The following is a 111,000-nucleotide window of genomic DNA, read 5'->3' as shown; positions in this document are numbered from 1 at the left end:
TGAACATCGGTGAAGCGGTCGGCGTTATCGCTGCCCAGTCGATCGGTGAGCCGGGTACCCAGCTGACCATGCGTACGTTCCACATCGGTGGTGCTGCAAGCCGGACCTCGGCTGCCGACAGCGTCCAGGTGAAGAACGGCGGTATGGTTCGCCTGCACAACCTGAAACAGGTTGAGCGTGCCGACGGTAACCTGGTTGCCGTGTCGCGTTCCGGTGAATTGGCGATTGCCGACGAATTCGGTCGTGAGCGTGAGCGCTACAAGCTGCCTTACGGTGCGGTCATTTCCGTGAAGGAAGGCGACAAGGTCGACGCTGGCGCAATCGTCGCCAAGTGGGACCCGCACACCCACCCGATCGTTACCGAAATGAAAGGTACCGTGACCTTCGTGGGCATGGAAGAAGGCATCACCATCAAGCGTCAGACTGACGAATTGACTGGTTTGACCAACATTGAAGTTCTGGACGTCAAAGACCGTCCGGCTGCAGGCAAGGAAATCCGTCCTGCAATCAAGATGGTCGACGCCAATGGCAAGGATCTGCTGCTGCCAGGTACCGATGTACCGGCTCAGTACTTCCTGCCGGCGAACGCCTTGGTTGGTGTGGCTGACGGTGCCCAGATCGGTGTCGGTGACGTTATCGCGCGTATCCCGCAAGAAACGTCGAAGACCCGTGACATCACCGGTGGTCTGCCGCGGGTTGCTGACTTGTTCGAAGCCCGTCGTCCGAAAGAAGCCTCGATTCTGGCTGAAGTCAGCGGCACCATCGCCTTCGGTAAAGAGACCAAGGGCAAGCGCCGTCTGGTCATCACCCCGAACGACGGTAGCGACCCGTACGAAGAGCTGATTCCAAAGTGGCGTCACCTGAACGTCTTCGAAGGCGAACAAGTGAACCGCGGCGAAGTTATCTCCGACGGTCCGAGCGATCCGCACGACATCCTGCGTCTGCTGGGTGTCAGCGCGCTGGCCAAGTACATCGTCAACGAGATTCAGGACGTTTACCGTCTGCAAGGCGTGAAGATCAACGACAAGCACATCGAAACCATCCTGCGTCAGATGCTGCGCAAGGTCGAGATTGCCGAGTCGGGTGATTCCAGCTTCATCAAGGGCGACCAGATGGAACTGACCCACGTACTGGTAGAGAACGAGCGCCTCGGTGCGGAAGACAAGTTCGTCTCGAAGTTCACTCGCGTACTGCTGGGTATCACCAAGGCCTCGCTGTCCACCGAATCGTTCATCTCGGCGGCTTCCTTCCAGGAAACCACTCGAGTACTGACCGAGGCGGCGGTAACCGGCAAGCGCGACTACCTGCGCGGCCTGAAAGAAAACGTGGTCGTGGGTCGTCTGATCCCGGCCGGTACCGGTCTGGCTTACCACAGCGAGCGCAAGCGTCGCCGTGATGCCGACAAGCCGCTGCGCGTAAGTGCCAGTGAGGTGGAAGCCGCACTGACAGAAGCGTTGAACTCCAGCGGTAACTGAAAGTAGGACGGGGCCCCGGTAAACCTGTTTTGGCCATCGGCGACATCTTTTGTTGCCGATGACCGGAAGGGGAGAGCCGGGGCCTTGTCTTGACTGGGGGCAAGATCCTCTTTAGACTCTTGTACCCCTAAATTTGGTGGGACTTCGTCCTGCCAATTTTTGCTTTTCTTGCAAGACAATAGCGTCGCAAGACAACAGTGGAGCTAGTAGATGGCAACTATCAACCAGCTGGTACGTCAGCCGCGTAAGCGTATCGTCGAGAAATCCGACGTTCCTGCGCTGCAGAACTGCCCGCAACGTCGTGGCGTGTGCACCCGTGTGTACACCACCACGCCGAAAAAACCTAACTCGGCACTGCGTAAAGTATGCCGCGTGCGTCTGACCAACGGTTTCGAGGTTTCCTCGTACATCGGTGGTGAAGGCCACAACCTGCAAGAGCACAGCGTCGTCCTGATTCGTGGCGGCCGTGTAAAAGACTTGCCAGGTGTTCGTTACCACACCGTTCGCGGCTCCCTGGATACCTCCGGCGTCAAAGGTCGTAACCAAGGTCGTTCGAAGTACGGTACCAAGCGTCCGAAGTAATCGGCCGTTTGTAGCAGTTTGCAGTTATTCATTTTATTGAGTCGATAAGAGTAAGGTCGGGCACGCACCCTTAGGGGCACTGTCCCGGGCTAACCTGAAGACCGTTTGAGGGCTTATCAATGCCACGTCGTCGTGTAGCAGCCAAACGTGAGATTCTGGACGATCCAAAATACGGATCGCAGATTCTCGCCAAGTTCATGAACCACGTCATGGAAAGCGGCAAGAAAGCCGTTGCCGAGCGTATCGTTTACGGTGCACTGGACAAGGTCAAGGAACGCAAGAACAGCGATCCCCTGGAAATCTTCGAGAAAGCTCTCGACGCCATCGCTCCGCTGGTCGAAGTAAAGTCGCGCCGTGTTGGCGGTGCCACTTACCAGGTTCCTGTTGAAGTTCGTCCTTCCCGTCGTAACGCCCTGGCAATGCGCTGGTTGGTAGACTACGCCCGCAAGCGTGGCGAGAAGTCCATGGCTCTGCGCTTGGCTGGCGAGCTGCTGGATGCTGCTGAAGGCAAAGGTGCTGCAGTCAAGAAGCGTGAAGACGTACACCGTATGGCTGAAGCCAACAAGGCGTTCTCGCACTACCGCTTCTAATTCCGGCATCACTATTTTTGCGAGGGCTCTATGGCTCGTACTACACCAATCAACCGCTACCGTAACATTGGTATTTGCGCGCACGTTGATGCGGGCAAGACCACTACTACCGAGCGGATCCTGTTCTACACAGGTCTGAGCCACAAAATGGGCGAGGTGCATGATGGCGCCGCGACCACCGACTGGATGGTGCAGGAGCAGGAGCGGGGTATTACCATTACCTCCGCTGCTGTAACCACCTTCTGGCAGGGTTCCCGTGGCCAGTACGACAACTACCGCGTAAACGTCATCGATACCCCCGGCCACGTTGACTTCACCATTGAAGTAGAACGTTCGCTGCGCGTACTCGACGGCGCGGTCGTTGTGTTCTGTGGCACTTCCGGCGTTGAGCCGCAGTCCGAAACCGTATGGCGTCAAGCCAACAAGTACGGTGTTCCGCGTGTTGTTTACGTGAACAAGATGGACCGTGCTGGTGCCAACTTCCTGCGCGTCGTAGGTCAGATCAAGAACCGCCTGGGTCACACCCCGGTTCCTGTTCAGCTGGCCATCGGTTCGGAAGATAACTTCCAGGGTCAGGTCGACCTGATCAAGATGAAGGCTATCTACTGGAACGACGACGACAAGGGCACCACCTATCGCGAGGAAGAAATTCCTGCCGATATGCTGGCGCTGGCTGAAGAGTGGCGCGCCAATATGGTCGAAGCCGCTGCCGAAGCCAACGAAGAGCTGATGAACAAGTACCTTGAAGAAGGTGAGCTGACCGTCGAAGAAATCAAAGCCGGTCTGCGTGCGCGCACCCTGGCCAGCGAGATCGTTCCGGCTGTCTGCGGTTCTTCGTTCAAGAACAAGGGCGTTCCTCTGGTTCTCGACGCTGTTATCGACTTCCTGCCTGCTCCGACCGAGATTCCTGCGATCAAGGGTATCAACCCGGATGACAAGGAACTGGATAAGGAAGATCCGGCAGTTCGTCACATCGAGCGTCACGCTTCCGATGACGAGCCGTTCTCGGCTCTGGCGTTCAAGATTGCTACTGACCCGTTCGTGGGTACCCTGACCTTCGTGCGCGTTTACTCGGGCATGCTGCAGTCTGGCGATTCCGTGATCAACTCGGTCAAGGGCAAGAAAGAGCGCGTTGGTCGTATGGTGCAGATGCACGCCAACCAGCGTGAAGAGATCAAGGAAGTGCTGGCAGGTGACATCGCTGCGCTGATCGGCATGAAGGACGTCACCACTGGTGACACCCTGTGCAACGCCGACAAGCCAGTCATCCTCGAGCGTATGGATTTCCCGGAGCCTGTGATCTCGGTAGCTGTCGAGCCGAAGACCAAGCAGGACCAGGAGAAGATGGGTATCGCCCTGGGCAAGCTCGCTCAGGAAGACCCGTCGTTCCGCGTCAAGACCGACGAAGAAACCGGCCAGACCATCATTTCGGGTATGGGCGAGCTTCACCTGGACATCCTCGTTGACCGCATGAAGCGCGAGTTCAACGTCGAAGCCAACATCGGTAAGCCTCAGGTTTCGTACCGCGAGCGGATCACCAAGTCCAACGTCGAGATCGAAGGCAAGTTCGTTCGTCAGTCGGGTGGTCGTGGTCAGTTCGGTCACTGCTGGATCCGTTTCTCGGAGCCGGACGTGGACGACAAAGGCAACATCACCGAAGGTCTGGTGTTCACCAGCGAAGTCGTTGGTGGTGTGATTCCTAAGGAATTCATCGCCCCGATCCAGAAGGGTATCGAAGAGCAGATGAAGAACGGCGTCGTTGCCGGCTATCCTCTGATCGGCCTGAAGGCCACGGTATTCGACGGTTCGTACCACGATGTCGACTCCAACGAAATGGCGTTCAAGGTCGCTGCTTCGATGGCAACCAAGCAGCTGGCCCAGAAGGGCGGCGGCCAGGTTCTCGAGCCGATCATGAAGGTCGAAGTTGTAACCCCGGAAGACTACATGGGTGACGTGATGGGTGACCTGAACCGTCGTCGCGGCATGATCCAGGGTATGGATGATTCGGTCTCCGGCAAGGTTATCCGTGCTGAAGTGCCGCTCGGAGAAATGTTCGGTTATGCGACCGATGTTCGTTCCATGTCTCAGGGTCGCGCGAGCTACTCCATGGAATTCTCCAAATACGCCGAAGCTCCGTCGAACATCGTCGAAGCTCTCGTTAAAAAACAAGGCTGATTCAGCCCCTTTAGGCTAGGAGTTCACTGTCGTGGCTAAAGAAAAATTTGATCGTTCCCTTCCGCACGTCAACGTTGGCACCATCGGTCACGTTGACCATGGTAAAACCACTCTGACCGCAGCTCTGACCCGCGTCTGCTCCGAAGTTTTCGGTTCGGCCGTCGTTGAGTTCGACAAAATCGACTCGGCTCCAGAAGAAAAAGCTCGTGGTATCACCATCAACACCGCGCACGTCGAGTACAACTCGAACATTCGTCACTACGCTCACGTTGACTGCCCAGGTCACGCTGACTACGTGAAGAACATGATCACCGGTGCTGCCCAGATGGACGGCGCGATCCTGGTTTGCTCGGCCGCCGATGGTCCGATGCCACAAACCCGTGAGCACATCCTGCTGTCCCGTCAGGTAGGCGTTCCGTACATCGTGGTCTTCCTGAACAAGGCTGACCTGGTAGACGACGCTGAGCTGCTGGAACTGGTCGAGATGGAAGTTCGCGACCTGCTGTCCACCTACGACTTCCCAGGCGACGACACCCCGATCATCATCGGTTCGGCTCGTATGGCGCTGGAAGGCAAAGACGACAACGAAATGGGCACCACCGCTGTCAAGAAGCTGGTTGAGACTCTGGACAGCTACATCCCAGAGCCTGAGCGTGCTATCGACAAGCCGTTCCTGATGCCAATCGAAGACGTATTCTCGATCTCCGGTCGTGGTACCGTTGTTACCGGTCGTATCGAGCGTGGTATCGTCCGCGTTCAGGATCCACTGGAAATCGTTGGTCTGCGTGACACCACCACCACCACCTGCACCGGTGTTGAGATGTTCCGCAAGCTGCTGGACGAAGGTCGTGCTGGCGAGAACTGCGGCGTTCTGCTGCGTGGTACCAAGCGTGACGACGTTGAGCGTGGCCAGGTTCTGGTCAAGCCAGGTTCGGTCAAGCCGCACACCAAGTTCACCGCAGAAGTCTACGTTCTGTCGAAAGAAGAAGGCGGTCGTCACACTCCGTTCTTCAAAGGCTACCGTCCACAGTTCTACTTCCGTACTACTGACGTGACTGGTAACTGCCAGCTGCCAGAAGGCGTTGAAATGGTAATGCCAGGTGACAACATCCAGATGGAAGTCACCCTGATCAAGACCATCGCGATGGAAGACGGTCTGCGTTTCGCTATCCGTGAAGGCGGTCGTACCGTCGGCGCCGGCGTCGTAGCCAAAATCATCGAGTAATCGTTGATCGTTTAAAAAGGCCCCCGCTCAGCGGGGGCTTTTTTATTGGGTTGACACTCAGTGGGGGCCTCTATAGAATCACGCCTCCTTTTAACGGGCGTAGTGCGCCCGGTGGGAATAGCAGCCTGGAGTCTGAAATCCAATGCAAAATCAGCAAATCCGTATCAGGTTGAAGGCTTTTGACCATCGCCTGATCGACCAATCCACCCAGGAAATCGTGGAAACCGCGAAACGTACTGGTGCTCAAGTGCGTGGTCCAATTCCACTGCCTACCCGTAAAGAGCGGTTCACCGTTCTGGTCTCCCCGCACGTCAACAAAGACGCGCGTGACCAGTACGAGATCCGTACTCATAAGCGCGTTCTGGACATCGTCCAGCCAACGGATAAAACCGTTGATGCACTTATGAAGCTTGATCTTGCGGCCGGTGTGGAAGTGCAGATCAGCCTCGGCTAAGACACGGTCTTAGTCGTGTAACGCTCTGAAATGGGCGGCCATAGCGGGTGAAAGCCCCGTACACTCATGAGGTTTACAACATGACTATTGGTGTAGTCGGTCGAAAAGCGGGTATGACCCGTATTTTCACCGAAGAAGGTGTCTCCATTCCGGTCACGGTCATTGAGATCGAGCCGAATCGCGTCACCCAGTTCAAAACTGAAGAAACCGATGGCTATCGTGCAGTGCAAGTCACTGTCGGTGAACGTCGCGCTTCGCGTGTGACTGCTGCTCAAGCAGGTCACTTCGCTAAAGCGAACGTTGCCGCGGGTCGCGGTGTCTGGGAGTTCCGTCTTGAAGAAGGCGAGTTCCAGGCCGGTGATTCGATCAACGCTGAAATCTTCGCTGCAGGTCAGCTGGTAGACGTTACCGGTCAGTCCAAGGGTAAAGGCTTTGCCGGTACCATCAAGCGCTGGAATTTCCGCGGTCAAGATAACACCCACGGTAACTCCGTCTCCCACCGCGTCCCGGGCTCTATCGGCCAGTGCCAGACTCCTGGTCGTGTATTCAAGGGCAAGAAAATGTCCGGTCACATGGGCGCCGAGCGCGTGACCGTTCAGTCCCTCGAAGTAGTGCGCGTCGACGCTGAACGCAATCTGTTGCTGGTCAAGGGTGCCGTTCCAGGCGCAACTGGCAGCGATCTGGTTGTGCGTCCGGCTGCCAAGGCTCGCGGTTAAGGGGAAGCTGACATGCAACTAAATGTAAATGACGCTCAGGCGATCGAAGTTTCCGAACTGACCTTCGGCGGCGAATTCAACGAGACGCTGGTACACCAAGCAGTCGTGGCCTATATGGCCGGCGGCCGTCAAGGCACCAAGCAGCAGAAAACCCGTTCCGACGTTGCTGGTGGCGGTAAGCGCCCATGGCGTCAGAAAGGCACTGGCCGTGCTCGTGCCGGTACTATCCGTAGCCCAATCTGGCGTGGCGGCGGTACCACTTTCGCAGCTCGTCCGCAGGATCACTCGCAGAAGCTCAACAAGAAGATGTATCGCGCAGCAATGCGTTCCATCCTCGCTGAGCTGGTGCGTACCGACCGTCTGGTCGTGGTTCAGGACTTCGCTGTTGAAGCACCGAAAACCAAAGACCTGCTGAACAAGCTGAACGGCATGGGTCTGAGCGACGTACTGATCGTTTCGGACGCTGTTGATCAGAACCTGTACCTGGCTGCTCGCAACCTGCCGCACGTCGACGTACGTGACGTTCAGGGTTCCGATCCGGTCAGTCTGATCGCATACGACAAAGTGTTGATCACTGTGTCGGCCGTGAAGAAATTCGAGGAGCTGCTGGGATGAACCAGGAACGCGTATTTAAAGTCCTCCTTGGCCCGCATGTTTCCGAGAAGGCTACCGTTCTGGCTGAGAAAAAAGGCCAGTTCGTATTCAAGGTTGCTACTGATGCAACCAAGCTGGAAATCAAGAAAGCTGTCGAAGGCCTGTTCGGCGTAAAAGTCGAAAACGTGTCGACTGTTAACGTTCTGGGTAAAACCAAGCGTACCGCACGTGGTCTGGGCAAGCGCAATGACTGGAAGAAAGCGATCGTTTCGCTTGAGCCAGGCCAAGATCTCGATTTCAGCAGCAGTGCTGAGTAAGGAAGGGGTGCATCATGGCAATCGTTAAATGCAAACCGACTTCCCCTGGCCGCCGTTTCGTGGTCAAGGTGGTCAACAAGGAGCTGCATAAAGGCGCTCCTCACGCACCGCTGCTCGAGAAGAAGTCGAAGTCTGGTGGTCGTAACAACAATGGCCGCATCACTACGCGTCACGTAGGTGGTGGTCATAAGCAGCATTACCGTATGGTCGATTTCCGTCGCAACGACAAAGATGGCATCGTCGCCACTGTCGAGCGTATCGAATACGATCCAAACCGTACTGCTCACATCGCACTGCTGTGCTACGCAGACGGCGAGCGCCGCTACATCATCGCCCCTAAAGGCGTTGCTGCTGGCGACCAGCTGATCGCAGGCGCTCTGGCTCCAATCAAGCCAGGCAACTCCCTGCAACTGCGCAACATCCCAGTGGGTAGCACCATTCACGGCATCGAACTGAAGCCGGGCAAAGGTGCACAGATCGCTCGTTCCGCTGGTGCTTCGGCTCAGCTGATCGCTCGCGAAGGTGTCTATGTGACCCTGCGTCTGCGCTCTGGTGAAATGCGTAAAGTCCTGGCTGAATGCCGTGCGACCCTGGGTGAAGTCTCGAACTCCGAGCACAGCCTGCGTTCGCTGGGTAAAGCTGGTGCCAAACGCTGGCGTGGCGTTCGCCCAACCGTTCGTGGTGTTGCCATGAACCCGGTTGACCACCCACATGGTGGTGGTGAAGGTCGTACCTCCGGTGGTCGTCATCCGGTATCGCCATGGGGCTTCCCGACTAAGGGCGCGAAGACTCGTGGTAATAAGCGTACCGACAACATGATCGTCCGTCGTCGCAAGTAAATAGAGGGATACGACAGTGCCACGTTCTCTGAAAAAAGGTCCTTTTATCGATCTTCACCTACTGAAGAAGATCGAAGTGGCGGCGGAAAAGAACGATCGCAAACCAGTTAAGACCTGGTCGCGCCGTTCCATGATCCTGCCACAAATGGTCGGTCTGACCATCGCGGTACACAACGGTCGCCAACACGTCCCAGTTCTCGTGAACGAAGACATGGTCGGCCATAAACTGGGCGAGTTTGCCGGTACCCGCACTTATCGTGGGCACGTGGCTGACAAGAAAGCCAAGCGTTAAGGGGTAAGGAAATGGAAGTAGCCGCTAAGTTGTCGGGCGCTCGAATCTCCGCCCAGAAAGCCCGCTTGGTCGCCGACCAGATCCGCGGGAAGAAGGTGGGCGAAGCGCTCAACCTGTTGGCTTTCAGCAGCAAAAAAGCCGCTGAAATCATGAAGAAAGTCCTCGAGTCGGCCGTAGCCAACGCCGAGCATAACGAAGGCGCAGACGTTGATGACCTGAAGGTCTCCACCGTTTTCGTCAACGAAGGGCGTTCGCTGAAGCGTATCATGCCGCGTGCCAAAGGCCGCGCTGATCGCATCGTCAAGCGGTCTTGCCATATCACTGTCAAGGTTGCGGACAAGTAACGGAGTCGATCAGATGGGTCAGAAAGTACATCCCACTGGCATTCGCCTGGGAATCGTCAAGGAGCACACCTCCGTCTGGTACGCAGACGGTCGGACTTATGCGGACTATTTGCTCGCAGATCTGAATGTGCGTGAGTACCTCCAAGACAAACTAAAAAGCGCGTCCGTTAGCCGTATCGATATCCATCGTCCGGCCCAAACTGCACGCATCACCATCCACACCGCTCGTCCAGGTATCGTTATCGGGAAGAAAGGTGAAGATGTTGAGAAACTGCGTCAGGACCTGACCAAGCAAATGGGTGTGCCTGTGCACATCAACATCGAAGAGATCCGCAAGCCGGAACTCGACGGTATGCTGGTAGCTCAGAGCGTAGCTCAGCAGCTGGAGCGTCGTGTGATGTTCCGTCGCGCCATGAAGCGCGCCGTACAGAACGCCATGCGCATTGGTGCCAAAGGCATCAAGATCCAAGTGAGCGGTCGTCTCGGCGGTGCTGAAATCGCACGTACTGAATGGTATCGCGAAGGTCGTGTGCCCCTGCACACCCTGCGTGCCGATATCGACTATGCCACCTACGAAGCTCACACCACTTACGGTGTGATCGGTGTGAAGGTTTGGATTTTCAAAGGCGAAGTAATTGGTGGTCGCCAAGAAGAACTGAAACCACAAGCACCAGCGCCTCGTAAAAAAGCTGCTAAGTAAGGGGTACGCCAAATGTTGCAACCAAAGCGTACAAAATTCCGCAAGCAGATGACTGGCCACAACCGTGGTCTGGCACTGCGCGGTAGCAAAGTCAGCTTCGGCGAATTTGCTCTGAAAGCTGTTGCTCGCGGTCGTCTCACCGCCCGCCAGATTGAGTCGGCACGTCGTGCTCTGACCCGTCACGTAAAACGTGGCGGTAAAATCTGGATCCGTGTGTTCCCGGACAAGCCGATCTCCAAGAAGCCTCTCGAAGTGCGGATGGGTAAAGGTAAAGGTTCCGTGGAGTACTGGGTTGCCCAGATCCAGCCAGGCAAAGTCCTGTACGAGATCGAGGGTGTTTCTGAAGAGCTGGCGCGTGAGGCTTTCGCCCTGGCGGCTGCAAAGCTGCCTCTCGCCACCTCCTTTGTTAAGCGGACGGTGATGTGATGAAAGCGAATGAACTTCGTGAAAAATCAGCACAGCAGCTGAACGAGCAACTGCTCGGCTTGCTGCGCGACCAGTTCAATCTGCGTATGCAGAAAGCAACTGGCCAGTTGGGGCAGTCGCACCTGCTCTCGCAAGTTAAGCGTGACATCGCTCGCGTGAAAACTGTGCTCAACCAGCAGGCAGGTAAGTGATCATGGCTGAAGCTGAAAAAACCGTCCGTACGCTGACTGGCCGTGTCGTCAGCGACAAGATGGACAAAACCATCACCGTACTGATCGAGCGTCGCGTTAAGCACCCGATCTACGGTAAATACGTTAAGCGTTCGACTAAGCTGCACGCGCACGACGAAACCAACCAGTGCCATATCGGCGACAAGGTCTCCATCCGCGAGACCCGTCCGCTGGCCAAGACCAAGTCCTGGGCACTGGTTGAAGTTCTCGAACGCGCTGTTGAAGTCTAAGGGCTAAGGGTCGGAGAAATTTTATGATTCAGACTCAATCCATGCTCGATGTGGCCGATAACAGCGGCGCTCGTCGCGTCATGTGCATCAAGGTTCTCGGCGGTTCGCACCGCCGTTACGCCGGCATCGGTGACATCATCAAGGTAACCGTCAAGGAAGCAATTCCTCGCGGTAAAGTGAAGAAAGGCCAAGTGATGACTGCTGTTGTAGTCCGCACTCGCCACGGTGTCCGTCGTGCTGACGGCTCCATCATCCGCTTTGATGGCAATGCTGCTGTTCTGCTGAACAACAAGCAAGAGCCAATCGGCACCCGTATCTTTGGGCCAGTGACCCGTGAACTTCGTACTGAGAAGTTCATGAAGATCGTCTCGCTCGCCCCAGAAGTGCTGTAAGGAGATCCGACATGCAAAAGATTCGTCGTGACGACGAGATCATCGTGATCGCCGGCAAAGACAAAGGTAAGCGCGGTAAGGTGCTCAAGGTTCTCGCTGACGACCGTCTGGTCGTTGGTGGGATCAACCTGGTGAAGCGTCATACCAAGCCTAACCCGATGTCGGGCGTACAGGGCGGTATCGTCGAGAAAGAAGCGCCACTGCACGCTTCCAACGTCGCCATTTTCAACGGCGAAACCAACAAGGCTGACCGCGTTGGTTTCAAAGTAGAAGACGGCAAAAAAATTCGTGTCTTCAAGTCGACCCAAAAAGCGGTTGATGCTTGAACACTGCTAGGTAGAAGACCATGGCACGACTGAAAGAGATTTACCGGAACGAAATTGCTCCCAAGCTTAAGGAAGAACTTAAGCTGGCGAACGTGATGGAAGTTCCTCGCGTTACCAAGATCACCCTGAACATGGGTCTGGGCGAAGCTGTCGGCGACAAAAAAGTCATCGAGCACGCTGTTGCTGACCTGGAGAAGATCACCGGTCAAAAAGCCGTTGTGACTTTCGCTCGGAAATCCATCGCGGGCTTCAAAGTCCGTGAGGGCTGGCCGATCGGCGTTAAAGTTACTCTGCGCCGTGATCGTATGTACGAATTCCTGGACCGCCTGCTGGCGATCTCCCTGCCTCGGGTTCGCGACTTCCGCGGCCTGAATGCCAAGTCCTTCGATGGTCGTGGTAACTACAGCATGGGCGTGAAAGAGCAGATCATCTTCCCGGAAATCGACTACGACAAGATCGATGCTCTGCGCGGTCTGGACATTACCCTGACCACCACTGCCAAGAACGATGACGAAGGCCGCGCTCTGATGCGTGCTTTCAAATTCCCGTTCCGCAACTGATTGGAGTAGGAAAATGGCCAAGAAGAGCATGAAAAACCGTGAGCTGAAGCGTCAGCTCACTGTTGCCAAGTACGCCAAGAAGCGTGCCGAGCTGAAAGCGACCATCGTCAATCTGGAAGCAACTCCAGAAGAGCGTTTTGCCGCTGTCGTAGCTCTGCAGAAGCAACCACGTGACGCCAGCGCTGCGCGCCTGCGTAACCGTTGCCGCATCACCGGTCGTCCACACGGCGTTTACCGCAAGTTCGGCCTCGGCCGTAACAAGCTGCGTGAAGCAGCAATGCGCGGTGACGTTCCAGGTCTGGTTAAAGCCAGCTGGTAAGACGTGCCGGCAGCGTCCAGGTGGCGGGGGAGTGATCTTCCGACCACCGGTGACCTTGCATCGAAACAAGCCCCTTCTGGGGCTTGTTTCGTTTCTGGGAACTGTCTAGAATGACCGGCTCTCCTGAGCCCGGGTTTTTATGTCCGGCGATTTCAGGGGTCTGTAGTAGCCGAGAGGCTAATTTTTCTTGTATCAGGAGCGTCTAGCCCATGAGTATGCAGGACCCGTTAGCGGACATGCTAACTCGCATCCGTAATGCCCAGATGGCTGAAAAGTCCGTCGTAAGCATGCCTTCCTCGACTCTGAAGGTTGCGGTTGCCAAAGTTCTGAAAGACGAAGGTTACATCGCTGGCTACCAAGTCAGCAGCGAAGTAAAGCCATCGCTTTCCATCGAGCTGAAATACTTCGAAGGCCGTCCGGTCATCGAGGAAGTCAAGCGCGTAAGTCGTCCAGGCCTGCGTCAGTACAAGTCCGTCGATGATCTGCCGAAAGTACGTGGCGGTCTGGGCGTGTCTATCGTCTCCACCAACAAAGGTGTGATGACTGATCGTGCTGCGCGCGCTGCCGGTGTCGGCGGCGAAGTTCTCTGCACAGTGTTCTAAGGGGGGATAAGCATGTCTCGCGTCGCTAAGAACCCCGTTAAGCTGCCATCGGGCGTCGAAGTCAAATTCGCCGGTCAGCAGCTTTCGGTGAAGGGTGCCAAGGGCACTCTCGAACTGAACGTTCACTCGTCAGTAGAAGTCGTTGAAGAAGCTGGTGAGCTGCGTTTCGCTGCTCGCAATGGCGATCAACAAACTCGCGCTATGGCCGGTACTACCCGTGCTTTGGTAAACAACATGGTCCAAGGCGTAAGCCAAGGCTTCGAGCGCAAGCTCCAGCTGGTCGGTGTTGGTTACAAGGCTCAGGCTAAAGGCACCGTGCTGAACCTGGCGCTCGGCTTCTCGCATCCAGTGGATTACGAATTGCCTGAGGGCATCACCGCTGAGACCCCAAGCCAGACCGATATCCTGATCAAGGGTATCGACAAGCAGCTGGTAGGTCAGGTGGCCGCCGAAATCCGCGGTTTCCGTCCGCCAGAGCCGTACAAAGGCAAAGGTGTGCGTTACGCGGACGAAGTCGTCCGTCGTAAAGAAGCCAAGAAGAAGTAGGGCCTAGCAAATGACCGACAAAAAAGTTACTCGACTGCGTCGCGCTCGCAAAGCACGCCTGAAAATGCACGAACTCGAAGTCGTGCGTCTCTGCGTGTTCCGCTCCTCGCAGCACATTTACGCCCAGGTCATTTCGGCCGACGGCAGCAAGGTTCTGGCCAGTGCCTCGACCTTGGACAAAGAACTGCGTGATGGCGCCACTGGCAACATCGACGCGGCCACTAAGGTTGGCAAGCTGGTAGCTGAGCGCGCGAAAGCCGCCGGTGTATCTCAAGTTGCCTTTGACCGTTCCGGCTTCAAGTACCATGGCCGCGTCAAAGCGCTGGCTGATGCTGCTCGTGAAGGCGGGCTGGAGTTCTAAGTTATGGCAAATAACGATCAAAAGCGCGACGAAGGCTACATCGAGAAGCTGGTTCAAGTTAACCGCGTTGCTAAAACCGTCAAAGGCGGCCGTATCTTCACTTTCACCGCGTTGACCGTGGTAGGTGATGGTAAAGGTCGTGTTGGTTTCGGCCGTGGTAAATCGCGCGAAGTACCTGCTGCGATCCAGAAAGCCATGGAAGCTGCTCGTCGCAACATGATTCAGGTAGACCTGAACGGCACCACTCTGCAGTACGCTACCAAGTCCGCCCATGGCGCGTCGAAGGTGTACATGCAGCCTGCGTCCGAAGGTACCGGTATCATCGCTGGTGGCGCAATGCGTGCCGTCCTGGAAGTTGCTGGCGTTCAGAACGTCCTGGCCAAGTGCTACGGCTCGACCAACCCGGTAAACGTGGTTCACGCCACTTTCAAGGGTCTGAAGGCTATGCAATCTCCTGAATCCATTGCTGCCAAGCGCGGCAAGAGCGTTGAGGAGATCCGTTGATCATGGCTACCGTTAAAGTAACGCTGATCAAAAGCACCGCCGGCCGTCTCCCTAACCACAAACTGTGTGTTAAGGGTCTGGGTCTGCGCCGCATCGGTCACACTGTAGAAGTCCTGGATACTCCCGAGAATCGCGGGATGATCAACAAGGCCTACTACATGCTGCGCGTCGAGGGTTAATCGATGAAACTCAATGATCTGAGTCCAGCGCCGGGTTCCCGTCGCGAGAAGCATCGTCCGGGCCGTGGTATCGGTAGCGGTTTGGGTAAGACTGGTGGCCGCGGCCACAAAGGTCAGACCTCCCGTTCCGGTGGCACCATTGCTCCAGGCTTTGAAGGCGGTCAACAGCCGCTGCACCGTCGTCTGCCGAAGTTCGGCTTCGTTTCCCTGAAAGCCATGGACCGCGCTGAAGTGCGTCTGTCCGAGCTGGCCAAGGTGGAAGGCGATCTGATCACCGTTCAGTCCCTCAAGGATGCCAACGTGATCGGTCAGCACGTACAGCGTGTGAAAATCATGCTGTCGGGCGAAGTCACTCGCGCAGTCACCCTCAAGGGTATCGCCGTCACCAAAGGTGCACGTGCGGCTATCGAAGCAGCTGGCGGCAAGTTCGAGGAATAAATGGCTAAGCAAGGTGCTCTCTCTTCGCTCGGCAAAGGCGGGATGTCTGAACTCTGGGCTCGTCTGCGTTTTCTGTTCCTGGCGATCATCGTCTACCGGATAGGCGCACACATCCCAGTTCCAGGTATTAACCCGGACCGGCTGGCGGAACTGTTTCGACAGAATGAGGGGACCATTCTTAGCTTGTTCAACATGTTTTCCGGCGGCGCGCTGGAACGGATGAGCATCTTTGCATTGGGGATCATGCCGTACATCTCGGCATCGATCATCATGCAGTTGATGACCGCCGTCAGCCCGCAGCTGGAGCAGTTGAAGAAGGAAGGTGAAGCTGGCCGTCGCAAGATCAGCCAGTACACCCGCTACGGCACCGTTATCCTGGCGCTGGTCCAGGCCATTGGCATGTCCATTGGTCTGGCCGGTCAGGGCGTGGCGTTTTCTGCTGACTTTGGCTTCCATTTCGTTGCGGTGTCCACTTTCGTGGCCGGCGCGATGTTCATGATGTGGCTGGGCGAGCAGATCACCGAGCGCGGTGTAGGCAACGGTATCTCGATGTTGATTTTCGCAGGTATCGTCGCCGGTCTTCCGAGAGCAATCGGGCAGTCTTTCGAGTCTGCACGCACAGGCGATATCAACATTTTCGCCCTGGTCGCTATCGGTTTGCTGGCAGTAGCGATTATCGGTTTCGTGGTGTTCATTGAGCGTGGTCAGCGTCGTATCGCCGTTCACTACGCCAAGCGTCAGCAGGGCCGCAAGGTCTTCGCTGCGCAGACCAGCCACTTGCCGTTGAAAGTGAACATGGCGGGTGTAATCCCTGCCATTTTCGCGAGCAGCATCTTGCTGTTCCCGGCTTCGCTGGGTGCCTGGTTCGGTCAGTCCGAAGGTATGGGCTGGTTGCAGGACATCTCGCAGTCGATCGCTCCTGGTCAGCCGTTGAATATTCTGCTGTTTAGTGCAGGGATTATTTTCTTCTGCTTCTTCTATACGGCGTTGATGTTCAATCCGAAAGACGTAGCGGAAAACCTGAAGAAGTCCGGTGCCTTTATTCCGGGTATCCGTCCGGGCGAGCAGTCGGCGCGCTACATTGATGGCGTTCTGACCCGCTTGACCATGTTCGGTGCTCTTTATATGACGGCCGTGTGTCTGCTTCCCCAGTTCCTGGTGGTTGCGGCAAACGTTCCGTTCTACCTTGGCGGGACCTCGTTGCTGATTGTGGTAGTGGTTGTGATGGACTTCATGTCCCAAGTACAATCGCACCTCGTTTCGCACCAGTACGAATCCCTGATGAAGAAAGCCAACCTGAAAGGCTACGGTGGCAGCGGTCTGCTGCGCTGATTGACCCTTAAGGTTCGAGGAGTTGGTGATGAAAGTTCGTGCATCGGTGAAAAAGCTGTGCCGTAACTGCAAAATTATTCGCCGCGAAGGTGTCGTTCGAGTAATTTGCAGTGCGGAACCACGTCACAAGCAGCGCCAAGGCTGAGTGTGATTTGCGCTACAAACCCAGCAGCTAGTGTGCTGCTGGGTTGATTAATTGTTTCTACAGCGATATTATCTCGCGCCCTATTTCTTGGCTTCCGGGGCGTAGGTAGCTGTCAATTGGAGTCCCACTGAATGGCCCGTATTGCAGGCGTTAACATTCCAGATAACAAGCATACTGTTATCTCGCTGACCTACATCTATGGTGTTGGTCGCACCACTTCACAGAAAATCTGTGCAGACACTGGGGTCAACCCAGCCGTGAAGATCAAGGATCTGAGCGACGAGCAGGTTGAATCGCTGCGTACTGAAGTTGCGAAGTACATCACCGAAGGTGATCTGCGCCGTGACGTCAACATGAAAATCAAGCGGTTGATGGACCTGGGTTGCTACCGCGGCCTGCGTCATCGTCGGGGTCTGCCAGTACGCGGTCAGCGTACCAAGACCAACGCGCGTACCCGTAAGGGCCCGCGTAAGCCGATCCGCAAGTAATCGCACCAGCGAATCGACAGGAATTTAGAAATGGCAAAACCTGCTGCTCGTCCTCGTAAAAAAGTCAAAAAGACAGTGGTTGATGGCATCGCCCACATCCATGCCTCTTTTAACAACACCATCGTGACCATCACCGATCGTCAAGGTAACGCTCTGTCCTGGGCTACCTCCGGCGGTTCGGGTTTCCGCGGTTCCCGCAAGTCCACCCCGTTCGCTGCTCAAGTAGCTGCTGAGCGTGCTGGTCAAGCTGCGCTGGAATATGGTCTGAAGAACCTCGACGTCAACGTCAAGGGTCCAGGTCCAGGTCGTGAGTCCGCTGTTCGTGCTCTGAACGGCTGTGGCTATAAGATCGCCAGCATCACCGACGTGACGCCAATCCCGCATAACGGGTGCCGTCCGCCGAAGAAGCGCCGCGTGTAATCAGGAGACAGATAAATGGCACGTTACATTGGTCCAAAATGCAAACTGTCTCGTCGTGAAGGCACCGATCTGTTCCTGAAGAGCGGCGTTCGCGCTCTGGAATCGAAGTGCAACATCGAAGCAGCCCCAGGTATCCACGGTCAGCGCCGCGGTCGTCAGTCCGACTACGGCACCCAGCTGCGTGAGAAACAAAAAGTTCGTCGTATCTACGGCGTACTCGAGCGTCAATTCAGCGGTTACTACAAGCAAGCGGCCTCCAAGAAGGGCGCTACTGGTGAGAACCTGCTGCAACTGCTCGAGTGCCGTCTGGATAACGTCGTTTATCGTATGGGCTTTGGCGCTACTCGTGCCGAATCCCGTCAGCTGGTTTCGCACAAAGCGATCAGCGTAAACGGCAAGACTGTAAACGTTCCGTCCTACCAAGTTCGTCCGGGTGACGTGGTCGCGGTTCGCGAGAAGTCGCTGAACCAGCTGCGCATTGTTCAAGCCCTTGAACTGTGCGCCCAGCGTGGCCGCGTTGAGTGGGTAGATGTGGATGCTGCCAAGAAGTCGGGCGTTTTCAAGAACGTTCCTGCTCGCAGCGACCTGTCCGCCGACATCAACGAAAGCCTGATTGTCGAGCTCTACTCCAAGTAAGGGCTAGAAAATAGGTGCATCCATGCAGATTTCGGTAAATGAGTTCCTGACGCCCCGCCACATCGATGTGCAGGTCGTCAGTCCAACCCGCGCTAAAATCACGCTCGAGCCTCTCGAGCGTGGCTTTGGCCATACCCTGGGCAACGCGCTGCGCCGCATCCTGTTGTCCTCCATGCCTGGCTGTGCAGTAGTCGAGGCCGAGATTGACGGTGTACTCCACGAGTACTCGGCAATCGAAGGTGTACAGGAAGATGTCATTGAGATCCTGTTGAACCTGAAAGGCCTGGCTATCAAACTGCACGGTCGTGACGAAGTTACGCTGACCTTGTCGAAGAAGGGTTCGGGGGTGGTTACCGCTGCCGATATTCAGCTGGATCATGATGTCGAGATCGTTAACCCCGATCACGTAATCGCTAACCTGGCGTCGAATGGCGCCTTGAACATGAAGCTCACCGTAGCTCGTGGTCGTGGTTATGAGCCGGCCGATTCGCGTCAGAGCGATGAAGACGAAAGCCGCAGCATTGGTCGCTTGCAGCTTGACTCTTCGTTCAGCCCGGTTCGCCGTATCGCATACGTGGTGGAAAACGCCCGTGTCGAGCAGCGTACCAACCTGGACAAGCTGGTAATTGATCTGGAAACCAACGGTACCCTGGATCCTGAAGAGGCCATCCGTCGTGCCGCAACCATTCTGCAACAGCAGTTGGCTGCGTTCGTCGACCTCAAAGGTGACAGTGAACCAGTGGTTGTCGAGCAGGAAGACGAGATCGATCCGATCCTGCTTCGCCCGGTTGACGATCTGGAACTGACTGTACGTTCGGCTAACTGCCTTAAGGCGGAAAACATCTACTACATCGGCGACCTGATTCAGCGTACCGAAGTAGAGCTGTTGAAGACTCCGAACCTGGGCAAGAAATCCTTGACTGAAATCAAGGACGTTCTGGCCTCCCGCGGTCTGTCCCTCGGCATGCGCCTCGACAACTGGCCGCCTGCAAGTCTTAAGAAGGACGACAAGGCGACTGCCTGATCGTCGTAATCACCGAACGTAGTGTTTGGTAAGGAATGAACCCATGCGTCATCGTAAAAGTGGACGTCACCTGAGCCGTACCAGCTCTCACCGTAAGGCTATGTTCCAGAACATGGCGGTGTCGCTGTTCGAGCACGAGCTGATCAAAACTACTCTGCCAAAAGCCAAAGAACTGCGCCGCGTTGCCGAGCCGCTGATCACTCTGGCCAAGGTAGACAGCGTAGCTAACCGTCGTCTGGCTTTCGACCGTACTCGTTCGAAAGAAATGGTCGGTAAGCTGTTCAACGATCTGGGCAAGCGCTATGCCACCCGTCAGGGCGGCTACCTGCGTATCCTCAAGTGCGGCTTCCGCGCTGGCGATAACGCACCTATGGCGTACGTCGAGCTGGTTGATCGTCCTGTCGGTGGCTCGGTTGAAGCTGCTGAGTAAGGCGAACAGTCTGTAACAAGGAACCGGGCCTAGCGCCCGGTTTTTTGTGTCTGCATGTATTGTAATAATCTATTGATATGAGTCAGTTAATGAATTTGTTGTTGTCATAGTTGTGGTCAATACTCCTTCCCAAGCCGATTAGCCGGCCGTTCAAGACTGATAGGGAGAGAGACCATGAGCCAGAATAAAATACTGACCACCGCCAGCGGAGCGCCGGTCGCTGACAACCAGAATTCGCGTTCGGCAGGCCCGCGAGGCCCGTTGCTGCTGGATGATTTCCACCTGATCGAAAAGCTCGCGCACTTCAACCGCGAGAACATCCCTGAACGCCGTGTGCACGCCAAAGGCTCGGGCGCCTACGGCACCTTCACTGTCACCCGCGATATTACCCAGTACAGCTGTGCCAAGCTGTTCAGTAGCGTTGGCAAGCAAACCGAGACCTTCCTGCGCTTCTCCACTGTGGGTGGCGAGCGTGGTTCGGCCGATACCGAGCGTGATCCGCGTGGTTTTGCCCTGAAGTTCTATACCGAGGAAGGCAACTGGGACATCGTTGGCAACAACACCCCGGTGTTCTTCATTCGTGATCCGCTGAAATTCCCGGACTTTATCCACACCCAGAAGCGCCTGCCGCAAAGTAACCTCAAGAGTGCGCAGATGATGTGGGACTTCTGGTCGCATTCACCTGAAGCCTTGCACCAGGTCACCATTCTGTTTTCTGACCGGGGCATCCCGGACGGCTACCGGCATATGCACGGCTTTGGTAGCCACACCTACAGCCTGATCAGCGCCGAAGGGCAGCGTACCTGGGTCAAGTGGCACTTCAAGACCAAACAGGGCATCAAGAACCTGGCGCCTGCGGAGGCTGCGCGCCTGGCGGGCACCGACCCGGACTACGCCCAGCGCGACCTGTTCGAGGCGATCGAACGTGGCGATTTCCCGAAATGGGCCGTATGCATCCAGCTGATGAGCGAAGAAGAAGCTGCCAGCCGCGACGAGAATCCGTTCGATGTGACCAAGACCTGGTCGCAAAAGGACTATCCGCTGATCGAGATTGGCGAACTGGAGCTCAACCGCAACCCGCTGAATTACTTCGCTGAAGTCGAGCAAGCGGCGTTCGGTCCGAGCAATATGGTGCCAGGTGTTGGCCTGTCGCCGGACCGCATGCTCCAGGGCCGCGTATTCGCTTACGCAGACGCGCACCGCTACCGTGTCGGTACCAACCACCAGCAACTGCCGGTAAACGCCCCCCGCAGCCCGGTGAACAGCTACCAGCGTGATGGTTCGATGGCCTTTGGCAGCAACGGCGGCGCGGCACCCAACTATGAGCCCAACAGCTACGCCAGTGCGCCAAAGCAAGCCCCGCAGTACGCCGAGCCGCCATTGGCCCTGAACGGTGTCGCCGATCGTTACGATCACCGCGAAGACACCGATTACTACAGCCACGCCGGCGCGCTGTTCCGCCTGATGAATCCGCAGCAGAAGGCACTGCTGATCGGCAACATCGCGGGGGCCATGGCCGGGGTTTCTACGGATGTGGTCCAGCGTCAGTTGCAGCACTTCTTCAAGGCCGATCAGGCCTATGGCGAAGGGATTGCCAAGGCTTTGGGCATAAATCTCGCCTAACTCGAAGTGATAAGAAGAACCGCCCTCATTTGGGCGGTTTTTCAATGAATATCACTACCGTTTACCTACTTTTTTGCACGTTTTTGCCCAATTCTCAGTGACCTTCCGGTCATCCTGGTTCAAACTATGACTTTCACACAGGGAGAGGCAGGGCGATGCAAGGTCACCCGGACGTAATCGATTATCTCAACACGTTGCTGACGGGCGAACTGGCGGCACGTGACCAATATTTCATTCACTCGCGGATGTACGAAGACTGGGGCTTGAGCAAGCTCTTCGAGCGTATCAACCACGAAATGGAAGAAGAGGCGCAACACGCCGATGCCCTGATGCGCCGTATCCTCATGCTCGAAGGCACCCCGCGCATGCGTCCTGACGACCTGGACGTCGGCACCACCGTGCCGGACATGATTGCCGCCGACCTGCGCCTTGAGTACAAGGTGCGCGCTGCGCTGTGCAAAGGCATTGAGCTGTGCGAGCTGCACAAGGACTACATCAGCCGTGACATCCTGCGTGTGCAACTGGCCGACACTGAAGAAGATCACACCTACTGGCTGGAAAAACAGCAGGGCCTGATCAAGTCGATCGGCCTGGAAAACTACCTGCAGTCGCAGATGTAATTTCCCAGAACAAAAAAAGCCCCGCCAATGCGGGGCTTTTTGTTTGGGGCTGTCGTACATCAGGCGCGATCGCGCTCCAGCAACGGCTTGAGGTAGTAGCCGGTATACGACTGTTTCATCTCGGCCACCTCTTCCGGCGTACCAAAGCCGATGATCTGCCCGCCCTTGGAGCCGCCCTCGGGGCCCAGGTCGACGATCCAGTCGGCGGTCTTGATCACGTCCAGGTTGTGCTCGATCACCACCACTGTGTTGCCGTGGTCGCGCAGACGGTGCAGCACATCGAGCAACTGCTGGATATCAGCGAAGTGCAAACCGGTGGTCGGTTCGTCGAGGATGTACAGGGTCTTGCCGGTGTCGCGCTTGGACAGCTCGCGTGACAACTTGACCCGCTGCGCCTCGCCTCCCGATAGGGTGGTCGCCGACTGTCCGAGCTTGATGTAGGACAGGCCGACGTCCATCAGCGTCTGCAGCTTGCGCGCCAGCGCGGGTACTGCGTCGAAGAACTCGCGGGCTTCCTCGATGGTCATTTCCAGGACTTCGTGGATGTTCTTGCCCTTGTACTTGATCTCCAGGGTTTCGCGGTTGTAGCGCTTGCTCTTGCACACATCGCACGGCACGTAGATGTCCGGCAGAAAGTGCATCTCGACCTTGATCAGGCCATCGCCCTGGCACGCCTCGCAGCGCCCACCCTTGACGTTGAACGAGAACCGGCCCGGGCCGTAGCCACGCGAGCGCGACTCCGGGACGCCGGAGAACAGTTCGCGGATAGGTGTGAACAGGCCGGTATAGGTCGCCGGGTTCGAACGCGGGGTGCGGCCGATCGGGCTCTGGTCGATGTCGACCACCTTGTCCAGGTGCTGCAGGCCGTCGCAGCTATCATGCGCCGCTGCTTCCAGGGTGCTGGCACCGTTGAGGGCGGTAGCGCTGAGCGGGAACAGGGTATTGTTGATCAGCGTCGACTTGCCCGAGCCCGACACACCGGTCACGCAGGTCAGCAGGCCGATCGGGATTTCCAGGTCGACGTTCTGCAGGTTGTTGCCCCGTGCGCCCTTGAGCTTGAGCGAGAGCTTCTTGTTGCGTGGCGTACGTTTGGCCGGCACGGCAATCTTGACCCGGCCGGACAGGTACTTGCCGGTCAGTGAGTCAGGGTGAGCCATGACCTGGGCCGGAGTGCCTTCGGCGACGATCTGCCCGCCGTGCACACCGGCCCCAGGGCCGATGTCGACCACGTAGTCGGCCAGGCGAATGGCGTCCTCATCGTGCTCGACCACGATTACCGTGTTGCCAATGTCGCGCAGGTGATTGAGAGTACCGAGCAGACGGTCGTTGTCGCGCTGGTGCAGGCCGATGGACGGCTCGTCGAGGATGTACATGACCCCAACCAGGCCGGCGCCGATCTGGCTGGCCAGGCGGATGCGCTGGGCTTCACCGCCCGAGAGGGTGTCGGCACTGCGGTCGAGGGTCAGGTAGTCGAGGCCGACGTTGACCAGGAACTGCAGACGCTCGCAGATTTCCTTGAGAATCTTGTCGGCAATCTCGCCACGTCGCCCCGTCAGCTTCAGGCCGCCGAAGTAACCGCTGGCATCGCCAATCGGCAGGCAGGTGACCGCCGGCAGGGTCTTCTCGCCGACCCATACGTGCCGTGCTTCGCGGCGCAGGCGGGTGCCGCGGCAATCCGGGCAGGGCTGGGTGCTGAGGAACTTGGCCAGTTCTTCACGCACGGTCGCCGATTCGGTTTCGCGGTAGCGGCGTTCCAGGTTCGGCACGATGCCTTCAAATGGGTGCGAGCGTTTGACGATGTCGCCACGATCGTTGAGGTACTTGAAGTCGACGTTCTGCTTGCCGCTGCCGTGGAGGATGATCTTCTGCTGCTCGGCCGGCAGTTCGCCGAAAGGGATCTCGAGGCTGAAGTCGTAATGCGCGGCCAGCGAGCCGAGCATCTGGAAGTAGTAGACGTTGCGCCGGTCCCAGCCGCGGATCGCGCCTTCGGCCAGGGTCAGTTCGCCGTTGACCAGGCGCTTGATATCGAAGAACTGCTTGACCCCCAGGCCGTCGCAGGTCGGGCAGGCGCCAGCCGGGTTGTTGAAGGAGAACAGCTTGGGTTCCAGTTCGCTGATCGCATGGCCGCAGATGGGGCAGGCGAAGCGGGCGGAGAAGATCATTTCCTCGAACGGCTCGTCATCCATCGAGGCGACCAGGGCGATGCCGTCGGCCAGCTTGAGGGCGGTCTCGAACGATTCGGCCAGGCGTTGCTGCAGGTCGTCGCGCACCTTGAAACGGTCGACGACCACTTCGATGGTGTGTTTTTTCTGCTTGTCCAGCTTGGGCAGTTCATCGAGTTCGAACAACTTGCCGTTGACCCGGGCACGGACGAAGCCCTGGGCGCGCAGTTCTTCGAACACCGCCAGGTGCTCACCCTTGCGCTCGCGAATCACCGGTGCCAGCAGCATCAGTTTGCTGCCTTCGGGCTGGGCCAGTACCAGATCGACCATCTGGCTGACGGTCTGAGCTTCCAGCGGGATGTCGTGGTCCGGACAGCGCGGGGTACCGACGCGGGCGTAGAGCAGGCGCAGGTAGTCGTAGATCTCGGTGATGGTGCCGACGGTCGAACGCGGGTTGTGCGAGGTCGACTTCTGTTCGATGGAAATTGCCGGTGACAAACCTTCGATGGTGTCGACATCGGGCTTTTCCATCATCGACAGGAACTGCCGGGCATAGGCCGACAGGGATTCGACGTAACGGCGCTGGCCTTCGGCGTACAGGGTATCGAAGGCCAGGGACGACTTGCCGGAACCGGACAGGCCGGTGATGACGATCAACTTGTCCCGCGGCAGGGTCAGGTCGATGTTCTTCAGGTTGTGGGTGCGTGCCCCACGAATCAGGATCTTGTCCACTGCGGCCTCGCTCGGCGGGCATAAACGGTTGAGTATACGGCTCCATGCCATTACGCGGCAAAGCGTCGCGTATATGCCGTTAAGCGATGGGACTGGTAGAATCGCCGCCGGTTCACACGAGGTTTATCCATGCACGATCCCCACAGCGAACGCATGAGTGGCAGCGAGACCCGCGCCGCAGGCGGCCTGGCCCTGGTGTTCGCCTTCCGTATGCTGGGCATGTTCATGGTCCTGCCGGTACTGGCGACCTATGGCATGGACCTGGCTGGTGCCACTCCGGCTCTGATCGGCCTGGCCATTGGTGCCTATGGCCTGACCCAGGCATTCCTGCAGATTCCGTTCGGGGTGATCTCCGATCGCATCGGCCGCCGCCCGGTGATCTACCTGGGCCTGGTGATCTTTGCCCTGGGCAGCGTACTGGCGGCCCAGGCCGACTCGATCTGGGGCGTGATCGCAGGGCGTATCCTGCAAGGCGCCGGGGCGATTTCTGCGGCGGTCATGGCCTTGCTCTCGGACCTGACCCGCGAACAGCACCGAACCAAGGCCATGGCCATGATCGGCATGAGCATCGGTTTGTCGTTTGCCGTGGCCATGGTGGTCGGCCCGTTGCTGACCCGTGCCTTTGGCCTGTCCGGGCTGTTCCTGGCCACCGCAGCCATGGCCGTGGTCGGTCTCGCCATTATCGCATTCGTGGTGCCGGCCTCTCACGGCGCCCTGCAGCACCGCGAGTCGGGCGTCGCCAAGCAGGCGCTGATGCCGACCCTGCGCCACCCCGACCTGTTGCGCCTGGACGTGGGCATCTTCGTCCTGCATGCCATTTTGATGGCCAGTTTCATCGCCTTGCCGCTGGCCTTCGTCGAGCGTGGCGGCCTGCCCAAGGAAGAGCACTGGTGGGTGTACCTGACCGCCTTGCTGATTTCATTCTTTGCAATGATCCCGTTCATCATCTACGGCGAAAAAAAGCGCAAGATGAAACGTGTCCTGCTGGGCGCGGTCAGTGTGTTGATGCTGACCGAGCTATTCTTCTGGCTGTCAGCAGACAACTTGCACGAACTGGTGATCGGCACCGTGATATTCTTCACCGCCTTCAACCTGCTGGAGGCATCCTTGCCTTCACTGGTCAGCAAGGTGTCGCCCGCCGGCGGCAAGGGCACGGCCATGGGGGTGTACTCCACCAGCCAGTTCCTGGGTGCCGCGCTGGGAGGAATTCTCGGTGGCTGGTTGTTCCAGCACGGAGGCCTGAGCACGGTGTTCCTTGGCTGCGCGGCGTTGTGTGCCCTGTGGTGGGTCGTGGCGCTGAGCATGCGTGAACCGCCGTACGTGACCAGCCTGCGCATGCCGTTATCGGCCGAGGCGGTACGCGAAGCGGGGCTGACCGAGCGGCTGATGGCCGTCCCGGGTGTGACCGACGCAGTGGTGGTGGCCGATGAAGCCGCCATCTATATCAAACTTGATACACAAATTTTGGATCGTACGACCCTGGAGCGCCTGGTAAACCCGGCCTCCGAAGCGTGCGAAGCCTAGGAGAACGTTATGGCCCGTGGGGTTAACAAAGTCATTCTGGTCGGTACTTGCGGTCAAGATCCCGAAGTCCGCTACCTGCCCAACGGTAACGCCGTGACCAACCTGAGCCTGGCCACCAGCGAGCAGTGGACCGACAAGCAGACCGGCCAGAAGGTTGAAAAAACCGAATGGCACCGCGTCTCGATGTTCGGCAAGGTTGCGGAAATTGCCGGTGAGTACCTGCGCAAAGGCTCGCAGGTCTACATCGAAGGCAAGCTGCAGACCCGCGAGTGGGAAAAAGACGGCATCAAGCGTTACACCACTGAAATCGTCGTCGACATGCAGGGCACCATGCAACTGCTCGGCGGCCGTCCGCAGAACCAGGACGGCTCGCAGCAGCAAGGTGGCAACAACTACAACCAGGCGCCGCGTCAGCAGGCTCCGCGTCCACAGCAGTCGGCGCCGCAACAGCGCCCTGCGCCACAGCAGGCCGCACCGCAGCCGGCTCCGGACTTCGACAGCTTCGATGACGATATTCCGTTCTGATTCGCAGCTTTTTCAGAACTGTAAACACTAAGAGCGAAGCCATTGAATTGGCTTCGCTTTTTTATTGAACGCCAAATCTCGCCCTTCCTTCCCTGTTACTGGTCTCGCCGGCACCTTTGGTCGGATCGCACCTTATTGTCCGACGTTTAGCCCTGCTATTTCGGCTTTTTCCCCCCTGGCGACTACATTTACCAAGCGGTTGCATACCGCTGCAGCGCCCCCTCCTGTCGAGTCTCGAGCAGCCATGAAGCTGTGATAAGCGCTGGGCGTTGCAAAAACGCAGTCTGGAATAGCGACTCTGTGCGTTGCCCGCAGGCGATGTGCATGAGTTACGTCACTCTAAAGGACTAAGAAATGACTCAATTCGATAGCCAGATCTCATCCCTCAAGCAATCCGCCAAGCCGCGCCGCGTGGAAGGCACCGCGGCGAACCTGCTCACCCTGGATAATGCCGGGCCCATCCAGATGGGCTTCTGGGTACCCAACCGGGTGTGGGCGACTGCCAAGTTCCTGGTGCCGTTGCGCGACTATATTGCGCAAAAGAAGAGGGCCGGCACGCTTACCCCGATGCGCCCGCAGGTCACCGAGTTCAAGGCCTGGGTGACAGAGCACAGTGTCTACCGCATGTGGGTCAATTCGATGATCGAGCAGGCCAACGCCTATGTCCTGACCCTGGATGAGGCGACCCTTGAGCAGATCAAGGACGAGGACGGCGACACGGTCTGGATCAAAAGCTACGACAGCTTCTTCGAGATTCTCAACGAGATCGTCACCACTTCTTCTTCGTTTAACGCGACGGCCCAGGTCGGTACGCCGATGAATGGCTTCCTGGCCGTTTCAATGGCGACCGAGGCGGGCGTTGCCTTGTTCCACGACACGACCTTCAACCTCCAGTTCAAGAAGGTCCTGGACGCATGGAACGCGTTTCTCAAGAGCGCCGACTCGCTCGACAAGCTGGACATCGACGACCCCGAAAAAGCGGGCTCGTGGATATCGAAAGCTGCCTGGGACGCCGGGGTCTGGAATGAAATGGAATGCGATCCGACCAAGCCAGGGTACGGGTTTGACTCCTGGAACTCGTTTTTCATCCGCAAGTTCGTGCCCGGCGCCCGTCCGTTTCAGGGTGACCCCGCGACTCAGATCAACATTGGCTGCGAGACCACGCCATGGCAGTACGAGAATGACCTCGCGTTCGAGACCGACTTCTGGATCAAGGACGTGAACTACTCTCTGCTCGACATCTTTGCGGGCCGGGCGCAGTGGGCGGAGCACTTCAAGGGTGGGCAGATTTATCAGGGATTTCTCTCGGCCACTCACTATCACCGTTGGAATGCGCCGCTGGATGGCAAGCTGGTGCGTTCATGGGTGCAGCCCGGTACCTACTTTGCGCAGCGTCCCGGGCAAGGCGAGGGCACGGGTACCTGGGAGGGCACTGAATCGCAACCCTATCTTGGCCATGTTGCTGCCCGCGCGATCTTTATTTTCGAACACCCAGCGTGTGGCTATGTCGCATTGATCTGCATCGGCATGGTCGAGGTCTCGACCTGCGTGATTGAGCCGCAGTTCATCGTCGGCGAGGGCGCTGCGCCGGTCAGCATCAGCCGTGGAACCGAGATCGGTCACTTCGAGTTCGGTGGATCGACCCACATGATGGTGTTCCAGCGCGACCGAGTGCGTCTTGAGCAGTGGGCCATCGACGCCGTGCAACATCAGAACGATCCACAACCCACAAAAATGGGCAGTGTGATCGCCACGGCGCTGAGGCAACCGAGGGCTAAATAGGCAGGTTGCGAGCATGGGGCGCCGGCGCAATCGTGTCGGCGTTCTTGCCTGCCAGGCAGCATTTCTCCAGCGTTTTGCGCAATCTTGGCTAGAGTATCCATTGGCGGCCATCCATTTTGCCGCCACCGTGATCGTTCAAGAGACGCCGGCAACGTCCCGCGCGTCCACCACCTGATCAGGAGTGCACGATGGATCTCAACCGTCGGCAGTTCTTCAAGGTCGCAGCGGTAGGCCTTGGAGGCTCGAGCCTGGCGACGTTGGGCATGGCCCCGACACCCGCCTTCGCCGAGCAGGTGCGCCACTTCAAGCTGGCGCGTACCATCGAGACCCGCAACACCTGCCCCTACTGCTCGGTCGGCTGTGGCCTGATCCTGTACAGCCAGGGTGATGGTGGCAAGAATGTTGCGCAGAACATCATCCATATCGAAGGCGACGCCGATCACCCGGTGAACCGCGGCACCCTGTGCCCGAAAGGTGCCGGCCTGCTCGACTTTATCCACAGCCCCAGCCGCCTGCACTACCCGCAGGTGCGCAAGCCGGGTAGCAGCGAGTGGACGCGGGTATCCTGGGATGAGGCGCTGGACCGTATCGCCGATCTGGTCAAGACCGACCGCGATGCCAACTTCATCGAGAAGAACGCCCAGGGCCAGACGGTCAACCGTTGGCTGACCACCGGCTTTCTGGCGGCATCGGCGGCGTCCAGCGAAGCCGGTTACCTGACTCACAAGGTCATTCGCAGCCTGGGCATGCTGGGGTTCGATAACCAAGCGCGTGTCTGACATGGCCCGACGGTGGCAAGTCTTGCCCCGACGTACGGCCGTGGTGCCATGACCAACCACTGGACCGATATCGCCAACGCGAATCTGATCCTGGTGATGGGTGGCAACGCAGCAGAAGCGCACCCGTGCGGTTTCAAATGGGTGACCGAAGCCAAGGCCCACAACAAGGCCCGGCTGATCGTGGTCGACCCGCGTTTTACCCGGACGGCTTCGGTGGCCGATTACTACGCACCGATCCGTACCGGTAGCGATATCGCCTTCATGGGCGGCCTGATCAATTACCTGCTGAGCAACGACAAGATCCAGCACGAGTACGTGCGCAACTACACCGACGTGTCGTTTATCGTCAAAGCCGGCTTCGGTTTCGAGGACGGCCTGTTCAGCGGCTATGACGCAGCCAAGCGCAGCTACACCGACAAGTCCGGCTGGGGCTACGAGCTGGATGAGGACGGCTTTGCCAAAGTCGACCCAACCCTGCAGGACCCGCGCTGTGTCTACCAGTTGATGAAGCTGCACTACAGCCGCTACACCGCGGAACTGGCCAGCATGACCTGCGGCATGCCGCAGGAGCGCATGCTGAAGATCTGGGAAGAGATCGCCACCTGCTCGCAACCGGGCAAGACCATGACGATCCTCTATGCCTTGGGCTGGACCCAGCATTCGATCGGTGCGCAGATCATCCGCAGTGCCGCCATGGTGCAACTGTTGCTGGGCAACGTCGGCATGCCCGGGGGCGGCGTAAACGCCCTGCGCGGGCACTCCAACATCCAGGGCCTGACCGACCTGGGCCTGCTGTCCAACTCCTTGCCGGGCTACCTGACCCTGCCGGGCGATGCCGAGCAGGATTACGACGCCTACATCGCCAAGCGGGCGCTCAAGCCGTTGCGGCCGGGGCAACTGTCGTACTGGCAGAACTACGGCAAGTTCCATGTCAGCCTGATGAAAGCCTGGTATGGCGCTAACGCCAGCTTTGAGAACCATTGGGGCTATGACTGGCTGCCGAAGCTGGATATCCCCGGCTACGACGTGCTGAAGATGTTCGACCTGATGGGCCAGGGCAAGGTCAACGGCTACATGTGCCAGGGCTTCAACCCGATTGCTGCGTTGCCGGACAAGAATCGTGTCAGCGCCGCCCTGAGCAAGCTCAAGTGGCTGGTGGTCATGGACCCGCTGGCCACCGAAACCTCGGAGTTCTGGCGCAACGTCGGGCCTTTCAACGATGTGCGCAGCGCCGATATCCATACCGAAGTCATCCGCTTGCCCACCACCTGCTTTGCCGAGGAGGACGGCTCGCTGGTCAACAGCAGCCGCTGGTTGCAATGGCACTGGAAGGGCGCCGACGGCCCGGGTGAAACCCGCACCGACGTGCGCATCATGAGCGAGCTGTTCCTGCGCCTGCGCAAGCGCTATCAGGCCGAAGGCGGCGCGTTTGCCGAACCGTTGCTGAACCTCAGCTGGCCCTACAAGGTGGCCGATGAGCCCTCGCCGGAAGAGTTGGCCAGGGAGCTCAACGGCAACGCGGTCAGCGACCTTACCGATGCCAGTGGTGCCACGGTCAAGGCCGGCCAGCAACTGTCCGCCTTTGCCCAGCTCAAGGACGATGGCAGTACCGCGTCCGGTTGCTGGATCTTCTGTGGCAGCTGGACCGAACAGGGCAACCAGATGGCCCGGCGCGATAACAGCGATCCGTTCGGCATGAAGCAGAACCTCGGCTGGGCCTGGGCCTGGCCGGCCAACCGACGGATTCTCTACAACCGCGCCTCGGCCGACCCGCAAGGCAAACCGTGGGACCCGAACAAGCGCCTGGTGTGGTGGAACGGTAAAACCTGGGGCGGCACCGACACCCCGGACTACAAAGCGGACGTGCCGCCGGAGGCTGGCATGAACCCGTTCATCATGAACCCGGAAGGGGTGGCGCGCTTCTTTGCCGTCGACAAGATGGCCGAAGGCCCGTTCCCCGAGCACTACGAGCCCTTCGAAACGCCGATCGGCATCAACCCGCTGCACCCGAACAACAAGCAGGCGACCAGCAACCCGGCCGGGCGGATCTTCGACTCGGTGTGGGAAACCCTGGGCCAGGCCAAGGACTTCCCCTACGCAGCCACCAGCTACCGGCTGACCGAGCATTTCCACTTCTGGAGCAAGCACTGCAAGCTCAACGCCATTGTCCAGCCCGAGCAGTTTGTCGAAATTGGCGAAGTGCTGGCGCAGGAGAAGGGCATCGTCGCCGGTGACCGCGTGCGGGTCAGTTGCAAGCGCGGGCATATCGAGGCGGTGGCGGTGGTGACCAAGCGGATCCGGCCGCTGCAGGTGAACAACCAGACCGTGCATCAGGTCGGCATTCCGCTGCACTGGGGCTTCACCGGCAGTACCCGTCACGGTTACCTGACCAACACCCTGGTGCCGTTCCTCGGTGACGGCAATACCCAGACGCCGGAATCGAAGTCGTTCCTGGTCAACGTGGAGAAAATCTGATGGCTAGCCAAGACATCATTGCCCGTTCGGCCACCACCACGCCGCCCTCGTCGATCCGCCAGCTGGAGGAGGTGGCCAAGCTGATCGACACCACCAAGTGCATTGGTTGCAAGGCTTGCCAGGTGGCCTGTTCGGAATGGAACGAGCTGCGCGACGAGGTGGGTCATAACCACGGCACCTACGACAATCCCCAGGACTTGAGTGCCGAAAGCTGGACCCTGATGCGCTTTACCGAGCACGAGACCGGCGACGGCAACCTGGAGTGGCTGATCCGCAAGGACGGCTGCATGCACTGCGCCGATCCTGGTTGCCTGAAGGCCTGCCCGAGCCCGGGGGCGATCATCAAGCATGCCAACGGTATCGTCGACTTCAACCAGGACCACTGCATTGGCTGCGGTTACTGCATTACCGGCTGCCCGTTCAATATCCCGCGGATTTCCCAGAAGGACCACAAGGCCTACAAGTGCACCCTGTGTTCCGACCGAGTGTCGGTGGGGCTGGAGCCGGCCTGCGTGAAAACCTGCCCGACCGGTGCCATCGTCTTTGGCAGCAAGCAGGACATGAAGGAACACGCCGCCGAGCGCATCGTCGACCTCAAGTCGCGCGGTTTCGATAACGCCGGTTTGTATGACCCCGATGGGGTCGGTGGCACTCACGTCATGTACGTGCTACACCACGCCGACACGCCGCGCTTGTATGCCGGCCTGCCGGACCAGCCGGTTATCAGCCCGTTGGTGGGCTTGTGGAAGGGTGTGAGCAAACCGCTGGCGCTGCTGGCCATGGGCGCGGCGGTGCTGGCCGGGTTCTTCCACTATGTACGCATCGGCCCGCAGCGGGTCGAGGAGGACGAACACCCCAGTCCGCCGGATACCAGCGTGCAGGTGGTCGACCCGGCGGTGCATGTCTATGACCCGAGCCGGCCGGGTGGACAAGGGGAGCAACGGCCATGAGCGACAAACCTATCCTGCGCTACAACGCCAACGAGCGGACCAATCACTGGCTGGTGGCAATCCTGTTCATCCTGGCGGCATTGTCGGGGCTGGCGCTGTTTCATCCGGCGCTGTTCTGGCTCAGCCATCTGTTCGGCGGCGGGCCGTGGACGCGCATTCTGCATCCCTTCATGGGGGTGTTGATGTTCGTGTTCTTTGTTGGCCTGGTGCTGCGTTTCTGGCGGGCGAATTACTTCATCGCCAACGACCGCCTGTGGCTCAAACGCATCGACCGGGTGATGCGCAACGAAGAGCAGGGCGTACCACCAATCGGCAAGTACAACCCCGGGCAGAAGCTGCTGTTCTGGACCTTGCTGCTGTGCATGCTGGTGCTGCTGATCAGCGGGGTGGTGATCTGGCGTGCCTATTTCAGCAGCTACTTCACTATCGGCTCGATTCGCCTGGCGACCTTGCTGCATGCTCTGGCGGCGTTCGTGCTGGTGCTGAGCATCATCGTTCACATCTATGCCGGGATCTGGATCAAGGGTTCGCTCAGCGCCATGCTGCATGGCTGGGTCAGCCGCGCCTGGGCGAAAAAACACCATGAACTGTGGTATCGGCAGGTGACCGGCGATAAACCCGCCGAGCCTCCGATCAACAAGAAAGGATGAGCGCTTGAGTACGCTTCTTGAACCCGGGCAGATCGAAGCAGCGGCTGGCACGCCGCCGTTTCTGTACCTGCCACCGAAGACCCTGTTCGCCCTGCGTGCGCAGCGTCTGGAGATACTGGCCGAGGGCAACCCGCTGGCGGACTATCTGCGGCTGCTGGCCGGCTTGTGCCAGGTGCAACAGAGCCTGCTGGACCAGCCGCCGGCTGCAGCCCCAAGCGACACCGAGCGTCAGCGCCTGTGTGTCGAGCATGGCTTGCCGCCGCTGGCGGCTGACAGCCTGGTGCGTAAAGGGCATTGGCAGGCTTATCTGCAGGCATTGTTGCAGCGTTATCCGGCTTCGATGGGTGCGGTGGCGAATGCGGTTGATCAACTGCAGCGTGCTCCGGACGAGCAGCGCACGTTGTGGGCAATTGCATTGCTGACCGGGCAGTACAGCCTGGTACCTGCAGCACTGGTGCCATTTCTCGGCGCGGCGTTGCAGGCAGCCTGGAGCCATTGGCTGCTGAGCCTGCAGGGCGTCGAACTGAAAGCGGCGGACAGCCTGTGCCACTGCCCGGCCTGCGGTTCGCCGGCCATGGCCGGGGTTATCCGCCATCGTGGCAAGTACAACGGCCTGCGTTACCTGGTGTGTTCGCTGTGTGCCTGTGAATGGCATGTGGTGCGGGTCAAGTGCGTGTATTGCGAGCAGAGCAAGGACCTCAGGTATGTGAGCCTGCAGACCGATCGTTACCCCAGCGCCAAGGCGCCGCTGCAGGCTGAATGCTGCCCGGGCTGCAACACCTACCTCAAGCACATTTACCTGGAAAACGACGCCGATGCTGAAGCGCTGTCGGCAGACCTGGCCAGCCTGGTGCTGGATATGCGCCTGGACCAGGAAGGCTTTGAGCGCCTGGCGCCGAACCTGTTGCTGGCGCCGGGAGGGGAGTGAGATCGGGTCTACACTCACCTTCTGTGTTGTCCGCATCGCGGGGCAAGCCCGCTCCCGCAAGGTCGTCCCTGTCGAAGGTAATTTTCTGAATGCCGTCCAGCCTCGCCAAACTCCCGACCCGCCTGCCCTCCATCGATACCCTGTTGCGTCATCCTGCCAGCCTCCCGCTGATCGAGCGTTACGGCCGCGACGCGGTCCTGGCCAGCCTGCGTCAGCTACTCGATGACCTGCGCGACGACGCCAGGCTTGGTCGTCTGGCCGCAGCGGAGCTGGCTGCCCCTGTGCTGCTTGGCCGTGCGGGCGAACGCCTGATTGCCCAGCACCGCAGCCAGGTCCGGCGGGTGTTCAACCTTACTGGCACGGTGCTGCACACCAACCTTGGGCGGGCCTTGCTCCCCGAGCAAGCCATCGACGCCGTGCAACGGGCCGCCCGCTACCCGCTCAACCTCGAATTCGATTTGGCCAGCGGCAAGCGCGGCGACCGTGACGACCTGATCGAGGGCCTGATCCGCGAGCTCACCGGGGCCGAAGCCGTCACCGTGGTCAACAACAACGCCGCTGCGGTGCTGCTGGCGCTCAACAGCCTGGGCGCACGCAAGGAGGGGATCATCTCGCGCGGTGAGCTGATCGAGATTGGTGGCGCTTTTCGCATCCCCGACATCATGGCCCGCGCCGGGGTCAAGCTGCATGAAGTGGGCACCACCAACCGTACCCACGCCCGCGATTACGAAGCGGCAATCAGCCCCCGCAGCGGCCTGTTGATGCGCGTGCATTGCAGCAACTACAGCATTCAGGGTTTCACCACCCAGGTGCCGACTGCTGAGTTGGCACAGTTGGCTCATCGCCATGATTTACCCTTGCTGGAGGACCTGGGCAGCGGCAGCCTGCTCGACCTCACCCGCTGGGGCTTGCCGGCCGAGCCTACTGTGCGTCAGGCCTTGGCAGATGGCGCCGATATCGTCACCTTCAGCGGCGACAAACTGCTGGGCGGGCCCCAGGCCGGCATTATCGTCGGGCGCAAGGACTTGATTGCGCGGATCAAGAAGAACCCGCTCAAACGCGCCTTGCGGGTCGACAAGCTGACCCTCGCGGCGCTGGAAGCCGTGCTGGGGTTGTACCGTAATCCCGACCAACTGGCCGAGCACCTGCCCAGCCTGCGCCTGCTGACCCGGCCGCAGGCCGACATCCTCCAGCAGGCCGAGCGCTTGTTGCCGGCGTTGGCCCATCAGTTGGGCGAACAGTGGACGGTCAGTGCTGAGCGTGCACTGGGCATGATCGGCAGTGGCAGCCAGCCGGTGGCGCGCTTGCCCAGCGCGGCGTTGTGTATGCGTGCGCAGGTGTCCAAACGCCTGCGCGGGCGTTCCTTGCACGCTTTGGAAGCGGCGCTGCGGGCCCTGCCGATTCCAGTGCTCGGGCGCATTGATGACGATGCCCTGTGGCTGGACCTGCGTCAGCTGGATGACGAAGCCGCGTGGCTGGCGCAGTTGCCACAGGTGCAGGTGTGATTGTCGGTACTGCCGGGCATATCGACCACGGCAAGACCGCCTTGCTCCAAGCCCTGACCGGCCAGGCGGGTGACCAGCGCCGGGAGGAGCGTGAACGCGGCATGACCATCGACCTGGGTTATCGCTACGCAGCCCTGAGCATTGGCGCACCGCTCACCGGCTTTATCGATGTGCCCGGCCATGAGCGTTTTATCCACAACATGCTTGCTGGGGCCCAGGGCATAGACCTGGTGCTGCTGGTGGTCGCTGCTGACGACGGGGAGATGCCGCAGACCCGCGAGCACCTGGCCATCGTTGAGTTGCTGGGCATCCCGCGCGCCCTGGTGGTGATCAGCAAGTGTGATCGGGTCGAGCCGCAGCGGGTACAGGAGGTACAAGCCCAGGTCAGCGGGCTGCTGGCCCCCGGGCCTTATGCAGGGGCGGCGCAGTTCGTGGTTTCCAGCGTGACCGGCGAGGGTATCGAGCCGTTGCGTCTGGCCTTGCTGGCGGCCCTGGGCGAGGTCAGTCAGCGCAGCAGTCAGGGCGGCTTTCGCCTGGCCATCGACCGTGCGTTCGCGGTTGCCGGTGCCGGCATCGTGGTCACCGGTACGGCGCTGGATGGGCAAGTGCAACTGGGCGACAGCTTGCTGCTGGGCAAGGCCGGCAAGCCGGTGCGGGTGCGTGGTCTGCATGCCCAGAGCCAGGCAGTTGCCCAGGCCCATGCCGGGCAGCGGGTAGCCTTGAACATCAGTGCCGAGCGCCTGCAACTGGAGCAGATTCACCGTGGCGACTGGCTGCTCGCCGAGTGGCTGCACGCACCGACCCAGCGCCTGGATATCGAATTGCAACTGCTGGCCAGTGAACTGCACGCCTTCACCCATTTCAGCCCGGTGCACGTGCACCTGGGCACCCAGGATGTCAGCGCCCGTGTAGCCTTGTTGCAAGGCGAGCAGTTGCAGCCGGGCGGGCGCATGTTCGCCCAGTTGCTGACCAATGCTCCCTTGCAGGCGGTGCATGGTGATCGGCTGGTGCTGCGTGATCAGCGCGCTCAGCGCACGCTCGGGGGTGGCCGTGTGCTTGACCCCTTTGCGCCTGCCCGTCAGCGTCGCAGCGAAACACGCATCGCCCAGTTGCAGGCATTGGCAGCCAGCGACAGCCTGGAGAAGGCCTTGCCGGCGTTGCTTGCCAACGACGCGCTTGGGCTCGATCCGCGGCGCCTGGAGCGCCAGTTCAACCGCCTGCGCAGCAGTTGGCAGTTGCCCGCCAATGTCCAGGTGATTGCCACCCGCCAGGGCCCGCTGCTGTTCACCGATGAGCATTGGCTCAATCTGCAGGCCACGGTGCTGGAGGGGCTGGCGCGGTTTCACCAGCAGGAGCCGGATCAGCTCGGCCCAGACCGCGATCGCTTGCGTCGCTTCGTCGCCCTGGCACTTGAGCGGCCGGCATTCATCAGCCTGGTGGATGAGTTGCTGGCCAGCGGCAGCTTGCTCAGCAGCGGGCCCTGGCTGCATCTGCCCGAACACCGGATTCGCTTGAGTGATGCTGACGCCCAGCTGTGGAGCCAACTGAGCCCTTTGCTGGAAGAGGGCACGTTTGATCCGCCCTGGGTACGTGATCTGGCCCGTTCAGTAAGCGCCGATGAAGCCGAAGTACGCTTGCTGCTGCGCAAGCTTGGACGCATGGGGCAGGTACACCAGGTGGTGCGTGATCTGTTCTACCCTGAGGCCACGATCCGACAAATGGCGGCTATGCTCTTGCAGCTGGCCAGCGACGATCCGGTGGTGCAGGTCGCGGCGTTTCGTGACGTCCTGGGGATTGGGCGCAAGCGCAGTGTGCAGGTGCTCGAGTACTTCGACCGTATTGGCCTGACCCGGCGCATCGGTGATCGGCGCCAGGTTCGCGCCGACAATGCCCTGGCGCAAGCGCCTGGGCAGTAGTCCATTCAAGGAAGGCAATCGCGCCCGGTGGCGCGGCCGGGCTTCAAACCCGGTTGGGGACGGCAGCCGTTCCCGGGCAGGTTCGACTCCCGCTGCCTTCCGCCACTTTCTTACTGCGCGCGTTCGCCGCACAGGTCCAGGGCGAACCAGTGCTGCGCCGCATGCACATCCAACCCGGCCCCGAGCAGGGCAAACATCTTGCCCAGCGCCGCTTCGCGGGTCATGCCACCGGCACTGACCAGGCCACTGTCACGCAAACGGCTGCCGGCCGCGTAGGTGTCGAAGTGCACCGCACCCTCCGGGCATTGGCTGATGGCGGCAATCAGCACGCCACCCTGGCGAGCGTCGTGCAAGGCGTCGAGCAGCTCCTGATCGTCCGACGGCCCGGTGCCGCTGCCGTAGCACTCCAGCAGCAAGCCCTGCACGCCACTGGCGAGCAGGCCGCGCAGATGGCCGACCTGCAGCCCGGGAAACACGGGCAACACCGCCAGGTTGACCGCGTGCCGTGGCTGGCGGTAATCCAGGCTGGCCGGGATCGACACGTGCCGTTGCCCCGTGCGCTCCCGGTCCAGCACGGCGAAGGCGTCGAACGCCTCGCTGCGCAGCTTGGAGGCGCGTGCACCGTGCAGCAGCTGGCCGTGGAAATACAGCTGCACGCCATTTTCGATACCCGTGGCCATCAACTGCAGGGCACCGCAGAGGTTGTCCCAGGCATCGCTGTGCGGCGCGCCGGCTGGCAGCATCGACCCGGTCAACAACACCGGCACCGGCAGGCCGAGCAGCAGGAACGACAGGGCCGCGGCGCTGTAGGCCAGGGTGTCGGTGCCATGCAGCAAGAGGATGCCGTCGTGGCCATCACGCTCCACCGCCTCGACAATGGCCTCGCGCATGGCCAGCCAGTTGCTCTGCTGCATGTTGGCGCTGTCGATCAGCGGCTGCAGCTCGCGCAGTTGCCAGTGGATCGCCGGTGCTTGCACCTGTTGTTCCAGGTGGGCACGCATGCGGGCCTCGAAACCACCGGCTGGCGCCAGGCCTTGCGGCGTTTGCAGCATGCCGATGGTGCCGCCGGTGTAGAGGATCAGCAGGTTGTTGACGGTGCGCATGTCAGCTCTGGGTCTGCGCGGCAGCGACGTTGGCGTCAACCTTGGTCTCGCCGCGCGGGGCCACCGGCCAGGCTTCGGGATCAAGGTCCAGGTCGGCGAAGCGCGAGGCGTCGAACACAGGCTGGGCAATGCCGGCGCGGCGTTGCTCGTCGTAGTCGCGCATCACCCGCAGGCCAACCTTGAACAACAGGGCCAGGGCGATCAGGTTGACGAAGGCCAGGCAGGTCATGGTGATGTCGGCGAAGGCGAACACGGTGGACAGGTTCTGCACCGAGCCCCAGACGATCAGTGCCAGCACCAGGGCGCGGTAGCCCAGCAGCACCAGGCGGTTGCGGCTGAGGAACTGCAGACTGGTTTCGCCCAGGTAGTAGTTGTAGAGAATGCAGGTGAAGACGAACAGCGACAGTGCCACGCTGACGAACAGGCGACCCCAGTCACCGACCACAGCGGCCAGGGAGTTCTGGGTCAGGACGATGCCGTCACCTTCGAAGCCTGGGGTGTAGACGCCGGACAGCAGGATCAGCAGTGCGGTGCAGGTGCAGATGACGAAGGTGTCGAGGAACACGCTGAACGCCTGGACCACGCCCTGGGCACCCGGGTGCTTGACCGCAGCGACGGCGGCGACGTTGGGCGCACTGCCCAGGCCCGCTTCGTTGGCAAATACGCCGCGCTTGACGCCCATGACGATGGCGCTGCCGAGCAGGCCAGCGAACGCGGGGTCGAGGCCGAAAGCGCTCTTGAAGATGGTTTCGAGCATGGCCGGCACATGTTCGATCTGGCTGCCGATCACGTACAGGGTCACGCCGATGTAGGCCAGGGTCTTGACCGGTACCAGCAGGTCGGACACCGCAGCGATGCGCTTGATGCCGCCCAGGAACACGATCGCCAGCAGCACTGCCAGGGCGATCCCGGTGTGGCTCGGGTCGAAGCCGAAGGCGTTCTGCAGCGAGTGGGTAACGGTGTAGGACTGCAGGCCGTTGAAGGCAAAGCCGTAGGTCACCAGCAACAGGATGGAGAACACCACCGCCATGGTCTTGAGCTTCAGACCGTGCTGGATGTAGTAGGCCGGGCCGCCACGGTACAGGCCGTCACCGTCGCTACGCTTGTAGACTTGGGCCAGGGTGCACTCGAAGAAGCTGCTGGACATGCCGACCAGGGCAGTGACCCACATCCAGAACACCGCGCCCGGGCCGCCGAGGGTTACGGCAATGCCGACACCGGCGATGTTACCGGCACCCACGCGGCCGGCCAGGCTCAGCATCAGGGCCTGGAACGAACTCAGCTGGCCAGCCTGGCCGTGCAGGGATTCCTTGAAGACGGTGAACATGTGGCTGAAATGGCGGAACTGGACGAAACGGGAGCGCAGGGTGAAATAGCTGCCGAGTCCGACGATAAGCACGATGAGGAGTTTCCCCGAGAGGAAATCGTTGAGCGCTTCGAGCATGAAATGACCTCGATTCTTATTTTTCGCATGAAAGACGACAGGCCGGCGTCGATGCGCCGTATCCGTGGGGCGCATGGTTGGTTATGACAAGAATGGTTACAATTTCGCGGGTTGCTCTCAGTTGATGCGACTTGATGCTAAAGTGGCGCCTGTCGCATCACCTGGAACGGCTCACATGAGCGAAAATCTCGGCACCAACCTCAAGCTTGCCTGCAGCCACTACCGCTCTATTTCGGAAGTTTGCCGGCAGCTGTCGATCAATCGCGCGCAGTTCAACAAGTACCTGAGCGGGCAGAGCCAGCCGACGGCCTACAACCTCAAGCGCATTGGCGATTTCTTCGGCGTCGAGGATTACGAACTGGGTTTGCCGCCCGAGCAGTTCGCCCGCCTGATCGGCGCTCGCAGCGCGGCGAACATCGCGATCAATCAGGCCGACCCGCTGGCCGAACTGCTGCGCCCGCTGCGCGAGCATGCCGGCAACCTGTCGCGTTACTGCGGTTACTACTTCGAGTATTCCAACTGCATGTCGGTGCCGGGCTCGATCCTGCTGTCGCTGGTGCACTTGCGTGAAGAGCGCGGAGCTTTTCTGTTCGAACGTCAGGAGCGCCAGGAGCGTTCCAGCAGCGCCGACGTGCAGGCTGAAGACTGGGTGCGTTGCCGTTACCTGGGTGCGGCGTTCCAGTTGCAGGACCGCCTGTTCCTGCTCGACTACGAATCGCTGACCGTCAATGAGATGAGCCAGACCATCCTCATCCCCAGCTTCAAGAGCCGCATCACTCGCCTCAATGGCCTGAAAACCGGGGTTTCCAGTGGCGACCGGCGGACCCCGGCGTGCACCCGGGTGGTGTGGGAATACCTGGGCACCGAAATCAACCGCATCAGCGCTTACCGGCAGGTCAAGCTGTACCGTCCGGATGACCCGCGCATCGACGACGATGTGCGTGAACGTCTGAGTGCCGGGCCGATCCGCAACGGCCTGTTCGAGATTGAGTAACGGTGATCAACCAAGAATGAACTCGGCGACCACCTGCGCCACTTGATCGGCCACCGCCGGCTTGTCGCGCAAATGCGCGGCAATGCCGTGGTCGCAGTCAGTCAGCAGCAGGCACTCCAGGTGCGGCGCTGGCACCGCGCGCAGCAGGGCCTGGGTGACTTCTTCGGGAATCGGGCTGTAACGCTGGGCGCCGGCCAGCCACAGGGTGCCGGCTGAGGTTCCTTCGACCTGGCCAAAGGCCTTTGAGTTGAGGCCGTCGAACTCGCCGATCACCAGCAGCACCCGGCCCTGGAACGTGCGCAGAAACCCGTAGCTGTCGCAGTCGAGAAAACCGTAAGGCTGACGAATCGCCGCAGTGAAGGCCGGGCCAAAGGGTTGGGTGTGGGCCGCATCCGGGTACACCGCCGGACAGATCAGCACCAGTTTGTCGATCTGCGGGGTCTGCGCCGCCAGCTTCAACGCAATCGCCCCGCCCAGGCTATGGCCGAGCAGGGTCCGGCAACGCCCGGCGATATGCTGGTGAAAGCGCCGGGCTTCCTCAAGGTTGGTGATCAGCGAGGGCTCCGGCGCCCCCGGCTCGGCAGCCAGGCTGTGGCCGGAGAGGTTGCCGGTCAGCGAGCCGATGCCGTGCTCTTGCAGGCGATACAGCAGCGGGTTGAGGCGGGTGAAGTCCGAGCGCGCGCCGCCAACCACGAACAGCGGTGCGGCGCGCTCCTGTTCGGGGACCAGCAGCCGGGCCTGCTGCTGGAATCCATCGAACGTCTCACTGATGAACTGCTCGGCACCAGGCGCCGGTTCGTCATATTGCCAGGTGCCGCGTTGGGTCGAGATTGCTTCCAGGTGCATGGACACCGCCTATAGGAACTGATGATGCAGCCATTCGCCGAGTGGGTTGCCGGTGCTCAGCAGCAGCTTGAGGGCCATGATGCAGCACACGCAAACCAGCAGCGGCCTGATCAGTTTAGGACCGAAATGCACTGCGCAGCGAGCCCCCAGTTGCGCGCCGATAAAGGCGGCGCACGCCATCGCCAGCGCCAGCGGCCAGACAATCGCCCCGCTGAGCGAGAACACCGACAGCGCACCGAGGTTGCACGCGGCATTGAGCAGCTTGCTGTTGCACACGGCGTTGAGCAGGGTCTGGCCGAGCAGGATGACGCAGGCGAGCATGAAGAACGAGCCGACCCCCGGGCCGAACACCCCATCGTAAAAGCCGATCACAGGCGCTACTGCCAGGCAGAACACACTGATCGAAATCTTGGCCTTGCGCTGGTGCTCGTCGGGTTTGGGGCTGAAGGCGAAGTACGCGGCGACCAGAATCAGCAGCACCGGTACACAGGCCTGCAGGAAGGTCTTGGGCACCAGGCTGACCGACAGCGCCCCGAGGGCGCCGCCGGCAAATGACATGGCAGCCATGGGCAAACCGCGCTTCCAGTCGATCATGCCCTTGCGGGCAAAGGCGTAGGTGGCCGACACCGTGGCCGACGCCGCCTGGAACTTGTTGGTGGCAATCGCCGCCAGCGGGTCGATGCCGGCCACAAACAGCACGGGCAGTGTAATCAGCCCGCCGCCGCCTGCGATGGCGTCGAAAAAGCCGGCCATCAGGGCCACCGATGCCAGGGTCAGTAGCAGGGTGATATCAATTTCCATCATCGGGGTGTTTTCCTTGTTCAGCCACGCACCAGCAGCGGGTCGTCCTTGAGGACTACGGGTTGAGCGAAGCGCGAGTAGCCGAACAGACGCACCAGCAGGCGGCGGTTGTCCTGGAGGATGTCGCGCCCGTGCAGTGCGCGGCAGTTGTTGATCAGCAAGGCGGATTCGGGCTGGAGTACGAACGGCAGAGGCCGGGCGTCGCTGACCAGGGCCTGGAAGGCGTCGAATGCGCGGGCGGCAGTGTCGCTGGCGTTGTCGTTGAGGGAGAAACGGTAGGAGTTGTAGCGCAGGCTGAAACCACCGTTGGCATCGAACTGCAGCATCGAGGTGGCCTTGCCGGCGTCGCCTTGGCCGGCAACAAAGCATTCGCTGCGGGTGAAATCAAAAGACGCCGAGGTCAGGGCCAGCGCATGCAGGCTGCCCAATTGCTCGATGATGCCGCGCAGCGGGATGATCCGGGTTGGTTCGTTGGCCGGGTTCCAGCGTGCCGTGAGGATCAGCGCCGAGGGGGCAGGGGAGCGCCCGTCACTGGCGTCCACCGAACAGTTGTAAGGGGCTTCGGTGTGCGGGCCGAGGCGCAAGCCGGCGTGCGAGCTGAGTTCTACCTGGGTGTTGTGGTCCTCGCCGGGCCGCGCCACGCTGCCACCGCCCTTGAAGTTACCGACCAGGCGCACCACCTGGCCTTCGTTGTCGATATCGAAGGCAAAGGCACGGTAGCGCACCAGTTCCAGCAACAGTTGGTTGCGGGCGGCCAGGTACAGGCAACGCTCGCTCTGGGCCAGCAGGTCCAGGTCCGGCAAGTGCTCGGGCAGCGGGTCGGCCCCGGGGCAGGTCATGTTCGAAAACATCAGCGCCGATAACTGGCCATCGGCAAAGCGTTGCAGCACGGCCTTCTGGCTTGCGTCTAAGGTAGGGAGCAGGCGTTGCGCCCAAAGCCGGGCCTGGCTGGCCACGTCGGGCGCCTGGGGGCCGCCCAGGTCTGCGAGGTTCTGGCTGGCGGCGGCCAGCGAGCGGGCTTGGTCCTGGTCGAAACTCAGGTACGCGACTTCCGAATCCTGCATGGGAAACATTCCTTTGTTATTGGTTTTATCTGGCAATCCGTGCCGACCGGCATTCAGACTGAACGTCTGGCCCCCGGCAAAGGAATAAGCTAACTATCCTCCTGGTTAATCCTTTAGGGGCAGTCAGCTCATTCCGGGCGCAGTATAGGCAGTTTCCGGATTTGTGTAAGTAGGGCGTAAAATTTACCCACGACACGGGGCTTGGCCGAGGGCCGCCCCCGGGTTGGACTTCCCCCGCCGGAAACCGCAAAATGAAGGCTTTCTTCCCATAATCTGATCGGACCTGCTGACTCTATGCGAATGCGCCTGATGCTGTTGGGAGGTGGAAGTGCCCTCGGGCAAGCGCTGATTCGACTCGGGGCCGAGGAAGACATCGGCTTTCTGGCACCACGTCCGCCCGACAGCGGCTGGGATCCGGCCAGCCTGACCCAGTTGCTCGACGACACCCGCCCGGATGCGCTGATCAACCTGGCCTACTATTTCGACTGGTTCCAGGCCGAAGCCGTCAGCGAGCAGCGCCTGGCTCAGCAGGAACGCGCGGTCGAGCGCCTGGCCGAGTTGTGCCAGCATCACAATATCGTCCTGGTCCAGCCGTCCAGCTACCGGGTCTTCGATGGCTCGCGGGCCACGGCCTACAGCGAGAAAGACGAACCGGTACCGCTGGGGCTGCGCGGCCAGGCCTTGTGGCGCATTGAGCAAAGCGTGCGCGCGACGTGCCCGCAGCATGTGCTGCTGCGCTTTGGCTGGGTGCTCGACGAGAGCATCGATGGCGTGCTCGGGCGTTTCCTGACCCGCGCTGAACAACCGCAGGAACTGCTGCTGGCCGATGACCGCCGAGGCAACCCGACGCCGGTGGATGACGCCGCGCGGGTGATCCTTTCGGTACTCAAGCAACTCGATTGTGCTGCGCCCTTGTGGGGCACCTATCACTATGCCGGCAACGAGGCGACCACGCCGCTGGCGCTGGGGCAGGCTATCCTCACTGAGGCGGCGCAGTTGCATCAGTTGGCAGTGCAGGCACCGACCGCGCAGGCCCATGCCGCGCGTCCGGACGCCAGCGAAGAGCCACAGCATGCCGTGCTGGCCTGCAAGAAGATCCTCCACACCTTCGGCATCAAACCCCGCGCCTGGCGCGCCGGTTTGCCGCCCTTACTGGACCGTTTTTATCGTCATGGCTGATGCCCCTATTCTGATTACTGGCGGCGCTGGCTTCATCGGCTCCCACCTCAGCGATGCTCTGCTGGAAAAAGGCTACAGCGTGCGCATCCTCGACGACCTGTCGACGGGCAAGCGCAGCAACCTGCAGATGGACAACCCCCGTCTGCAACTGCTCGAAGGCGATGTCGCCGACGCCGAACTGGTCAAGGCTGCTGCTGCCGGCTGCCAGGCCGTCGTGCACCTGGCCGCTGTCGCCTCGGTGCAGGCCTCGGTCGATGACCCGGTGAAGACCCACCAGAGCAACTTCATCGGCACCCTCAATGTGTGCGAGGCCATGCGCCTGAACGGCATCAAGCGTGTGCTGTTTGCCTCCAGCGCGGCGGTGTATGGCAACAATGGCGAAGGTCAGTCGATCATCGAGGACACGCCCAAGGCGCCGTTGACACCTTATGCTGTGGATAAGCTGGCCAGCGAGCAGTACCTGGACTTCTACCGTCGCCAGCATGGCCTGGAACCGGTGGTGTTCCGCTTCTTCAATATCTTCGGCCCACGCCAGGATCCTTCTTCGCCGTATTCCGGGGTCATCAGCATTTTCTGCGAGCGCGCCTTGAACGGTACGCCGATCACCTTGTTTGGCGATGGTGAGCAGACCCGTGATTTCCTCTATGTTGGCGATCTGGTCAGTGTGATGGTTCAGGCGCTGGAGATGCGCGATGTCGAGGAGGGGGCGGTGAACATTGGCCTGAACCAGGCGACTTCGCTGAACCAGTTGCTGGATGCGCTGAAGTCGGTGGTCGGTGACCTGCCGGCGATCAGCCACGGGCCAGCACGCTCGGGGGATATCCGTCATTCGCGGGCGAACAATCAGCGTTTGCTGAGCCGCTTTGCCTTCCCTGAAGCAACGCCACTGGCCGATGGCCTGGCGCGTCTTTTAGGGCGCTGAAACGCATCGCGGGGCAAGCCCGCTCCTACCTGTAGGAGCGGGCTTGCCCCGCGGTTTGCGTTTAAATGCCGCTTAGAACTTGTAACCCACACCCACCATGTAGACCCATGGATCGACATCCACGTCGACCTTGGTCTTGCCAACGCCCAGAGCGCTCGGGCCGTCGATGGTGGCCTTGGTGTCGATGTCGACGTACCAGACCGCGGCGTTGACCAGGAAGTTGTCGTTGATCATGTAGTCCATGCCCAACTGACCTGCCAGGCCGACCGAGTCCTTCAACTTCATGTTGCTGAAGCCTTGAGCCTTGCGGCTGCTGCTCAGGTCTTCGTCAAAGAACATGGTGTAGTTCAGACCGATACCGGCGTATGGCTGGAACTTCGACGACGCTTCCATCGGGTAGTACTGCAGCGACAGGGTCGGTGGCAGTTGCTTGATGTCGGCCAGCTTGCCATCCAGGCCACCGCCCAGGCCCTTGACGCCCACGGTGTGTTGGAACGGGGTGGCGGCCAGCAGTTCCAGGCCGATGTGGTCGGTCAGCATGTAGGCGAACGCCAGGCCCAGCTGGGTGTCGCTGTCCAGGGTTGCCTTGGTGCCGGAGACTTTGGCGTCATCGAGCTTGAGGTCGCCGCTGTTTTCGTTGGGAGCGGTAGTGATCGCACCGGCACGCAGGATGAAGTCGCCAGCCTGGTGGGCATGGGCAACAGGGGCTGCAAGCGCCAGAGCAACGAGCGAGGCGCCAAGCAAGGACTTGTTCATGGAAGCTCCCAAAGGACGTTTAGAATTTAATAAGTCCAATGGTAAGGAGCTGACGGACGGTGACTTTTGATTCAGCTCAATGAAATCGCTAAAGCTTGCACGCGGCCATTTATTCTAGCTCGTATGCGTAGATTTTCTCGGCATCCATCTGATATCCGGCATCGGCCAGCTCACTGCTGGTGGCTTTTACCTGCATTTGCCCTTCGATCCAATACGGCTGATAGAGGTCTTCGACCTTCACGCCGATCTCGCTGAAGATGTGAACGATCTGGTTCGACGGCGGTGGCGGCACATGAATGCAGGCGCCGTAGTAGGGCACCAGCAGGAACTCGGTGGTGCGCCCTTCTTCGCTGACTTCCAGTGGCACGATATAGCCCGGCAGTTTTACCTGCTGGCCATCCAGGGCCTTGACCACCGGAGCATTGGGTGCGGTTTGCCGGGCTGCGGGCGCAGCTTCGGCGGCCAGGGCATCGCTCAATTGCGAGAGGTCGTGCAACGGCGCCAGTTGCGGCTGGATCACCGGCGCCCCGGCCGGGATCAGTTGCTGCCATTCAAGGGTACGGGGTTCGGCCGCCCACACAGGGGCGGCGATCAATAGCATGGACAGCAGCAGGGCGCGGCTCATCAAAGTACTCACAGGTGGATGGACAGGCCGTCGGCCAGTGACTGGCGATAGGCGCGCCAGGCTGGCACGGCGCCCATCAGCAGGGCGGCGCCGAGAATGATGGCCAGCAGGCTCCACTCATGGGCGCTGGGCCAGGCCAGGGGCAGCAACAGGCCATAATTGGCTTGCACATAACCTTGGGCCAGGGCGATGCCGGCATACAGCAAGGCCAGCCCAGCGATGATACCGACGCTTGCCAAGGCCAGGGCTTCGAGCAGCAGCAACCCGGCGATATGCCACGGGCGAGCGCCCACCGAGCGCAGGATGGCCATCTCCCGGCGTCGCTCGTTGAGGCTGGTGAGAATCGCCGTGAGCATGCCGATCAGGCCGGTCAGCACGACGAACAGCGAAACCACGAACAGCGCCTGCTCGGCAGTACCCATCAGGCTCCAGAGCTCCTGCAGGGCCACGCCCGGCAGGATTGCCAGCAAGGGTTCGCCACGGTACTCGTTGATTTCCCGTTGCAGGCTGAAGGTCGCCACCTTGTTGTTCAGGCCCAGCATGAAGGCGGTGATGGCGGCGGGCTTGAGGTCCATGTTGCGTGCCTGCTCGGCGCTGATGCGTCCGGCGCCACGGGCCGGCATGCCGTTATGCCAGTCGATGTGGATGGCTTGCATGCCGCCCAGGCTGATGTGCAGAGTGCGATCGACCGGGGTGCCGGTGCGTTGCAGCACACCGACCACGGTGAACGGCTTGTCATCGTGCTTGACCAGGCTGATGGCCGCCACGCCATGGGCCAGCACCAGTTTGTCGCCCAGTTTGTAGTGCAGGGCGTCGGCGACTTCAGCGCCGAGCACCACCTCGAACGGGTCATCGGCAAAGGCCCGGCCTTCGGCCAATTGCAGGTTCTGTTTGCGGCCGTACTGGTAGTGCTCGAAATAGCGTGCGTCGGTACCCATTACCCGGTAGCCACGGTGCGAGTCGCCCAGGGAAATCGGGATGGCCCATTTGACGCGTGGGTCGCTGGCGTAGTGCTCGAAGCTTTCCCAACGGATGTTGTTGGTGGCGTTGCCGATGCGAAACACCGAGTACAGTAGCAGGTTCACCGAACCCGAACGGGCGCCGACGATCAGGTCGGTGCCGCTGATAGTGCTGGCGAAGCTGGCACGGGCCTCTGTGCGCACCCGCTCGACTGCCAGCAGCAGGCACACCGAGAGGGCGATGGCGAAGGCAGTCAGAAAGGCGGTAAAACGGCGGTTGGCCAGGCTGGCCAAGGCAAGGCGGAGCAGGTACATCAGGCCTCCAGGTCGTTGGCCGGCTGGGCCGCGCGGTTGAGTTCGGCAAGGCACAGCTGGCGATCGAACAGTGGCGCCAGGCTCTGGTCATGGCTGACGAACAGCAGGCTGGAACCGGCCGCCCGGCACTCGGCGAACAGCAAGCGGATAAACGCCTCGCGGGTGTCGGCATCGAGGGCGGAGGTCGGCTCGTCAGCGATCACCAGTTCCGGTTGGCCGATCAAGGCCCGGGCCGCGGCAACGCGCTGTTGCTGGCCGATCGACAGGCTGTCGGCGCGGCGCGCAAGCAGGGCCGGGTCTTTCAGGCCCAGGTGGGCGAGCAGGCTGGCGGCGGCCTGGTCGATGCCGCCATGGCGCTCGGCCGCCCGTTGTGCGCGACTGCGTGAGAAGCGGCAGGGCAGTTCGACGTTCTCCCGAACCGAAAGAAACGGCAGCAGGTTGAACTGCTGGAAGATGTAGCCGGTGTGATCGACGCGAAAGCGGTCGCGGGCGGCCAGCTTCAATTCGCTCAAGTCCTGGCCAAGCAGCCGGACGCTGCCGCGATCGGGCTTTTGCACACCGCCCAGCAGGCCCAGCAGGGTGGTCTTGCCGCTGCCGCTGGGGCCTTTGAGAAACAACGACTCGCCGGCGTGCAGGCGCAAGGTGGGAATATCCAGCAGGGGGGCTTGACCCGGCCAGGCAAAGCCCAGGTCGGTCAGTTCAATCAGTGCCTGGCTCATAAATGAACGCCCGGGTTACCCCGGGCGTTTCGCTGCAAAAGGGCTGTCAGAAGTTGATCGTGGCCTTGGCCGGTGTTGCTTCGACACCTTGTTGGCCATTGGGCCCGATCAGTTGTAGCGCAATTTTCTGGGTGGCGGGGAAGGCCTTGAACAACGGGCCCAGGTCGAGACTCTTGAGCTCGCCAGGTTTGTCGCAGGTCAGCCGGTAATGGGCATGGACGTCACTGTGCTGGTGGCCTTCGTGCTCGTCGCCATCGTCATCGGCTGCCGGCTTGTCGCCGAACAGCGGGCTTTCCAGTTCCTGATCACTTTCGCTGCAGCTGGCTGCCTTGGCCAGGCCAAACAGCGCCAATGGTTTTTCCAATTGTGTGCGTACGGCTGCGACCTTGGCTTTATCGGAGGCGCTGGTGGCCGGGTGTTCGAAGCCGACCAGGTTCATCGCCGGGCTGTCCAGTTCCAGCTCCAGGGTCTTGTCGTCCAGCACCACATTCAAGCGTGCGACGCCGTGCTCATGGGCGGCGAGGCTGCCATGGGCGTGGTCATGATCGTGGTCTTCATGGGCCTGGGCGACGGCCAGGGGCAACAAGGCAAACGGCAAGGCAAGCAACAGACGACGCATGGGCTGACTCCGCGGAGGCGCTGGATAGGTTTGGTAATGTTATAACAACTTGTTTGCCCTGCGCCAGTGTGCTTGGCGATCAAGCGTTGGCGTGGGAGCATGGGCCCATTGATTGCGCACAAGGACAAACCCATGCGAATTCGCGGACACATCGGCGACTGGCCGGTAGATCTGACTCTGGAGTTGGACCCGGCGGAATGGGCACAACTGGGTGGCCAATTGAGCGCGGTGACGCCTGCGCCGGTGCAGGCTGCAGCCCCGGTAGCAGCGGCGCGGCCCGATGATGCGCTATGGCAGGCGGCGCGCGAGGTCCTGCGCAAGGCCGGGCAGCTTAGCGGGCCGGAGTTGCTGGAGCATCTGGAGGGGTTGGCGGGGAGCACGGCAGCGGGCAAGCGTCTGCTGGTGCGGCTGCGTCATAGCGCCGAGGTGAAGGTGGAAAGCGGGGCGGATGCGCCGGTTTATCACTGGTTGGAGTGATAGAGGTTTCGCGGGGCAAGCCCGCTCCTACACCTGTAGGAGCGGGCTTGCCCCGCGATCAACTCAATACAAGGCCGCGAACAATTTGCGACGGTAAGTACCTACCAATGGATGATCGTTGCCCAGCAGGTCAAACACCTGCAGCAAGGTCTTGTGCGCGATCCCGCCGTCATAGCCGCGGTTGCGCTTGAACAGCTTGAGCAAGCCTTCCAGCGCCGCCTCGTACTGCTGGCGCGACAGCTGCTGGATGCACAGCTGGTACGCCGCTTCGTCATCTTCAGCATTCTGCGCCAGGCGCGCTTTCAGGTCGGCGACTTCCGGCAGGCTGGCGGCCTGGCCCAGGAAGGTCAGTTGCGCCTTGGCGCCGGCCAGGGCCGCCTTGTGCTCATCGCTCTTGACCGCATCGAGCACGGCCTGGGCTTCACCCAGTTCGCCCCGTTCGGCCAGGCAACGGGCGTAAAGAATCAGCGCGCCAGCATTGCTGTTGTCTTCACTGAGCAGTGCCTTGAGGGTGTTCTCGGCTTCGCTGAAGCGCCCTTCGGCAAACAGCGCCTGGGCTTGCTCCAGCGGGTCGGCAGCAGCAGGTGGCGGCATTTGCACGTGGGGTTCGAGCAGGGCGCGAATCGCCGACTCCGGTTGGGCGCCGGCAAAACCGTCGACCGGCTGGCCATCTTTGAACAGCACAACCGTCGGCAGACTGCGGATGCCGAAGCGGGCGACGATGTCCTGCTCGATATCGCAATTGACCTTGGCCAGCAGCAACTCGCCCTGGTAGCTCTCGGTGATCTGCGCCAGCAGCGGCATCAGTGCCTTGCACGGGGCGCACCATTCGGCCCAGAAATCGACCAGCACCGGCTTGTGGAAAGAGTTCTGGATCACCGACTGATCGAAGTCGGCGGCAGTGGCGTCGAATACATACGGGGTAGCAGGGTTCATCGCGACTCTCGAAAATCCGTGAATGGCGTCACTATAAAGGCTGGCGGCTGGCGTGGTACAGGCTGACCCGGCGGAATTCGCAAGGCTCGGCCAGGTCCGGCAAGGTCAGGGCGTCCAGCACGCCCAGGGAGCGGTACTGCGGGTGGCTGAAATCCCTGACCCTTGAATCAGCCACCAGGGCCTGTTGGCCGCGGCTGAGGAACGCATCCAGCAGGGGCAGGTTGGCGCGGTCGTAGAGCACATCGGCGACCAGGATCAGGTCGAAGCGGTCGGCCTCCTGGAAGAAGTCGCTGGAGTAGCTCAGTTCCACTTCGTTGAGCGCGGCATTGGCCCGGCAGGCCTGCAGCGCCAGCGGGTCGAGGTCGCAGGCAACGACTTCCAGTGCGCCGGCCTTTGCCGCAGCAATGCCGGCGATGCCTGAGCCTGCGCCAAAATCCAGCACCCGCTTGCCGGCCACCCAGTGCCGGTGTTGGTCCAGGTAGCGCGCCATGGCCAGGCCGCTGGCCCAGCAGAAACTCCAGTACGGCGGCTCGTGGAGGATACGCCGGGTTTCTTCGCTGCTGAAGGCGCGATCCATGTTTTGCGCGTCGATCAACCACAGCTTGAGCGCGCATTCGGGCAGGTCGCTGACCACCAGTTGCGCGTCACCCAGCAGTTCGCTCAAGGCGTGCTGCAACGGCACTGGCGCCATCATGGCGCCTTTTCGAAGCGCAATGGGCCGGTGGCCTGGGTCTGGGCCTGGGCGATGCGCAGCGGCGGCAAGTGCAAGATCAACTGCCCGGACTGGCTGGCGCGACCACGCAACTCGACCCGGGCGCCGGCCGGAAAGGCCTCGGGGTTGAAGCGCAGGCGAAACGGCAGGTCCAGGCCATTGCCGCTGAACGTGCTGCTGGCCAGCAGGCCTTGCGGGCGGCCACGTTCGTCGATGACCAGCAGGGCCAGTTCGACTTCGGCGCCGGCCGGGATGTTGAGCAAGGTCCCGCTCAATTCGCGCTGGTAAGCCGGCAAGGGCCCGAGCTCTTTGGCCGGTTTGCTTGCCACCGGTGCTTTTGGCGCCGGTACCGGCTGGGGTTTGTCGCTGCTGCAAGCAACCAGCACAGCGGCGAAACTGAGCACGACAAGCGCTCTTAATGGCATGGGGAATTCCTTCGCGGCATATTTCCTCACTGGATGGTAACCCCTTTGGCTTGTCTTGCCAGTGGGATGCGCTACCATGGCCCTCCCTTTTTTTGTTGCCTGCCACCATGCACTGTCCCTTCTGCGGTGCCAACGACACCAAGGTCATCGACTCGCGACTGGTTGCCGAGGGCGAGCAAGTGCGCCGTCGGCGCGAATGCGTTGCTTGCGGTGAACGCTTCACCACCTTCGAAACCGCCGAACTGGTTCTGCCCCGGCTGATCAAGCAGGACGGCAGTCGCCAGCCCTTCGACGAAGACAAACTGCGCGCCGGTATGCAACGCGCCCTGGAAAAACGTCCGGTCAGTGTCGAGCGCCTGGAAGCGGCGCTGGCGCATATCAAGCACAAGCTGCGGGCCACCGGCGAGCGCGAGATCAAGTCACTGGTCGTCGGCGAGCTGGTCATGGCCGAGCTGCAGAAGCTCGATGAAGTCGCCTATATCCGCTTCGCCTCGGTATACCGGCGTTTCCAGGACCTCAACGAGTTCCGTGAAGAAATCGACCGCCTGGCCCGTGTGCCGGCTAAAGAGTGAGCATGTCCAGCGAACGCGCGGTGCTTGATGCCCATTACATGGCCAGGGCCATCGAGTTGGCCCGCAAGGGCTTGTACTCCACGCACCCGAACCCGCGGGTTGGTTGCGTGATCGTCCGTGACGGCCAGGTTGTTGGCGAAGGCTGGCATGTGCGTGCCGGCGAGCCCCATGCCGAGGTGCATGCCTTGCGTCAGGCCGGTGAGCTGGCCCGTGGCGCCTGCGCCTATGTCACGCTTGAGCCGTGCAGCCACCACGGGCGTACGCCGCCTTGCGCCGAGGCGCTGGTCAAGGCCGGTGTCGCGCGGGTGGTGGCCGCCATGCAGGACCCCAATCCGCAAGTCGCAGGCCAAGGCCTGCAGCGCCTTGCCGACGCCGGCATCGAGGTGGCCAGCGGTGTGCTCGAAGGCGAAGCCCGGGCCCTGAACCCGGGTTTTCTCAAGCGTATGGAGCACGGCCTGCCGTTCGTGCGTGCCAAACTTGCGATGAGCCTGGATGGCCGTACGGCCATGGCCAGTGGCGAGAGCCAGTGGATTACCGGCCCGGCCGCACGCTCGGCGGTGCAGCGTTTGCGTGCGCGATCAAGCGTGGTCCTGACCAGCGCCGAAAGCGTGCTGGCCGACAACGCGCGGATGACCGTGCGCGGCGACGAGCTTGGCCTGGACCCTGAGACCACCGCCCTGGCACTGGCCCGTCCGCCCTTGCGGGTGTTGATCGACGGCCGTTTGCGCGTGCCACTTGACGCCCCGTTCTTCCAAGCCGGGCCGGCCCTGGTGGTGACCGCCGCCGAAGTCGACGCGGCGTATGCCCAGGCTGGCCATGAGCTGTTGCGCCTGCCGGGCAGCGATGGCCGTGTCGACCTGCCTGCGCTGATGCTCGAACTGGCTGCGCGCGGTGCCAGCGAGGTGCTGGTCGAAGCCGGCGCCGGCCTGGTCGGCGCCTTTGCCCGCCAGGGCCTGATCGACGAGTATCAGATTTTTGTCGCCGGGCGCATTTTGGGCTCCAGTGCCCGACCGTTGCTCGACTGGCCACTGGAAACCATGCGCCAGGCGCCCCATTTGAAAATCACCGAAATGCGTGCAGTAGGCGATGACTGGCGAGTCACTGCGGTACCCAAGCCTGCGCCCGGCGTATAATTTGCGGCTAGCGCCACGCGCAGCCCTGTTCTCGAGGAGGACTTCATGTTCACCGGCATCATCGAATCGATTGGCAGCATCCGTTCCCTGACCCCCAAAGGCGGTGACGTGCGGGTGTATGTCGAAACCGGCAAGCTCGACCTGGGCGACGTCAAACTGGGTGACAGCATCGCCGTCAACGGTGTGTGCCTGACGGCTGTCGAGCTGCCTGGCGATGGCTTCTGGGCCGACGTCAGCCGCGAAACCCTCGACTGCACGGCTTTCAACGAGCTCAAGAGCGGCAGCCGGGTCAACCTGGAAAAAGCCCTGACACCGACCACCCGCCTGGGTGGCCACCTGGTCAGCGGCCACGTCGACGGTGTTGGCGAAGTGGTCTCGCGCAGCGATAACGCCCGTGCCATCCAGTTCCGCATCCGTGCCCCCAAAGAGCTGGCCAAGTACATTGCCCACAAGGGCTCGATCACCGTTGATGGCACCAGTCTTACGGTGAACGTCGTCGATGGCGCCGAATTCGAGCTGACCATTGTCCCGCACACCCTGGCCGAAACCATCATGGCCGACTACCGTCCGGGGCGTCGGGTGAACCTTGAGGTCGACCTGCTGGCCCGTTACCTGGAGCGTCTGCTGCTGGGCGACAAGGCCGCCGAGCCAAGCCAGGGCAGCGGCATCACCGAAAGTTTCCTGGCCGCCAACGGCTACCTGAAATCCTGATTTGAAAGGGGGTGCCCCGTGGCGCTCAACAGCATCGAAGAACTGGTTGAAGACATCCGCCAGGGCAAAATGGTCATCCTCATGGATGACGAAGACCGCGAGAACGAAGGCGACCTGATCATGGCCGCCGAGTGTTGCAAGGCCGAGCACATCAATTTCATGGCCAAGCACGCGCGCGGCCTGATCTGCATGCCGATGTCGCGCGAGCGCTGTGAAACGCTCAAGCTGCCGCTCATGGCGCCGCGCAACGGCTCGGGCTTTGGCACCAAGTTCACCGTCTCGATCGAAGCCGCTACCGGCGTCACCACCGGGATCTCCGCCGCAGACCGTGCGCGTACCGTGCAAGCCGCCGCCGCCCGTGATGCCAAGGCCGAAGACATCGTCAGCCCCGGCCACATCTTCCCGCTGATGGCCCAGCCCGGCGGTACCCTGGCCCGTGCCGGCCACACCGAAGCTGCCTGCGACCTGGCGCGCATGGCCGGCTTCGAGCCCAGCGGGGTGATCTGCGAGGTGATGAACGACGACGGCACCATGTCCCGTCGCGCAGAGCTTGAGACCTTCGCCGCCGAACACAACATCAAGATCGGCACCATCGCCGACCTGATCCACTACCGGATGATCCACGAACGTACCGTTCAGCGGGTTTCCGAGCAGCCGCTGGACAGCGAACTGGGTCAGTTCAACCTGGTCACCTACCGTGATTCGGTCGAGGGCGATGTGCACATGGCCCTGACCCTGGGCAACATCTGCGCCGAAGAACCGACCCTGGTCCGGGTACACAACATGGACCCGCTGCGCGACCTGCTGATGGTCAAGCAACCAGGCCGCTGGAGCCTGCGTGCGGCCATGAGCGCCGTTGCAGACGCTGGCAGCGGCGTGGTGCTGCTGCTGGGGCACCCGCTCGATGGCGACGTCCTGCTGGCGCATATCCGCGAAAGCGCCGATACCACCGCGCAGGCGAAAACCCCGACCACCTACAGCACTGTGGGTGCAGGTTCGCAGATCCTGCGCGACCTTGGCGTGCGCAAAATGCGCCTGATGAGTTCGCCAATGAAGTTCAATGCGATATCCGGATTCGATCTGGAAGTTGTAGAATACGTGCCCTCCGAATAAAGCAGGCAGATTGTCGCGCTGCCATTCGTGTCCCAAACCCCCACAGGCCGCCCGTTTGCGGCCTGGCTCTTTAAGATGAGAACTCCGCAATGACCCTGAAGACCATCGAAGGTACCTTCATTGCCCCCAAAGGTCGCTATGCTTTGGTGGTTGGCCGCTTCAACAGCTTCGTCGTCGAAAGCCTGGTAAGCGGTGCCGTTGACGCCCTGGTTCGCCACGGTGTGAACGAAAGCGACATCACCATCATCCGTGCCCCGGGTGCCTTCGAAATTCCGCTGGTGGCACAGAAAGTCGCCCAGCAAAGCGAATATGCCGCGATCATCGCCCTGGGCGCCGTGATTCGTGGCGGTACCCCGCACTTTGAATATGTTGCGGGCGAATGCACCAAGGGCCTGGCTCAGGTCTCCATGGAGTTCGGCGTGCCGGTCTCCTTTGGTGTCCTGACTGTCGATTCGATCGAACAGGCCATTGAGCGTTCCGGCACCAAGGCCGGCAACAAGGGCGCCGAAGCAGCCCTGTCCGCTCTGGAAATGGTCAGCCTGCTGGCGCAGTTGGAGGCCAAGTGATTAGCGACGAAAGCGATCGTTTCAACCCGCGCGATCCGAAACCTGCGGATGCTGGCAAGCCCTCGAAGAGCGCCAAGCGTCGCGAAGCCCGCAAGCTTGCGACTCAGGCGCTGTACCAGTGGCACATGGCCAAGCACTCGCTGAACGAGATCGAAGCGCAGTTCCGGGTCGATAACGATTTCACCGATATCGACGGCGCTTATTTCCGCGAGATCCTGCACGGGGTCCCGGCGAAAAAAGCCGAGATCGACGAAGCGCTGAAGCCGTGCCTGGACCTTGCGCTTGAAGAGCTCGATCCGGTTGAGCTGGCGGTGCTGCGCCTGTCGACCTGGGAGTTCATGATGCGTGCCGATGTGCCGTACCGCGTCGTGATCAACGAAGGTATCGAGCTGGCCAAGGTCTTTGGTTCAACCGACGGTCACAAGTTCGTCAACGGTGTGCTCGACAAGCTGGCACCGCGGCTGCGTGAAGCCGAAGTCAAGGCGTTCAAGCGCTGATTCGGGCGCTATGTGCCAATGGGTGAGTTCGAGCTGATCCGTCATTACTTCGCCGCCGCGTCTTGTGCGCAAGGCGGTGAAGGCGTGGTGCTGGGCATAGGCGATGATTGCGCCTTGCTCAGCGTGCCGCCGGGCGAACAGTTGGCGATCTCCACCGATACGCTGGTGGCCGGGGTGCATTTCCCGGCTGTCTGCGACCCTTTTCTGCTCGGTCAGCGTTCGCTGGCCGTCGCTGCCAGTGACCTGGCGGCCATGGGTGCCACGCCCATCGGCTTTACCCTTGCCCTGACCCTGCCCACGGTTCACGCCGACTGGCTGCAGGCCTATGCCCGCGGTTTGAACCAGATGGCCGAACGCTGCCAACTGAGCCTGATTGGCGGCGATACCACCTGTGGCCCATTGAGCCTGACCATGACCGTGTTCGGCCGCGTGCCGGGCGGCCAGGCCCTGACGCGCAGTGGTGCGCAGGATGGCGACCTGCTGTGCGTCGGTGGCGACCTGGGCAATGCGGCTGGCGCCTTGCCGCTGGTGCTCGGCGAGCGTTCGGCCGATGCCGGCCAGGCCGACCCTCTGTTGGCCCACTACTGGTCGCCGCAGCCGCAACTGGCGCTGGGTCAGGCCCTGCGTGGCAAGGCCACGGCGGCGCTGGATATTTCCGATGGCCTGCTGGCTGACTGCGGGCATATCGCCAAGGCTTCGCAGGTGGCAGTGCAGGTCGAACTGGAGCGCCTGCCGTTGTCGGCGGCCCTGCAGGCGTTTCTCGGCCGACAAGGCGCGCAACAGGCGGCGCTAGCCGGTGGCGATGATTACGTGCTGGCCTTCACCCTGCCCGAAGCCGAGCTTGCGCCCTTGCTGGCCGCCGGCTGGCCGGTCCGGGTGGTGGGCCGCGTCACTGCCGGCCGTGGTGTCAGCCTGATCGATGGCCGCGGTCAGGACATCACCCCGGACACCCGGGGCTATCAACATTTTAAGGAGACACCGTGACGGATCACCCCAAGCAGGTGCCTGCGGAGTTCGTTCCGCCGTCGGTCTGGCGCAACCCCTGGCATTTTCTGGCCTTCGGCTTCGGCTCCGGAACCTTGCCCAAGGCGCCGGGAACCTGGGGCTCGCTGGTGGCTCTACCCTTTATCCCGTTGTGGCAAATGATGCCCGACTGGGGTTACTGGTTGATGCTCGGCCTGACTATGCTGTTTGGTTTCTGGTTGTGCGGCAAAGTCGCCGATGACTTGAAAGTGCACGACCATGAAGGGATCGTCTGGGACGAGATGGTCGGTATGTGGATCACCCTGTGGCTGGTGCCGGAAGGCTGGCAGTGGCTATTGGCGGGTTTTCTGATGTTCCGCTTCTTCGACATTCTCAAGCCCTGGCCGATTCGCTGGGTCGACCGCCATGTGCATGGCGGGGTCGGGATCATGCTCGACGATGTGTTGGCAGGGGTGTTTGCCTGGCTGGGCATGCAGCTTCTGGTATGGAGTTTCACCTAAGGGAGCGGGGCGATGACGGGATGGCGGCTGTTGCTGTTGTTGCTGGTCCTGGCGGCAAGTGTGGTCAAGGCGGCCGATGCGCCGCCGGCGACACCCGGCCAGGTGCGTCTGGTCAGCGAGGAGTGGCTCGATTATACCAACGCCGATGGCAGCGGCCTGGCCTGGGACGTGCTGCGCAAGGTGTTCGAGCCGGCCGGCGTCAAGGTTCGTACCCAGAGTGCGCCGTACAGCCGGGCAGTAGGCCTGGTCAAGCGCGGTGAGGCGGATGCCTGGGTCGGCTCCTATCGCGAAGAGAACGCCGACAACCTGTACCCGCGCTGGTACTTCGACATGGACCATATCTATGCCCTGGGCCTGGCCAGCCGTCCCGTGCCCACCCCGCAGACCCTTGGCCAGTATCGCCTGGCCTGGGTGCGAGGCTACGACTACAAGAACTACTTGCCCAACGTCAGCCATTTTCGCGAAATCCAGCGCCGCGAGGGGATCTTGCCGATGCTTGAGCATGATCGCGTCGACTTCTATATCGACGCCCTGACCGAAGTCGACTATGTCCTTGAACAGGCGCCTGACCCCAAGCTGTTCCGTCGCAGTCACCTGGTTGAGTTGCCGCTGTACCTGGCTTTTGGGCGCACCGCCGAGGGCAAGGCCTTACGCGCCTTGTTCGATCAGCGCATGGACAAACTGGTGGCCAGTGGCGAGTTACGGGCGATCTTCGAGCACTGGCAACAGCCCTATCCGTTTGACGGTGCAGGCAAGCGTCCGTAGGCGACATCGAACTTCTCGATCTGTTTGCTCGATAATTCAGCCTAAGCAGGGCTGCCACGCTGCTGATACAATCGCCCCACGTCAATTTTCAAGTTACTGATCAGGAGCACAACGTGCCCGTCGTTTTTGTTGCCGCTTCCAAGCTGCCTACCCCGTTTGCGACCTTCACCATGCATGGTTTTCTCGATGAAGCCACCGGCCGCGAGCACGTCGTGCTCAGCCTGGGTGATGTGGCCGACGGGCAGCCGGTGCTGGGGCGCCTGCATTCCGAATGCCTGACTGGCGATGCGTTGTTCAGCCAGCGTTGCGACTGCGGTTCGCAACTCGAAGCGGCGTTGCAGGCAATCGCCCGTGAAGGCCGTGGTGTGCTGCTGTACTTGCGTCAGGAAGGCCGTGGCATTGGCCTGTTGAACAAGATCCGCGCCTACGAACTGCAAGACGGCGGCGCCGACACCGTTGAGGCCAACGAGCGCCTGGGTTTTGCCGCCGATCAGCGTGACTATGGCATGTGCCAGCCAATGCTCGAGCACCTGGGGGTCAAGTCGTTGCGGTTGATGACCAACAACCCGCGCAAGGTCAAGGCCCTCACCGGCATGGGTATCCCGGTTGCCGAGCGCGTGCCGCTGCACACCGGCCACAACCCGCACAACAAGCACTACCTGGCGACCAAGGCCGGCAAGCTCGGCCATATGATGGGTAACGAGCACCAGGGCGAGGTCGGCCGGGCGTGACCCGCACCCAGGTTCGCCGTCGCCTGGAGCTGGCCTGGTGGCAATACCTGGCAGTGGCCCTGGCGCCATTGCTGGTGTTTGCCTGGGCCTTTGGTGGCGCGCAGGCATTGATCCCGATCCTGGCCATGCCGATGTTCATCGCCGGCGTGGCTTCGATGTTTCTCAGCCTGCCGCGTTTTGGCGCCTACAAGCATGGGCTGATCGCTACCCAGAAGGCCCTGAACACAGACGACGAGCCTGTGGCCTGGATCGAACTGGCGCGCATCCGTCGCCTGGGCATGCTGTTCGCCTGCCTGCCGGCCTGGATTGCCGCGCTGTCGGTGTTCGTCGGCCTTGAGGCCGTGCCGCAAATCCTCCTGGCCATCTCCAGCCTGGTCTTGCTCTACCTCTACCGTATCCCTCGCCAGCTCGGCTGATGCGTCGCTATCTGTGGCTGTTGCTGCTGGCCTTCGGCATGCCGCTGGCGGCAGCGCCGCGGGTGGTCAGCCTGGCGCCCTCGATCACTGAAATCATCCTCGACCTGCAAGCCGGCGACTTGCTGGTGGGCATGGCCGAGTGGCAAGAGCGGCCGGCGCAGGTGGCCGATGTGCCGCTGGTTGGCGGCTATGGCCAATTGGACATGGAGCGCCTGCTCAGCGTACGCCCGGACCTGGTGCTGTACTGGCCAGGCAGCGTGCCTGCGGCCCAGCGTGACCAGCTCGAGCGGTTGGGGATTCCCCTGTACAGCGTCGATGTGCACAAGCTGGATGACCTGGTCACGCAGGTCGAAGAAATTGGCCTGCGCATCGGCCGCCAGGAACAAGCCGGGCAGTTGGCCGCAGCCTTGCGCAAGCACCTTGCCGCGTTGCGCCAGCAGTACCGCCGTGAGCGTCCGTTGACGGTGTTTTATCAGGTCTGGGACAAGCCGCTGTACACCGTGGGTGGCACTCAGATCATCTCCGATGCCTTGAGCGTCTGCGGTGCGCGCAATGTGTTTGCCGACCTCACTCAGCCGGCGCCACAGATCAACCTGGAGACGGTGCTGGCGCGCAACCCCGCGGTCATCTTCGCCGCCGATCAACCTCAGCTCGACGCCTGGAAGGCTTGGCCCCAGATTGCGGCCGTGCGTGACGGCCTGCTGCTGCGGGTGCCGGACAAGGGCCTGGAGCGCCCCAGCCCGCAGATGATCGAGGCGACGGCGAAGCTGTGCGCGCTATTACAGGCTAAAGCGCCGGCGTCCAGGTGACGCCGAGCAGCCAGGTGCGGCCTTCTTCGCGGTAATCGGCATAGCCTGCGCCGTAGCTGTACTGGGCGCGGCTGTAGGCTTTATCCAGCAGGTTATCGGCTTTGAGTTCAAGGCGAACCTCGCGGCTCAGGTTCCAGCTACCGCGCAAACCGATCAGGCCGTAGCCACTGAGCGAGCGCTTGTTGTCGGCGTCAGCGTAACTGCTGCTGACGGCTTGCCAGCTGGCGCCGAGACCCAGGCGATCGAACTGACGATCCAGGTCCAGACTCAGGGTTCGGCGGGCGCGGCGTTCCAGGGTGTGCCCGGAATCACGGTCACGCGGGTCGATCAGCGCCAGGCCCAGGCTGCTTTGCCAGCCGAACCAATCCTGATGCAGGCTGGCTTCGAAACCATTGATGCGTGCTGAGCCGACATTGTGCGGAATGTAGTTTGGGCCCAGGGAGATCGCATTGCGCAGGTCGGTGCGGTACAGCGATGCCTCCAGCCGGGTGGTTTCAGCCAGTTGACTGCGCCATTGCAACTCGTAGCTTTTCGAGCGCTCGGGCTTGAGGTCGGAGTTGCTGAAGTCCGGGTAGTAGAGGTCGTTGAAGGTCGGCGCGCGAAAACCTTCGCTGTAGGACAGCAACAGGTCGTTGTCAGCATTGAGCGGCAGGCCGAAGCTGGCGCTCCAGCTGTTCTGGCTGCCGAACTGCTGGTTCTGGTCGCGGCGCATGCCTATTTCGGTAGAGAAGCTGTCGCCTTTGTAGCGATGCTGGACAAAGGCGGCGCGGTTCCAGCGGCTGTCTTCGTCAAAGGTCGTGCTGGCGTGCAGACGATCCTGGTACCAGTCGCCACCGAGCAACAGGTTGTTGCGCTCGTCGAGGCTCAGGTCGTTCTGCCAATTGATCGAGTCGCGGTAGGTGTTGAACTCGCTACCGCCCGGCTGCAACGCGTCGCGTTTGGTATCGCGGTTCTCGCTGTGACCCAGTTCCAGGCGTGAATGCCACATCTGGGTGAGCTGCGCATCGGCATACGTACCGATGCTGCTGAGGTTGAAGTCGGTGTAGGGATGGCTGTGGTCACCGAACAGGTTGTCGTATTCACTGCGCCCGCGGCTGTCGAGCAGGTTCAGGCCCAGCTCCAGCGTGTCACTGGCAACATGGCTGAGGTTCAGGCTCAGGCTCTTGTTGCGGTAGGCATCGTGGTCGCCGTTGGCAGGGAACGACTCACCGGTGGCGTTGATGCCGGCGGTTTCGTCCAGGCCGGCGGCGAGGTTGAAGCGGGTGCGCTCGTCACCGCCAGAGAGGCCGACGTCACGCTGCCAGCTCTTGTTGCTGCCGCCGGCCAGGTGCAAGCGTGGTTGCAGGCCGGGCTTGCTGGCGCGGCGGGTGAAGATCTGGATTACCCCGCCAATGGCATCGCTGCCGTAGATCGCCGAGCGCGAACCGCGCAGTACTTCGACCCGCTCGATTTGATCAATGTTGAGAAACTGCAGGCCGCTATCGCCGGACGAGGTGTTGGCGATGCGCACGCCATCGACCAGCACCAGGCTCTGGGCCGACTTGGTGCCGCGAATGAAGATACCCGGCAAGCTGCCGCGCCCGCCGGTGCGCGAGACCTGAACACCCGGCACCCGGGTCAGCAGGTCAGTGACGCTGGAAGGCTGCAGGCGGTCGATGTCGTCACGGGTAAAGACCGTGTTGGCGGCGCTGGTTTGGGTGCGGTCTTCGACCTGGCGGTTGGCGCTGATCAGCGTGTTGGGCAGCTTCAGGGCGCTTTCGCGGTCGATGGGGTCGGCCAGCAGGGTGGTTGGCAAGAGCAGGAGTGGGGCAAGGCGCAGGGATTTCATGGCAGTTCCATTGCTATCGCGGGGCAAGCCCGCTCCCACACTGTAGGAGCGGGCTTGCCCCGCGATGAGGTCTCAAAGACCGAGCAGTTGCATCCGCTGACGCACCGAGGCTTCGATCCCGGCGGCATCCAGGCCGCACTCGGCGAGCATCTGGGCAGGCTTGGCATGCTCGACATACACATCGGGCAGGCCCAGGTGCAGTACCGGCTTGAGCAGCGCTTCGCGGGCCAGGAACTCGCTGACCGCAGCACCAGCACCGCCCATGATGGCGTTTTCTTCGACGGTCACCAGCAGTTCGTGGTTGTCGGCGATTTCGCGCACCAGGGCTTCGTCCAGCGGTTTGACGAAACGCATGTCGACCACGGTGGCGTCGATCGATTCGGCAACTTTCAACGCCTCGCTCAGTTGCACGCCGAATACCAGCAGGGCGACCTTGCTGCCCTGGCGGCGAACGATGCCCTTGCCGATTTCCAGTGGCTCAAGGTTACTCTCGATCGGCGCATTCGGGCCGCTGCCACGTGGGTAGCGTACGGCGGCCGGGCCGTTGTACAGGTGGCCGGTGCTGAGCATCTTGCGCAACTCGTTCTCATCACTCGGGGTCATCACCAGCATGCCGGGGATGCAGCGCAGGAACGACAGGTCGAAGCTGCCCGCGTGGGTCGGGCCGTCTTCACCAACCAGGCCGGCGCGGTCGATGGCGAACAGCACGTCGAGGTTCTGCACCGCGACGTCGTGGATCAGCTGGTCGTAGGCGCGCTGGAGGAAGGTCGAATAGATCGCCACCACCGGCTTGCTACCTTCGCAGGCCATACCCGCAGCCAGCGTCACAGCGTGCTGTTCGGCGATGGCAACGTCAAAGTAGCGATCCGGGTAACGCTCGCTGAAGGCTACCAGGTCAGAGCCTTCTTTCATCGCCGGGGTGATGCCGACCAGGCGCTGGTCGGCTGCGGCCATGTCGCACAGCCATTGGCCGAACACAGCGGAGTACTTCGGCCCGCTGGCGCGTTTGGGTGCCACGGCAGGTTTGTCTACCGGCTCAAGCTTGGTGATCGCGTGGTAACCGATCGGGTCGACTTCGGCCGGAGCGAAGCCCTTGCCCTTCTTGGTCACCACGTGCAGGAACTGCGGACCCTTGAGGTCACGCATGTTGCGCAGGGTGGTGATCAGGGTCGGCAGGTCGTGGCCATCGATCGGGCCGATGTAGTTCCAGCCCAGTTCTTCGAACAGGGTGCCGGGGACCAGCATGCCCTTGGCGTACTCTTCGGTGCGGCGGGCAATTTCCCAGGCGCCAGGCAGGCGCGAGAGGACCTTCTTGCTGCCCTCGCGCATGCTCGAGTAGGTACGGCTGGAGAGGATCTTGGCCAGGTAGTTGGACAGGCCGCCGACATTGCGCGAAATCGACATGTCGTTGTCGTTGAGGATCACCAGCATGTCGGCGTCGACTTCCTGGGCGTGGTTCAACGCCTCGAAGGCCATGCCTGCGGTCAACGCGCCGTCGCCGATCACGGCAATCGACTTGCGCGGATCGTTCTGCAGGCGGGCGGCGATGGCCATGCCCAGGGCTGCGCTGATTGAGGTGCTGGAGTGGCCGACGCCGAAGGTGTCGTACTCGCTCTCGGCGCGACGCGGGAAGGCGGCGAGGCCGTCCTTCTGGCGCAGGGTGTTCATGCGCTGGCGGCGACCGGTGAGGATCTTGTGCGGATAGGCCTGATGACCGACGTCCCACACCAGACGATCGTCCGGGGTATCGAAGACGTAGTGCAGGGCGATCGTCAGCTCGATGACGCCCAGGCCGGCACCGAAATGCCCGCCGGTCTGACCAACGGTATAGAGCAGCTCCTGGCGCAGTTCGTCGGCCAGGTTCTCCAGGTCGGCTTCAGCCAGGCGGCGCAGGCCGGCAGGCGTATCGGCACGGTCAAGCAGCGGCGTGACCGGGCGTTCGCGGGGGATCTCTTGAAACGTCGTGGGCATCAGGCGAATCGTTATAGATATGAAGTGGCGGCAGTTTACCTTATTGCGGTAATGGCTGCCCATTTGAGCTGATCGCGGGGCAAGCCCGCTCCTACAGTGATCGCTGTGGGAGCGGGCTTGCCCCGCGATGCGGTTTGCACTTAATTACGCCGTTCAACAATGTAACGCGCCAATTCGCGCAACGGCTCGGCCGCCGCGTCAAACGGACGCAGGGCATGCAGGGCATGGTCGCGCAGCTCCAGGGCATAGGCCTTGGCTGCATCGAGGCCGAGCAGGGCCGGGTAAGTCGGCTTGTCGCGGGCGATGTCGGCGCCCTGGCGCTTGCCCAGGGTGGCGGTATCGCTCTCGACATCGAGGATGTCGTCCTGGACCTGGAAGGCCAGGCCGATGGCCTGTGCGTACGTCTGCAACGCCTCGAGCTGGATCTGGTCGGCGCGGGCGCTGGCCAGGGCGCCAAGCTTGACGCTGGCCTCGATCAACGCGCCGGTCTTGTGCCGGTGCATGAACTCCAGTGCCTTCTGGTCGAGCTTGATGCCCACCGAGCCAAGGTCGATGGCCTGGCCGCCAACCATGCCGGCCGGGCCCGCCGCCAGGGCCAGGGCCTGAACCATGGCCAGGCGGATGCTGTCTTGTTGCGGGCTCAACTGCGAGTCGAGCAGGGCGCTGAAGGCCAGGCTTTGCAGGCCGTCGCCAGCGAGAATCGCGCAGGCTTCGTCAAACGCCTTGTGGGTAGTCGGCTGGCCGCGGCGCAGGTCGTCATCGTCCATGGCCGGCAGGTCGTCGTGCACAAGGGAATACGCGTGAATCAGCTCGACCGCGCACGCTGCGCCGTTGGCCTGTTCCGGTGCCGCACCAAGGGCCTCGCACGCAGCATAGGCGAGCAGTGGGCGCACCCGTTTGCCGCCGTTCATGACGCTGTAGCGCATGGCCTCATACAAGCGGGTGAGCTCAACCGACGGCGCGACGAACAATTGCTCGAGAGCGGCGTCGACCCGTGCCTGGCAACTGGCCTGGTAGGCGGCGATCATTCTGGCTGGTCCGCATCGAAAGGTTCGGCGGCCAGTTCTCCATCGCGCTCGAGCAGCACCTGGACCTTCTGTTCGGCCTGGGCCAGGGCGCTCTGGCAGTCGCGGGTCAGGCTGATGCCCTGTTCGAAAGCGGTCAGCGAGTCTTCCAGCGACAGCTCGCCGTTCTCCAGGCGCTCGACCAGGACCTGCAGGTCGGCAAGGGATTGCTCGAAATCAATGGAAGCTTTTTTTCGGGCCATGGCGGCTGTCTCGGTGGCAGTATAAACGGCGCGACACTAGCAGAGCGGGGCGGGGGGAGCAAATCGCCAGGGGTGGTCTTTCGTCGCATTCTGTTGCACAAAGCCTGATGGTGGAGTCTTGATTTTTCTACAGGGCTCGCATTGTGAGGGGTTGTGGCTCTCTGCCATAATCGCGCCCGCTTTACCTCGCGGCTTTGCGGTGGTGAAGCCTCCTATTTCTGTTGTCACGTAATGGACTACGTTGTGAGCTTCCTTTCGATCGAGTTTGGCCTCTGCTTCACACTGTTTTTCATCGTTTACTGGAGCCTGTGCTGGAGCGTTCGCCTGCAGAACGTACTGCTGTTGGCGGCCAGTTACGCTCTGGTGGCCAGTTTCAGCTTCAACTCCTTGTACATCCTGCTCGGCTATAGCGCCCTGGTGTACCTGCTCGGTCTGGTCGGTGAGCGTTATCCGGGCCGGCGCTTCAGCTATGTGCTGGTATTGCTGCTGGTACTGGGCTGCTTCTACCTGTTCAAGTACCAGGAGTTCTTCGTCGGCGGCGTGCAGGGCGCCCTGGCCAGCGCGGGGCTCGACGTTTCCTTGCCGGTGCTCGAAGTGCTGGTGCCGATCGGTCTGTCGTTCTACGCCTTTCATTCGGTCAGCTACCTGGTGTCGATCAACCGCCGCGAGATGCCCTCGGCATCGCCGTTCGACCTGGCCTTGTACCTGGCGTTCTTCCCCAGCCTGATCGCCGGCCCGGTCAACCGCGCCAAGCACATGCTGCCGCAGATTCGCTCAAGCGGTATTCGTCAAGTACTGGAGCCGCAACGTGCGCTGGGCTTGATCGCCCTGGCGGTGGTCAAACTGTTCTTCTGCAGCGCCTGGCTGGCCAGCGAATGGGTCGACCCGGTGTTCGAGACGCCGGGCAGCTATTCGCCCGAGCAGATCCTGCTCAGCGTGTATGGCTACAGCTTCCTGATCTATTTCAACTTCAGCGGCTACACCAACCTGGTCACCGGTATTGCCTTGCTGCTGGGCTTTCGCCTGCCTGACAACTTCAATGCGCCCTATGCTGCGCACAACCTCAAGGAATTCTGGGGCCGCTGGCATATCAGCCTGTCGCTGTTCATTCGCGACTATGTCTACATTCCCCTGGGCGGCAACCGCCAGGGCGTATGGCGCGGCAACCTGAACATGCTGCTGGCGATGCTGGTTTCCGGCCTGTGGCATGGGGCGAGCATCAACTTCATCATCTGGGGCGCGCTGCACGGTATTGGCCTGGCGCTGTACAAGGCCTCGACCTACATCCTGCCGCAGCCCATGCGCTGGCCGGGTGCCGGTTTGGCAGCGCGCTTGCTGACTTTCCACTACGTGGCCTTTGCCTGGATCTTCTTCCGTAGCGCCAGCCTCGATGAGGCCATGGACATGCTCGCCGGTATCAAAGGTTTGAGCCTCGATGGATTGCTCTCCAGCACCGGTCTGCTGTTGCTGGTTAGCGTGCTGTATGTCGCGGTCTATCCGCAGTTGCTGGTGATGTTGCGCACGTTCTTTGCCGCCACCACGCGCTTGCCCTGGCAGTTGTATCCGATACCGTTGGGATTGTTCATTTCCTTGGTCATTTTTGCTTCGCAATCGGGCGTGCCGGGGTTCATCTATGCAAGCTTCTAATGCCGGTCGGCTGATGTCCTCGCAGAGGGGCGCGCTCAAGGCCCTGTACGCCATTGTCGTGACCACGCTGCTGTTGTTCTGGCTGAACCAGGATTCGATCAGCCTCTATTGCCAGCAGAAGTACCACCAGAGCTGCGAGCTGCCTGTGCTTGGGCAGAGCCCGGCCTGGCGCCTGGGGGGCAATCTCACCCAGAACCTGGGCGATACCCGTGACCGTTTTATCGACAGCCTGGAGCAACGCGAAGAGCCGGTGCTGCTGGCCAAGGTTGAGGCCAGCAACACGATCGAGTTGCCGGCGCCGATACCGGTGGTACCGGTCCACCTGGACAAGCCGCCGGTTGCCGCGCAAGTCCCGGTGAGCACACCGGTAGTTGCCAAGGTTGCGAGCGCACCGCTTGCCGTGCCCGCGCCTGCTCCGCAGGTTGTCCAGGTGCCCGGGGCAGTGGACACGGTGGTGTCTCTGGCAGAGGGTGACGAAGTGTTCCTGGTCGGCGATTCGTTGATGCAGGGCGTGGCCCCGCATCTGGCCAACAGCCTGCGCAAGCGTTACCAGATCAAGAGCGTCAACCTCAGCAAGCAAAGTACCGGTCTTGCATATCCTGGGTTCTTCAACTGGCCGCAAACCGTGGCCAAGACCCTGGAAAGCGAGCCGAACATCCGCCTGATGGTGATCTTCCTCGGCCCCAACGATCCCTGGGACATGCCCCAGGGCAAGGGCAAGCCGTTCCTGCGCTTCAAGTCGCCGGAGTGGGAAGTGACCTATCGCCAGCGTATCGATTCGATTCTCGACCAGGCCCGTGCGCACAATGTGCAGGTGATCTGGGTCGGGCCGCCGAACATGCAAAAGCCCAAGTTGTCGACGGCCATGGCGTACCTGAGCGGGCTGTACGAGCAGCAGGCCGGCCTGTATCAGCAGCATTATGTCTCGGCCAACCCGGTGCTCGGTTACAACGACGACAGCTTCTCCTATACCTTGCAGAACAGCCAGGGCAAACGGATCAAGACCCGGGTCGATGACGGCATCCATTTCACCCCCACCGGACAGAAGCTGATCTCGGAACGGATTCTCTCGATGATCGCCTTTCCCGGCCTCACTGTAACGGGACACTGATGCGTCGACTGCACAACATTCTTGGGTTGGCCCTGCTGATCTGCGCGCTGCCGGGCTGTAGCCCGGTGGCGGCGGTCAATACCACGGCCAAGCCCGTCAATTCGGCGGCCAAGGCCCCGGCCAAGCGTGTCGATGGCAACCTGGCGGTGCTGGCGGGCAAGTTTCGCAACGCCAACCGCGCGCCGGTCAACATCATCCAGTTCGGCGATTCGCACACCGCCGCCGACCTGTTCAGTGGCGAGATGCGTCGCCTGCTGCAAGCGCGTTACGGCGACGGCGGTATCGGCCTGATTGCCGCCTCGCCGGTGCCGGGCACGCGCTATGAGCAGGTCATCCTGAAAACCGCCAAGCGTCAGTGGGAGCTGGTGTCGGCGCGCAATCAGCAGAGCACCCAGTTCCCCCTCGGCGGTTATCTGTCAGTGCCGAAGGCGGCCAACCCCAGCGTGCGCATCGAAGCCCGCGAGCCCACGGCGCAGCGCTATCGGGTCCAGGCCCTGTACCAGGCGCGAGAAAACAGCACCCTGGTGCTGCGCGACGGGCGCGGGCGCAACCAGCGCATGCTGGCGGCAACCGCGGGGCAATGGCGCCTCGGGCCGCAGGTCGGCAACCTTGGTCTGCCGCTGGACCTGACCCTCAACAGTCGGCCCGGGACGCTGCTGGGTGGCTGGTATATCCAGAGCCAGAAAAATGCCGGGGTGATCTATTCGGCGCTGGGCATCAACGGTGCGCGCCTGGAGGTGCAGGACAAATGGCAGGCCGGCTGGCAGGACAATCTCAAGACCCTGCGTCCGGACCTGGTGATTCTTGCCTACGGCACCAACGAAGCCTTTGATGACACCCTTGATCTCAGCCTGTACCAGACGCAACTGCGCACTACCCTCAAGCGCCTGCGCAAGGACCTGCCGCAGGCGGTGATACTGCTGGTCGGTCCGCCGGATTCGATCAAGCAGCGCAAGGCTCGCAGTTGTGCCGCGCGTCAGCCGCAGCAACTGGCTCAGGTGATCCGCATCCAGCGTCAGGCGGCCAAGCAGGCCAACGCGCTGTTCTGGGACTGGCAGGCGTACATGGGCGGGCCGTGTTCGATTGACGGCTGGCAAGCGGCGGGCCTGGCCCGAGGGGATCTGGTGCACCTGAGCGCCGACGGCTACAAAAAAAGCGCAGTCGGCCTGCATGATTTTTTGCGCAGCCAGCTGGGTTTTCAGTAAGGCAGAAAAAATCAGGGGCGGGGACGACTCCGGGTTGGCTTGCGGCGCCCCATGAAGTCGTCCTCCCACCCCCTAACAGAGGCAAATCCGGGTGCATGTGACTGCACCCGCTCAGCACGATGCGACTGCCTTGAATCAGCCGCGATTCAGTCCTCTGCATTGACCTTAGTAGCTGTCTGCAAGGCTGTAAATTTTCTCGAACAGAAAATTACTCAGGCGCTTTCCAGTGCCGGGCTCATGGCGGCTGCCTGGCGGTAGCGGGCCAGTTCGTCGATGGTCAGCACCGGCAGCGAGTATTGCTTGGCGTAGACCGCCACCTGCTCGCCACGGGCCATGCTGCCGTCGGGGTTCATCAGCTCGCAGAGTACCGCTGCCGGGCGCAGGCCGGCCAGGCGGGCAAGGTCCACCGAGCCTTCGGTGTGGCCGCGGCGGGTCAGTACACCACCGTCGCGCGAGCGCAACGGGAAGACGTGGCCAGGGCTGACAATGCGCATGTCATCGCCGGTCGAGTCGAGGGCAGCAAGAATGGTGGTGATGCGGTCCTGGGCCGAAACGCCGGTGGACACGCCTTCAGCCGCTTCGATGGTGACGGTGAAGCCGGTGCCATGGCGGGCGCGGTTGTTCGGCACCATCGGTGCCAGCGACAACTCGTCGACCGTGGCTTCATCCAGGCACAGGCAGACGATGCCGCTGCAATCGCGGATCATCATGGCCATGGTCTGCAGGCTGATGTTTTCGGCAGCGGCGATGATATCCGCCTCGTCCTCGCGATCATCGTCATCGAGCAACAGCACGGGTTTACCGGCCTTGTAGGCTTCGACGGCGGCGGCGACGTTAGGGAATTGCTTGCGGTGCAAAGGGGACATGAAACGCTCCTCGTAAGAGATCGATGAACGTTTCAGGGCGAACAAAATGCGTGCGCCAGGGCGCCTGATGGCCCTGACTTGACGCCTTCTTTCATCCGGACTATGACCGTCGGCTCTGGAGTCGCACCAGATCTGCTGACCCCCGGCCAAAAGCCGAGGCGCTCGCGGGCTCATCTTTCGATTTACCGCCGGTGGGGACTTTCACCCCGCCCTGAAGACCCTGCAAGCATACAGCAGAGTGCCAGTATGTTTGCAAGCCCCAGGGCTACGACCAAAGTCTGAGGTGGCTCAGAGGCCCAGGGCATAGTCCAGGTAGCCTGGGTAGACCTTGCGCCAGTCGTCCTGGAAGGTATGGCCTTCGGGGTGTTCGTGGCTCTGCACCTGGTTGTTGCTGGCAAAGGCTTGTTCGGTGGTGGCCGTCAGTTGCAGGTTGCTTTCATGCTCCTGTGCGCCGTGGACCACGACCAGGCGCTTGTCCTTGGCCTTCTGCACGGTGAACGGGATTTTGAAACCGCCTGGCGACAGCAGCACGGCACCGCTGTAGTTTTGCGGGTACTGGGCGATCAGGTGGGCGGCGTGTTCGGCGCCTTGCGAGAAGCCGATCAGGGCGACTTTCGAGCGGTCGATGGGGGTGTCTTTTTCCAGTTTTTTCAGAGCTGCCGCCACCGCTTGCTCGGTCGGCTCGACCGATTGCCGTTGCCACATGAACTGATGGTTGTCGCGCTTGAGGGTGCCGTTCAGGGCCACCAATACAGCCTTTTCGCCGACCAGGTCAGCGCGCATGTTGGTGCCGTTGACGCCTTCGGTGCCGAAGCCGGCCAGCCACACCACTACCGGCCAACCGCCTGCAGGGGCCTTGCCTTTAGGAATGCTGAAGGCAGCAAGGCCGGCATCCTTGGCTTGGCTTGGGTAGTTCTTTTCTGCGGCCTGCAGCAGCTTCTGGTAGGCCGGGTCTTTTTGCATCGGCTCCAGTTCGTCGTCTTCCTTGAGGATCACGGTTTGCCAGAAACCGCGCTCACGCGCCTCGTCGAGGTATTGCGCGGCCAGTTCCGGGCTGTCCATGGCCGACAGCGCGGCAGCGGCCTGGTAGGCGGCGAAGGCGTTCTTCGGGTCCAGGCGTGCGGCGGTCAGGTAAAAGGCCAGGGCGCCGGCATAGTTGTCGTGCTCGCTTTTTTCCTTGTCGCCGGCATCCATGAACTCGGCCGGGGTGGCGTCGTTGAGGTACAGGTTGGCCATGGCGGCCATGCCTTGCCAGCGGCCCTTGTGCAGGGCCTGGTCACTGGCTTCGTCGGCGTAGGCAGTGGTGGCAGCGAGGCTGAGGCCGGCCAGCAGGCCGAAGGAGCAGAGGTGCAGGCGGGTAGCTGTCAGCAATGACATGGCCGAGAGTCCTTTTTCGGTAGGGCTCGGCCAGGTGCGGCCGAAGAGGGCGCGGATTTTAGCACCCTGTTCAGTCCTTGAGTTGATTCCATTCCAGGCCAAAACGCGCCAGGTATTTGCGCAGGCGATCAGCGTCGTTGGGCTTTTCCTTTTCCAGGCGCGACACGTTGAACAACTGGCGCCCGGCCTCGGACAGCGTACGGGCGTTGCGGCAGGCAGTGAGCACGGCGTGCAGTTGCAGGCGGTCGAACTGGTCCAGCGGCTTGTCGCCCAGCAGTGCGTCGAGCGGATCCGCGGATTGTGCCACGCCCCAGGCGCGCTGCAGGCGGTCGATTTCTTCGAGCACCAGGGCTTCGTCGATGCGCCCGCTGTCGGCCAGGGTGGCCATGCGTGTGATTGACGCTGACAGCTCGCGGAAGTTGCCGGCCCAGCGTGCTTGCGGTGAATTGGCGAAGGCCAGGTAGCAGCGCTTGGCTTCGAGGTTGAAGCGCACCTGGCGGTTCTGTTCGCGGGCGTGGCGCTGCAGTTCGAAATCGATGTTCGGTTCGATGTCTTCGCGGCGTCCGGCCAGCCCCGGCAGTTCGAAGGTCCAGAGGTTGATGCGCGCATACAGGTCTTCACGAAACAGGCCTTCGGCAACCCGGCTGCGCAGGTCGCGGTGGGTGCCGGCGATCAGTTGGAAGTCGCTCGCCACCTCCTGGTCCGAACCCAGCGGGAAGAAGCGTTTCTCTTCGATGGCCTTGAGCAGCATGGCCTGCTCATCGCTACCCAGCTCGCCAATTTCATCGAGGAACAGCATGCCGCCATCGGCTGCGCGCAGCAGGCCTTCACGGGCGTTCTGGGCGCCGGTGAAGGCGCCCTTGCTATGGCCGAATAAGGCTGACATGGCGCCGTCACCGCGCAGGGTGGCGCAGTTCACCTCGACAAAGCGCCCCTCCAGTTGATGGCGGCCGCGCTTGAGTTCGTAGATGCGCCGGGCCAGGAAGGACTTGCCCGCACCGGTGGGGCCGACCAGCAGCATCGGCGCCCGCGAGCGCAGGGCCACGCGCTCGATCTGCTCGATGGAGCGGTTGAAGGCGGCGTTGCGGGTGGCGATACCGGCCTTGAGGAAGTTCAGGCTGTCGGCCTGCTCGCGTTGAAAGCGCGAGGCAATGTGGTCGTAGCGCGACAGGTCCAGGTCGATCAGCGTGCTGCTGCCGGCTGGGTCGGCGGTGTCTTGCTTGCCGCGGGCTGGCGAGGTCTGGATCAGTCGCGCCGGCAGGTAGCGCGCTTCAGTGAGCAGGAACCAGCAGATCTGCGCGACGTGGGTGCCGGTGGTGATGTGCACCAGGTAGTCCTCGTGCTCGGTATCGAAGGGGTAGCTGCTGGCGAAGTCATGGAGTGCGCCGTAGACCTCTTCGAAGTCCCAGGGGTTGCGCAGGGTCATGGGCTGCAGGCGCACCTCGGTGTGCGGCGAGATGCTCCGGATGTCCTCGCGGATACGCTCGGCCAGGCCCAGGTCGCGGGCGCTGCTGCCGTGAATCAGTTCCAGGCGGTCGATTGGCGTGTGCGCCTGCTGGCACAGGCTGATGGTCGGCCGCCAGCGCTGCCAGCGCGCCGCGCCTTTGCCGTTGCGATCAAGGGTGGTGCCGAGAAAGCCGATGGCGACGCTGCGCTTGTTCATGTCTGTTTAGCTCAAAAGATAAGTACGTATCCCATGGTATATAAAAATGTTGTTGGTTGTGAGGTGGTGAAAAATTGAAATTCACAATATGAAAAATAAAATTCTTATAAATCAATAAGATAAAAATTAATTCAGTGCTGTTCGAAAAAACTGGCACGGCCCTCGCAATATCTTCTTCGACCGCATCGCCAAGCTGGCCAACGGGACGGGGTTTATGTCTCCGCCGGTGCACGAGCCCACCCCTGGTGTAGGTGTCGTGCATGCCGCCGCCGCAACGAGCAGTCGATAGCGTGGCTCCTCACGGAGACGCTGGTCTCGAGGCCTGACTCGAACCTTACATACCCTCCAAGGTATCTCGAATGTTGTACCCGCCGGTGGGGCGTAGCCAGGAAGGTGCGCAAGGTGCGCAAGGCGCGCGAACGCTCATCGCTGATTTACCCGGCTTGTCGGCCGGGCCCGGAGCAAGGCAGTTGCCGGACCGCAGGACGCGGTCAATGGACAGGACGTCCCGGCAACCGACTCCTCCGGGTCACGCCCGCAGTGCTCGGCATTTTGGCAACACCGGCACCAAGGACTTAATTGCACAGGATGATCAAGATGAAACTGTTGAAACGCTTTATCGTGAAAAAGAACGAACGCGGCCTGCTGTTCTGTGAAGGCGACTTTGTGTCGATCCTCGAACCTGGCGTGCACAAGCGTTTCGACCTGCACAACCGGCTGACGGTAGAAACCTTCAGCCTCAATACTTCGCTGTTCGAACATCGCCTGGCAGGCTATTTGCGCCAGAGCGAGCCGGCCCTGGTCGAGCAGTATTTCGAGCGCATGGACCTGGCAGAAAACGAAGCCGGCCTGCGTTGTGAAGATGGCGCCCTGGTCGAGTTGCTGGCCCCGGGTAGCCGTCAGTTGTTCTGGAAAGGCCAGAGCGCGCAGACCCTGCAGCGCATCGACCTGAGCCAGACCTATCGCCTGGACGGCGCCTTGGTGGCCAAGCTCAACCAGCCGAAACTGCGCGGCCGTAACCTGGCCGGGCTGGACGCGGTGTTGCTGGCGGCGGTGCCAGCCTTCCATGTCGGTGTGCTCAAGGTTGATGGCGTGGTGGAGGAGTTGCTTGGCGCCGGGCAGTACGGCTTCTGGCGCTTCAACCGCCAGGTCAGCGTCGAGATGGTCGATATGCGTATCCAGGCCATGGAAATCAGCGGGCAGGAAATCCTCACCCGCGACAAGGTCAGCCTGCGCCTGAACCTTGCGGCCAACTGGCGCTACAGCGATGTGCTCGGTGCGTTCGCGCAGTTGAGCAAGCCGCTGGAGCATTTGTACCGCGAGGTGCAGTTCGGCCTGCGGGCGGCGGTGGGCACCCGCACCCTCGATGAGTTGCTGGAGAACAAGCAGTTGATCGATGACTCGGTGAGCCAGTATCTGCAGGAGAAACTCGCCGGCAGCGGCATCGAAGTCAGCGGTCTGGGGGTACGCGACATCATCCTTCCAGGCGAGATGAAAGCCTTGCTGGCACAAGTGGTGGAGGCGGAGAAAGCGGCGCAAGCCAACGTCATCCGCCGCCGTGAAGAGACCTCGGCGACCCGCTCGCTGCTCAACACAGCGAAGGTCATGGAAGACAACCCGACGGCCTTGCGCCTGAAGGAGTTGGAAACCCTGGAGCGGGTGGCCGAGCGCATCGACCGGATATCGGTGTTCGGCGGCTTGGATCAGGTGTTGAATGGACTGGTCAGCATCAAGGCCGGATGAGGTTTGCCGGGCTCAAGCAGCCCGGCAGCAACAGATAAAATGGAAGTACCAACATGAACATACTCGAAGTGGCCGGCGGCAAGCCGATCAAGCTCTGGACCGACGGCGTCCCGGTGGATGACGGCGCCCGCGAACAACTGCTGAACACGGCGAAGATGCCGTTCATCTTCAAGCACCTGGCGGTGATGCCCGATGTGCACCTGGGCAAGGGCTCGACCATCGGCAGCGTGATCCCGACCCTGGGTGCGATCATCCCGGCGGCAGTGGGTGTCGATATCGGCTGCGGCATGATTGCCGCGCGTACCTCGCTGAGCGCCAGCGACCTGCCGGATAATCTGCACGGTCTGCGTTTGGCGATCGAAAAGGCCGTGCCCCACGGCAAGACCTTCGGCCGCCGCGACCAGGGCGCCTGGGACAGCGTGCCGACCCTGGCCGACCATGCCTGGAGCGATCTGGCAGTGCGCTTCAAGGCAATCACCGACAAATACCCCAAGCTTGAGAAAACCAATAACCGCCAGCACCTGGGCACCCTTGGCGGCGGCAACCATTTCATCGAGGTCTGCCTGGATGAAGCCAACCGTGTCTGGTTCATGTTGCACAGTGGCTCGCGCGGGGTTGGCAACGCCATCGGCAATCTGTTCATTGAACTGGCCCAGGCCGACATGCGTCAGCACATCGCCAACCTGCCGGACCGCAATCTGGCGTATTTCGAAGAAGGCAGCCGGCACTTTGCCGACTACGTCGAAGCGGTGGAGTGGGCCCAGGACTTCGCCCGACAGAACCGTGCGTTGATGATGCACGCGGTGATTGCCGCAACGCGCAAGGTGCTCGGCAAACCTTTCGAGGCCAACCTCGAAGCGGTCAACTGCCATCACAACTATGTGCAGCGCGAGCATCACTTTGGCCACGACGTGCTGGTCACCCGCAAGGGCGCGGTGTCGGCGCAAAAGGGCGAATTGGGGATCATTCCCGGCTCCATGGGGGCGAAGAGTTTTATCGTTCGCGGCCTGGGCAACGAAGAGGCGTTCTGCTCCTGCAGCCATGGCGCCGGACGGGTGATGAGCCGCACCCGGGCCAAGCAGGCGTTCACCATCGAGGATCAGCAGCGCGCCACCGCCCATGTCGAATGCCGCAAGGACAAGGACGTGATCGACGAGATCCCCATGGCCTACAAGGACATCGACGCGGTGATGCAAGCCCAGCGCGAGCTGGTGGAAGTGGTGCACACCCTGCGTCAGGTGGTGTGCGTAAAGGGATAGGAAGGGGTACACCATGAACACGGAAGACCGTCACCCATTGCCCGGCGCCATGCGCGAGTGGGTGCTTGAAGAGTTGCGCCGGGTTGAGCGCGAGCACGACGTCAAGGTGCTTTACGCTTGTGAATCCGGCAGTCGCGCCTGGGGCTTCGCCTCCACCGACAGTGACTACGATGTGCGCTTCATCTACGTCCCGCGCCAGGACTGGTACCTGCGCGTTGATGAGCCGCGCGACGTGATCGAACGGCCGCTGACCGACGAGCTGGACATCAGCGGCTGGGAGTTGCGCAAGACCCTGAAGCTGCTGCGCAACGCCAACCCGACCCTGCTCGAATGGCTCGGCTCGCCGCTGGTGTACCGCGCCGAGCCGGGTGCGGTGGAGTCGCTGCGGGCGCTGGCGCAGAGTTTCTACAGCGCTCAAGCGGCACGGCATCATTACCTGTCGATGGCGAAGAAGAACTTTCGTGGTTACCTGCAAGGTGAGCAGGTGCGTTTCAAGAAGTACCTCTACGTACTACGGCCGTTGCTGGCGGTGCGTTGGATCGACCAGGGTCTTGGCATGCCGCCGACCGCCTTTGCCGATCTGCTGGAGGGCACCTTGAGCGAACCGCAGATGCTTGCCGAAATCGATGAACTGTTGCGCATCAAGCGCCAGGCTGTCGAGGCCGATTATGGGCCGCGGCGGGTGGTGCTGCAGCAGTTCATCGACAGCGAATTGCTGCGCGCCGAAACTGCGCCGAGCTTGCCGAGGCTCAGAGGTGATACGCAACTGTTGGATGACTATCTGCGCGCTACCGTGCTGCGCTATTCACAGGAACTGAGCGCGAACAATGCCGCTCCCAAATAAGCATCGATGTTCGGTGGGAGCGGCCTTGCGCCGCGATGGAGTGCAAAGCGCTCCCACTAAACTTTCAAGTGAACAGCGCTACGCCTTGATGGGGCGTTCAATGCCAGCACACTGATCAACACAACCACCGCCCCGGCTATCACCGGTAGCGCAGGCTGCTCACCCAGCAGAAAAGCTGCGATCAGCATGGCGCAGGGTGGGATCAGGTACAGCGCCATGGTTGCCCGGCTGACTTCAGTGTGGCTGAGCACATAAGCCCATCCCAGGTAGGCGAGGGCGCTGGGGAAGATACCCAGCATCAGCACGGCCAGGTTTGCTTGCAGCGACGCGGCGCTCACGGCGCCGGCCAGGCCCGGCAGATACACCAGGAGCAGTGCCGTGCCGGCCCAGAGGGTGTAGCAGACCATGGTCAGGCCGTCGTAACGATGGCCGTGAAGCTTCTGCAGGGTGAAATAGATACTCCACGACAGCGCGGCCAGCAGCACCAGCAGGCCATGGGCGTTCAAGCCGGCTATCGCGTTATCGGCGGCAACGACCATGGCCGCGCCAAGCATGCCCAGCACCAGGCAGCCCCAGTGCCGGGCGCTGACCTTCTGCCGCAAGATAAAACAGGCAATCAATACACTGAACAAGGGCGTGGACTGCGCCAGCACACTGGACGCCCCTGCACTGATTCCGCGTTGGCCGAAGTTAATCGCCACATGATGCGCAAACACGGCGAAAAAGCCGAGCAGCAGCAACAGCGGCAGGTCCTTCAGCCGCGGCAGGCTGATCCCTCGCCACACCGCGACAATCGCCATGAACAGCGACGCCACGATAAACCGCGCCAGGGCCAGATGACCCGGCTCGTAACCGTGCAGGGCGATATGGATGCCGGTGGGTGAATAGGCCCAGCACACCACCACAAACAGAGTCGCGAGGACGATTTTCAGGGGTTGGGCGTGTGGCATTGAGCGTCGCTCCGGAGGCGGGGAGCTTCAGTATCAGAAAGGCCTCCGTTCACCACAATCGACTTATACTGAGCTGAATGTTCACTCTGGGTGATGTATGGAGCTGATGCAGATTCGCATGTTCAAGACGGTTTGCGACACCGGCAGCATCGCCCGTGCGGCCGAGGTGTTGCACTACGTACCGTCGAACATCACCGCACGAATCAAGGCGCTGGAAGAGGAGCTGGGCGTGGCGTTGTTCTTTCGCCAAGGGCGGGGTTTGAAGATCAGCCCGGCGGGGGAAACCTTTCTGGAGTACGCCGCCAAGATGCTCGCCCTGGCCGAAGAGTCCAAGGCTGCCTTGAGCCCGCAGGCGCTGCCCAGTGGGCGCTTGCGCATCGGCGCCATCGAGTCTTCTGCCAGTGGCCGGCTCCCGCGATTGCTGGCCGAGTACCACGCGCGCTTCCCGCAGGTTTCGCTGGAACTGAGCACGGGCACCTGGTCGCAGCTGCTCGATGACGTGCTCAACCATCGGCTCGATGGGGCAATCGTTGCGGTCGACGTCGAGCGGCCACTGCTCAAGCGCACGCCCATGTACCAGGAAGACTTGCTGCTGATCGCCCCCGAGTCCCTGGGGCCGATTCGCAGCGCCGCAGACCTGCAGGGCAAGGCCATCTTCATGTGGCCGGAAGGTTGCCCCTATCGTGCGGCGCTGGAGCACTGGCTGCTCGAACAAGGGCAGAAACTGCCGATGGTCGGCATTGCCAGCTATGGCGCCATCGTCAGTTGCGTGAGTGCTGGCGCCGGAGTGTCGCTGGTGCCCCGGGGCATTTTCGAGCAATACCGCAAAGGCGCCGGCTGGACCGGCCATGAGTTCGCTGAACTCAAGGCCATCAGCAACGTTTTCTACTGGCATGCCCAGGCAGGAAGGCATCCGGCCAGGGATGCCTTTGTGCAGATGCTGCGCGAGGGCTTGGCGAAAGACGTTACGCGATCGGATACTTGAGCATCGCCGGATGCGCTTCGATTTTCTCTGCCAAACGCTGCACGTGGGGATAGTCACTGGCCGCAACTACCTCGGGGCGTACATACCGGGTGAAAGACCAAGCTATTGCCGTGCTGATTTCTGCCTGGCTCAAGGGCTGGCTGGGGCACTTGGTTGGCTGCTCGGCAAGCAACCTGTCGAGTTGCGTATAGGCGGCCCGCAACTGCCCGGTCACCCGCTCCAGCCAAGGCGCATGCAATTTTTCCTGCGGGCGCAGGTTGAGTTCGTAGTGGATCTGCACCGACTTCTCATTGGCCGCCAGTGCCAGGCCGATCACCTGCAAATCGCGGGTGCGGGCCAGCGGGTCTTGTGGCAGGAGCTTTTTGGCGGGCACGGCCAAGGCTTCGAAGTAATCCAGAATCAGCGTCGAATCCATCAGTACCGTGCCGTCGTCCAGCACCAGGCTGGGCGCCTTGACCACCGGGTTGATCGCAGCGAACTCGGTAAAATTGCGAAACACCGACAGTGGCTGGTGCTCGAAGCTGATGCCGTACAGCTCCAGCGATACCGCGACGCGGCGGACGTAGGGGGAGTCGAGCATACCGATCAGTTTCATGAGGCCTCCAGTGAGGACAAGTAACGGACGGGTAAAAGTAGTTGAGATTTGGCAGGTGTGGCGCGGCGGTGTGGGTTTGGTGGGGCAGGGATGTGCGTGGGGAATGCTGCAGGCATTAAAAAGCCGGCTTGTGGCCGGCTCCTTGGGGACGGGCTTGGCTAATTTTTGGTAAGCCGCAACCGCCTTAAAATTGTCGTTCCGGCGCTGGGGCCGGGAATGGCGGGCAGGCTGTGGGTGCCGCGCCAAGGCCTCGGGCGGGCTGGGCCGCCGGGGCTGAATGTGCGGCGTAGCATACTGGGATTGACCGGTGCTGCCCAGCAAAAAATCACCCCTGGCCGCTCAATCCGGGCGGCTGTCGCGCAGGTGGCCCCACCAGAACACCCAGCCGAGCACTTCCAGGCGCTGGGTCTTGAGTTGCGCCGGGCTGTAGGTTTCGGTCGGGTATTCGTCGCTGTCCTGGCTGTGCAGGCGCAGGGCGCCGTTGGCGCGGCGGCTGAGGCTGTTGATGCGCAGGCGGCCGTTGTGCAGCAGGGCGTAGATTTCACCTTCGACGACGCGGGTCAGGTTGCGGTCGATGGCCAGGGTGGTACCGCGCGGCAGCAGCGGGCTCATGTTGTGCCCCGGCATGTTCAGGCACAAGGCATCGCCGGGGTCGACGCCCAGGGCATCAAGGGCGCGCAGGGGCAGGCGCAGGTAGCGGTCTTCGACCGGTTTCAGTTGCTTGGCCTGGATGCTGTAGAACGGCAGTTGGATGTCGTTGTGGTTATGCGCTGCCAGCAGGCTGGCATCCGGGCCTTCGACGCCGGGGCGTGCGGCCTGGCTGTTGAGGCGCGGCAAGGGGTTGGGGTGCTTGGGACCTTCGCCGTTGCGCAGCCACTTGCTGCGGACGCACAGCAGTTCGGCCAGTTCATCCAGGCGCGCCAGCGGCACACCGCGCTTGAACCAGTTGTTGACGTGCTGTGGCGTGACCTTGCGCTGCGCGGCAAAGTCGGAAGGGGACAGGTTGCACTCGTTCAGGAGCGCTTTGAGACGATCACCGGATGTATTCATGAGGCCCGAGTCTAGTGGGCTGGTATGGCCTGGGCTATAAACGCGAGGTTCATTTTTAAGGCGAGAAATGGCCTGGCTTACAGGTGTTTGCCTAGGCTGCTGTAAGAGGTTTCTTTTCAGTGGGAGCGGGCTTGCCCCGCGATACGATGTAGCTGACAGAATGCTATCGCGGGGCAAGCCCGCTCCCACCGGGTGGGGCCCCTGATGCAAAAAGCCCCGCATGTGCGGGGCTTTTTGTTGTGGGTTGCTTAGCCTTTGTAAGCGGCAACCGACTTGGTGATCGCGGCGCGGGCGGCGTCTGCGCCATCCCAGCCTTCGATCTTGACCCACTTGCCTTTTTCGAGATCTTTGTAGTTCGCGAAGAAGTGCTCGATCTGCTGGATCAGCAGGGCTGGCAGGTCGGTGTATTCTTTGACGTCGACGTACAGTTGCGACAGTTTGTCGTGCGGTACGGCGATGACTTTGGCGTCGCCGCCGCCGTCGTCGGTCATGTTCAGGATGCCGACCGGACGGGCGCGGATGACCGAGCCTGGGGCTACCGGGTACGGGGTAACAACCAGCACGTCGAGGGGATCACCGTCGTCGGCCAGGGTGTTGGGGATGTAGCCATAGTTGGCCGGGTAGAACATCGGGGTGGCCATGAAACGGTCAACGAACAGGCAGTCGCTGTCCTTGTCGATCTCGTATTTGATCGGCGCGTGGTTGGCTGGAATCTCGATGGCGACGTAGATGTCGTTCGGCAGGTCTTTGCCAGCCGGAATCTTGCTGTAGCTCATTGGGCAGTGCCCCCATGTTTGGCCAAAAATTGGTCGCGATTATAGGCACATTCCAGCGCGCTTGCCACGCCCGGCCGGATGTCCGGCAGGCTCAGTCCTGCGCGTCCTGGTAGTGCGGGTGGTGGCGCTGCAACTGCTGCAGCCGGGCGAGCGGGTCCTGGCGGTAGAAACCGCGCAATTGCTGGTACACCGCAGGGTAGGCGTCGTTGAGCAGGTCCGGGGCGCTGAAGAAGTATTCGCTGGTGACAGCGAAGAATTCTGCCGGGTTTTCCGCCGCGTACGGGTCGATGGCGGTCTCGGCGTCGGGGTTGCGGTCGAGCTGCTGGTTGAGGTCGTCGAACGCCTGCTGCATGGCCTGGGCCCAGTCGCTGATGCGCATGCCGTTGTGCAGCGGCGGCAGGCCGTTGGCATCGCCGTTGAGCATGTCGAGCTTGTGCGCCAGTTCGTGGATCACCAGGTTGTAGCCTTCCCAGCCGCCACTGGCCAGCACCCCGGGCCAGGCCAGGATCACCGGGCCCTGCTGCCAGGCTTCGCCGCTGTGTTCGCCGTCCCATTCGTGCTCGATGCCGCTGGCATCACGATGGCGCTGGGGGCTTACGAAGTCGTCGGGGTAGAGGATGATTTCGTGAAAGCCCTGGTACCAGTTCAGCTCGCCCAGGTGCAGCAGCGGCAGTTGCGCCTGGGCTGCAAGAAACAGGCGCTGCTCGCCGTCAAGTGTGACCCCGGGCAGGGCGCTCAGGTGCTTGTTGTCGAGGAACAAGACGCAGGCTTCACGCAGCCACTGGTCCTCTTCGTCGCTCAGGCCATCGAGCATCGGCAGGCGCTCGCGCACCCGCTGCCAGCGCTGCGGGTCGAGCGGATGGCGGGCCAGGGTGCGGCGACGGCGCCAGGCGCGCAAGAACCCCATGGGCCGGGCTCAGTGAACCTTGGCGTGGTTGCGGTTCATGCGGCTGCGTACCACGCCGATGATCATCGGCACCAGCGACAGCAGGATGATGGCGACGATCATCAGCGACAGGTTCTGCTTGATGAACGGCACGTTGCCGAAGAAGTAGCCCAGGGTGACCAGGCCGCCGACCCAGAGCACGGTGCCGGCAACACTGAAGCCGAGAAAGCGTGGGTAGTGCATTCTGGCGATGCCGGCGACGAACGGTGCGAAGGTGCGCAGGATCGGCAGGAAACGCGCCAGGGTCACGGTCTTGCCGCCATGGCGCTCATAAAAGTCGTGGGTTTGCTGCAGGTAGTCGCGGCGGAAAATTTTCGAATTGGGGTTGCGGAACAAGCGTTCGCCCGCCGTGCGGCCGATCACGTAGTTGGTGCTGTCGCCAAGGATTGCAGCGGCCATCAACAAGCCGCCGAGCAGCACCGGGTCCATGCCGCCGCCCGCGGCCACGGCGCCGGCGATGAACAGCAGGGAGTCACCGGGCAGGAACGGCATGACCACAAGACCGGTCTCGCAAAAGATCACCAGGAACAGGATCGCGTAGATCCACGGGCCGTAGTTGTTGACCAACAGGTCCAGGTAGGCATCGAGATGCAGAATAAGGTCCAGCGGGTTGAAATCCATGTACAGCACCTGTGTTCTTGACCCGAGCGACGGGCTTGCGATGGCTGGCAGTGCGAATGCGGACGGTCGCTACCCGGGGGGATGGGTAAAGTTTCACACACAATGAAGATGCGCATTATACGGCTACGAACAGATTGTGCCTGCGCAGTTTGTAGCGGCGGATGTCGAATAGAAGTGAACGGCAGGCGCGGGGCCTGCCGTTGTGGCCGGATCAGTCCGAGCTGAGCGGCAGGATGTAGTTCTTGAACTCGCGGTCTTCGCGAAAGCCCATGGACTCGTAGGTTTTCATCGCCACTTCGTTGTTGCTGCTGGTGGATACCCGCATGCGCACGGCGTTGGTTTGCTTGGCCATCTTCTTGGCTTCACGCATCAGGTGGTCGGCCACCAGCATGCGCCGGGAGTCTTCGGCGACATAGATGTCGTTGAGGATCCACACGCGCTTGAGCGACAGCGACGAGAAGCTTGGATAAAGCTGGCAGAAACCCAGCAGCTTCTTGTCGTCATCCAGCGCCAGGGCCAGGTAGATGATCGATTCGCCCCGCTCCAGGCGTTTTTCCAGGAACGAGCGCGAGGAGTCCGGGTAGGCCAGCTGGCCGTAGAACTCGCGGTATTTGACGAACAGCGGGGCAAGCAGGTCCAGATGTTCCAGGGTTGCTTTGATGATTCGCATAAGCAGGCCTCAGGGTCCATGGGAGTTTGCGGCGAATCGCCGGCAGCCTGGGCTGATGCTGCCTGAAAGCAATTAGAAAGCGCAATCTACGATCTCAAGGTTTACTCAGCAGGAAATTTCCGTTTTTTGCTGCATTGGTGTCTGATTCAAGGGTTTGTACCTGGGCTTCGTCCTTCAGATTGACCCCCGACAACTGCCGCCGACAGGCTTCGCGCATCAGATACAGCAGGCGATGAGCGGCCATGCCGTAGCTCAGGCCTTCCAGGCGCACGTTGGAGATACAGTTGCGGTAGGCATCGGTGAGGCCGACCTTGGGGTTGTAGGTGAAGTACAGGCCAAGGCTGTCCGGCGAGCTCAGGCCCGGGCGTTCGCCGATCAGGATCACAGTCATTTTCGCCCCGAGCAGCTCGCCCACCTCGTCCGCCACCGCCACCCGGCCTTGCTCGACCAGTACCACCGGCGCAGTCGACCAGCCGTCGGCGGCGCTCTGTTCTTCCAGGCGAGCGAGAAACGGCAGGGTATGGCGGTGCACGGCCAGGGCCGAGAGGCCGTCGGCGACGATGATGGCCAGGTCGACGCCACCGGGGTTGGCCTGGGCATGCCGGCGCAGCAGTTGTGCTGAATCTTCGTGCAGGCGGCGCCCCAGATCGGGGCGTTGCAGGTAGCTGTGGCGGTCGGCGGCGGCACTGTGCAGCAGCAGGCTGTCACGCCCGCGCTCGCTCAGTTGCTCGCGCAGGCCGGCATGGTCAAAGGCCAGGTGCACGGCGTCGCGAGCCTGGGCGTGAGCGAACTGGAAGTCCAGCTGGGCACCTGTGGGCAGGCTGGTACCGGTGCGGCCCAGGGCGATGCGCGCCGGGGTCAGGCGACGCAGTTCCAGCCAGGGGTTGCTGCTGTTGTCGTGGTGGGGAGTGTTGGCCATGATCGACTCGCTTATCCCAGTTGCGCCAGGGCCTGGCGGAAGGCCGGTGGCAGGTTGTCACCGAAACGTACCCGGCCGTCGGCCTGGGTGAAAATGCCCATGCGCGCCAGCCACGCCTCGAATTCCGGTGCGGGCTTGAGGCCCAGGGTCTGCCGGGCGTAGAGCGCATCGTGGAACGAGGTGGTCTGGTAGTTGAGCATGATGTCGTCGGAGCCGGGGATGCCCATGATGAAGTTGATCCCGGCGACCCCCAGCAGGGTCAGGAGCATGTCCATGTCGTCCTGGTCGGCTTCGGCGTGGTTGGTGTAACAGATGTCGCAGCCCATGGGTACGCCCAGCAGCTTGCCGCAGAAGTGATCCTCGAGGCCGGCGCGGATGATCTGCTTGCCGTTGTAGAGGTATTCCGGGCCGATGAAGCCGACTACGGTATTGACCAGAAACGGCTTGAAGTGCCGGGCCACAGCGTAGGCGCGGGTTTCGCAGGTCTGCTGGTCGACGCCATGGTGGGCGTTGGCCGACAGCGCGCTGCCCTGGCCGGTCTCGAAGTACATCAGGTTCTGCCCGAGGGTGCCGCGATTGAGGCTCAGGCCGGCCTCATAGCCCTCCTTGAGTACATTGAGGTTGATGCCGAAGCTGGCATTGGCCGCCTCGGTGCCGGCAATCGACTGGAACACCAGGTCCAGTGGCACGCCTCGGTTGATCGCCTCGATCGAGGTGGTGACGTGGGTCAGCACGCAGGCCTGGGTGGGGATGTCGTAGCGCTGGATGATGGCGTCGAGCATTTCCAGCAGGGCGCAGATCGAGGCGATACTGTCGGTGGCCGGGTTGATGCCGATCATCGCATCGCCGTTGCCGTAGAGCAGGCCGTCGAGAATGCTGGCGGCAATCCCGGCAGGCTCGTCGGTAGGGTGGTTGGGCTGCAGGCGGGTCGACAGGCGCCCGTGCAGGCCCAGGGTGCCGCGGAAGCGGGTGACCACGCGGATCTTCTGCGCCACCAGCACCAGGTCTTGCACGCGCATGATTTTTGAAACAGCGGCGGCCATTTCCGGGGTCAGGCCCGGGGCAAGGGCGCGCAGGCTGGTTTCATCGGCGGCCTCGCTGAGCAGCCAGTCACGCAGCCCGCCGACGCTCAGGTGGCTGACGGTGGCAAAGGCATTGGCATCATGAGTATCGATGATCAGCTGGGTGACTTCATCGTCTTCGTAAGGGATCAGCGCCTCGCTGAGAAAGTGCTTGAGCGGGATGTCGGCCAGGGCCATTTGCGCGGCCACCCGCTCGCCATCGTTGCTGGCGGCGACGCCTGCGAGAAAATCCCCCGAACGTGCCGGGCTGGCCTTGGCCATGACTTCCTTGAGGCTGTCGAAACGGAAGATCTGGTTGCCGACGGTGTGAACAAAACTTGCCATACAGAATCTCCAGAACGCCGCAGGGCTGGCCTGCGGCGTAGGTGGCATTGATCAGTGCAGGGCCTCTTCGGCCTTCTGGATCGCGGCGAATTCCTCTTCCGGGGTCCCGGCGACCAGGTGGTGCCGGCTGTAGAAGGCGAAGTAGGCAATCAATACCGCATAAATCACCGCGGCGCCAATCACTACCCGCGGGTCGACCAAGAAGCCTGCCACCACCGCGATGCATGCCAGCACCAGGGCAACGCCCGAAGTGAAGATGCCGCCAGGGGTACGGTACGGACGCTCCATTTTCGGCCGGCGGATGCGCAGGGTGATGTGCGCCGCCATCATCAGTACATAAGACAGCGTAGCGCCGAACACCGCGACCAGGATCAGCAGGTCACCCTGGCCGGTCAGCGACAGGGCGAAACCGATGATCCCGGGGATTACCAGGGCCAGCACCGGGGCTTTGCTCTTGTTGGTTTGCGAGAGTTTGCGGGGCAGGTAGCCGGCACGAGACAAGGCAAAAATCTGCCGCGAATAGGCGTAGATAATCGAGAAAAAGCTGGCAATCAGGCCGGCCAGGCCAACCAGGTTGACAAAGCCGCCCATCCAGGTCGAGCCGCCGTAGGCTTTGGACAGCGCTTCGACCAGCGGGTTGCCGGAGGCTTTCAGCGCCTCGGCGCCAGCACCGCCAGGGCCGACCACGAGGATCAGCAGGGCGAAGGCCAGCAGCACCAGCATGGCGCCAATCAGGCCTCGGGGCAGGTCGCGTTTGGGGTTCTTGGTTTCTTCGGCGGCCAGCGGTACGCCTTCGACGGCGAGAAAGAACCAGATCGCATAAGGGATTGCTGCCCACACGCCGACATAGCCGAACGGCAGGAAGCTGCTGGCGCCGACGGCGTCGGTCTGGGCGATATCGAACAGGTTGTTGACGTCGAAGTGCGGCACCATCGCTACCAGGAACACGCCCAGGGCAATGGCCGCCACGGCGGTGATGATGAACATCAGCTTGAGCGCTTCACCCACGCCGAAAATGTGGATGCCGATGAAGATGATGTAGAACGCCAGATAGATCATCCAGCCGCCGATGCCGAACAGTGACTGGCAGTAGGCGCCGATGAACACGGCGATGGCCGCTGGAGCGATGGCGTATTCGATGAGAATCGCGGTACCGGTGAGAAACCCGCCCCAGGGCCCGAACGCACTGCGGGCAAAGCCGTAGCCGCCACCGGCGGTGGGGATCATCGAGGACAGCTCTGCAAGCGAGAAACACATGCACAGGTACATGGTCGCCATCAGCAGGGTGGCGAGGAACATGCCACCCCAGCCGCCTTGGGCCAGGCCGAAGTTCCAGCCGGCATAGTCGCCGGAAATCACGTAGGCGACGCCCAGGCCGACCAGCAATACCCAGCCGGCGGCGCCCTTTTTCAGTTCACGTTGTTGGAAGTAGTCGGAGCCGACCTTTTCGAAGTCGACAGAAGAGCCTGCCGGCGCGCTGCCGGTATGATCGCTTGGCATAGGGTTCACCTGTTCTTTTTATCATTACCGGCGGGTGCCGGTTTGTCTGGTGATGGTCTAGCAGGAAGCGAGCCAGAGCGGCCCCGGGTCGGAGCCGCCCTGTTGCTCGTTTAGAAGAAGCCCAGTGGGTTGATGTCGTAGCTGACCAGCAGGTTTTTGGTCTGCTGGTAGTGGTCGAGCATCATCTTGTGGGTTTCACGGCCGACGCCGGACTTCTTGTAGCCACCGAACGCGGCATGGGCCGGGTACAGGTGGTAGCAGTTGGTCCACACGCGACCGGCCTTGATGCCGCGGCCCATGCGGTAGGCGCGGTTGATGTCGCGGGTCCAGACCCCGGCACCGAGGCCGAACTCGGTGTCGTTGGCAATCGCCAGGGCTTCGGCTTCGTCCTTGAAAGTGGTGACGCTGACCACCGGGCCGAAGATCTCCTCCTGGAACACGCGCATCTTGTTGTTGCCCTTGAGCAGGGTCGGCTGGATGTAGTAACCGGTGGCCAGCGCGCCTTCGAGTTGCTCCACCTTGCCGCCGGTGAGCAGCTCGGCGCCTTCTTCCTGGGCGATCTTGAGGTAGGACTGGATCTTCTCGAACTGCTGCTGCGAAGCCTGGGCGCCGACCATGGTGTCGGTGTCCAGCGGGTCGCCGCGCTTGATCTGCAGCACCTTCTTCATCACCACTTCCATGAACTGCGGGTAGATCGATTCCTGCACCAGGGCACGCGATGGGCAGGTGCACACCTCGCCCTGGTTGAAGAACGCCAGCACCATGCCTTCGGCCGCCTTGTCGATGAAGCTCGGCTCCGCCTGCATGATGTCCTCGAAGTACACGTTCGGCGACTTGCCGCCCAGTTCGACGGTGGAGGGGATGATGTTCTCGGCGGCGCATTTCATGATGTGCGCGCCGACCGGGGTGGAACCGGTGAAGGCGATCTTGGCGATGCGCTTGCTGGTGGCCAGGGCTTCGCCCGCTTCACGGCCGTAGCCTTGCACCACGTTGAGCACGCCCTTGGGCAGCAGGTCGCCGATCAGCTCCAGCAGCACGGTGATGCCCAGTGGGGTCTGTTCGGCGGGTTTGAGTACCACGCAATTGCCGGCGGCCAGGGCCGGGGCGAGCTTCCAGGCGGCCATCAGCAGCGGGAAGTTCCACGGGATGATCTGCCCGACCACGCCCAGCGGCTCGTGGATGTGGTAGGCCACGGTGGTTTCGTTGATCTCGGCGGCGCCGCCTTCCTGGGCGCGGATGCAGCCGGCGAAGTAGCGGAAGTGATCGACCGCCAGCGGGATGTCGGCGTTGAGGGTCTCGCGGATCGGCTTGCCGTTGTCCCAGGTTTCGGTGATGGCCAGCACTTCGAGGTTCTGCTCGATGCGATCGGCGATGCGCAGCAGTACATTGGAGCGGTCCTGCACCGAGGTGCGGCCCCAGGCATCTGCGGCGGCGTGGGCGGCATCCAGGGCTTTTTCGATGTCTTCAGCCGTGGAGCGAGGGAACTCGGCAATCAGTTGGCCGTTCACTGGCGAGGTGTTTTCGAAGTACTGCCCTTTGACCGGCGCAACGAACTCGCCACCAATGTAGTTCCCGTAACGGCTCTTGAAGGAAACCTTGGCGCCTTCGGTACCGGGATGTGCGTAACGCATGGTGTGTCTCCTGGCTATTGTGCTTGTTGGGAGGTAAAGAGCATAGAGCAAGGGTTGGGCCAGTGTTGCCAGCCTCAGATAAATCAAGGGCTTAGTGGTCATTCACCGGTATTGTGGCCAGGCGCTGTAGCGTGTCTGGCACAGCCTGGGTGACACTTTGTACCGTTGCTGACACAAGCTGTGACCCAACGGTCAAGCCAGCATTGCATTGCGCCGACGGGTGGAGGATGCTGGACCTGTCTCGTCTGCGGAGAACAATAAAAAGTGCAGAGCACTCATCTGAGCCGGCATGCCCGGCAAGTACTCACCGTGACTCAGGGCAAGGCACTGGCGCAGGGGCCCGGCAGCGATCCATCGATCGCCCGTTCCTGGCTGCGTTGCCTTGAGGACTATCATCTGGACCCGGCCCAGAGCATCGCCCCGACCGTGCTCGAGCATGGTCGTGTGCTGGAAAGCCGCGAGCGCTTGCAACAGGTGCTGCAGATCGCCGGCAACGAGATGAACAGCCTGCACCAGCAGCTCTGCGGCACAGGCCACGCGGTGCTGCTCACCGACGCCCGCGGGGTGATCCTCAATTGTGTCACCGCGCCGACCGAACGCCGCATCTTCGAGCGTGCCGGGCTGTGGCTCGGTGCGGACTGGAGCGAAGCGCGCGAGGGCACCAACGGTATCGGTACTTGCCTGGTCGAGCGTCAGTCGCTGACTATCCATCAGGGTGAACACTTCCGTGGCCGTCATACCGGGCTGACCTGCTCGGCCAGCCCGGTGTTCGACCCTCATGGTGAACTGCTGGCGGTACTCGATGTGTCGTCTGCTCGCGCTGATGTCTCGCGCCAGAGCCAGTTCCACACCATGGCGCTGGTCAACCTCTCGGCGAAGATGATCGAGAGCAGCTACTTCCTGCGTAATTTCGACAACCACTTCCTCCTGCGCTTTCATCCACAGGCCGAATCGGTCGGGATGTTCAGTGAGGGGTTGTTGGCGTTCGATGGCGACGGGCGGATCTGTGCGGTCAACCAGAGCGCCTTGAACCTGCTGAGCACCATTCGTGGCGGTGTACTCGGCAAGCCTGTGGATATGTTCTTCGACTGCACCCAGGACGAGCTGTTCAGCCGCGCCACTGCCCAGGCCAGCACCCGCTGGCCACTGCGCACCCGCGATGGCCGCGTATTGTTCGCCAGTGTGCGCGGGCAGGTGCGTGCGGCGCTGCCAGCAGCGGCGCCCTTCATTGCTCCGGTGCAAACCGGGCAGGCCGCAGGCATTTGCCTGGTCGATCCGGCCCTGCAGAACGACTTTCGCCGCGCCGTACGCGTGTTCGAGCGTGATGTGCCGTTGCTGCTGCGCGGCGAGACCGGTTGCGGCAAGGAGGCCTTTGCCAAAGCCGTGCACCAGGCCAGCCAGCGTAGCAACAAGGCGTTTGTCGCCCTCAACTGTGCCTCGATCCCTGAAAGCCTGATCGAGAGCGAACTGTTTGGCTATCGCGGCGGCAGTTTTACCGGTGCGCGTAAAGAAGGCATGCGCGGCAAGTTGCAGCAGGCCGATGGCGGCACGCTGTTGCTGGATGAGATCGGCGACATGCCGCTGGCTTTGCAGACCCGCCTGTTACGCGTGCTGGAAGATCGCATGGTGGTGCCCATTGGCGGCGAGGCGCAGGCGGTCAACGTGCGCATCATCAGCGCCAGCCACCGCAACCTGCTGGCGCGGGTCGAGGATGGCAGCTTCCGGGAAGACTTGTACTACCGCCTCAATGGCCTGGAAGTCGACCTGCCGGCCTTGCGCGAGCGAAGCGACAAGTCGCAGTTGCTCGACTTCATCCTGGCTGAAGAGGCCGGCGGGCAGCCGGTAACCCTCGATCCTGTGGCGCGGCGGGCACTGCTGGAGTTTGCCTGGCCGGGCAACGTGCGGCAGTTGCGAAATGTAATGCGCACATTGGTAGCTCTGTGTGAAGACAACTGCATCGCGTTCGCCGACCTGCCGGCCATTATCTGTGTGGGAGCGGGCTTGCCCCGCGATTGCAGTGCGTCAGCCCCATCGCATCGCGGGACAAGCCCGCTCCCCCAAGTCCCACCTTTGGAGGACGCTGAGCGCAACGCCTTGCTGACGGTTCTGGAGCAACACCGCTGGCACATGACCCATGTCGCGGCGCAGTTGGGGGTCAGTCGCAATACCTTGTATCGAAAACTTCGCAAACACGGCATTGCCCGGGGCGCCTGAGCGAAACACAGGATGCGATTTTTCGCGCCCTAGGCTACCCTGCCTCGACGTTTTGCGAGGTCGATCATGCACATTCATATTCTCGGTATTTGCGGCACTTTCATGGGTTCGCTGGCCGTGCTGGCCAAAGAGCTGGGCCATCGGGTCACCGGCTCCGATGCCAACGTCTACCCACCGATGAGCACCCAGCTTCAGGCCCAGGGCATCGAACTGACCCAGGGCTACGACGCCGCTCAACTGGACCCGGCGCCGGACCTGGTGGTGATCGGCAACGCCCTGTCGCGGGGCAATCCGGCAGTGGAGTATGTGCTGAACAAGGGCCTGCCCTACGTCTCGGGCCCGCAATGGCTGGCCGACCACGTACTGCAAGGCCGCTGGGTGCTGGCGGTTGCCGGTACCCATGGCAAGACCACCACCAGCAGCATGCTCGCCTGGGTGCTGGAGCATGCCGGCATGAGTCCGGGCTTTTTGATCGGCGGTGTGCCGCAGAATTTCTCGGTCTCGGCCCGTCTGGGCGGCACACCGTTCTTCGTGGTCGAGGCCGACGAGTACGACAGCGCCTTCTTCGACAAGCGCTCGAAATTCGTTCACTACCGCCCACGTACCGCGATCCTCAACAACCTTGAGTTCGATCATGCGGATATCTTTCCTGACCTGGCGGCCATCGAGCGGCAATTCCACCACCTTGTGCGGACCATTCCGAGCGAAGGCCTGGTGATTCATCCAACCACTGAACCGGCGCTGGAGCGGGTCATCAAGATGGGCTGCTGGACACCCGTGCAGACCACGGGGGCTGGCGGACAGTGGCAGGTCAAGCTGCTCAGCGCCGATGGTTCGCGTTTCGAAGTCAGCTTCGAAGGCGTAGCCCAGGGCGTGGTCGAGTGGGAGCTGAGCGGTCAGCACAACGTTGCCAACGCCCTGGCCACCCTGGCGGCCGCGCGTCATGTCGGTGTAGTGCCGGCCATGGGAATTGCCGCGCTCAGTGCGTTCAAAAGCGTTAAACGCCGGATGGAAAAGGTCGCCGAAGTACAGGGCGTGACCATCTATGACGACTTCGCCCACCACCCGACGGCGATTGCCACTACTCTCGACGGCCTGCGCAAGCGCATCGGCGACGCGCCGTTGATTGCGGTGATCGAGCCGCGCTCCAACTCGATGAAGCTCGGTGCTCACCGTGATGGCTTGCCCGAGAGCGTCAACGATGCCGACCAGGTGATCTGGTACGCACCGCCGAACCTGGGCTGGGACCTGGCTGGCACCGCCGCCCAATGCAAGGTGCCTGCTGTGGTCGCCGACAGCCTTGAAGCCATCATCGAACGGGTCAAGAGCCAGGCCAAGCCTGGTACCCAGGTGGTGATCATGAGCAACGGCGGCTTTGGCGGCCTGCACGGCAAGCTGGCCGAGGCGCTGAAATGAGCGGGCCGCAACGCATCACGCTGGCCATGACCGGGGCTTCGGGAGCGCAGTATGGGCTGCGCTTGCTCGATTGCCTGGTGCGCGAAGACCGCGAGGTGCATTTTCTGATCTCCAAGGCTGCACAACTGGTCATGGCCACCGAGACTGATGTGTTGCTGCCGGCCAAGCCGCAGGCCATGCAAGCCTTTCTCACCGAGTACACCGGCGCCGCCGCCGGGCAGATTCGCGTGTATGGCAAGGAAGACTGGATGTCGCCGGTAGCCTCGGGCTCCGGTGCGCCGGCGGCGATGGTGGTGGTGCCGTGCTCCACCGGTACCCTGTCGGCAATCGCCACCGGTGCCTGCAACAACCTCATCGAGCGGGCCGCGGATGTCACCTTGAAGGAGCGTCGGCAACTGATTCTGGTGCCACGCGAAGCGCCGTTCTCGACCATTCACCTGGAAAACATGCTCAAGCTGTCGAACATGGGCGCAGTGATCCTGCCGGCGGCGCCTGGGTTCTATCATCAGCCGCAAACCATCGACGACCTCATCGACTTCGTCGTTGCGCGGATTCTCAACCTGCTGGACATCCCCCAGGACATGTTGCCGCGTTGGGGCGAGCATCATTTTGGCGCCGATGAATGAAGCGCCTGCTTGGCGCGATGGTGCTGTGCTTGATGGCTAGCGGCTGCGCCAGTGTGCGTACCCTGGATGCAGCCAAGCCGGGAGCACCGCTGGTTTATGCCGGTACGCGCCTGGATTTGTATGCCATGCAGGGAGGCTGTTGCGCCATGGACCGCTTTGGCGCCGAGGCACCCAAGTATCCGGGGCTGGATCTGCCGGGCAGTGCACTGCTCGATACCTTGTTGCTGCCGCTATCGGTGTTGACTGCCCTGGGGGTTGGGTTCCAGGCGACAGGCGGGCTGTAGCGGCGGGAGTCATCGCAGGGCAAGCCCGCTCCCACAGTGGGAGCGGGCTTGCCCTGCGATTGCTATTTACCCAACCTGCGCAACTCATCGGACTCGACTATCCGAATCCCGTCCTGTTCTTCCAGCGCCAGACGCCACAACGCCCGGGCCAGCTGACAGGCTTCAATCCCCCGGTACTTCCCCGGAATCAGTTTGGCAAAGGGGCCGGCCAGTCGCTCCGACAGTCGCGGCTCGATACGATCGCCCAGCAGCAACGAAGGCCGGGCGATGGTCAGTTGCGGCCAGTCCTGGGCTTTGAGCGCCGCTTCCATTTCACCTTTGACCCGGTTGTAGAAGATCGGCGACCTACGGTCGGCACCCAGGGCGCTGACCACCAGCAGATGCCGTGCGCCCATTTCCCGGGCGCGTTTGCCGAAGGCGACGACCATGTCCAGGTCGACGGCGCGAAAGGCCGGCTCCGATCCGGCCTGCTTGATGGTGGTGCCCAGGCAGCAGAAGGCGATGTCGACGCGGCCTGCCAGTTGCGGGAGAAACACCGCCGGGTCACCCACCGGGTTTTCCAGGTGCGGGTGTTCGGCCAGTGGACGACGGGTTGGGGCCAGTACGCGGCTGACGGTGGGCTCGTTGAGCAGCCGATCAAGTAAGTGTTCACCGGTGAGACCGGTGGCTCCGGCAAGCAGGATGTGCTGAGGCGTCAAGTACATGATGTCTCTCCCTTGATACAGTCAGCTTAGTGGTTGCTCGCATTTTTTGCATGCTCTGTCTGTTGCCCGTCGCCACTTTGCAATGCCTTGCGCGCCTGCTGCTGGCGTAGTCGTTGCCAGTGTTCGAGTACGGCCTTCGGCGCCCAAATCTGCGGTTCGGAGGCGTCGAAGCCTTCAATCGACTCGCGTTGCGAAACACTCGCCTTGGCCAGCTCGAACGCTTGCTGCAGATCGTCGGTCTGGTTGAGTGCCTGGGCGAACAGGGCATCGCCGAAGTAGGTGAAGTTGGCTTCTTCGGAACAGCCGAACGACACCCGGTCCGCCCGCGAGGCGGTGATGATCAGGGTCCGGTCATCCTTGAGCGGGGCGATATAGCCGCCGGAGTAACAGGCCGAGATGACAATGATCTTGTCACGCGTCTTGAGCGGCGCCAGGGTCGCGGCCAAGGCATCGGCGGGCAGGTCGGCCAGTTGCAGGCGCGGCTGGTCGAGCACCAGCTCGTGTTCATGGCTGCCGTGGCTGGTCAGGTAGATGAACACCAGGTCTTCCGGGCCGCTGCGCTCGGCCAGGGTGCGCACGGCGCGGGCGAGGTTCTCGCGGGTGGCCATGGGCCGGTCGGCGAGGTGGTCGCGGTGGTTGACCAGGTTGATCTGGCCGACGGCGCCAAATCGGCTCTTGAGCATGCTGCTGACGTAATCGGCCTCACGCAGGAACACGCTCTGCTTGCCATCGCCACCCAGGGCCAGGCTATAGAGTTCGATGTCAGGGGTTGAGGCCGGCACCTTGGTCAGTGCTTGTTCAAGCAGCGTGCCCTGGTTGAGCAGTGCCAGCTCCAGCGGGTCGGGCAGCAGCGTGCCGTGCTCGTCGCGCACGCGCTGGCCGTTTAACCACAGGCCGCTTTCGCTGTGACCGTCGATCAGGGTCAGGCGGCCATTGCCCTGATAGGTGTCGTTTTCGAAACCGCCGACATAGACGCTGCCGTCAGGCAATTGCAGGCGACCGTTGCCGGAAAAGCGCCAGTCGCTGAAGTTGCCTTTGTAGTGGCTGCCGTCGCTGCCGATCAGCTCGCCCTTGCCGCTGAGCGAGCCGTCCTTGAACTGACCGATCCACACATCGCCGTCGACGTTTTCGTAACGGCCACGGCCTTCCAGACGATTGTCGTGAAAGGCGCCAATGTACTGATCGCCTTCGGCGCTGTTGAAGGTGCCGCTGCCTTCGAGCTGACCGTTGACGAAATGACCACTGAACTGGTTGCCGCTGGCGTCGCTGCGGATGCCTTCGCCATTGGGTTGGCCACGGGCGAACAGGCCCTGGTACTGGCTGCCATCGGCCAGCTCGAGATGGCCGGCGCCGTTGTACTGGTCGTCCTTGAACTGGCCACGGTAGAGCAGGCCGGGTTCCTTCAGGGTGCCTTCGCCATCACGGCGGCCGAGTGTGAACCCGCCGGTATAACTGCTGCCCGGGGTTTTCAGGGTGCCCGGGCCGTGGAACAGGCCTTGCTGGAACTGGCCGCGGTAGATCTCGCCATTGCTGCCGTGCCATTCGCCCTGGCCGTGCCACTGGCCATTGAGGAAATTGCCTTGGTACCAGCTGCCATTGGGGTAGTCGATGCGCCCGGCTCCTTGCAGCAGGCCGTTGACGACCTCGCCACGATAGCGCCCGCCATCGGGCAGGCGTGCGTCGGCGGGCGACAAGGGTTCACCGTCACCGCAGGCGGCCAGCAGCAGGGTCAGGGCAAGGGGAACGAGTAGGCGCATGGCGGGGTCCGGACGAGTGAGGCCCCGAGTATGCCGCACAATGCGGCGGGTGAAACAGTCGTCAGGACGGTTTCACCCTCATGCCGGACTCAGACGAAGCAGAGCGTCAATGGTTCAGCGATGTAGGCGGGTTTGTCCTGACCTTCGATTTCCAGGGTGGCGGTAATCTTGAGCAGCCATTGGCCGGGCTTCTTCTCGGTGGCAGCGGTCAGGTCGACCTTGAGCCGCACCTTGCTGTCGACCTTCACCGGCTGGATGAAGCGCACGCTGTCCAGGCCATAGTTGACGGCCATCTTCATACCTTCAGGCAAGACCACAAGGCCTTCCATCAGCTTGGGGATCAGCGACAGGGTGAGAAAACCGTGTGCGATGGTGCTGCCAAATGGCGTTTTTGCCGCCTTGATCGGGTCGACATGGATGAACTGAAAGTCGCCGGTTGCCTCGGCAAACAGGTTGATGCGGTCTTGATCGATGGTCAGCCATTCGGAACGTCCCAGTTCCTTTCCAACGTACTGCGAAAGCTCTGCAACAGGTACATAGGGCATTTTGACTCTCCAGGTTGTCTTTGATTTTCTTATGACTTCGGCAGATTCGAAGCCCTAAGATCAGCACGCCCGCTGGAAGCGGTCAAGTCGGCCAAACTTGGCTTATAGGCCGGTCGTTAGCGTGCTTATAATGGCCGCCGGGCCTCAAGGAGATGCTTATGCTGTTGCGTGGTTTGACCTGGCTGGTGCTGTTCCAGTTGCTAGGGACGGCGATCAATCACCTGTTGGTGCCGATCCTTCCGGGGCCGATCATCGGCCTGCTGTTGCTGCTGGTATTCCTGATGCTGCGTGGCGAGGTGGGCGCGCCCTTGAGCGAGGCGGCCAACAGCCTGCTGCGCTACCTGCCGCTGTTGCTGGTGCCGCCGGCGGTGGGGGTGATGGTTTACGCTGCCGACATTGCCGCGGATTTCTGGGCCATCGTCGGTGCCCTGGTGCTGTCGGCGTTGCTCACCCTGGTGTTTGTCGGCGTGCTGATGCACAAGCTGATCGCCCGCCAAGGCTCGCATGAGGAGCAGCCATGAGCCTGGACTGGGGCGGCACCGCAGCTGCCGTCATTCATCATCCGCTGTTCGGCATCGGCATCACCCTGGGCGCCTACCAACTGGTGCTGGCCGCCTATGAAAAAACCCGCTGGATCTTCCTGCAGCCGGTGCTGGTGTCGATGCTGGTGGTCATTGGCGTACTGCTCAGCTGCGGCCTGACCTACAGCGAGTACCGCAAAAGCACCGAGATCATGAACATCTTGCTGGGCCCGGCCACGGTGGCGCTGGCGGTCCCGCTCTACCTCAACCTGCGACGCATTCGCCAGCTGTTCTGGCCGACCTTTACTACGCTGGTAATCGGAGGGGTGTTCGCCACCGGCGCCTGCCTGTTACTGGGATGGTGGTTTGGCGCCGAGCACATGATCCTGATGACCATGGCGCCGAAATCGGTCACCTCGCCGATTGCCATGCTGGTGGCCGAGCAGATTGGCGGCGTGGCGGCGTTGGCGGCGGTGTTCGTGCTGATCACCGGGGTGATCGGGGCTATTTTCGGCCCGGCCTTGCTCAGCCGTTGCGGCGTGCACAGCCCGGAAGCCCGTGGCATGGCCCTGGGCGTGACCGCGCATGCGGTGGGTACTTCGGTGGCACTGCAGGAAAGTGACGAATGCGGGGCCTTCGCGGCCTTGGCGATGAGCCTGATGGGGGTTGCCACGGCGGTATTCCTGCCACTGGCGGTTAGCCTGGTAGCTTGAGGAGTTGCAATGACGTTACCGCTGTTTCCACTCAATACCGTGCTGTTCCCGGGCTGCTTTCTCGATCTGCAGATCTTCGAGGCGCGCTATCTGGACATGATCGGCCGCATCATGAAACAGGGTGGCGGTTTTGGCGTGGTGTGCATCCTCGAGGGCGAGCAGGTCGGCGTGGTGCCTACGGGCTTCTCCCAGGTGGGCTGTGAGGCCGTGATTCGCGACTTCCAGCAGCAGGGCAACGGCCTGCTCGGTATTCGCGTCGAGGGCACCCGGCGTTTTCGCGTCGGGCCATTCGAGGTGCAGAAGGACCAGTTACTGGTGGCCGATGTTTCCTGGTTGCCGGAGCAGGCCGATGCGCCGCTGGAAGATGATCATGATGATTTGCTGGCGCTGCTCACTGCATTGGGCGAGCACCCGATGGTCGAATCCCTTGGCATGCCAGTGGCCGTCACCGGCCAGCAGGCGCTGGCCAACCAGCTCGCCTACCTGCTGCCCTTTGTCGAAGAGGACAAGCTCGACTTGCTGGCCATCGACTCACCGCGCCAGCGCCTGGAAGCTATCCAGGCGCTGCTTGATCGAATTCAAGGCGAGCTGTTCGCCTGAGCCTTCAGTACTGGTAGCGCAACAGGGCGTGCGGCAACGAGTGCAGGGCAAAGAATGCCAGCAGGGCGACGCAGGCCGGCAGGATCAGCCACCACACCCGCAACGGCAGGGCGGTGAGCGGCTGGCGGTACTGGGTCAGGGTCAGGCTGGTGGCGCACACGCAGCAGGCGAGCATGGCACCGGCGAGAATGTCGGTCGGCCAGTGCGCGCCGAGGTACACCCGCGACAGTGCGATCGACAGCGCCGGAATGCAGCCCAGCATGATCCAGGTCAGGCGCATGCGCGGCGGCTGGCCGCGGCCGGCGAGTACCGCCAGGACCAGAAAGAAGGCAAAGGCTGCCGAGCTGTGGCCACTGGGCATGCTGTAGGTGGTCAGTGGATCGCTCAGCACCTCGGGGCGTGCCCGGGCGAACAACCATTTGAGGCTGCCATTGGCCAGGGCTGTGCCGATCAGCGTGCTGCCGGCGAAAATCGCCGGACGCCACTGCCGGGCTAGCAGCAGCAGGCCAGTGAGCAGGCCACCGAGGAAGAACTGGGTGCGAAAATCGCCCAGGCGGGTGATCAGCACCACGCTGCCATCGATAGCGCGGCTGCGGTTTTCCTGGATCAGGGTCATCAGGCCCTGGTCGAACTGGGTCAGGTACGGCCAGCCGAGGAACAGGCCGATCAGGGCCAGCAGGCTCATCCCGGCAATCAGCCGGGTGCCGCGCCGCATGCTGCGCAGGCTGCTGTTGACGCTCAGGCCGATCAGCACTGCAAGGCCTCCCATCACCACCCCCGCCTGTGGCCAGAAACCCTCCGGTAGCGGCAGGCGCATGGCTGCGCCAGTGGCCCAGCCCGGCAGCAGGTAGGCGACAGCCCAGCCGGCGCCGGCGAGCAGGCTCACCGCAATGAAGCGCGGCAGAGGCATGTCGAACATGCCGGCAACCATCGGCAGCATCGGCCGTAGCGGGCCGATGAAGCGGCCGACCAGCAGGCTGGCGATACCATAGCGCTGGAAGTAGGTCTCGGCGCTGCCGATCCATTCCGGGTGATGGCGCAGCAGTGGCAGGCGGCGGATATTCTGGTGAAAACGCCGGCCCAGGGTGTAGGAGATCGCGTCCCCCAGTAAACCACCGGCAAAGCCCAGCAGCAGGGTTTCGCCCAGGCTCAGTGCACCGCTACCGGCCAGTACGGCCACGGCGAACAGCAGGACGGTGCCGGGGACGATGATCCCGGCAATTGCCAGGCATTCCACGCAGGCCACCAGAAAAATTGCCAAGCCAAGCCACTGCGGGTTGGCGCTGAGCCAAGTGGTCAGGCTGTCGAGCCATGGGCCCATCGTGTCAGTTTCCTTGTGTCAGTAAGAAGTAGTCCCGGCCTTCGACTTGACCCCGGCGCAGCGGGTTCCGTGTGCAATGGCGGGCGAAGTCGGCGTCGACGAAACGGTAGGGCAGATGTTCATCGCGACCGTGAGGAATCCCCAAGCGGGTGGTCTGGATAATTTGTTTCACTTTGATACCGCAGTCCTCGACAAACAGCTGCTCGGCATCGAAGCGTTTGCCGTCCCAGTGCGGCACTTTCAGGCCCAGGGCCTTGCACAGCAGGGTCTGGCCGGCGCACAGGCGTTCGGGCGGGCGTGGCTGGTTGCTGGCGTCGGGGTTGTTCAGTTGCATCTGCGCCAGGCTGTTGGCGTCCGACAGGGCATCGATGAAGGGAAAGGCCGACTTGATCAACACCGCATTGCCCGGACCGTGGGCGCTGAAGTTCAACGAATCGCCACCGCGGGCGTAATACATGTAGATGTGCCCGCCATCGAGGAACAGTGCCCGGCGTTTTTCGGTGTAGCCAAGCGAGGCGTGGCTGCCCTTGTCGCTGAGGTAATAGGCCTCGGTCTCGATGATCCGCGCGGCCAGCCAGTACGGACCGTGGCGGTGGCGGATGACCTTGCCCAGCAGGGCCTTGGCCAGTTCTGCTGCGTCGCGATCGAAGAAGCTATCGGGCAGGGCCTGGGGCGGGCAGGGGGCGGAGTCGGGCATGCTGGCGAAGTTCGCGGCTGGACAGGTGGGCGATGATAGCAATTTCTGCCTTAACCAACCCTGAATGGCCATTATGGAGTGTGGGGCCGGTACTGTTTTCGACCATCCGCCTGTCACCGCTGGGCGTGGGCTCACGCGACAGTTATAATCATCCGATTTTCCCCTTCGCCAAGACCACTGAGCCCATGACTGAGTCCGTTCTTGACTACATGACCCGCCTGGGTCGCGCTGCCCGCGCGGCGTCGCGCGTGATCGGCCGTGCCAGCACCGCGCAGAAGAACCGCGCCCTGCAAGCCGCCGCCAACGCGCTGGATGCTGCTCGCGCCGAGCTGAGCGCCGCCAATGAGCTGGACCTCGCCGCTGGCCGCGCCAATGGCCTGGAACCGGCCATGCTCGAGCGCCTGGCGCTGACGCCGGCGCGCATCGACGGCATGATCGTCGGCCTGCGCCAGGTCGCCAGCCTGCCGGACCCGGTCGGCGCGATCCGCGACATGAGCTACCGGCCATCGGGTATTCAGGTCGGCAAGATGCGCGTGCCCCTGGGCGTGATCGGCATTATCTACGAGTCCCGGCCGAACGTGACCATCGATGCCGCGAGCCTGTGCCTGAAGTCGGGTAACGCAACTATCTTGCGTGGCGGTTCAGAGGCTATCCATTCCAATCGTGCCATTGCCGTCTGTATCCAGCGTGGCCTGGCCGAGGCCGGCCTGCCGGCTGCGGTGGTGCAAGTGGTCGAGACCACCGATCGCGAAGCGGTCGGTGCGCTGATCAGCATGCCCGAGTTCGTCGATGTCATCGTCCCGCGTGGCGGCAAGGGCCTGATCGAGCGCATCAGCCGCGACGCGCGGGTGCCGGTGATCAAGCACCTGGACGGCATCTGCCACGTCTATGTGGCCGAGCATGCCGAGCTGGACAAGGCCCGGCGCATCGCGTTCAACGCCAAGACCTACCGTTATGGCATCTGCGGGGCGATGGAAACTCTGCTGGTCGACCAGTCGGTGGCTGCCGAGTTCTTGCCGGAAATGGCCCGCCAATTTCGGGAAAAAGGCGTCGAACTGCGCGGCTGCGAGCGTACTCGGCAGGTCATCGAGGCGCTGCCGGCGAGCGAAGAAGACTGGCACACCGAATACCTTGCGGCGATCTTGTCGATCCGCGTGGTGGAGGGCCTGGACCAGGCTATCGAACACATCAATCGCTATGGCTCGCACCACACCGATGCCATCGTTACCGAACATCAGGCGCAGGCTCGCCAGTTCATGGCCGAGGTCGATTCGTCTTCGGTGATGATCAACACCCCGACCTGCTTTGCCGACGGTTTCGAGTATGGCCTGGGCGCGGAAATCGGGATTTCCACCGACAAGCTGCACGCCCGTGGCCCGGTCGGCCTGGAAGGCCTGACCTGCGAGAAGTACGTGGTGATCGGCGACGGCCAGCTGCGCGGACAGGAGTCGCTCTGACTTGGCCGAGCGCAAACCGCCCGCCCCCGTCTCGACGATGTCGCCCACCCGGCGCATCGGCGTACTCGGCGGGACATTCGACCCGGTGCACATCGGCCACCTGCGCAGTGCGCTGGAGGTAGCCGAAGTGCTGGCGCTGGACGAGCTGCGGCTGATGCCCAACGCCCGCCCGCCGCACCGCGACACACCGCAAGTGTCGGCGCAGGATCGCCTGGCGATGGTGCGGTGCGCCGTTGAAGGTGTGCCGACCCTGGCGGTCGATGCCCGGGAGCTTGCGCGTGACAAGCCGTCGTACACCGTCGAGACGCTGGAACTGATGCGTGCCGAAATGGCCGCTTCGGAGCAACTGTTTCTGCTGCTGGGCTGGGACGCGTTTTGCGGCCTGCCCGGTTGGCATCGTTGGGAAGAATTGCTGCAACACTGTCACATTCTGGTGCTGCAACGCCCGGATGCCGACGTCGAGCCACCGGATGCCCTGCGCAATCTGCTGGCGGCACGTTCGGTCAGTGATCCGCAGGCCCTGCAAGGGCCTGCCGGGAATATTGCATTCGTCTGGCAGACGCCGCTTGCGGTGTCAGCCACGCAGATCCGACAGCTGCTGGCCAGCGGCAAGTCGGTGCGGTTTCTGGTGCCGGACGCAGTACTGGCCTACATCGATGCGCACAACCTTTACCGTGCGCCGAACTGAGGGTGCTGAAAAGCACCTCATACTATTGAGTTGAATGAGTTTTATATGACCAAGCAAAAACACCATGTCAGCGCCGAAGAGCTGGTCGAACTGACCAAGGCAGCCCTGGAAGACGTCAAGGCCCAGGATATCCAGATCATCGACGTAAAAGAAAAGCACAGCCTGACCGATTACATGATCATCGCTACCGGTACCTCCAACCGCCAGATCAGCGCGATGCTGGAAAAGGTCCGTGAGCAGGTCAAGGCCAAGGGCGTGCAGCCACTGGGCGAAGAAGGCAAGGGCGACAGCGACTGGGTGCTGCTCGACCTCAACGACGTCATCGTGCACATGATGACCGCCGCTGCCCGTCAGTTCTATGACCTCGAACGCCTGTGGATGGGTGCCGAGCAGAGCCGCGCCGCCGACGGCAAGCACCACAGTCCGGAAAACACCCACGACTTTTCAGACAAGCTGAAAGATCGGGAGTAAGGAAGGCTCGTGCGTCTGCGTCTGATCGCGGTCGGCTCGCGCATGCCCAAGTGGGTCGAGGACGGTTGGCATGAGTATGCCAAGCGCCTGCCCTCGGAGCTGTCGCTGGAGCTGGTGGAAATACCGCTCAATACCCGGGGCAAGAATGCCGATGTCGCTCGCCTGATTCGTCAGGAGGGCGAGGCCATGCTTGCCAAGGTCCAGCCAGGGGAACGGATTGTCACCCTGGAGGTCCATGGCAAGCCCTGGAGTACCGAGCAACTGGCGGTCGAACTGGACCGCTGGCGCCTGGACTCGCGCACCGTCAACTTCATGGTCGGCGGCCCCGAAGGGCTGGCGCCGGAAGTCTGCGCGCGGGCCGAACAGCGCTGGTCGCTGTCGCCGCTGACACTGCCCCACCCGTTGGTAAGGATACTGATCGGCGAACAGCTGTACCGCGCCTGGACCGTACTGTCCGGGCATCCCTACCATAAATAAGCCTTAAGCCTTTTCAATGTCGCAGCCGATTCGCCTCAAGGATCACGAGAAAGACGCCCGTCTGGTGCGTAGCCGCGTCGTGGTCGGCGCAGTGGCGATCGTCCTGCTGATCTGCGTGTTGATCGCCCGCCTGTATTACCTGCAGGTGATTCAGTACGACTATCACTCGACCCTGTCGGAAAACAACCGGGTGCATGTGCAACCGATTCCGCCGACCCGTGGGCTGATCTTCGACCGCAACGGGGTGATCATCGCCGACAACCGGCCCAGCTTCAGTCTGAGCATGACCCGCGAGCGTTCCGGCGACTGGCAGCAGGTGCTCGATGTGATCGTCGAGGTACTGGAGCTGACCCCGGACGACCGCACCCTGTTTGAAAAGCGCATGCGCCAGGGGCGTCGGCCGTTCGAGCCGGTGCCGATCCTGTTCGAGCTGACCGAGGAACAGATCGCCCGCATCGCGGTGAACCAGTTCCGCCTGCCGGGTGTGGAAGTGGTCGCCCAGTTGGTGCGTCACTACCCGCAGGGCGCGCACTTTGCCCACTCGGTCGGCTATGTCGGGCGGATCAACGAAAAAGAGCTGAAGGCCCTCGATCCGGTCAACTACAGCGGCACCCACCATATCGGCAAGACCGGCATCGAGCGTTTCTACGAGCCGGAGCTGCATGGCCAGGTGGGTTACGAAGAGGTCGAGACCAACGCCCGTGGCCGGGTATTGCGGGTGCTCAAGCGCACCGATCCGGTTCCTGGCAAAGACATTGTCCTGAGCCTCGACATCAAGCTGCAGGAAGCCGCCGAGATTGCCCTGGCCGGGCGTCGTGGTGCTATCGTCGCCCTCGACCCGAACACTGGCGAGGTGCTGGCGATGGTCAGCCAGCCGAGTTTCGACCCCAACCCATTCGTCACCGGCATCAGCTTCAAGGCTTACGCCGAGCTGCGCGACTCGATCGACCGGCCATTGTTCAACCGCGTGCTGCGCGGCCTGTATCCGCCGGGCTCGACCATCAAGCCGGCAGTGGCCGTCGCCGGCCTGGACAGTGGTGTGGTCACCGCCTCCAGCCGGGTGTTCGACCCGGGCTACTACCAGTTGCCCAACTATGATCACAAGTACCGTAACTGGAACCGCAGTGGCGACGGCTGGGTCGACCTGGACCTGGCGATCATGCGTTCCAACGACACCTACTTCTACGACCTGGCGCACAAGATGGGCATCGACCGCCTGTCCAGCTACATGAACAGGTTCGGCCTCGGGCAGAAAGTCGCCCTGGACATGTTCGAGGAGTCTCCCGGCCTGATGCCGACCCGCGAATGGAAGCGCGCCACCCGCCGTCAGGCCTGGTTCCCGGGCGAGACGCTGATCCTTGGTATCGGCCAGGGCTACATGCAGACCACACCGCTGCAGATGGCCCAGGCCATCGCGCTGATCGCCAATAAGGGCAAGTGGAACCGTCCGCACCTGGCCAAGACCATCGAAGGCCAGCCGCCTGTGGATAATAATCCGATGGAAGACATCGTGCTGCGCGACAAGTCCGACTGGGCCAAGGTCACCCATGGCATGGAGCAGGTGATGCACAACGCCCGCGGCACCGCCCGTGCCGCCGCCGCTGGGGCCCAGTACCGCATCGCCGGCAAGAGCGGTACCGCTCAGGTAGTGGCAATCAAACAGGGCGAGAAGTACGACCGTAACAAGGTTCAGGAGCGCCACCGCGACCACGCCCTGTTCGTTGGCTTCGCCCCGGCAGAGAACCCCAGGATCGTGGTGTCGGTCATGATCGAAAACGGCGAGGCAGGTGGCCGAGTCGCAGCGCCAGTGATGCGCCAGGTGATGGACGCCTGGTTGCTTGACGAGAGCGGCCGACTCAAGCCCGAGTTCGCTCCCGCTACCGTTGTTCAGGAATCGGCCCCGTGAAAAACAACTTCGACCGCATGCTTTCCAGCGAGGACGTCATGCGTCGTCGCGCCAGCTTCCTGCAGCGTATCCATATCGACGGGCCGTTGCTGATCCTGCTGCTGACTCTGGCCGCCGGCAGCCTGTTCGTGCTGTATTCGGCCAGCGGCAAGAACTGGGACCTGCTGCTCAAGCAGGCCAGTTCCTTTGGCATCGGCCTGGTGTCGATGTTCGTGATCGCCCAGTTGGAGCCACGTTTCATGGCGCGCTGGGTACCGTTGGCCTATGTCGTCGGGGTCATCCTGCTGGTGGTGGTTGACGTCATGGGCCACAACGCCATGGGCGCAACACGCTGGATCAACATTCCCGGGGTGATTCGCTTCCAGCCCTCGGAATTCATGAAGATCATCATGCCGGCGACCATCGCCTGGTACCTGGCCAAGCGCTCGCTGCCGCCACACCTCAAGCACGTGATGATCAGCCTGATCATGATTGGCCTGCCGTTCATCCTCATCGTGCGTCAACCGGACCTGGGCACCGCCTTGTTGATCCTTGCTTCCGGTGCCTTCGTGCTGTTTATGGGTGGCTTGCGCTGGCGCTGGATCCTCAGTGTGGTGACGGCGGCGGTGCCGGTGGCGGTGGCCATGTGGTTCTTCGTCATGCACGACTATCAGAAGCAGCGGGTGCTGACCTTCCTCGACCCGGAAAGCGATCCGCTGGGCACCGGCTGGAACATTATCCAGTCGAAGGCGGCAATCGGATCGGGCGGGGTGTTCGGCAAGGGCTGGCTGCTGGGTACCCAGTCGCACCTGGACTTTCTGCCGGAAAGCCACACCGACTTCATCATTGCCGTGCTCGGCGAGGAATTCGGCCTGGTCGGCATCTGTGCGCTGCTGCTGATCTACCTGCTGCTGATCGGCCGTGGCCTGGTGATTACCGCCCAGGCCCAGACGCTCTACGGCAAATTGCTGGCCGGCAGCCTGACCATGACCTTCTTTGTCTATGTCTTCGTCAACATCGGTATGGTCAGCGGCTTGTTGCCCGTGGTGGGCGTGCCGCTGCCCTTCATTAGTTATGGCGGAACTTCGTTGGTGACGCTGCTGTCAGCGTTTGGAGTTTTAATGTCGATCCATACGCACCGCAAATGGATTGCGCAGGTTTGAATAAGGTGAACAATTACATGCAAGCAATGCGTGGCTGGGTGGCTCGCTGTGCACCCTGGGTCGGCTTTCTGGGTTTGCTGGGCGGGGCGCAGAGCGCTTTGGCCGGTGACTATGACGGCTCGCCCAAAGTGGCCGAGTTCGTCGGTGAGATGACCCGCGACTACGGTTTTGCCGGTGAGCAGTTGATGGCGGTGTTTCGCGAGGTGCAGCGCAAGCAGGCGATCCTCGACGCGATCTCGCGCCCTGCTGAGCGGGTAAAGCCCTGGAAAGACTACCGTCCTATGTTCCTCACCGACGCCCGGGTTGCCCGGGGCGTGGATTTCTGGCGCCAGCATGAGGCCACCTTGGCCCGCGCCGAACAGGAATATGGGGTCCCGGCCCAGGTGATCGTCTCAATCATCGGTGTCGAAACCTTCTTTGGTCGCAACACCGGCAATTACCGGGTGATCGACGCACTGTCGACCCTGGGCTTCGATTACCCGCCACGCGCCGAATTCTTCCGCAAGGAATTGCGCGAATACCTGTTGCTGGCCCGTGAAGAACAAGTCGATCCGCTGACCCTCAAGGGCTCTTACGCCGGCGCCATGGGCCTGCCGCAGTTCATGCCGAGCAGCTTTCGCGCCTACGCCGTCGACTTTGACGGCGACGGTCACATCAATATCTGGAACAACCCGGATGATGCCATTGGCAGCGTCGCCAGCTACTTCAAGCGGCATGGCTGGGTGGCCGGTGAGCAGGTGGTCAGCCGCGCCATGGTGCGTGGCGAGCGTGTCGATGAGGGGCTGAGCCCGGGCATCGACGCGGTCAAGACAGTCGGGGAGTTGCGGGCACTGGGGTGGTCGAGTCATGATGCGCTGCGCGATGATCTGCCGGTCACGGCGTTCCGGCTCGAAGGCGACAACGGCCCCGAATACTGGCTGGGCCTGAAAAACTTCTACGCGATCACTCGCTATAACCGCAGCGTGATGTATGCCATGGCAGTGCATCAGCTCTCGGACCTGCTGGTTCAAGCACGGGGCGCCAAGTAATGCGCGGAATGTTCTCTGCTACATCGTTGAAAATGCTCGGCTGTGCGGCCCTGGGCCTGGTACTGGTGAGTTGTTCGAGCAGCCGCCCAAGCAGTTCTTCGCAACCCTCCGGTAATGTCGTACGTGCCAAGCCAGGCCTGGATATAAACCGGGCCCACAAGGATGGCGCGCCCTGGTGGGATGTCGACGTCTCGAAGATTCCAGACGCGACACCTACGGTGCACACCGGTAATTACAAGGCCAACCCCTACACCGTACTGGGCAAGACCTATTTCCCGATCCCCGAGTCGCGCAACTACCGCGCCGAGGGCACGGCGTCCTGGTATGGCACCAAGTTTCATGGCCAGAACACCGCCAATGGCGAGGTCTATGACCTCTATGGTATGAGTGCGGCGCACAAGACCTTGCCACTGCCGGCCTACGTCAAGGTTACCAATCTCGACAACCAGCGCAGCGTGATCCTGCGGGTCAACGACCGCGGGCCGTTCTACTCCGACCGCATCATCGACCTGTCCTATGCGGCGGCGAAGAAGCTCGGTTATGCCGAAACCGGCACCGCGCGGGTGCGCGTCGAGGGCATCGACCCGAAACAATGGTGGGCCCAGCGTGGCCAGCCGGCGCCCATGGTCCTTGATCAGCCGCAAGTGGCTCAGACCCAGGCCATGCCGGCCAGCACCGGCGCGGTCGAGCAATGGACGCCGCCACCGCAACAGCACGCCGCTTCGGTGGTGCCGGTGCAGGTCGCAAGCAACAACACCCTGGCCAGTAATGGTCTTTACTTGCAGGTCGGTGCCTTCGCCAACCCGGACGCCGCCGAGCTGTTGCGCTCCAAGCTCAGCAGCATGGTCAGCGCGCCGGTGTTCATCAGTTCGATCGTGCGTAACCAGCAGACCCTGCACCGGGTTCGCCTGGGGCCGATCAACAGCCAGGGTGAAGCCCAGCAGATGCAGGACAGCGTGCGTCTGGCCAATCTGGGACAACCCAAAGTCGTCACGGCAGACTGATCGGGGGGACTGATCGGTTTGTCATGCAGCCGGGCGCAGCCGCCATGTACAATGGCGGTTTTGCCCGTCAGGCCATGCGCCTGTAAACGTTTTGCCCATGAGGGCATGAGCCCATTAGCCATTTCGAGAGACGGATGAACATTACCAGCTTTGCCAAACGCCTTTGCCTGCTTGTACCGCTGATGATTGCCCCTGCCGCCTTCGCGGCAGAGCAGATGATGCCGTCGCCGCCGCAACTGGCTGCCAAGTCCTACGTGCTCATGGAAGCCTCCAGCGGCAACATCCTGGTCGAGAACAATGGTGACCAGCGTCTGCCTCCGGCGAGCCTGACCAAGCTGATGACCGCCTACATCGCGACCCTGGATATCCGTCGCGGGCAGATTGGCGAGAACGATCCGGTGACCGTCAGTGAAAACGCCTGGCGTACCGGCGGTTCGCGGATGTTCATCAAGGTCGGCACCCAGGTCAGCGTCAGCGACCTGCTGCACGGCATTATCATCCAGTCGGGTAACGACGCCAGCGTTGCCCTGGCCGAGCACATCGCCGGCAGCGAAGACGCCTTCGCCGACATGATGAACAAGACCGCGACCGATCTGGGCATGAGCAACAGCCACTTCATGAACCCCACCGGCCTGCCGAATCCCGAGCACTACTCGTCGGCCCACGACATGGCAGTGCTGGCGCGCGCAATCATCCACGAAGATCCGGCTCACTATGCGATCTACTCGCAGAAGGAGTTCTTCTGGAACAACATCAAGCAGCCTAACCGCAACCTGCTGCTGTGGCGCGACAAGACCGTCGACGGCCTGAAAACCGGCCACACCGACGAAGCCGGTTATTGCAT

119 protein-coding genes, 1 tRNA gene, 2 pseudogenes and 1 riboswitch (2 of these 123 running past the window's edge) are annotated in these 111,000 nt (G+C 61.8%); of the genes and pseudogenes, 85 read left to right on the top strand and 37 right to left on the bottom strand.

Translation table 11 applies throughout. The features are described from left to right. From rpoC to bfr, 35 genes are all read left to right on the top strand, one after another. Positions 1-1,475, top strand: the final stretch of a protein-coding gene (gene rpoC / locus EXN22_RS24880; protein WP_130266520.1) for a DNA-directed RNA polymerase subunit beta'. 2,725 nt of this gene lie to the left of the window's left edge; only the last 1,475 of its 4,200 coding nucleotides appear in the window; the start codon falls outside the window, past its left edge; the stop codon is at positions 1,473-1,475. A gap of 210 nt (positions 1,476-1,685) precedes the next feature. Next, the gene (gene rpsL / locus EXN22_RS24875; RefSeq protein WP_003186084.1) at positions 1,686-2,057 is read left to right on the top strand and encodes a 30S ribosomal protein S12; all 372 of its coding nucleotides are present in this window, start codon (positions 1,686-1,688) and stop codon (positions 2,055-2,057) included. A gap of 119 nt (positions 2,058-2,176) precedes the next feature. Then, a complete protein-coding gene (gene rpsG, locus EXN22_RS24870) occupies positions 2,177-2,647 on the top strand; it encodes a 30S ribosomal protein S7 (protein ID WP_008089143.1) in 471 nt (156 codons plus the stop codon). Between the two features lie 30 nt (positions 2,648-2,677). Beyond that, positions 2,678-4,822 (top strand): elongation factor G, encoded by a 2,145-nt coding sequence (fusA, locus tag EXN22_RS24865; protein WP_130266519.1) that lies wholly within the window; start codon positions 2,678-2,680, stop codon positions 4,820-4,822. Between the two features lie 31 nt (positions 4,823-4,853). Continuing rightward, positions 4,854-6,047: an elongation factor Tu gene (gene tuf, locus EXN22_RS24860; RefSeq protein WP_130266518.1), complete on the top strand. Its 1,194-nt coding sequence runs from the start codon at positions 4,854-4,856 to the stop codon at positions 6,045-6,047. A 142-nt stretch (positions 6,048-6,189) separates the two neighbouring features. Next, complete coding sequence (gene rpsJ, locus EXN22_RS24855) at positions 6,190-6,501, top strand: 30S ribosomal protein S10 (RefSeq protein ID WP_003186070.1); 312 nt, start codon at positions 6,190-6,192, stop codon at positions 6,499-6,501. 80 nt (positions 6,502-6,581) lie between these two features. Further along, positions 6,582-7,217, top strand: a complete 636-nt coding sequence (gene rplC, locus EXN22_RS24850; protein WP_130266517.1) for a 50S ribosomal protein L3 — start codon at positions 6,582-6,584, stop codon at positions 7,215-7,217. 12 nt (positions 7,218-7,229) lie between these two features. Beyond that, positions 7,230-7,832: a 50S ribosomal protein L4 gene (gene rplD / locus EXN22_RS24845; protein WP_010220305.1), complete on the top strand. Its 603-nt coding sequence runs from the start codon at positions 7,230-7,232 to the stop codon at positions 7,830-7,832. Continuing rightward, a complete protein-coding gene (rplW, locus tag EXN22_RS24840) occupies positions 7,829-8,128 on the top strand; it encodes a 50S ribosomal protein L23 (RefSeq protein WP_130266516.1) in 300 nt (99 codons plus the stop codon). The genes rplD and rplW overlap by 4 nt, the downstream gene beginning before the upstream one ends. 14 nt (positions 8,129-8,142) lie before the next feature. Beyond that, on the top strand, positions 8,143-8,967 hold the full coding sequence (rplB, locus tag EXN22_RS24835) for a 50S ribosomal protein L2 (RefSeq protein WP_038606161.1): 825 nt from the start codon (positions 8,143-8,145) through the stop codon (positions 8,965-8,967). 16 nt (positions 8,968-8,983) lie between these two features. Beyond that, positions 8,984-9,259: a 30S ribosomal protein S19 gene (gene rpsS, locus EXN22_RS24830; protein WP_002555486.1), complete on the top strand. Its 276-nt coding sequence runs from the start codon at positions 8,984-8,986 to the stop codon at positions 9,257-9,259. An 11-nt stretch (positions 9,260-9,270) separates the two neighbouring features. Next, on the top strand, positions 9,271-9,603 hold the full coding sequence (gene rplV, locus EXN22_RS24825) for a 50S ribosomal protein L22 (protein WP_003103908.1): 333 nt from the start codon (positions 9,271-9,273) through the stop codon (positions 9,601-9,603). A 13-nt stretch (positions 9,604-9,616) separates the two neighbouring features. Beyond that, on the top strand, positions 9,617-10,303 hold the full coding sequence (gene rpsC / locus EXN22_RS24820) for a 30S ribosomal protein S3 (RefSeq protein WP_010220308.1): 687 nt from the start codon (positions 9,617-9,619) through the stop codon (positions 10,301-10,303). A gap of 12 nt (positions 10,304-10,315) precedes the next feature. Then, the gene (gene rplP / locus EXN22_RS24815; RefSeq protein ID WP_003255479.1) at positions 10,316-10,729 is read left to right on the top strand and encodes a 50S ribosomal protein L16; all 414 of its coding nucleotides are present in this window, start codon (positions 10,316-10,318) and stop codon (positions 10,727-10,729) included. Next, on the top strand, positions 10,729-10,920 hold the full coding sequence (gene rpmC, locus EXN22_RS24810) for a 50S ribosomal protein L29 (protein ID WP_002555481.1): 192 nt from the start codon (positions 10,729-10,731) through the stop codon (positions 10,918-10,920). The genes rplP and rpmC overlap by 1 nt, the downstream gene beginning before the upstream one ends. Before the next feature lie 2 nt (positions 10,921-10,922). Continuing rightward, complete coding sequence (gene rpsQ / locus EXN22_RS24805) at positions 10,923-11,189, top strand: 30S ribosomal protein S17 (protein WP_008374160.1); 267 nt, start codon at positions 10,923-10,925, stop codon at positions 11,187-11,189. Positions 11,190-11,212: 23 nt separating this feature from the next. Further along, on the top strand, positions 11,213-11,581 hold the full coding sequence (gene rplN / locus EXN22_RS24800; protein WP_002555479.1) for a 50S ribosomal protein L14: 369 nt from the start codon (positions 11,213-11,215) through the stop codon (positions 11,579-11,581). An 11-nt stretch (positions 11,582-11,592) separates the two neighbouring features. Beyond that, complete coding sequence (rplX, locus tag EXN22_RS24795; protein WP_009397501.1) at positions 11,593-11,907, top strand: 50S ribosomal protein L24; 315 nt, start codon at positions 11,593-11,595, stop codon at positions 11,905-11,907. 20 nt (positions 11,908-11,927) lie between these two features. Beyond that, complete coding sequence (gene rplE / locus EXN22_RS24790) at positions 11,928-12,467, top strand: 50S ribosomal protein L5 (protein ID WP_010220311.1); 540 nt, start codon at positions 11,928-11,930, stop codon at positions 12,465-12,467. A gap of 13 nt (positions 12,468-12,480) precedes the next feature. Beyond that, complete coding sequence (rpsN, locus tag EXN22_RS24785) at positions 12,481-12,786, top strand: 30S ribosomal protein S14 (protein WP_038998487.1); 306 nt, start codon at positions 12,481-12,483, stop codon at positions 12,784-12,786. 209 nt (positions 12,787-12,995) lie between these two features. Next, positions 12,996-13,388, top strand: a complete 393-nt coding sequence (gene rpsH / locus EXN22_RS24780; protein WP_130266515.1) for a 30S ribosomal protein S8 — start codon at positions 12,996-12,998, stop codon at positions 13,386-13,388. A gap of 12 nt (positions 13,389-13,400) precedes the next feature. Beyond that, the gene (rplF, locus tag EXN22_RS24775; RefSeq protein ID WP_130266514.1) at positions 13,401-13,934 is read left to right on the top strand and encodes a 50S ribosomal protein L6; all 534 of its coding nucleotides are present in this window, start codon (positions 13,401-13,403) and stop codon (positions 13,932-13,934) included. 10 nt (positions 13,935-13,944) lie between these two features. After that, a complete protein-coding gene (rplR, locus tag EXN22_RS24770; protein WP_009397496.1) occupies positions 13,945-14,295 on the top strand; it encodes a 50S ribosomal protein L18 in 351 nt (116 codons plus the stop codon). A 3-nt stretch (positions 14,296-14,298) separates the two neighbouring features. Beyond that, a complete protein-coding gene (rpsE, locus tag EXN22_RS24765) occupies positions 14,299-14,799 on the top strand; it encodes a 30S ribosomal protein S5 (protein ID WP_010220316.1) in 501 nt (166 codons plus the stop codon). Positions 14,800-14,801: 2 nt separating this feature from the next. Continuing rightward, positions 14,802-14,978: a 50S ribosomal protein L30 gene (gene rpmD, locus EXN22_RS24760; protein ID WP_010220317.1), complete on the top strand. Its 177-nt coding sequence runs from the start codon at positions 14,802-14,804 to the stop codon at positions 14,976-14,978. 3 nt (positions 14,979-14,981) lie between these two features. Next, a complete protein-coding gene (rplO, locus tag EXN22_RS24755; RefSeq protein WP_110996350.1) occupies positions 14,982-15,416 on the top strand; it encodes a 50S ribosomal protein L15 in 435 nt (144 codons plus the stop codon). Further along, positions 15,417-16,748 carry a preprotein translocase subunit SecY gene (secY, locus tag EXN22_RS24750; protein ID WP_010220319.1) on the top strand — a complete coding sequence of 444 codons (1,332 nt, stop codon included), beginning with the start codon at positions 15,417-15,419 and terminating at the stop codon, positions 16,746-16,748. It abuts the gene before it with no gap. A gap of 28 nt (positions 16,749-16,776) precedes the next feature. Next, on the top strand, positions 16,777-16,893 hold the full coding sequence (gene rpmJ, locus EXN22_RS24745) for a 50S ribosomal protein L36 (RefSeq protein ID WP_002555468.1): 117 nt from the start codon (positions 16,777-16,779) through the stop codon (positions 16,891-16,893). 131 nt (positions 16,894-17,024) lie between these two features. Further along, complete coding sequence (gene rpsM / locus EXN22_RS24740) at positions 17,025-17,381, top strand: 30S ribosomal protein S13 (RefSeq protein ID WP_130266513.1); 357 nt, start codon at positions 17,025-17,027, stop codon at positions 17,379-17,381. A 30-nt stretch (positions 17,382-17,411) separates the two neighbouring features. Further along, entirely contained in the window at positions 17,412-17,801 is a 390-nt protein-coding gene (gene rpsK, locus EXN22_RS24735) for a 30S ribosomal protein S11 (RefSeq protein WP_002555466.1), read from the top strand. Between the two features lie 15 nt (positions 17,802-17,816). Beyond that, entirely contained in the window at positions 17,817-18,437 is a 621-nt protein-coding gene (rpsD, locus tag EXN22_RS24730; RefSeq protein ID WP_010220321.1) for a 30S ribosomal protein S4, read from the top strand. A 22-nt stretch (positions 18,438-18,459) separates the two neighbouring features. Further along, positions 18,460-19,461, top strand: a complete 1,002-nt coding sequence (locus EXN22_RS24725) for a DNA-directed RNA polymerase subunit alpha (RefSeq protein WP_003186012.1) — start codon at positions 18,460-18,462, stop codon at positions 19,459-19,461. A 43-nt stretch (positions 19,462-19,504) separates the two neighbouring features. Then, positions 19,505-19,891, top strand: a complete 387-nt coding sequence (rplQ, locus tag EXN22_RS24720; RefSeq protein ID WP_043192543.1) for a 50S ribosomal protein L17 — start codon at positions 19,505-19,507, stop codon at positions 19,889-19,891. A gap of 174 nt (positions 19,892-20,065) precedes the next feature. Beyond that, entirely contained in the window at positions 20,066-21,514 is a 1,449-nt protein-coding gene (locus EXN22_RS24715) for a catalase (protein ID WP_130266512.1), read from the top strand. Between the two features lie 155 nt (positions 21,515-21,669). Continuing rightward, entirely contained in the window at positions 21,670-22,134 is a 465-nt protein-coding gene (gene bfr / locus EXN22_RS24710) for a bacterioferritin (protein WP_130266511.1), read from the top strand. Between the two features lie 59 nt (positions 22,135-22,193). Here bfr and uvrA read toward each other — a convergent pair whose 3' ends face one another. Beyond that, positions 22,194-25,028 carry an excinuclease ABC subunit UvrA gene (uvrA, locus tag EXN22_RS24705; protein ID WP_130266510.1) on the bottom strand — a complete coding sequence of 945 codons (2,835 nt, stop codon included), beginning with the start codon at positions 25,026-25,028 and terminating at the stop codon, positions 22,194-22,196. A 129-nt stretch (positions 25,029-25,157) separates the two neighbouring features. Between uvrA and EXN22_RS24700 the strand changes: the two genes are divergently transcribed. From EXN22_RS24700 to EXN22_RS24650, 10 genes are all read left to right on the top strand, one after another. Next, positions 25,158-26,552: an MFS transporter gene (locus EXN22_RS24700; RefSeq protein ID WP_130266509.1), complete on the top strand. Its 1,395-nt coding sequence runs from the start codon at positions 25,158-25,160 to the stop codon at positions 26,550-26,552. A 9-nt stretch (positions 26,553-26,561) separates the two neighbouring features. Further along, positions 26,562-27,077 carry a single-stranded DNA-binding protein gene (locus EXN22_RS24695; RefSeq protein WP_130266508.1) on the top strand — a complete coding sequence of 172 codons (516 nt, stop codon included), beginning with the start codon at positions 26,562-26,564 and terminating at the stop codon, positions 27,075-27,077. Positions 27,078-27,431: 354 nt separating this feature from the next. Continuing rightward, entirely contained in the window at positions 27,432-28,859 is a 1,428-nt protein-coding gene (locus EXN22_RS24690; RefSeq protein ID WP_130266507.1) for a phosphatidylserine decarboxylase family protein, read from the top strand. A gap of 188 nt (positions 28,860-29,047) precedes the next feature. Continuing rightward, positions 29,048-32,113: a formate dehydrogenase-N subunit alpha gene (gene fdnG / locus EXN22_RS24680; protein ID WP_165392262.1), complete on the top strand. Its 3,066-nt coding sequence runs from the start codon at positions 29,048-29,050 to the stop codon at positions 32,111-32,113. Then, a complete protein-coding gene (fdxH, locus tag EXN22_RS24675) occupies positions 32,113-33,063 on the top strand; it encodes a formate dehydrogenase subunit beta (protein WP_130266504.1) in 951 nt (316 codons plus the stop codon). Before fdnG ends, fdxH begins: the two co-directional genes overlap by 1 nt. Next, positions 33,060-33,713, top strand: coding sequence for a formate dehydrogenase subunit gamma (locus EXN22_RS24670; RefSeq protein ID WP_130266503.1), 654 nt, complete (start codon positions 33,060-33,062; stop codon positions 33,711-33,713). The genes fdxH and EXN22_RS24670 overlap by 4 nt, the downstream gene beginning before the upstream one ends. 4 nt (positions 33,714-33,717) lie before the next feature. Beyond that, positions 33,718-34,641: a formate dehydrogenase accessory protein FdhE gene (gene fdhE, locus EXN22_RS24665; protein ID WP_130266502.1), complete on the top strand. Its 924-nt coding sequence runs from the start codon at positions 33,718-33,720 to the stop codon at positions 34,639-34,641. 89 nt (positions 34,642-34,730) lie between these two features. After that, positions 34,731-36,146 (top strand): L-seryl-tRNA(Sec) selenium transferase, encoded by a 1,416-nt coding sequence (gene selA / locus EXN22_RS24660; protein WP_130266501.1) that lies wholly within the window; start codon positions 34,731-34,733, stop codon positions 36,144-36,146. Beyond that, positions 36,143-38,062: a selenocysteine-specific translation elongation factor gene (gene selB / locus EXN22_RS24655; protein WP_130266500.1), complete on the top strand. Its 1,920-nt coding sequence runs from the start codon at positions 36,143-36,145 to the stop codon at positions 38,060-38,062. The genes selA and selB overlap by 4 nt, the downstream gene beginning before the upstream one ends. A 9-nt stretch (positions 38,063-38,071) precedes the next feature. Then, positions 38,072-38,167, top strand: a tRNA-Sec gene (locus EXN22_RS24650). Between the two features lie 5 nt (positions 38,168-38,172). On the opposite strand, the gene EXN22_RS24645 is transcribed toward EXN22_RS24650, so the two are convergent. Both EXN22_RS24645 and EXN22_RS24640 read right to left on the bottom strand, forming a co-directional pair. Continuing rightward, a complete protein-coding gene (locus EXN22_RS24645) occupies positions 38,173-39,165 on the bottom strand; it encodes an asparaginase (RefSeq protein WP_130266499.1) in 993 nt (330 codons plus the stop codon). 1 nt (position 39,166) lies between these two features. Beyond that, a complete protein-coding gene (locus EXN22_RS24640) occupies positions 39,167-40,609 on the bottom strand; it encodes an alanine/glycine:cation symporter family protein (protein WP_130266498.1) in 1,443 nt (480 codons plus the stop codon). Positions 40,610-40,784: 175 nt separating this feature from the next. Here EXN22_RS24640 and EXN22_RS24635 point away from each other — a divergent pair, with 175 nt between their 5' ends. Continuing rightward, the gene (locus EXN22_RS24635) at positions 40,785-41,603 is read left to right on the top strand and encodes a helix-turn-helix domain-containing protein (protein ID WP_130266497.1); all 819 of its coding nucleotides are present in this window, start codon (positions 40,785-40,787) and stop codon (positions 41,601-41,603) included. 6 nt (positions 41,604-41,609) lie between these two features. On the opposite strand, the gene EXN22_RS24630 is transcribed toward EXN22_RS24635, so the two are convergent. From EXN22_RS24630 to EXN22_RS24620, 3 genes are read right to left on the bottom strand one after another with little or no spacing between them, the layout of a single operon-like run. Continuing rightward, positions 41,610-42,449: an alpha/beta hydrolase gene (locus tag EXN22_RS24630; protein WP_130266496.1), complete on the bottom strand. Its 840-nt coding sequence runs from the start codon at positions 42,447-42,449 to the stop codon at positions 41,610-41,612. A 9-nt stretch (positions 42,450-42,458) separates the two neighbouring features. Next, a complete protein-coding gene (locus EXN22_RS24625) occupies positions 42,459-43,253 on the bottom strand; it encodes a TSUP family transporter (protein ID WP_130266495.1) in 795 nt (264 codons plus the stop codon). Between the two features lie 17 nt (positions 43,254-43,270). After that, positions 43,271-44,314: a Fe(II)-2OG oxygenase family protein gene (locus EXN22_RS24620; RefSeq protein ID WP_130266494.1), complete on the bottom strand. Its 1,044-nt coding sequence runs from the start codon at positions 44,312-44,314 to the stop codon at positions 43,271-43,273. 294 nt (positions 44,315-44,608) lie between these two features. Between EXN22_RS24620 and EXN22_RS24615 the strand changes: the two genes are divergently transcribed. Both EXN22_RS24615 and EXN22_RS24610 read left to right on the top strand, forming a co-directional pair. Continuing rightward, a complete protein-coding gene (locus tag EXN22_RS24615; RefSeq protein WP_130266493.1) occupies positions 44,609-45,493 on the top strand; it encodes a sugar nucleotide-binding protein in 885 nt (294 codons plus the stop codon). After that, a complete protein-coding gene (locus EXN22_RS24610; protein ID WP_130266492.1) occupies positions 45,486-46,415 on the top strand; it encodes an NAD-dependent epimerase/dehydratase family protein in 930 nt (309 codons plus the stop codon). The genes EXN22_RS24615 and EXN22_RS24610 overlap by 8 nt, the downstream gene beginning before the upstream one ends. Before the next feature lie 72 nt (positions 46,416-46,487). Here the strand turns inward: EXN22_RS24610 and EXN22_RS24605 are convergent, their stop codons facing one another. The 5 genes from EXN22_RS24605 to EXN22_RS24585 all read right to left on the bottom strand — a co-directional run bounded on the left by EXN22_RS24605 (position 46,488) and on the right by EXN22_RS24585 (position 50,408). Continuing rightward, the gene (locus EXN22_RS24605; protein WP_130266491.1) at positions 46,488-47,171 is read right to left on the bottom strand and encodes an OmpW/AlkL family protein; all 684 of its coding nucleotides are present in this window, start codon (positions 47,169-47,171) and stop codon (positions 46,488-46,490) included. Positions 47,172-47,280: 109 nt separating this feature from the next. Beyond that, positions 47,281-47,796 (bottom strand): DUF3299 domain-containing protein, encoded by a 516-nt coding sequence (locus EXN22_RS24600; RefSeq protein WP_130266490.1) that lies wholly within the window; start codon positions 47,794-47,796, stop codon positions 47,281-47,283. 8 nt (positions 47,797-47,804) lie between these two features. Continuing rightward, complete coding sequence (locus tag EXN22_RS24595; RefSeq protein WP_130266489.1) at positions 47,805-49,070, bottom strand: ABC transporter permease; 1,266 nt, start codon at positions 49,068-49,070, stop codon at positions 47,805-47,807. Next, on the bottom strand, positions 49,070-49,789 hold the full coding sequence (locus EXN22_RS24590) for an ABC transporter ATP-binding protein (protein ID WP_130266488.1): 720 nt from the start codon (positions 49,787-49,789) through the stop codon (positions 49,070-49,072). Before EXN22_RS24590 ends, EXN22_RS24595 begins: the two co-directional genes overlap by 1 nt. A gap of 46 nt (positions 49,790-49,835) precedes the next feature. Beyond that, positions 49,836-50,408 (bottom strand): DUF2796 domain-containing protein, encoded by a 573-nt coding sequence (locus EXN22_RS24585; protein ID WP_130266487.1) that lies wholly within the window; start codon positions 50,406-50,408, stop codon positions 49,836-49,838. A 132-nt stretch (positions 50,409-50,540) separates the two neighbouring features. Here EXN22_RS24585 and EXN22_RS24580 point away from each other — a divergent pair, with 132 nt between their 5' ends. Continuing rightward, complete coding sequence (locus tag EXN22_RS24580; protein ID WP_130266486.1) at positions 50,541-50,885, top strand: hypothetical protein; 345 nt, start codon at positions 50,541-50,543, stop codon at positions 50,883-50,885. Positions 50,886-50,948: 63 nt separating this feature from the next. Here the strand turns inward: EXN22_RS24580 and trxA are convergent, their stop codons facing one another. From trxA to EXN22_RS24565, 3 genes are read right to left on the bottom strand one after another with little or no spacing between them, the layout of a single operon-like run. After that, on the bottom strand, positions 50,949-51,821 hold the full coding sequence (gene trxA, locus EXN22_RS24575) for a thioredoxin (protein WP_130266485.1): 873 nt from the start codon (positions 51,819-51,821) through the stop codon (positions 50,949-50,951). Between the two features lie 31 nt (positions 51,822-51,852). Then, positions 51,853-52,512 carry a class I SAM-dependent methyltransferase gene (locus tag EXN22_RS24570; protein WP_130266897.1) on the bottom strand — a complete coding sequence of 220 codons (660 nt, stop codon included), beginning with the start codon at positions 52,510-52,512 and terminating at the stop codon, positions 51,853-51,855. Further along, positions 52,512-52,958, bottom strand: coding sequence for a YbaY family lipoprotein (locus EXN22_RS24565; RefSeq protein WP_130266484.1), 447 nt, complete (start codon positions 52,956-52,958; stop codon positions 52,512-52,514). The genes EXN22_RS24570 and EXN22_RS24565 overlap by 1 nt, the downstream gene beginning before the upstream one ends. A gap of 107 nt (positions 52,959-53,065) precedes the next feature. On the opposite strand from EXN22_RS24565, the gene nrdR reads away from it, so the two are divergent. The 12 genes from nrdR to EXN22_RS24505 all read left to right on the top strand — a co-directional run bounded on the left by nrdR (position 53,066) and on the right by EXN22_RS24505 (position 61,755). Then, a complete protein-coding gene (gene nrdR, locus EXN22_RS24560) occupies positions 53,066-53,530 on the top strand; it encodes a transcriptional regulator NrdR (RefSeq protein ID WP_130266483.1) in 465 nt (154 codons plus the stop codon). A 2-nt stretch (positions 53,531-53,532) separates the two neighbouring features. After that, positions 53,533-54,663, top strand: coding sequence for a bifunctional diaminohydroxyphosphoribosylaminopyrimidine deaminase/5-amino-6-(5-phosphoribosylamino)uracil reductase RibD (gene ribD / locus EXN22_RS24555; protein ID WP_130266482.1), 1,131 nt, complete (start codon positions 53,533-53,535; stop codon positions 54,661-54,663). Between the two features lie 45 nt (positions 54,664-54,708). Further along, entirely contained in the window at positions 54,709-55,374 is a 666-nt protein-coding gene (locus EXN22_RS24550; RefSeq protein WP_130266481.1) for a riboflavin synthase, read from the top strand. Between the two features lie 18 nt (positions 55,375-55,392). Next, entirely contained in the window at positions 55,393-56,487 is a 1,095-nt protein-coding gene (gene ribBA / locus EXN22_RS24545) for a bifunctional 3,4-dihydroxy-2-butanone-4-phosphate synthase/GTP cyclohydrolase II (RefSeq protein WP_130266480.1), read from the top strand. 89 nt (positions 56,488-56,576) lie between these two features. Further along, the gene (gene ribH, locus EXN22_RS24540; RefSeq protein WP_010222842.1) at positions 56,577-57,053 is read left to right on the top strand and encodes a 6,7-dimethyl-8-ribityllumazine synthase; all 477 of its coding nucleotides are present in this window, start codon (positions 56,577-56,579) and stop codon (positions 57,051-57,053) included. Beyond that, positions 57,050-57,550: a transcription antitermination factor NusB gene (nusB, locus tag EXN22_RS24535; RefSeq protein ID WP_130266479.1), complete on the top strand. Its 501-nt coding sequence runs from the start codon at positions 57,050-57,052 to the stop codon at positions 57,548-57,550. The genes ribH and nusB overlap by 4 nt, the downstream gene beginning before the upstream one ends. 18 nt (positions 57,551-57,568) lie before the next feature. Then, the gene (gene thiL, locus EXN22_RS24530) at positions 57,569-58,534 is read left to right on the top strand and encodes a thiamine-phosphate kinase (RefSeq protein ID WP_130266478.1); all 966 of its coding nucleotides are present in this window, start codon (positions 57,569-57,571) and stop codon (positions 58,532-58,534) included. Next, positions 58,531-59,034 carry a phosphatidylglycerophosphatase A family protein gene (locus EXN22_RS24525; protein ID WP_130266477.1) on the top strand — a complete coding sequence of 168 codons (504 nt, stop codon included), beginning with the start codon at positions 58,531-58,533 and terminating at the stop codon, positions 59,032-59,034. The genes thiL and EXN22_RS24525 overlap by 4 nt, the downstream gene beginning before the upstream one ends. A gap of 12 nt (positions 59,035-59,046) precedes the next feature. Beyond that, a complete protein-coding gene (locus tag EXN22_RS24520; protein ID WP_130266476.1) occupies positions 59,047-59,799 on the top strand; it encodes a substrate-binding periplasmic protein in 753 nt (250 codons plus the stop codon). A 113-nt stretch (positions 59,800-59,912) separates the two neighbouring features. After that, positions 59,913-60,530: a GTP cyclohydrolase II gene (ribA, locus tag EXN22_RS24515; RefSeq protein WP_130266475.1), complete on the top strand. Its 618-nt coding sequence runs from the start codon at positions 59,913-59,915 to the stop codon at positions 60,528-60,530. Beyond that, positions 60,527-60,946, top strand: coding sequence for an MFS transporter (locus EXN22_RS24510; RefSeq protein WP_130266474.1), 420 nt, complete (start codon positions 60,527-60,529; stop codon positions 60,944-60,946). Before ribA ends, EXN22_RS24510 begins: the two co-directional genes overlap by 4 nt. Next, a complete protein-coding gene (locus EXN22_RS24505) occupies positions 60,946-61,755 on the top strand; it encodes a cobalamin-binding protein (RefSeq protein ID WP_130266473.1) in 810 nt (269 codons plus the stop codon). The genes EXN22_RS24510 and EXN22_RS24505 overlap by 1 nt, the downstream gene beginning before the upstream one ends. Here EXN22_RS24505 and EXN22_RS24500 read toward each other — a convergent pair. The 4 genes from EXN22_RS24500 to EXN22_RS24485 all read right to left on the bottom strand — a co-directional run bounded on the left by EXN22_RS24500 (position 61,733) and on the right by EXN22_RS24485 (position 66,821). Next, positions 61,733-63,583: a TonB-dependent receptor domain-containing protein gene (locus EXN22_RS24500; protein ID WP_130266472.1), complete on the bottom strand. Its 1,851-nt coding sequence runs from the start codon at positions 63,581-63,583 to the stop codon at positions 61,733-61,735. The genes EXN22_RS24505 and EXN22_RS24500 overlap by 23 nt on opposite strands. Positions 63,584-63,655: 72 nt before the next feature. Continuing rightward, positions 63,656-65,554: a 1-deoxy-D-xylulose-5-phosphate synthase gene (dxs, locus tag EXN22_RS24495; protein WP_130266471.1), complete on the bottom strand. Its 1,899-nt coding sequence runs from the start codon at positions 65,552-65,554 to the stop codon at positions 63,656-63,658. A gap of 140 nt (positions 65,555-65,694) precedes the next feature. Next, the gene (ispA, locus tag EXN22_RS24490) at positions 65,695-66,582 is read right to left on the bottom strand and encodes a (2E,6E)-farnesyl diphosphate synthase (protein ID WP_130266470.1); all 888 of its coding nucleotides are present in this window, start codon (positions 66,580-66,582) and stop codon (positions 65,695-65,697) included. Next, positions 66,579-66,821 (bottom strand): exodeoxyribonuclease VII small subunit, encoded by a 243-nt coding sequence (locus EXN22_RS24485; RefSeq protein WP_038998542.1) that lies wholly within the window; start codon positions 66,819-66,821, stop codon positions 66,579-66,581. The genes ispA and EXN22_RS24485 overlap by 4 nt, the downstream gene beginning before the upstream one ends. Before the next feature lie 243 nt (positions 66,822-67,064). Here EXN22_RS24485 and EXN22_RS24480 point away from each other — a divergent pair, with 243 nt between their 5' ends. Genes EXN22_RS24480 through EXN22_RS24470 form a run of 3 tightly spaced genes read left to right on the top strand, consistent with a single transcriptional unit; the run spans position 67,065 to position 70,784 of the window. After that, a complete protein-coding gene (locus EXN22_RS24480) occupies positions 67,065-68,468 on the top strand; it encodes an MBOAT family O-acyltransferase (RefSeq protein WP_233281668.1) in 1,404 nt (467 codons plus the stop codon). Between the two features lie 13 nt (positions 68,469-68,481). Beyond that, a complete protein-coding gene (locus tag EXN22_RS24475; protein ID WP_233281667.1) occupies positions 68,482-69,579 on the top strand; it encodes an SGNH/GDSL hydrolase family protein in 1,098 nt (365 codons plus the stop codon). Continuing rightward, positions 69,579-70,784 (top strand): SGNH/GDSL hydrolase family protein, encoded by a 1,206-nt coding sequence (locus EXN22_RS24470; RefSeq protein ID WP_130266467.1) that lies wholly within the window; start codon positions 69,579-69,581, stop codon positions 70,782-70,784. The genes EXN22_RS24475 and EXN22_RS24470 overlap by 1 nt, the downstream gene beginning before the upstream one ends. A 212-nt stretch (positions 70,785-70,996) precedes the next feature. On the opposite strand, the gene ribB is transcribed toward EXN22_RS24470, so the two are convergent. From ribB to rtcR, 3 genes are all read right to left on the bottom strand, one after another. After that, on the bottom strand, positions 70,997-71,650 hold the full coding sequence (gene ribB / locus EXN22_RS24465; RefSeq protein ID WP_130266466.1) for a 3,4-dihydroxy-2-butanone-4-phosphate synthase: 654 nt from the start codon (positions 71,648-71,650) through the stop codon (positions 70,997-70,999). Between the two features lie 79 nt (positions 71,651-71,729). Further along, a riboswitch (FMN riboswitch) is annotated at positions 71,730-71,873 on the bottom strand. Positions 71,874-71,938: 65 nt separating this feature from the next. Further along, positions 71,939-73,027 (bottom strand): alpha/beta hydrolase, encoded by a 1,089-nt coding sequence (locus EXN22_RS24460; protein WP_130266465.1) that lies wholly within the window; start codon positions 73,025-73,027, stop codon positions 71,939-71,941. Between the two features lie 70 nt (positions 73,028-73,097). Next, positions 73,098-74,690: an RNA repair transcriptional activator RtcR gene (gene rtcR / locus EXN22_RS24455; protein WP_130266464.1), complete on the bottom strand. Its 1,593-nt coding sequence runs from the start codon at positions 74,688-74,690 to the stop codon at positions 73,098-73,100. 597 nt (positions 74,691-75,287) lie between these two features. On the opposite strand from rtcR, the gene EXN22_RS24445 reads away from it, so the two are divergent. Genes EXN22_RS24445 through EXN22_RS24435 form a run of 3 tightly spaced genes read left to right on the top strand, consistent with a single transcriptional unit; the run spans position 75,288 to position 78,536 of the window. Beyond that, positions 75,288-76,433, top strand: coding sequence for a slipin family protein (locus tag EXN22_RS24445; RefSeq protein ID WP_130266462.1), 1,146 nt, complete (start codon positions 75,288-75,290; stop codon positions 76,431-76,433). A gap of 53 nt (positions 76,434-76,486) precedes the next feature. Continuing rightward, positions 76,487-77,692, top strand: coding sequence for an RtcB family protein (locus EXN22_RS24440; RefSeq protein ID WP_130266461.1), 1,206 nt, complete (start codon positions 76,487-76,489; stop codon positions 77,690-77,692). Positions 77,693-77,705: 13 nt separating this feature from the next. After that, on the top strand, positions 77,706-78,536 hold the full coding sequence (locus tag EXN22_RS24435) for a nucleotidyltransferase domain-containing protein (RefSeq protein WP_130266460.1): 831 nt from the start codon (positions 77,706-77,708) through the stop codon (positions 78,534-78,536). A gap of 56 nt (positions 78,537-78,592) precedes the next feature. On the opposite strand, the gene EXN22_RS24430 is transcribed toward EXN22_RS24435, so the two are convergent. Next, the gene (locus tag EXN22_RS24430) at positions 78,593-79,486 is read right to left on the bottom strand and encodes a DMT family transporter (protein ID WP_130266459.1); all 894 of its coding nucleotides are present in this window, start codon (positions 79,484-79,486) and stop codon (positions 78,593-78,595) included. 97 nt (positions 79,487-79,583) lie between these two features. Between EXN22_RS24430 and EXN22_RS24425 the strand changes: the two genes are divergently transcribed. Continuing rightward, positions 79,584-80,471, top strand: a complete 888-nt coding sequence (locus tag EXN22_RS24425) for a LysR family transcriptional regulator (protein ID WP_130266458.1) — start codon at positions 79,584-79,586, stop codon at positions 80,469-80,471. Here the strand turns inward: EXN22_RS24425 and EXN22_RS24420 are convergent. From EXN22_RS24420 to exaC, 10 genes are all read right to left on the bottom strand, one after another. After that, entirely contained in the window at positions 80,452-81,066 is a 615-nt protein-coding gene (locus tag EXN22_RS24420; protein ID WP_130266457.1) for a glutathione S-transferase family protein, read from the bottom strand. The genes EXN22_RS24425 and EXN22_RS24420 overlap by 20 nt on opposite strands. A gap of 339 nt (positions 81,067-81,405) precedes the next feature. After that, entirely contained in the window at positions 81,406-82,116 is a 711-nt protein-coding gene (locus tag EXN22_RS24415; protein WP_130266456.1) for a LexA family transcriptional regulator, read from the bottom strand. A 248-nt stretch (positions 82,117-82,364) separates the two neighbouring features. Then, positions 82,365-82,892 (bottom strand): inorganic diphosphatase, encoded by a 528-nt coding sequence (ppa, locus tag EXN22_RS24410; RefSeq protein ID WP_007933577.1) that lies wholly within the window; start codon positions 82,890-82,892, stop codon positions 82,365-82,367. Positions 82,893-82,983: 91 nt separating this feature from the next. Further along, positions 82,984-83,799 carry a M90 family metallopeptidase gene (locus tag EXN22_RS24405; RefSeq protein WP_130266455.1) on the bottom strand — a complete coding sequence of 272 codons (816 nt, stop codon included), beginning with the start codon at positions 83,797-83,799 and terminating at the stop codon, positions 82,984-82,986. Positions 83,800-83,808: 9 nt separating this feature from the next. After that, entirely contained in the window at positions 83,809-84,459 is a 651-nt protein-coding gene (locus EXN22_RS24400) for a DedA family protein (protein ID WP_130266454.1), read from the bottom strand. A 211-nt stretch (positions 84,460-84,670) separates the two neighbouring features. Beyond that, positions 84,671-85,129: a GNAT family N-acetyltransferase gene (locus EXN22_RS24395; RefSeq protein ID WP_130266453.1), complete on the bottom strand. Its 459-nt coding sequence runs from the start codon at positions 85,127-85,129 to the stop codon at positions 84,671-84,673. A gap of 94 nt (positions 85,130-85,223) precedes the next feature. Beyond that, positions 85,224-86,048 carry an ethanolamine ammonia-lyase subunit EutC gene (gene eutC, locus EXN22_RS24390; protein WP_130266452.1) on the bottom strand — a complete coding sequence of 275 codons (825 nt, stop codon included), beginning with the start codon at positions 86,046-86,048 and terminating at the stop codon, positions 85,224-85,226. A gap of 11 nt (positions 86,049-86,059) precedes the next feature. Further along, positions 86,060-87,454 (bottom strand): ethanolamine ammonia-lyase subunit EutB, encoded by a 1,395-nt coding sequence (locus EXN22_RS24385; protein WP_130266451.1) that lies wholly within the window; start codon positions 87,452-87,454, stop codon positions 86,060-86,062. A 51-nt stretch (positions 87,455-87,505) separates the two neighbouring features. After that, a complete protein-coding gene (gene eat / locus EXN22_RS24380; protein WP_130266450.1) occupies positions 87,506-88,954 on the bottom strand; it encodes an ethanolamine permease in 1,449 nt (482 codons plus the stop codon). Between the two features lie 110 nt (positions 88,955-89,064). After that, positions 89,065-90,585, bottom strand: a complete 1,521-nt coding sequence (exaC, locus tag EXN22_RS24375; protein WP_130266449.1) for an acetaldehyde dehydrogenase ExaC — start codon at positions 90,583-90,585, stop codon at positions 89,065-89,067. Positions 90,586-90,849: 264 nt separating this feature from the next. Here exaC and EXN22_RS24370 point away from each other — a divergent pair. The 5 genes and pseudogenes from EXN22_RS24370 to EXN22_RS24355 form a co-directional block, all read left to right on the top strand. Then, positions 90,850-92,571: pseudogene (locus EXN22_RS24370) on the top strand (sigma-54-dependent Fis family transcriptional regulator); the annotation flags it as partial. A 75-nt stretch (positions 92,572-92,646) separates the two neighbouring features. Then, a pseudogene (locus EXN22_RS26775) lies at positions 92,647-92,799 on the top strand (helix-turn-helix domain-containing protein); the annotation flags it as partial. Between the two features lie 66 nt (positions 92,800-92,865). Beyond that, the gene (mpl, locus tag EXN22_RS24365) at positions 92,866-94,215 is read left to right on the top strand and encodes a UDP-N-acetylmuramate:L-alanyl-gamma-D-glutamyl-meso-diaminopimelate ligase (protein ID WP_130266447.1); all 1,350 of its coding nucleotides are present in this window, start codon (positions 92,866-92,868) and stop codon (positions 94,213-94,215) included. Further along, positions 94,212-94,841, top strand: a complete 630-nt coding sequence (gene ubiX, locus EXN22_RS24360) for a flavin prenyltransferase UbiX (protein WP_038998571.1) — start codon at positions 94,212-94,214, stop codon at positions 94,839-94,841. Before mpl ends, ubiX begins: the two co-directional genes overlap by 4 nt. Further along, positions 94,838-95,125, top strand: coding sequence for a YceK/YidQ family lipoprotein (locus EXN22_RS24355; protein ID WP_130266446.1), 288 nt, complete (start codon positions 94,838-94,840; stop codon positions 95,123-95,125). The genes ubiX and EXN22_RS24355 overlap by 4 nt, the downstream gene beginning before the upstream one ends. Positions 95,126-95,187: 62 nt before the next feature. On the opposite strand, the gene EXN22_RS24350 is transcribed toward EXN22_RS24355, so the two are convergent. From EXN22_RS24350 to EXN22_RS24340, 3 genes are all read right to left on the bottom strand, one after another. Next, positions 95,188-95,829, bottom strand: a complete 642-nt coding sequence (locus EXN22_RS24350; protein ID WP_130266445.1) for an oxidoreductase — start codon at positions 95,827-95,829, stop codon at positions 95,188-95,190. 26 nt (positions 95,830-95,855) lie between these two features. Beyond that, positions 95,856-97,586, bottom strand: coding sequence for a C13 family peptidase (locus tag EXN22_RS24345; RefSeq protein ID WP_130266444.1), 1,731 nt, complete (start codon positions 97,584-97,586; stop codon positions 95,856-95,858). Between the two features lie 89 nt (positions 97,587-97,675). Continuing rightward, positions 97,676-98,131, bottom strand: coding sequence for a MaoC family dehydratase (locus EXN22_RS24340; protein ID WP_130266443.1), 456 nt, complete (start codon positions 98,129-98,131; stop codon positions 97,676-97,678). 158 nt (positions 98,132-98,289) lie between these two features. On the opposite strand from EXN22_RS24340, the gene EXN22_RS24335 reads away from it, so the two are divergent. The 3 genes from EXN22_RS24335 to EXN22_RS24325 are packed head-to-tail and all read left to right on the top strand — an operon-like array spanning position 98,290 to position 99,965. Then, the gene (locus EXN22_RS24335; RefSeq protein WP_130266442.1) at positions 98,290-98,652 is read left to right on the top strand and encodes a CidA/LrgA family protein; all 363 of its coding nucleotides are present in this window, start codon (positions 98,290-98,292) and stop codon (positions 98,650-98,652) included. Next, the gene (locus tag EXN22_RS24330) at positions 98,649-99,365 is read left to right on the top strand and encodes an LrgB family protein (RefSeq protein ID WP_130266441.1); all 717 of its coding nucleotides are present in this window, start codon (positions 98,649-98,651) and stop codon (positions 99,363-99,365) included. Before EXN22_RS24335 ends, EXN22_RS24330 begins: the two co-directional genes overlap by 4 nt. Positions 99,366-99,374: 9 nt before the next feature. Beyond that, positions 99,375-99,965 carry an LON peptidase substrate-binding domain-containing protein gene (locus EXN22_RS24325; protein ID WP_130266440.1) on the top strand — a complete coding sequence of 197 codons (591 nt, stop codon included), beginning with the start codon at positions 99,375-99,377 and terminating at the stop codon, positions 99,963-99,965. Positions 99,966-99,969: 4 nt separating this feature from the next. Here EXN22_RS24325 and EXN22_RS24320 read toward each other — a convergent pair whose 3' ends face one another. Further along, on the bottom strand, positions 99,970-101,286 hold the full coding sequence (locus EXN22_RS24320; RefSeq protein ID WP_130266439.1) for a bifunctional DedA family/phosphatase PAP2 family protein: 1,317 nt from the start codon (positions 101,284-101,286) through the stop codon (positions 99,970-99,972). Between the two features lie 4 nt (positions 101,287-101,290). Continuing rightward, a complete protein-coding gene (locus EXN22_RS24315) occupies positions 101,291-101,983 on the bottom strand; it encodes a DNA-3-methyladenine glycosylase (protein ID WP_130266438.1) in 693 nt (230 codons plus the stop codon). 185 nt (positions 101,984-102,168) lie between these two features. On the opposite strand from EXN22_RS24315, the gene EXN22_RS24310 reads away from it, so the two are divergent. The 9 genes from EXN22_RS24310 to EXN22_RS24270 all read left to right on the top strand — a co-directional run. Continuing rightward, positions 102,169-103,440, top strand: coding sequence for a glutamate-5-semialdehyde dehydrogenase (locus EXN22_RS24310; RefSeq protein ID WP_130266437.1), 1,272 nt, complete (start codon positions 102,169-102,171; stop codon positions 103,438-103,440). A gap of 37 nt (positions 103,441-103,477) precedes the next feature. Continuing rightward, complete coding sequence (gene nadD, locus EXN22_RS24305) at positions 103,478-104,128, top strand: nicotinate-nucleotide adenylyltransferase (protein ID WP_130266896.1); 651 nt, start codon at positions 103,478-103,480, stop codon at positions 104,126-104,128. A 45-nt stretch (positions 104,129-104,173) separates the two neighbouring features. Next, positions 104,174-104,599, top strand: coding sequence for a ribosome silencing factor (gene rsfS / locus EXN22_RS24300; RefSeq protein WP_130266436.1), 426 nt, complete (start codon positions 104,174-104,176; stop codon positions 104,597-104,599). Positions 104,600-104,608: 9 nt separating this feature from the next. Next, positions 104,609-105,076 carry a 23S rRNA (pseudouridine(1915)-N(3))-methyltransferase RlmH gene (gene rlmH / locus EXN22_RS24295; protein WP_010222895.1) on the top strand — a complete coding sequence of 156 codons (468 nt, stop codon included), beginning with the start codon at positions 104,609-104,611 and terminating at the stop codon, positions 105,074-105,076. 16 nt (positions 105,077-105,092) lie between these two features. Further along, positions 105,093-106,982, top strand: coding sequence for a penicillin-binding protein 2 (gene mrdA, locus EXN22_RS24290; RefSeq protein WP_130266435.1), 1,890 nt, complete (start codon positions 105,093-105,095; stop codon positions 106,980-106,982). 38 nt (positions 106,983-107,020) lie between these two features. Then, positions 107,021-108,124, top strand: a complete 1,104-nt coding sequence (rodA, locus tag EXN22_RS24285) for a rod shape-determining protein RodA (RefSeq protein ID WP_165392295.1) — start codon at positions 107,021-107,023, stop codon at positions 108,122-108,124. Between the two features lie 17 nt (positions 108,125-108,141). Next, positions 108,142-109,152 carry a lytic murein transglycosylase B gene (gene mltB, locus EXN22_RS24280; protein ID WP_130266433.1) on the top strand — a complete coding sequence of 337 codons (1,011 nt, stop codon included), beginning with the start codon at positions 108,142-108,144 and terminating at the stop codon, positions 109,150-109,152. Next, the gene (locus EXN22_RS24275) at positions 109,152-110,156 is read left to right on the top strand and encodes a septal ring lytic transglycosylase RlpA family protein (RefSeq protein WP_130266432.1); all 1,005 of its coding nucleotides are present in this window, start codon (positions 109,152-109,154) and stop codon (positions 110,154-110,156) included. The genes mltB and EXN22_RS24275 overlap by 1 nt, the downstream gene beginning before the upstream one ends. Positions 110,157-110,290: 134 nt before the next feature. After that, positions 110,291-111,000, top strand: partial view of a D-alanyl-D-alanine carboxypeptidase family protein gene (locus EXN22_RS24270; protein ID WP_130266431.1) — the 5' portion only. 451 nt of this gene lie beyond the right edge of the window; only the first 710 of its 1,161 coding nucleotides appear in the window; its start codon is at positions 110,291-110,293; the stop codon falls past the right edge of the window.

Origin of the sequence: Pseudomonas tructae (assembly GCF_004214895.1) — a bacterium.
GTDB lineage: Bacteria > Pseudomonadota > Gammaproteobacteria > Pseudomonadales > Pseudomonadaceae > Aquipseudomonas > Aquipseudomonas tructae.
Note: the sequence above shows the minus strand (reverse complement) of the source record. Positions and strands in the feature narration are given on the sequence as shown.

Coding starts and splice junctions, on each gene's coding strand:
- rpsL (WP_003186084.1), top strand. CDS start 1,686: ATGGCAACTATCAACCAGCTGGTACGTCAGCCGCGTAAGCGTATCGTC.
- rpsG (WP_008089143.1), top strand. CDS start 2,177: ATGCCACGTCGTCGTGTAGCAGCCAAACGTGAGATTCTGGACGATCCA.
- fusA (WP_130266519.1), top strand. CDS start 2,678: ATGGCTCGTACTACACCAATCAACCGCTACCGTAACATTGGTATTTGC.
- rpsJ (WP_003186070.1), top strand. CDS start 6,190: ATGCAAAATCAGCAAATCCGTATCAGGTTGAAGGCTTTTGACCATCGC.
- rplC (WP_130266517.1), top strand. CDS start 6,582: ATGACTATTGGTGTAGTCGGTCGAAAAGCGGGTATGACCCGTATTTTC.
- rplD (WP_010220305.1), top strand. CDS start 7,230: ATGCAACTAAATGTAAATGACGCTCAGGCGATCGAAGTTTCCGAACTG.
- rplW (WP_130266516.1), top strand. CDS start 7,829: ATGAACCAGGAACGCGTATTTAAAGTCCTCCTTGGCCCGCATGTTTCC.
- rplB (WP_038606161.1), top strand. CDS start 8,143: ATGGCAATCGTTAAATGCAAACCGACTTCCCCTGGCCGCCGTTTCGTG.
- rplV (WP_003103908.1), top strand. CDS start 9,271: ATGGAAGTAGCCGCTAAGTTGTCGGGCGCTCGAATCTCCGCCCAGAAA.
- rpsC (WP_010220308.1), top strand. CDS start 9,617: ATGGGTCAGAAAGTACATCCCACTGGCATTCGCCTGGGAATCGTCAAG.
- rplP (WP_003255479.1), top strand. CDS start 10,316: ATGTTGCAACCAAAGCGTACAAAATTCCGCAAGCAGATGACTGGCCAC.
- rpmC (WP_002555481.1), top strand. CDS start 10,729: ATGAAAGCGAATGAACTTCGTGAAAAATCAGCACAGCAGCTGAACGAG.
- rpsQ (WP_008374160.1), top strand. CDS start 10,923: ATGGCTGAAGCTGAAAAAACCGTCCGTACGCTGACTGGCCGTGTCGTC.
- rplN (WP_002555479.1), top strand. CDS start 11,213: ATGATTCAGACTCAATCCATGCTCGATGTGGCCGATAACAGCGGCGCT.
- rplX (WP_009397501.1), top strand. CDS start 11,593: ATGCAAAAGATTCGTCGTGACGACGAGATCATCGTGATCGCCGGCAAA.
- rplE (WP_010220311.1), top strand. CDS start 11,928: ATGGCACGACTGAAAGAGATTTACCGGAACGAAATTGCTCCCAAGCTT.
- rpsN (WP_038998487.1), top strand. CDS start 12,481: ATGGCCAAGAAGAGCATGAAAAACCGTGAGCTGAAGCGTCAGCTCACT.
- rpsH (WP_130266515.1), top strand. CDS start 12,996: ATGAGTATGCAGGACCCGTTAGCGGACATGCTAACTCGCATCCGTAAT.
- rplF (WP_130266514.1), top strand. CDS start 13,401: ATGTCTCGCGTCGCTAAGAACCCCGTTAAGCTGCCATCGGGCGTCGAA.
- rplR (WP_009397496.1), top strand. CDS start 13,945: ATGACCGACAAAAAAGTTACTCGACTGCGTCGCGCTCGCAAAGCACGC.
- rpsE (WP_010220316.1), top strand. CDS start 14,299: ATGGCAAATAACGATCAAAAGCGCGACGAAGGCTACATCGAGAAGCTG.
- rpmD (WP_010220317.1), top strand. CDS start 14,802: ATGGCTACCGTTAAAGTAACGCTGATCAAAAGCACCGCCGGCCGTCTC.
- rplO (WP_110996350.1), top strand. CDS start 14,982: ATGAAACTCAATGATCTGAGTCCAGCGCCGGGTTCCCGTCGCGAGAAG.
- secY (WP_010220319.1), top strand. CDS start 15,417: ATGGCTAAGCAAGGTGCTCTCTCTTCGCTCGGCAAAGGCGGGATGTCT.
- rpmJ (WP_002555468.1), top strand. CDS start 16,777: ATGAAAGTTCGTGCATCGGTGAAAAAGCTGTGCCGTAACTGCAAAATT.
- rpsM (WP_130266513.1), top strand. CDS start 17,025: ATGGCCCGTATTGCAGGCGTTAACATTCCAGATAACAAGCATACTGTT.
- rpsK (WP_002555466.1), top strand. CDS start 17,412: ATGGCAAAACCTGCTGCTCGTCCTCGTAAAAAAGTCAAAAAGACAGTG.
- rpsD (WP_010220321.1), top strand. CDS start 17,817: ATGGCACGTTACATTGGTCCAAAATGCAAACTGTCTCGTCGTGAAGGC.
- EXN22_RS24725 (WP_003186012.1), top strand. CDS start 18,460: ATGCAGATTTCGGTAAATGAGTTCCTGACGCCCCGCCACATCGATGTG.
- rplQ (WP_043192543.1), top strand. CDS start 19,505: ATGCGTCATCGTAAAAGTGGACGTCACCTGAGCCGTACCAGCTCTCAC.
- EXN22_RS24715 (WP_130266512.1), top strand. CDS start 20,066: ATGAGCCAGAATAAAATACTGACCACCGCCAGCGGAGCGCCGGTCGCT.
- bfr (WP_130266511.1), top strand. CDS start 21,670: ATGCAAGGTCACCCGGACGTAATCGATTATCTCAACACGTTGCTGACG.
- EXN22_RS24700 (WP_130266509.1), top strand. CDS start 25,158: ATGCACGATCCCCACAGCGAACGCATGAGTGGCAGCGAGACCCGCGCC.
- EXN22_RS24695 (WP_130266508.1), top strand. CDS start 26,562: ATGGCCCGTGGGGTTAACAAAGTCATTCTGGTCGGTACTTGCGGTCAA.
- EXN22_RS24690 (WP_130266507.1), top strand. CDS start 27,432: ATGACTCAATTCGATAGCCAGATCTCATCCCTCAAGCAATCCGCCAAG.
- fdxH (WP_130266504.1), top strand. CDS start 32,113: ATGGCTAGCCAAGACATCATTGCCCGTTCGGCCACCACCACGCCGCCC.
- EXN22_RS24670 (WP_130266503.1), top strand. CDS start 33,060: ATGAGCGACAAACCTATCCTGCGCTACAACGCCAACGAGCGGACCAAT.
- selA (WP_130266501.1), top strand. CDS start 34,731: ATGCCGTCCAGCCTCGCCAAACTCCCGACCCGCCTGCCCTCCATCGAT.
- EXN22_RS24645 (WP_130266499.1), bottom strand. CDS start 39,165: ATGCGCACCGTCAACAACCTGCTGATCCTCTACACCGGCGGCACCATC.
- EXN22_RS24640 (WP_130266498.1), bottom strand. CDS start 40,609: ATGCTCGAAGCGCTCAACGATTTCCTCTCGGGGAAACTCCTCATCGTG.
- EXN22_RS24635 (WP_130266497.1), top strand. CDS start 40,785: ATGAGCGAAAATCTCGGCACCAACCTCAAGCTTGCCTGCAGCCACTAC.
- EXN22_RS24630 (WP_130266496.1), bottom strand. CDS start 42,449: ATGCACCTGGAAGCAATCTCGACCCAACGCGGCACCTGGCAATATGAC.
- EXN22_RS24625 (WP_130266495.1), bottom strand. CDS start 43,253: ATGATGGAAATTGATATCACCCTGCTACTGACCCTGGCATCGGTGGCC.
- EXN22_RS24620 (WP_130266494.1), bottom strand. CDS start 44,314: ATGCAGGATTCGGAAGTCGCGTACCTGAGTTTCGACCAGGACCAAGCC.
- EXN22_RS24615 (WP_130266493.1), top strand. CDS start 44,609: ATGCGAATGCGCCTGATGCTGTTGGGAGGTGGAAGTGCCCTCGGGCAA.
- EXN22_RS24610 (WP_130266492.1), top strand. CDS start 45,486: ATGGCTGATGCCCCTATTCTGATTACTGGCGGCGCTGGCTTCATCGGC.
- EXN22_RS24605 (WP_130266491.1), bottom strand. CDS start 47,171: ATGAACAAGTCCTTGCTTGGCGCCTCGCTCGTTGCTCTGGCGCTTGCA.
- EXN22_RS24600 (WP_130266490.1), bottom strand. CDS start 47,796: ATGAGCCGCGCCCTGCTGCTGTCCATGCTATTGATCGCCGCCCCTGTG.
- EXN22_RS24595 (WP_130266489.1), bottom strand. CDS start 49,070: ATGTACCTGCTCCGCCTTGCCTTGGCCAGCCTGGCCAACCGCCGTTTT.
- EXN22_RS24590 (WP_130266488.1), bottom strand. CDS start 49,789: ATGAGCCAGGCACTGATTGAACTGACCGACCTGGGCTTTGCCTGGCCG.
- EXN22_RS24585 (WP_130266487.1), bottom strand. CDS start 50,408: ATGCGTCGTCTGTTGCTTGCCTTGCCGTTTGCCTTGTTGCCCCTGGCC.
- EXN22_RS24580 (WP_130266486.1), top strand. CDS start 50,541: ATGCGAATTCGCGGACACATCGGCGACTGGCCGGTAGATCTGACTCTG.
- trxA (WP_130266485.1), bottom strand. CDS start 51,821: ATGAACCCTGCTACCCCGTATGTATTCGACGCCACTGCCGCCGACTTC.
- EXN22_RS24570 (WP_130266897.1), bottom strand. CDS start 52,512: ATGGCGCCAGTGCCGTTGCAGCACGCCTTGAGCGAACTGCTGGGTGAC.
- EXN22_RS24565 (WP_130266484.1), bottom strand. CDS start 52,958: ATGCCATTAAGAGCGCTTGTCGTGCTCAGTTTCGCCGCTGTGCTGGTT.
- nrdR (WP_130266483.1), top strand. CDS start 53,066: ATGCACTGTCCCTTCTGCGGTGCCAACGACACCAAGGTCATCGACTCG.
- ribD (WP_130266482.1), top strand. CDS start 53,533: ATGTCCAGCGAACGCGCGGTGCTTGATGCCCATTACATGGCCAGGGCC.
- EXN22_RS24550 (WP_130266481.1), top strand. CDS start 54,709: ATGTTCACCGGCATCATCGAATCGATTGGCAGCATCCGTTCCCTGACC.
- ribH (WP_010222842.1), top strand. CDS start 56,577: ATGACCCTGAAGACCATCGAAGGTACCTTCATTGCCCCCAAAGGTCGC.
- thiL (WP_130266478.1), top strand. CDS start 57,569: ATGGGTGAGTTCGAGCTGATCCGTCATTACTTCGCCGCCGCGTCTTGT.
- EXN22_RS24520 (WP_130266476.1), top strand. CDS start 59,047: ATGACGGGATGGCGGCTGTTGCTGTTGTTGCTGGTCCTGGCGGCAAGT.
- EXN22_RS24505 (WP_130266473.1), top strand. CDS start 60,946: ATGCGTCGCTATCTGTGGCTGTTGCTGCTGGCCTTCGGCATGCCGCTG.
- EXN22_RS24500 (WP_130266472.1), bottom strand. CDS start 63,583: ATGAAATCCCTGCGCCTTGCCCCACTCCTGCTCTTGCCAACCACCCTG.
- dxs (WP_130266471.1), bottom strand. CDS start 65,554: ATGCCCACGACGTTTCAAGAGATCCCCCGCGAACGCCCGGTCACGCCG.
- ispA (WP_130266470.1), bottom strand. CDS start 66,582: ATGATCGCCGCCTACCAGGCCAGTTGCCAGGCACGGGTCGACGCCGCT.
- EXN22_RS24485 (WP_038998542.1), bottom strand. CDS start 66,821: ATGGCCCGAAAAAAAGCTTCCATTGATTTCGAGCAATCCCTTGCCGAC.
- EXN22_RS24475 (WP_233281667.1), top strand. CDS start 68,482: ATGTCCTCGCAGAGGGGCGCGCTCAAGGCCCTGTACGCCATTGTCGTG.
- EXN22_RS24470 (WP_130266467.1), top strand. CDS start 69,579: ATGCGTCGACTGCACAACATTCTTGGGTTGGCCCTGCTGATCTGCGCG.
- ribB (WP_130266466.1), bottom strand. CDS start 71,650: ATGTCCCCTTTGCACCGCAAGCAATTCCCTAACGTCGCCGCCGCCGTC.
- EXN22_RS24460 (WP_130266465.1), bottom strand. CDS start 73,027: ATGTCATTGCTGACAGCTACCCGCCTGCACCTCTGCTCCTTCGGCCTG.
- rtcR (WP_130266464.1), bottom strand. CDS start 74,690: ATGAACAAGCGCAGCGTCGCCATCGGCTTTCTCGGCACCACCCTTGAT.
- EXN22_RS24445 (WP_130266462.1), top strand. CDS start 75,288: ATGAAACTGTTGAAACGCTTTATCGTGAAAAAGAACGAACGCGGCCTG.
- EXN22_RS24440 (WP_130266461.1), top strand. CDS start 76,487: ATGAACATACTCGAAGTGGCCGGCGGCAAGCCGATCAAGCTCTGGACC.
- EXN22_RS24435 (WP_130266460.1), top strand. CDS start 77,706: ATGAACACGGAAGACCGTCACCCATTGCCCGGCGCCATGCGCGAGTGG.
- EXN22_RS24430 (WP_130266459.1), bottom strand. CDS start 79,486: ATGCCACACGCCCAACCCCTGAAAATCGTCCTCGCGACTCTGTTTGTG.
- EXN22_RS24425 (WP_130266458.1), top strand. CDS start 79,584: ATGGAGCTGATGCAGATTCGCATGTTCAAGACGGTTTGCGACACCGGC.
- EXN22_RS24420 (WP_130266457.1), bottom strand. CDS start 81,066: ATGAAACTGATCGGTATGCTCGACTCCCCCTACGTCCGCCGCGTCGCG.
- EXN22_RS24415 (WP_130266456.1), bottom strand. CDS start 82,116: ATGAATACATCCGGTGATCGTCTCAAAGCGCTCCTGAACGAGTGCAAC.
- ppa (WP_007933577.1), bottom strand. CDS start 82,892: ATGAGCTACAGCAAGATTCCGGCTGGCAAAGACCTGCCGAACGACATC.
- EXN22_RS24405 (WP_130266455.1), bottom strand. CDS start 83,799: ATGGGGTTCTTGCGCGCCTGGCGCCGTCGCCGCACCCTGGCCCGCCAT.
- EXN22_RS24400 (WP_130266454.1), bottom strand. CDS start 84,459: ATGGATTTCAACCCGCTGGACCTTATTCTGCATCTCGATGCCTACCTG.
- EXN22_RS24395 (WP_130266453.1), bottom strand. CDS start 85,129: ATGCGAATCATCAAAGCAACCCTGGAACATCTGGACCTGCTTGCCCCG.
- eutC (WP_130266452.1), bottom strand. CDS start 86,048: ATGGCCAACACTCCCCACCACGACAACAGCAGCAACCCCTGGCTGGAA.
- EXN22_RS24385 (WP_130266451.1), bottom strand. CDS start 87,454: ATGGCAAGTTTTGTTCACACCGTCGGCAACCAGATCTTCCGTTTCGAC.
- eat (WP_130266450.1), bottom strand. CDS start 88,954: ATGCCAAGCGATCATACCGGCAGCGCGCCGGCAGGCTCTTCTGTCGAC.
- exaC (WP_130266449.1), bottom strand. CDS start 90,585: ATGCGTTACGCACATCCCGGTACCGAAGGCGCCAAGGTTTCCTTCAAG.
- mpl (WP_130266447.1), top strand. CDS start 92,866: ATGCACATTCATATTCTCGGTATTTGCGGCACTTTCATGGGTTCGCTG.
- ubiX (WP_038998571.1), top strand. CDS start 94,212: ATGAGCGGGCCGCAACGCATCACGCTGGCCATGACCGGGGCTTCGGGA.
- EXN22_RS24355 (WP_130266446.1), top strand. CDS start 94,838: ATGAAGCGCCTGCTTGGCGCGATGGTGCTGTGCTTGATGGCTAGCGGC.
- EXN22_RS24350 (WP_130266445.1), bottom strand. CDS start 95,829: ATGTACTTGACGCCTCAGCACATCCTGCTTGCCGGAGCCACCGGTCTC.
- EXN22_RS24345 (WP_130266444.1), bottom strand. CDS start 97,586: ATGCGCCTACTCGTTCCCCTTGCCCTGACCCTGCTGCTGGCCGCCTGC.
- EXN22_RS24340 (WP_130266443.1), bottom strand. CDS start 98,131: ATGCCCTATGTACCTGTTGCAGAGCTTTCGCAGTACGTTGGAAAGGAA.
- EXN22_RS24335 (WP_130266442.1), top strand. CDS start 98,290: ATGCTGTTGCGTGGTTTGACCTGGCTGGTGCTGTTCCAGTTGCTAGGG.
- EXN22_RS24330 (WP_130266441.1), top strand. CDS start 98,649: ATGAGCCTGGACTGGGGCGGCACCGCAGCTGCCGTCATTCATCATCCG.
- EXN22_RS24325 (WP_130266440.1), top strand. CDS start 99,375: ATGACGTTACCGCTGTTTCCACTCAATACCGTGCTGTTCCCGGGCTGC.
- EXN22_RS24320 (WP_130266439.1), bottom strand. CDS start 101,286: ATGGGCCCATGGCTCGACAGCCTGACCACTTGGCTCAGCGCCAACCCG.
- EXN22_RS24315 (WP_130266438.1), bottom strand. CDS start 101,983: ATGCCCGACTCCGCCCCCTGCCCGCCCCAGGCCCTGCCCGATAGCTTC.
- EXN22_RS24310 (WP_130266437.1), top strand. CDS start 102,169: ATGACTGAGTCCGTTCTTGACTACATGACCCGCCTGGGTCGCGCTGCC.
- nadD (WP_130266896.1), top strand. CDS start 103,478: ATGTCGCCCACCCGGCGCATCGGCGTACTCGGCGGGACATTCGACCCG.
- rsfS (WP_130266436.1), top strand. CDS start 104,174: ATGACCAAGCAAAAACACCATGTCAGCGCCGAAGAGCTGGTCGAACTG.
- mrdA (WP_130266435.1), top strand. CDS start 105,093: ATGTCGCAGCCGATTCGCCTCAAGGATCACGAGAAAGACGCCCGTCTG.
- rodA (WP_165392295.1), top strand. CDS start 107,021: ATGCGTCGTCGCGCCAGCTTCCTGCAGCGTATCCATATCGACGGGCCG.
- mltB (WP_130266433.1), top strand. CDS start 108,142: ATGCAAGCAATGCGTGGCTGGGTGGCTCGCTGTGCACCCTGGGTCGGC.
- EXN22_RS24275 (WP_130266432.1), top strand. CDS start 109,152: ATGCGCGGAATGTTCTCTGCTACATCGTTGAAAATGCTCGGCTGTGCG.